The organism is Acinetobacter sp. YH12049, assembly GCF_013419875.1.
Lineage (GTDB): Bacteria > Pseudomonadota > Gammaproteobacteria > Pseudomonadales > Moraxellaceae > Acinetobacter > Acinetobacter amyesii.
This window is the reverse complement of sequence record NZ_VOZH01000009.1, coordinates 1-114,242: the sequence shown is the minus strand read 5'-3', so window position 1 is coordinate 114,242 and position 114,242 is coordinate 1. Positions and strand designations below refer to the sequence as shown.

The 114,242-nt window shown below is 40.5% G+C and carries 97 protein-coding genes, 3 tRNA genes, 1 rRNA gene, 3 pseudogenes and 1 CRISPR repeat array; of the genes and pseudogenes, 59 read left to right on the top strand and 45 right to left on the bottom strand.

Going from position 1 to position 114,242, the window contains the following annotated elements:
* Positions 1 to 439 precede the first annotated feature (439 nt).
* Entirely contained in the window at positions 440 to 2,059 is a 1,620-nt protein-coding gene (locus FTU05_RS05740; protein WP_180164537.1) for an oleate hydratase, read from the top strand.
* A 420-nt stretch (positions 2,060 to 2,479) separates the two neighbouring features.
* On the opposite strand, the pseudogene FTU05_RS05735 reads toward FTU05_RS05740, so the two are convergent.
* Positions 2,480 to 2,623: pseudogene (locus FTU05_RS05735) on the bottom strand (IS4 family transposase); the annotation flags it as partial.
* 12 nt (positions 2,624 to 2,635) lie between these two features.
* On the opposite strand from FTU05_RS05735, the pseudogene FTU05_RS05730 reads away from it, so the two are divergent.
* Positions 2,636 to 3,985: pseudogene (locus tag FTU05_RS05730) on the top strand (fructose-specific PTS transporter subunit EIIC); the annotation flags it as partial.
* A gap of 29 nt (positions 3,986 to 4,014) precedes the next feature.
* Here the strand turns inward: FTU05_RS05730 and FTU05_RS05725 are convergent.
* Positions 4,015 to 4,251: pseudogene (locus FTU05_RS05725) on the bottom strand (hypothetical protein); the annotation flags it as partial.
* A gap of 247 nt (positions 4,252 to 4,498) precedes the next feature.
* On the opposite strand from FTU05_RS05725, the gene FTU05_RS05720 reads away from it, so the two are divergent.
* Positions 4,499 to 7,846 carry a DEAD/DEAH box helicase gene (locus FTU05_RS05720; protein ID WP_180164535.1) on the top strand — a complete coding sequence of 1,116 codons (3,348 nt, stop codon included), beginning with the start codon at positions 4,499 to 4,501 and terminating at the stop codon, positions 7,844 to 7,846.
* 17 nt (positions 7,847 to 7,863) lie between these two features.
* On the opposite strand, the gene FTU05_RS05715 is transcribed toward FTU05_RS05720, so the two are convergent.
* From FTU05_RS05715 to FTU05_RS05685, 8 genes are all read right to left on the bottom strand, one after another.
* The gene (locus FTU05_RS05715; RefSeq protein ID WP_180164533.1) at positions 7,864 to 9,153 is read right to left on the bottom strand and encodes a type II toxin-antitoxin system HipA family toxin; all 1,290 of its coding nucleotides are present in this window, start codon (positions 9,151 to 9,153) and stop codon (positions 7,864 to 7,866) included.
* Entirely contained in the window at positions 9,150 to 9,458 is a 309-nt protein-coding gene (locus tag FTU05_RS05710) for a helix-turn-helix transcriptional regulator (protein ID WP_034582588.1), read from the bottom strand. Before FTU05_RS05710 ends, FTU05_RS05715 begins: the two co-directional genes overlap by 4 nt.
* 286 nt (positions 9,459 to 9,744) lie before the next feature.
* Positions 9,745 to 11,127, bottom strand: a complete 1,383-nt coding sequence (locus tag FTU05_RS17875; RefSeq protein WP_257230091.1) for a DEAD/DEAH box helicase — start codon at positions 11,125 to 11,127, stop codon at positions 9,745 to 9,747.
* Positions 11,128 to 11,348: 221 nt separating this feature from the next.
* Entirely contained in the window at positions 11,349 to 12,107 is a 759-nt protein-coding gene (locus tag FTU05_RS17870; RefSeq protein ID WP_257230090.1) for a hypothetical protein, read from the bottom strand.
* A gap of 123 nt (positions 12,108 to 12,230) precedes the next feature.
* Entirely contained in the window at positions 12,231 to 12,593 is a 363-nt protein-coding gene (locus FTU05_RS05700) for an antitoxin Xre/MbcA/ParS toxin-binding domain-containing protein (protein WP_180164531.1), read from the bottom strand.
* A gap of 130 nt (positions 12,594 to 12,723) precedes the next feature.
* Positions 12,724 to 15,909, bottom strand: coding sequence for a site-specific integrase (locus FTU05_RS05695; RefSeq protein WP_180164529.1), 3,186 nt, complete (start codon positions 15,907 to 15,909; stop codon positions 12,724 to 12,726).
* Positions 15,893 to 18,166: a hypothetical protein gene (locus FTU05_RS05690; protein WP_180164527.1), complete on the bottom strand. Its 2,274-nt coding sequence runs from the start codon at positions 18,164 to 18,166 to the stop codon at positions 15,893 to 15,895. Before FTU05_RS05690 ends, FTU05_RS05695 begins: the two co-directional genes overlap by 17 nt.
* Positions 18,166 to 18,840, bottom strand: coding sequence for a hypothetical protein (locus FTU05_RS05685; protein ID WP_180164545.1), 675 nt, complete (start codon positions 18,838 to 18,840; stop codon positions 18,166 to 18,168). The genes FTU05_RS05690 and FTU05_RS05685 overlap by 1 nt, the downstream gene beginning before the upstream one ends.
* 212 nt (positions 18,841 to 19,052) lie before the next feature.
* Here FTU05_RS05685 and FTU05_RS05680 point away from each other — a divergent pair, with 212 nt between their 5' ends.
* Positions 19,053 to 19,316: a hypothetical protein gene (locus tag FTU05_RS05680; RefSeq protein ID WP_180164525.1), complete on the top strand. Its 264-nt coding sequence runs from the start codon at positions 19,053 to 19,055 to the stop codon at positions 19,314 to 19,316.
* Between the two features lie 69 nt (positions 19,317 to 19,385).
* Here the strand turns inward: FTU05_RS05680 and FTU05_RS05675 are convergent, their stop codons facing one another.
* Together FTU05_RS05675 and FTU05_RS05670 are read right to left on the bottom strand one after the other, a co-directional pair.
* Positions 19,386 to 19,700, bottom strand: a complete 315-nt coding sequence (locus FTU05_RS05675) for a hypothetical protein (RefSeq protein ID WP_180164523.1) — start codon at positions 19,698 to 19,700, stop codon at positions 19,386 to 19,388.
* Between the two features lie 100 nt (positions 19,701 to 19,800).
* A complete protein-coding gene (locus FTU05_RS05670; protein ID WP_180164521.1) occupies positions 19,801 to 20,130 on the bottom strand; it encodes a DUF4236 domain-containing protein in 330 nt (109 codons plus the stop codon).
* A 151-nt stretch (positions 20,131 to 20,281) separates the two neighbouring features.
* Between FTU05_RS05670 and FTU05_RS05665 the strand changes: the two genes are divergently transcribed.
* The 7 genes from FTU05_RS05665 (at position 20,282) to cas6f (ending at position 28,622) form a co-directional block, all read left to right on the top strand.
* The gene (locus tag FTU05_RS05665) at positions 20,282 to 20,872 is read left to right on the top strand and encodes a bifunctional 2-polyprenyl-6-hydroxyphenol methylase/3-demethylubiquinol 3-O-methyltransferase UbiG (RefSeq protein ID WP_180164519.1); all 591 of its coding nucleotides are present in this window, start codon (positions 20,282 to 20,284) and stop codon (positions 20,870 to 20,872) included.
* A gap of 2 nt (positions 20,873 to 20,874) precedes the next feature.
* On the top strand, positions 20,875 to 21,930 hold the full coding sequence (locus FTU05_RS05660) for an HNH endonuclease (protein ID WP_180164517.1): 1,056 nt from the start codon (positions 20,875 to 20,877) through the stop codon (positions 21,928 to 21,930).
* 141 nt (positions 21,931 to 22,071) lie between these two features.
* Positions 22,072 to 23,040 (top strand): type I-F CRISPR-associated endonuclease Cas1f, encoded by a 969-nt coding sequence (gene cas1f, locus FTU05_RS05655; protein WP_180164515.1) that lies wholly within the window; start codon positions 22,072 to 22,074, stop codon positions 23,038 to 23,040.
* On the top strand, positions 23,037 to 25,985 hold the full coding sequence (locus FTU05_RS05650) for a CRISPR-associated endonuclease Cas3'' (RefSeq protein WP_180164513.1): 2,949 nt from the start codon (positions 23,037 to 23,039) through the stop codon (positions 25,983 to 25,985). The genes cas1f and FTU05_RS05650 overlap by 4 nt, the downstream gene beginning before the upstream one ends.
* A 1-nt stretch (position 25,986) precedes the next feature.
* Positions 25,987 to 26,985 (top strand): type I-Fv CRISPR-associated protein Cas7fv, encoded by a 999-nt coding sequence (gene cas7fv / locus FTU05_RS05645; RefSeq protein ID WP_180164511.1) that lies wholly within the window; start codon positions 25,987 to 25,989, stop codon positions 26,983 to 26,985.
* An 11-nt stretch (positions 26,986 to 26,996) separates the two neighbouring features.
* Positions 26,997 to 28,010: a type I-Fv CRISPR-associated protein Cas5fv gene (cas5fv, locus tag FTU05_RS05640; RefSeq protein ID WP_180164509.1), complete on the top strand. Its 1,014-nt coding sequence runs from the start codon at positions 26,997 to 26,999 to the stop codon at positions 28,008 to 28,010.
* A gap of 9 nt (positions 28,011 to 28,019) precedes the next feature.
* Positions 28,020 to 28,622 carry a type I-F CRISPR-associated endoribonuclease Cas6/Csy4 gene (cas6f, locus tag FTU05_RS05635; RefSeq protein WP_180164507.1) on the top strand — a complete coding sequence of 201 codons (603 nt, stop codon included), beginning with the start codon at positions 28,020 to 28,022 and terminating at the stop codon, positions 28,620 to 28,622.
* Positions 28,623 to 28,753: 131 nt separating this feature from the next.
* Positions 28,754 to 37,910: direct repeats of the CRISPR family, unit length 28 nt; unit sequence GTTCACTGCCGCATAGGCAGCTTAGAAG.
* A gap of 93 nt (positions 37,911 to 38,003) precedes the next feature.
* Here cas6f and FTU05_RS05630 read toward each other — a convergent pair.
* The 5 genes from FTU05_RS05630 to FTU05_RS05610 all read right to left on the bottom strand — a co-directional run bounded on the left by FTU05_RS05630 (position 38,004) and on the right by FTU05_RS05610 (position 41,064).
* On the bottom strand, positions 38,004 to 38,750 hold the full coding sequence (locus tag FTU05_RS05630; protein ID WP_180164505.1) for an ATP-binding protein: 747 nt from the start codon (positions 38,748 to 38,750) through the stop codon (positions 38,004 to 38,006).
* A 10-nt stretch (positions 38,751 to 38,760) separates the two neighbouring features.
* Positions 38,761 to 39,339 (bottom strand): DUF1376 domain-containing protein, encoded by a 579-nt coding sequence (locus FTU05_RS05625; protein ID WP_180164503.1) that lies wholly within the window; start codon positions 39,337 to 39,339, stop codon positions 38,761 to 38,763.
* Between the two features lie 73 nt (positions 39,340 to 39,412).
* Entirely contained in the window at positions 39,413 to 39,661 is a 249-nt protein-coding gene (locus FTU05_RS05620) for a hypothetical protein (protein WP_004895356.1), read from the bottom strand.
* Positions 39,654 to 40,835, bottom strand: coding sequence for a site-specific integrase (locus FTU05_RS05615; protein WP_180164501.1), 1,182 nt, complete (start codon positions 40,833 to 40,835; stop codon positions 39,654 to 39,656). The genes FTU05_RS05620 and FTU05_RS05615 overlap by 8 nt, the downstream gene beginning before the upstream one ends.
* Positions 40,836 to 40,854: 19 nt before the next feature.
* A complete protein-coding gene (locus FTU05_RS05610; RefSeq protein WP_000122748.1) occupies positions 40,855 to 41,064 on the bottom strand; it encodes a hypothetical protein in 210 nt (69 codons plus the stop codon).
* Positions 41,065 to 41,175: 111 nt separating this feature from the next.
* Here FTU05_RS05610 and FTU05_RS05605 point away from each other — a divergent pair, with 111 nt between their 5' ends.
* Entirely contained in the window at positions 41,176 to 41,391 is a 216-nt protein-coding gene (locus FTU05_RS05605) for a helix-turn-helix transcriptional regulator (RefSeq protein ID WP_106985268.1), read from the top strand.
* Positions 41,392 to 41,877: 486 nt separating this feature from the next.
* Here the strand turns inward: FTU05_RS05605 and FTU05_RS05600 are convergent.
* From FTU05_RS05600 to FTU05_RS05590, 3 genes are all read right to left on the bottom strand, one after another.
* A tRNA-Gly gene (locus tag FTU05_RS05600) sits at positions 41,878 to 41,953 on the bottom strand.
* A 46-nt stretch (positions 41,954 to 41,999) separates the two neighbouring features.
* A tRNA-Gly gene (locus FTU05_RS05595) sits at positions 42,000 to 42,075 on the bottom strand.
* Positions 42,076 to 42,122: 47 nt separating this feature from the next.
* Positions 42,123 to 42,195: transfer RNA gene (locus tag FTU05_RS05590), tRNA-Gly, on the bottom strand.
* A 240-nt stretch (positions 42,196 to 42,435) separates the two neighbouring features.
* On the opposite strand from FTU05_RS05590, the gene FTU05_RS05585 reads away from it, so the two are divergent.
* The 5 genes from FTU05_RS05585 to FTU05_RS05565 all read left to right on the top strand — a co-directional run bounded on the left by FTU05_RS05585 (position 42,436) and on the right by FTU05_RS05565 (position 45,367).
* Entirely contained in the window at positions 42,436 to 42,747 is a 312-nt protein-coding gene (locus tag FTU05_RS05585) for a BolA family transcriptional regulator (protein WP_078191519.1), read from the top strand.
* A gap of 8 nt (positions 42,748 to 42,755) precedes the next feature.
* Positions 42,756 to 43,148: a SirB2 family protein gene (locus FTU05_RS05580; RefSeq protein WP_168378832.1), complete on the top strand. Its 393-nt coding sequence runs from the start codon at positions 42,756 to 42,758 to the stop codon at positions 43,146 to 43,148.
* Between the two features lie 63 nt (positions 43,149 to 43,211).
* On the top strand, positions 43,212 to 44,048 hold the full coding sequence (locus FTU05_RS05575) for a ParA family protein (RefSeq protein WP_180003554.1): 837 nt from the start codon (positions 43,212 to 43,214) through the stop codon (positions 44,046 to 44,048).
* A 13-nt stretch (positions 44,049 to 44,061) separates the two neighbouring features.
* Positions 44,062 to 44,466, top strand: a complete 405-nt coding sequence (locus tag FTU05_RS05570; RefSeq protein ID WP_180003552.1) for a hypothetical protein — start codon at positions 44,062 to 44,064, stop codon at positions 44,464 to 44,466.
* A 307-nt stretch (positions 44,467 to 44,773) separates the two neighbouring features.
* Positions 44,774 to 45,367 carry a LysE family translocator gene (locus tag FTU05_RS05565; RefSeq protein WP_168378830.1) on the top strand — a complete coding sequence of 198 codons (594 nt, stop codon included), beginning with the start codon at positions 44,774 to 44,776 and terminating at the stop codon, positions 45,365 to 45,367.
* Positions 45,368 to 45,386: 19 nt separating this feature from the next.
* Here FTU05_RS05565 and FTU05_RS05560 read toward each other — a convergent pair whose 3' ends face one another.
* Positions 45,387 to 46,013, bottom strand: coding sequence for a DedA family protein (locus FTU05_RS05560; RefSeq protein ID WP_180003550.1), 627 nt, complete (start codon positions 46,011 to 46,013; stop codon positions 45,387 to 45,389).
* A 194-nt stretch (positions 46,014 to 46,207) separates the two neighbouring features.
* Here FTU05_RS05560 and FTU05_RS05555 point away from each other — a divergent pair, with 194 nt between their 5' ends.
* From FTU05_RS05555 to FTU05_RS05545, 3 genes are all read left to right on the top strand, one after another.
* Positions 46,208 to 46,630 (top strand): DoxX family protein, encoded by a 423-nt coding sequence (locus FTU05_RS05555; RefSeq protein WP_180164499.1) that lies wholly within the window; start codon positions 46,208 to 46,210, stop codon positions 46,628 to 46,630.
* Between the two features lie 213 nt (positions 46,631 to 46,843).
* The gene (guaA, locus tag FTU05_RS05550; RefSeq protein WP_078194056.1) at positions 46,844 to 48,412 is read left to right on the top strand and encodes a glutamine-hydrolyzing GMP synthase; all 1,569 of its coding nucleotides are present in this window, start codon (positions 46,844 to 46,846) and stop codon (positions 48,410 to 48,412) included.
* Between the two features lie 220 nt (positions 48,413 to 48,632).
* A complete protein-coding gene (locus FTU05_RS05545; RefSeq protein ID WP_078191511.1) occupies positions 48,633 to 49,568 on the top strand; it encodes a restriction endonuclease in 936 nt (311 codons plus the stop codon).
* A gap of 47 nt (positions 49,569 to 49,615) precedes the next feature.
* On the opposite strand, the gene FTU05_RS05540 is transcribed toward FTU05_RS05545, so the two are convergent.
* The gene (locus FTU05_RS05540; protein ID WP_180118193.1) at positions 49,616 to 50,950 is read right to left on the bottom strand and encodes a GGDEF domain-containing protein; all 1,335 of its coding nucleotides are present in this window, start codon (positions 50,948 to 50,950) and stop codon (positions 49,616 to 49,618) included.
* Between the two features lie 144 nt (positions 50,951 to 51,094).
* Positions 51,095 to 52,270 carry a GGDEF domain-containing protein gene (locus tag FTU05_RS05535; RefSeq protein ID WP_180118181.1) on the bottom strand — a complete coding sequence of 392 codons (1,176 nt, stop codon included), beginning with the start codon at positions 52,268 to 52,270 and terminating at the stop codon, positions 51,095 to 51,097.
* Positions 52,271 to 52,662: 392 nt separating this feature from the next.
* On the opposite strand from FTU05_RS05535, the gene FTU05_RS05530 reads away from it, so the two are divergent.
* The 3 genes from FTU05_RS05530 (at position 52,663) to FTU05_RS05520 (ending at position 54,906) form a co-directional block, all read left to right on the top strand.
* Entirely contained in the window at positions 52,663 to 53,610 is a 948-nt protein-coding gene (locus tag FTU05_RS05530) for a pirin family protein (RefSeq protein WP_180039790.1), read from the top strand.
* Positions 53,611 to 53,678: 68 nt separating this feature from the next.
* Positions 53,679 to 54,077: an OsmC family protein gene (locus tag FTU05_RS05525; RefSeq protein WP_180157273.1), complete on the top strand. Its 399-nt coding sequence runs from the start codon at positions 53,679 to 53,681 to the stop codon at positions 54,075 to 54,077.
* Positions 54,078 to 54,228: 151 nt separating this feature from the next.
* On the top strand, positions 54,229 to 54,906 hold the full coding sequence (locus tag FTU05_RS05520; RefSeq protein WP_180035124.1) for a glutathione S-transferase family protein: 678 nt from the start codon (positions 54,229 to 54,231) through the stop codon (positions 54,904 to 54,906).
* Here FTU05_RS05520 and phoR read toward each other — a convergent pair.
* The 3 genes from phoR to FTU05_RS05505 form a co-directional block, all read right to left on the bottom strand.
* Positions 54,903 to 56,261 (bottom strand): phosphate regulon sensor histidine kinase PhoR, encoded by a 1,359-nt coding sequence (phoR, locus tag FTU05_RS05515; protein WP_078191505.1) that lies wholly within the window; start codon positions 56,259 to 56,261, stop codon positions 54,903 to 54,905. The genes FTU05_RS05520 and phoR overlap by 4 nt on opposite strands.
* A 23-nt stretch (positions 56,262 to 56,284) precedes the next feature.
* On the bottom strand, positions 56,285 to 56,995 hold the full coding sequence (phoB, locus tag FTU05_RS05510; RefSeq protein WP_078191504.1) for a phosphate regulon transcriptional regulator PhoB: 711 nt from the start codon (positions 56,993 to 56,995) through the stop codon (positions 56,285 to 56,287).
* Between the two features lie 229 nt (positions 56,996 to 57,224).
* Positions 57,225 to 57,908: a TetR/AcrR family transcriptional regulator gene (locus FTU05_RS05505; RefSeq protein ID WP_180105963.1), complete on the bottom strand. Its 684-nt coding sequence runs from the start codon at positions 57,906 to 57,908 to the stop codon at positions 57,225 to 57,227.
* Positions 57,909 to 58,132: 224 nt separating this feature from the next.
* Here FTU05_RS05505 and FTU05_RS05500 point away from each other — a divergent pair, with 224 nt between their 5' ends.
* The 9 genes from FTU05_RS05500 to FTU05_RS05460 all read left to right on the top strand — a co-directional run bounded on the left by FTU05_RS05500 (position 58,133) and on the right by FTU05_RS05460 (position 68,067).
* Positions 58,133 to 58,963, top strand: coding sequence for an SDR family oxidoreductase (locus FTU05_RS05500; protein WP_180007971.1), 831 nt, complete (start codon positions 58,133 to 58,135; stop codon positions 58,961 to 58,963).
* A gap of 879 nt (positions 58,964 to 59,842) precedes the next feature.
* Positions 59,843 to 61,324: a carbohydrate porin gene (locus FTU05_RS05495; RefSeq protein ID WP_180164497.1), complete on the top strand. Its 1,482-nt coding sequence runs from the start codon at positions 59,843 to 59,845 to the stop codon at positions 61,322 to 61,324.
* A gap of 33 nt (positions 61,325 to 61,357) precedes the next feature.
* Positions 61,358 to 62,413, top strand: a complete 1,056-nt coding sequence (locus FTU05_RS05490) for an ABC transporter substrate-binding protein (RefSeq protein ID WP_180164495.1) — start codon at positions 61,358 to 61,360, stop codon at positions 62,411 to 62,413.
* Positions 62,414 to 62,422: 9 nt separating this feature from the next.
* Positions 62,423 to 63,676: an MFS transporter gene (locus FTU05_RS05485; protein ID WP_180089700.1), complete on the top strand. Its 1,254-nt coding sequence runs from the start codon at positions 62,423 to 62,425 to the stop codon at positions 63,674 to 63,676.
* Positions 63,673 to 64,521, top strand: coding sequence for an ABC transporter permease (locus FTU05_RS05480; protein ID WP_168378821.1), 849 nt, complete (start codon positions 63,673 to 63,675; stop codon positions 64,519 to 64,521). The genes FTU05_RS05485 and FTU05_RS05480 overlap by 4 nt, the downstream gene beginning before the upstream one ends.
* Entirely contained in the window at positions 64,518 to 65,312 is a 795-nt protein-coding gene (locus FTU05_RS05475; protein ID WP_180164493.1) for an ABC transporter permease, read from the top strand. The genes FTU05_RS05480 and FTU05_RS05475 overlap by 4 nt, the downstream gene beginning before the upstream one ends.
* A 12-nt stretch (positions 65,313 to 65,324) precedes the next feature.
* The gene (locus FTU05_RS05470) at positions 65,325 to 66,380 is read left to right on the top strand and encodes an ABC transporter substrate-binding protein (protein ID WP_257230088.1); all 1,056 of its coding nucleotides are present in this window, start codon (positions 65,325 to 65,327) and stop codon (positions 66,378 to 66,380) included.
* A gap of 2 nt (positions 66,381 to 66,382) precedes the next feature.
* Complete coding sequence (locus FTU05_RS05465; RefSeq protein WP_078191496.1) at positions 66,383 to 67,216, top strand: ABC transporter ATP-binding protein; 834 nt, start codon at positions 66,383 to 66,385, stop codon at positions 67,214 to 67,216.
* 20 nt (positions 67,217 to 67,236) lie between these two features.
* The gene (locus tag FTU05_RS05460; protein ID WP_078191495.1) at positions 67,237 to 68,067 is read left to right on the top strand and encodes an ABC transporter permease; all 831 of its coding nucleotides are present in this window, start codon (positions 67,237 to 67,239) and stop codon (positions 68,065 to 68,067) included.
* 173 nt (positions 68,068 to 68,240) lie between these two features.
* Here FTU05_RS05460 and FTU05_RS05455 read toward each other — a convergent pair whose 3' ends face one another.
* A complete protein-coding gene (locus tag FTU05_RS05455) occupies positions 68,241 to 69,335 on the bottom strand; it encodes a sigma-54-dependent Fis family transcriptional regulator (protein ID WP_168378817.1) in 1,095 nt (364 codons plus the stop codon).
* Between the two features lie 230 nt (positions 69,336 to 69,565).
* Here FTU05_RS05455 and FTU05_RS05450 point away from each other — a divergent pair, with 230 nt between their 5' ends.
* A complete protein-coding gene (locus FTU05_RS05450) occupies positions 69,566 to 69,781 on the top strand; it encodes a molybdopterin-binding protein (RefSeq protein ID WP_067765474.1) in 216 nt (71 codons plus the stop codon).
* 45 nt (positions 69,782 to 69,826) lie between these two features.
* Positions 69,827 to 70,651: an ABC transporter ATP-binding protein gene (locus tag FTU05_RS05445; RefSeq protein WP_180164491.1), complete on the top strand. Its 825-nt coding sequence runs from the start codon at positions 69,827 to 69,829 to the stop codon at positions 70,649 to 70,651.
* 163 nt (positions 70,652 to 70,814) lie between these two features.
* Here the strand turns inward: FTU05_RS05445 and FTU05_RS05440 are convergent, their stop codons facing one another.
* The 4 genes from FTU05_RS05440 to FTU05_RS05425 all read right to left on the bottom strand — a co-directional run bounded on the left by FTU05_RS05440 (position 70,815) and on the right by FTU05_RS05425 (position 76,766).
* The gene (locus tag FTU05_RS05440) at positions 70,815 to 72,167 is read right to left on the bottom strand and encodes an LLM class flavin-dependent oxidoreductase (RefSeq protein ID WP_180164541.1); all 1,353 of its coding nucleotides are present in this window, start codon (positions 72,165 to 72,167) and stop codon (positions 70,815 to 70,817) included.
* Between the two features lie 312 nt (positions 72,168 to 72,479).
* On the bottom strand, positions 72,480 to 73,841 hold the full coding sequence (locus FTU05_RS05435) for an LLM class flavin-dependent oxidoreductase (RefSeq protein ID WP_180049457.1): 1,362 nt from the start codon (positions 73,839 to 73,841) through the stop codon (positions 72,480 to 72,482).
* Between the two features lie 255 nt (positions 73,842 to 74,096).
* Entirely contained in the window at positions 74,097 to 75,464 is a 1,368-nt protein-coding gene (locus FTU05_RS05430) for an MATE family efflux transporter (protein WP_180164489.1), read from the bottom strand.
* Between the two features lie 147 nt (positions 75,465 to 75,611).
* Positions 75,612 to 76,766 carry a methionine aminotransferase gene (locus tag FTU05_RS05425; RefSeq protein ID WP_180164487.1) on the bottom strand — a complete coding sequence of 385 codons (1,155 nt, stop codon included), beginning with the start codon at positions 76,764 to 76,766 and terminating at the stop codon, positions 75,612 to 75,614.
* 230 nt (positions 76,767 to 76,996) lie between these two features.
* Between FTU05_RS05425 and FTU05_RS05420 the strand changes: the two genes are divergently transcribed.
* From FTU05_RS05420 to FTU05_RS05410, 3 genes are read left to right on the top strand one after another with little or no spacing between them, the layout of a single operon-like run.
* The gene (locus tag FTU05_RS05420) at positions 76,997 to 80,302 is read left to right on the top strand and encodes a type VI secretion system Vgr family protein (RefSeq protein WP_180164485.1); all 3,306 of its coding nucleotides are present in this window, start codon (positions 76,997 to 76,999) and stop codon (positions 80,300 to 80,302) included.
* 3 nt (positions 80,303 to 80,305) lie between these two features.
* Positions 80,306 to 82,540: a LysM domain-containing protein gene (locus tag FTU05_RS05415; protein WP_180164483.1), complete on the top strand. Its 2,235-nt coding sequence runs from the start codon at positions 80,306 to 80,308 to the stop codon at positions 82,538 to 82,540.
* An 8-nt stretch (positions 82,541 to 82,548) separates the two neighbouring features.
* Positions 82,549 to 83,445 carry a hypothetical protein gene (locus FTU05_RS05410; protein ID WP_180164481.1) on the top strand — a complete coding sequence of 299 codons (897 nt, stop codon included), beginning with the start codon at positions 82,549 to 82,551 and terminating at the stop codon, positions 83,443 to 83,445.
* A gap of 77 nt (positions 83,446 to 83,522) precedes the next feature.
* On the opposite strand, the gene FTU05_RS05405 is transcribed toward FTU05_RS05410, so the two are convergent.
* Positions 83,523 to 84,443, bottom strand: a complete 921-nt coding sequence (locus tag FTU05_RS05405) for a Dyp-type peroxidase (RefSeq protein ID WP_180164479.1) — start codon at positions 84,441 to 84,443, stop codon at positions 83,523 to 83,525.
* 159 nt (positions 84,444 to 84,602) lie between these two features.
* Between FTU05_RS05405 and FTU05_RS05400 the strand changes: the two genes are divergently transcribed.
* Positions 84,603 to 85,223: a LysE family transporter gene (locus tag FTU05_RS05400; protein ID WP_180164539.1), complete on the top strand. Its 621-nt coding sequence runs from the start codon at positions 84,603 to 84,605 to the stop codon at positions 85,221 to 85,223.
* A gap of 105 nt (positions 85,224 to 85,328) precedes the next feature.
* Here the strand turns inward: FTU05_RS05400 and znuB are convergent, their stop codons facing one another.
* From znuB to FTU05_RS05385, 3 genes are read right to left on the bottom strand one after another with little or no spacing between them, the layout of a single operon-like run.
* Positions 85,329 to 86,129 carry a zinc ABC transporter permease subunit ZnuB gene (gene znuB, locus FTU05_RS05395; RefSeq protein WP_111885884.1) on the bottom strand — a complete coding sequence of 267 codons (801 nt, stop codon included), beginning with the start codon at positions 86,127 to 86,129 and terminating at the stop codon, positions 85,329 to 85,331.
* 3 nt (positions 86,130 to 86,132) lie between these two features.
* The gene (gene znuC, locus FTU05_RS05390; protein WP_180085678.1) at positions 86,133 to 86,915 is read right to left on the bottom strand and encodes a zinc ABC transporter ATP-binding protein ZnuC; all 783 of its coding nucleotides are present in this window, start codon (positions 86,913 to 86,915) and stop codon (positions 86,133 to 86,135) included.
* The gene (locus FTU05_RS05385) at positions 86,897 to 87,394 is read right to left on the bottom strand and encodes a transcriptional repressor (RefSeq protein ID WP_180164477.1); all 498 of its coding nucleotides are present in this window, start codon (positions 87,392 to 87,394) and stop codon (positions 86,897 to 86,899) included. Before FTU05_RS05385 ends, znuC begins: the two co-directional genes overlap by 19 nt.
* 139 nt (positions 87,395 to 87,533) lie before the next feature.
* Between FTU05_RS05385 and FTU05_RS05380 the strand changes: the two genes are divergently transcribed.
* The 12 genes from FTU05_RS05380 (at position 87,534) to FTU05_RS05325 (ending at position 96,909) form a co-directional block, all read left to right on the top strand.
* Entirely contained in the window at positions 87,534 to 88,373 is an 840-nt protein-coding gene (locus FTU05_RS05380; protein ID WP_180105976.1) for a metal ABC transporter solute-binding protein, Zn/Mn family, read from the top strand.
* A gap of 170 nt (positions 88,374 to 88,543) precedes the next feature.
* On the top strand, positions 88,544 to 88,942 hold the full coding sequence (locus tag FTU05_RS05375) for an ATP synthase subunit I (protein WP_078194025.1): 399 nt from the start codon (positions 88,544 to 88,546) through the stop codon (positions 88,940 to 88,942).
* A gap of 102 nt (positions 88,943 to 89,044) precedes the next feature.
* On the top strand, positions 89,045 to 89,920 hold the full coding sequence (gene atpB, locus FTU05_RS05370) for a F0F1 ATP synthase subunit A (protein ID WP_078191478.1): 876 nt from the start codon (positions 89,045 to 89,047) through the stop codon (positions 89,918 to 89,920).
* An 84-nt stretch (positions 89,921 to 90,004) separates the two neighbouring features.
* Entirely contained in the window at positions 90,005 to 90,250 is a 246-nt protein-coding gene (gene atpE, locus FTU05_RS05365) for a F0F1 ATP synthase subunit C (protein ID WP_000424060.1), read from the top strand.
* Between the two features lie 38 nt (positions 90,251 to 90,288).
* Positions 90,289 to 90,759 (top strand): F0F1 ATP synthase subunit B, encoded by a 471-nt coding sequence (locus FTU05_RS05360; RefSeq protein ID WP_078191477.1) that lies wholly within the window; start codon positions 90,289 to 90,291, stop codon positions 90,757 to 90,759.
* A 12-nt stretch (positions 90,760 to 90,771) separates the two neighbouring features.
* Positions 90,772 to 91,308, top strand: a complete 537-nt coding sequence (locus FTU05_RS05355; RefSeq protein ID WP_078191476.1) for a F0F1 ATP synthase subunit delta — start codon at positions 90,772 to 90,774, stop codon at positions 91,306 to 91,308.
* 42 nt (positions 91,309 to 91,350) lie between these two features.
* Positions 91,351 to 92,895, top strand: coding sequence for a F0F1 ATP synthase subunit alpha (atpA, locus tag FTU05_RS05350; protein WP_078191475.1), 1,545 nt, complete (start codon positions 91,351 to 91,353; stop codon positions 92,893 to 92,895).
* An 88-nt stretch (positions 92,896 to 92,983) separates the two neighbouring features.
* Positions 92,984 to 93,853, top strand: a complete 870-nt coding sequence (gene atpG / locus FTU05_RS05345) for a F0F1 ATP synthase subunit gamma (protein ID WP_078191474.1) — start codon at positions 92,984 to 92,986, stop codon at positions 93,851 to 93,853.
* Positions 93,854 to 93,882: 29 nt separating this feature from the next.
* On the top strand, positions 93,883 to 95,277 hold the full coding sequence (gene atpD, locus FTU05_RS05340; RefSeq protein ID WP_180164475.1) for a F0F1 ATP synthase subunit beta: 1,395 nt from the start codon (positions 93,883 to 93,885) through the stop codon (positions 95,275 to 95,277).
* A gap of 26 nt (positions 95,278 to 95,303) precedes the next feature.
* Positions 95,304 to 95,723 carry a F0F1 ATP synthase subunit epsilon gene (locus FTU05_RS05335; RefSeq protein ID WP_078191472.1) on the top strand — a complete coding sequence of 140 codons (420 nt, stop codon included), beginning with the start codon at positions 95,304 to 95,306 and terminating at the stop codon, positions 95,721 to 95,723.
* Positions 95,724 to 95,906: 183 nt separating this feature from the next.
* Complete coding sequence (locus FTU05_RS05330) at positions 95,907 to 96,386, top strand: hypothetical protein (RefSeq protein ID WP_180164474.1); 480 nt, start codon at positions 95,907 to 95,909, stop codon at positions 96,384 to 96,386.
* A 217-nt stretch (positions 96,387 to 96,603) separates the two neighbouring features.
* The gene (locus tag FTU05_RS05325; RefSeq protein WP_168378803.1) at positions 96,604 to 96,909 is read left to right on the top strand and encodes a hypothetical protein; all 306 of its coding nucleotides are present in this window, start codon (positions 96,604 to 96,606) and stop codon (positions 96,907 to 96,909) included.
* A 6-nt stretch (positions 96,910 to 96,915) separates the two neighbouring features.
* Here the strand turns inward: FTU05_RS05325 and FTU05_RS05320 are convergent, their stop codons facing one another.
* Positions 96,916 to 97,359 carry an AAA family ATPase gene (locus tag FTU05_RS05320; RefSeq protein WP_180010757.1) on the bottom strand — a complete coding sequence of 148 codons (444 nt, stop codon included), beginning with the start codon at positions 97,357 to 97,359 and terminating at the stop codon, positions 96,916 to 96,918.
* Positions 97,360 to 97,464: 105 nt separating this feature from the next.
* Here FTU05_RS05320 and FTU05_RS05315 point away from each other — a divergent pair, with 105 nt between their 5' ends.
* On the top strand, positions 97,465 to 97,932 hold the full coding sequence (locus tag FTU05_RS05315; protein WP_180026139.1) for a hypothetical protein: 468 nt from the start codon (positions 97,465 to 97,467) through the stop codon (positions 97,930 to 97,932).
* Between the two features lie 7 nt (positions 97,933 to 97,939).
* Here the strand turns inward: FTU05_RS05315 and FTU05_RS05310 are convergent, their stop codons facing one another.
* From FTU05_RS05310 to FTU05_RS05290, 5 genes are all read right to left on the bottom strand, one after another.
* A complete protein-coding gene (locus tag FTU05_RS05310; RefSeq protein ID WP_180164472.1) occupies positions 97,940 to 98,953 on the bottom strand; it encodes a pirin family protein in 1,014 nt (337 codons plus the stop codon).
* A gap of 158 nt (positions 98,954 to 99,111) precedes the next feature.
* The gene (locus tag FTU05_RS05305) at positions 99,112 to 99,735 is read right to left on the bottom strand and encodes a hypothetical protein (RefSeq protein WP_180005336.1); all 624 of its coding nucleotides are present in this window, start codon (positions 99,733 to 99,735) and stop codon (positions 99,112 to 99,114) included.
* Between the two features lie 144 nt (positions 99,736 to 99,879).
* Complete coding sequence (locus FTU05_RS05300) at positions 99,880 to 100,257, bottom strand: RcnB family protein (RefSeq protein ID WP_180164470.1); 378 nt, start codon at positions 100,255 to 100,257, stop codon at positions 99,880 to 99,882.
* Positions 100,258 to 100,478: 221 nt separating this feature from the next.
* Entirely contained in the window at positions 100,479 to 101,024 is a 546-nt protein-coding gene (locus FTU05_RS05295) for a glutathione peroxidase (RefSeq protein ID WP_111885877.1), read from the bottom strand.
* Between the two features lie 144 nt (positions 101,025 to 101,168).
* Positions 101,169 to 101,927 (bottom strand): helix-turn-helix transcriptional regulator, encoded by a 759-nt coding sequence (locus tag FTU05_RS05290; protein ID WP_180164468.1) that lies wholly within the window; start codon positions 101,925 to 101,927, stop codon positions 101,169 to 101,171.
* A 122-nt stretch (positions 101,928 to 102,049) separates the two neighbouring features.
* Between FTU05_RS05290 and FTU05_RS05285 the strand changes: the two genes are divergently transcribed.
* Positions 102,050 to 102,931 (top strand): DMT family transporter, encoded by an 882-nt coding sequence (locus FTU05_RS05285; RefSeq protein ID WP_180164466.1) that lies wholly within the window; start codon positions 102,050 to 102,052, stop codon positions 102,929 to 102,931.
* Between the two features lie 438 nt (positions 102,932 to 103,369).
* Here the strand turns inward: FTU05_RS05285 and FTU05_RS05280 are convergent, their stop codons facing one another.
* The 3 genes from FTU05_RS05280 to FTU05_RS05270 all read right to left on the bottom strand — a co-directional run bounded on the left by FTU05_RS05280 (position 103,370) and on the right by FTU05_RS05270 (position 106,417).
* Positions 103,370 to 103,939: an L-threonylcarbamoyladenylate synthase gene (locus FTU05_RS05280; RefSeq protein WP_111885874.1), complete on the bottom strand. Its 570-nt coding sequence runs from the start codon at positions 103,937 to 103,939 to the stop codon at positions 103,370 to 103,372.
* 31 nt (positions 103,940 to 103,970) lie between these two features.
* Entirely contained in the window at positions 103,971 to 105,152 is a 1,182-nt protein-coding gene (dprA, locus tag FTU05_RS05275; protein WP_180026134.1) for a DNA-processing protein DprA, read from the bottom strand.
* 110 nt (positions 105,153 to 105,262) lie between these two features.
* Positions 105,263 to 106,417 carry a LysM peptidoglycan-binding domain-containing protein gene (locus tag FTU05_RS05270; RefSeq protein WP_180022161.1) on the bottom strand — a complete coding sequence of 385 codons (1,155 nt, stop codon included), beginning with the start codon at positions 106,415 to 106,417 and terminating at the stop codon, positions 105,263 to 105,265.
* 119 nt (positions 106,418 to 106,536) lie between these two features.
* On the opposite strand from FTU05_RS05270, the gene def reads away from it, so the two are divergent.
* The 3 genes from def (at position 106,537) to FTU05_RS05255 (ending at position 109,719) form a co-directional block, all read left to right on the top strand.
* Positions 106,537 to 107,067 carry a peptide deformylase gene (gene def / locus FTU05_RS05265; RefSeq protein ID WP_078191459.1) on the top strand — a complete coding sequence of 177 codons (531 nt, stop codon included), beginning with the start codon at positions 106,537 to 106,539 and terminating at the stop codon, positions 107,065 to 107,067.
* A gap of 90 nt (positions 107,068 to 107,157) precedes the next feature.
* Positions 107,158 to 107,577, top strand: coding sequence for a DUF2946 family protein (locus FTU05_RS05260; RefSeq protein WP_180056146.1), 420 nt, complete (start codon positions 107,158 to 107,160; stop codon positions 107,575 to 107,577).
* 72 nt (positions 107,578 to 107,649) lie between these two features.
* Positions 107,650 to 109,719, top strand: a complete 2,070-nt coding sequence (locus FTU05_RS05255; protein WP_180164464.1) for a TonB-dependent copper receptor — start codon at positions 107,650 to 107,652, stop codon at positions 109,717 to 109,719.
* Positions 109,720 to 109,766: 47 nt separating this feature from the next.
* Here FTU05_RS05255 and FTU05_RS05250 read toward each other — a convergent pair whose 3' ends face one another.
* Positions 109,767 to 110,972: an oxygenase MpaB family protein gene (locus tag FTU05_RS05250; RefSeq protein WP_180164462.1), complete on the bottom strand. Its 1,206-nt coding sequence runs from the start codon at positions 110,970 to 110,972 to the stop codon at positions 109,767 to 109,769.
* Between the two features lie 95 nt (positions 110,973 to 111,067).
* Between FTU05_RS05250 and FTU05_RS05245 the strand changes: the two genes are divergently transcribed.
* From FTU05_RS05245 to FTU05_RS05230, 4 genes are all read left to right on the top strand, one after another.
* On the top strand, positions 111,068 to 111,664 hold the full coding sequence (locus tag FTU05_RS05245) for a TetR/AcrR family transcriptional regulator (RefSeq protein WP_180164459.1): 597 nt from the start codon (positions 111,068 to 111,070) through the stop codon (positions 111,662 to 111,664).
* 111 nt (positions 111,665 to 111,775) lie between these two features.
* Positions 111,776 to 112,417: an ABC transporter ATP-binding protein gene (locus FTU05_RS05240; RefSeq protein ID WP_180164456.1), complete on the top strand. Its 642-nt coding sequence runs from the start codon at positions 111,776 to 111,778 to the stop codon at positions 112,415 to 112,417.
* A complete protein-coding gene (locus tag FTU05_RS05235; RefSeq protein WP_180164454.1) occupies positions 112,414 to 113,676 on the top strand; it encodes a hypothetical protein in 1,263 nt (420 codons plus the stop codon). The genes FTU05_RS05240 and FTU05_RS05235 overlap by 4 nt, the downstream gene beginning before the upstream one ends.
* A gap of 453 nt (positions 113,677 to 114,129) precedes the next feature.
* Positions 114,130 to 114,242, top strand: a 16S ribosomal RNA gene (locus tag FTU05_RS05230); the annotation flags it as partial.

Below are 114,242 nucleotides of genomic sequence, written 5' to 3'. Positions count from 1 at the left end.
TTGTTCCACTTTAGATATTTGTTTAAGATGAGATGTAACTCATTGAAATGTGTCATCATATTCGTCGTCAGAAAACAAGTATTATGCCATTATTTCAATGAGTTATCTTTTTTTGTCGTGTACAAAGATATTTTTTAATGATAAATAAAAAGCCTATTTTTAAAGAAATTTAGCATACGGCATAGTGAAAACAACAATAGAGCAATTACTCAACAATAAACATTAACATCAATTATTTAGATCATATTCAATTTTAATAAAAAGACAAATGTGTATTAAAAATAGCCATCATACGTCTATTTTTGATTACAAAATATAATGAGGGGATTGCTTCCCATTTCATACATTTTTCATATATAAAAAGACATACTATTTTTAAGGTTTTTCTAAACCAATTTTTTTACTTCATAATTTTTAACATCATAATTAAAGGTGAACCATGCAAAATAAGAAGCGCACCCCATTAGACGCGCAACAGTCCCATCTTTGGATTATTGGTGGTGGTATCGCAGGTATGGCTGCTGCTGCATTTGCAATCCGTGATGCCAAAGTCCCTGCCAAAAATATCCATATTTTAGAAGAACTCGATATTTCAGGTGGTTCGATGGATGGTGGACATACACCGCATGCCGCGCAAGCTTGGGTAACACGTGGTGGGCGAATGCTGACCGATGAAACTTATTTGTGCCTATGGGACTTATTTTCCAGTATTCCATCTTTGGAAAATCCAGACATTTCGGTGCGTGAAGAATGTCGTGAGTTTAATGAAAAAGTGAAAACCCACGCCAATGCACGGTTGATTGATGCCGAACATGTCATTGCGGATGCAGCAAAGCTTGGTCTGAATACGCTACATCGTGCACAGATGCTGCGCCTATTAGCTTCAAAAGAAGAAAAAATTGGCAGTCGCCGCATTGATGAGTTTTTTGATGAAACCTTTTTTGAAACCAATTTCTGGCGCATGTGGCGCACGACTTTCGCTTTTCAAAAATGGCACAGTGCAGCAGAGTTAAGACGCTATTTCTTGCGTTTTATTCAAGAATTGCCACGCATTCATACCTTAGCGGGTGTGAAACGTACCAAGTACAACCAATATGACTCGATGATTCTGCCCCTACAGCGTTGGTTAGTCGCACAAGGCGTCGATGTGCGTTTTGGACACTATGTCACAGATGCAGACTTCATTACCAATGCTGAAACTCAAGAACGCTACGCTTCACGCCTATATGTACAATTGCCTGAAGGCTCAGAGCAAATTAATCTGAAAGCCAATGATTTAGCTATTTTCACTTTAGGCTCTATTACAGCAGACTCACGTTATGGCGGTAATCATGACGTGCCTGCTCTTATTCGTCATCGAGAAGATCATGGCTGGACGCTTTGGGAAACGCTGGCACAAAAAGCCCCAGACTTTGGCCGTCCAATGACTTTTTATGGCAATGTCGATGAACATAAGTGGGAGTCTTTCACTCTGACCATGAAAGATGACGTGCTACTTAAACGTATTATTGACTATACAGACAATGAACCAGGCACAGGCGCACTCATGACTTGGTATGAGTCGGGTTGGCATTTATCCATCGTGGTTCCTGCACAGCCACACTTTGCCGACTTACCTGAAGGTTTATATACCTTATGGGGCTACGGTTTCCAAATTGACCATATAGGCGATTACATCAAAAAACCAATGTCCGAAGCCACGGGGCAAGAAATCCTAACAGAACTGATTAAACAGCTCGGTTTTGACGACATTTTAGATCATGTTTTGGCAACGACTGATGTTACTACCGCCATGATGCCATACGCCTCTGCCCTATTCGCCTGCCGTAAACCGGGGGATCGTCCACAGGTAATTCCACAAGGCTCACAAAACTTTGCTTTCCTTGGACAGTTTGTGGAAATTGAAGATGACGTGGTCTTTACTGTGGAATATTCAGTTCGTGGGGCGATGCTTGCCATTTATGAATTTTTTGGGGTGGAACGTGAAATCCCTGAAATTTACAACGGTCTACTTGATCCCAAAGTGGGTTTAAAAGCTTTAGAAACAGTGTTCCACTAAGTTTTTAATATATAGCGATAAGAGCACCTTTATGTCGCCACTATTACATAGTTTAATTTAAGCAACGTTTGGATACACGAGTGTGGCAGGGATGCCACACGTTATCCATCATAATAGGGATGTTATGTATGGGTAACAAAGGCTTTTGCTTTCTTTTGGCTTATCAAAAGTAAGGGTATTGCCTACACAAACACCTTTTATACTTTATTGAAAGTTGAGGCCGTGTACGCACCTAATTTTAAATTGGATAAAAAGAAAAATTAGATAAAACTTTATACCTCATTCGTAAATAAATTGACTAATCAACATAGGAAAAACATCTCCACGTTTTAAATAATACTCCGAAACTGACTAAGTGCTTTTCTATCTTTTTCTCATGATTTTAGATTTCATAAAAATTACCTCTGTACACGACAAATTTCATAGGATCCTTGCCCTATCAGGCTTTTTCTTTCTTAAAATTGCTAGCACTTTCTTAAATTCTTCTTTTTTTCCAAAACCAATCAAACGTAGAATAGCCATTTGAACATAGTCCAAACCGTAGCGAAATAAACTTACTGAAATGTAGGGGTTACACGGTTTGTCGCCATTACAGCATGTCCAACTGGTGTTGCGCATACGTTTATGGCGGCCGAAGCCTTACAACAAGGTGCAGTAAAGCACGGTTATCAGATTGATGTTGAAACCCAAGGATCGGTTGGGGCTAAAAATATTTTATCGGCAGAAAGTATTGCCAAAGCAGATGTGGTGATCTTAGCAACGGATATTGAGGTCAATACAGATCGCTTTGTAGGCAAACGTGTATATCGCTGCAGTACAGGATTTGCCCTTAAGCAAACGGATAAGACTTTTGCAAATGCAATTGCTGAGGCCAAAGTGCTTGAAACGGGTAAGCAAATAGCCACTAAGACAGGAAATGAAAACAAAGAAAAAACAGGAATTTATAAACACCTTTTAACAGGGGTGTCTTTCATGCTGCCGATGGTGGTGGCGGGCGGTTTGATCATTGCCATCTCGTTTATGTTTGGCCTCAATCCTGTTGAAGGAAGCTTTGCCGCATCCTTAAAGCAAATAGGTGCTGCAGCATTTACTCTTATGGTACCTATGCTGGCAGGTTACATTGCTTATTCTATTGCGGATCGTCCGGGTTTAACTCCAGGTTTGATTGGCGGTTTACTTGCCACACAATTAGAGGCAGGCTTTCTCGGTGGATTAGTTGCAGGTTTTATTGCAGGTTATATTGCGTTATTTTTATCGAAACAGCTTAAACTCCCGAGTAGCCTAGAAGCATTAAAACCAATATTGATTATTCCACTATTGGCCAGTTTAGCTGTTGGTTTAATCATGATTTATGTGGTTGGACAGCCTGTTGCACAATTGTTTGAATTACTCACACACTTCCTTGCCAATATGGGGACGACCAATGCCATGATCATGGGGGTTATCCTTGGGAGTATGATGTGTATTGATGTTGGGGGCCCAATAAACAAAGCGGCTTATGCCTTTACGGTGGGCTTACTTACGTCACAAACATACGGACCGATGGCGATTACCATGGCTGCGGGTATGGTACCGCCATTGGGTATGGCAATTGCAACTTTTCTAGCAAAGCATAAATTTGCCAAACCTGAGCAAGATGCAGGGAAGGCTGCTGTAGTTCTGGGCCTATGTTTCATTTCGGAAGGGGCTATTCCGTTTGCTGCCAAAGACCCGATTCGAGTGCTTCCATGTGCGATCGCAGGTGGTGCTGTAACTGGGGCTTTGGTTGCATTATTTAAATGTGAACTAGTCACTCCTCATGGCGGTGTAATGGTACTGATCATTCCGAATGCGATGAATTATCCATTAAAATATTTATTGGCGATTGCGATTGGAAGTGTGGTGACTGGTGTAGCTTATGCCGTAATAAAACAACGGTTAGAATAAGCCCTTCATAGAAGCTTTGTGAAAGCTATTTAGTGCAATAAATGAATATTATGCTCAATCCTATTTTGGATCAGTTGGAGAGTCTCTGCTTGAATTTGTCCAGGTAATAGGTCATGAGCGATATTGCTGAATCAGATTGTAACCTTACAAATCGAGCCAATAATTTCATCAACTTCTTGGACACAAAGTTCCGCTTCCTGAGTACCAAGTTTCACAAGAGCTTGTCGAGGAATATTCAGTGCCTCACCCATGATATCCATTTGATGTGGAGGAAAGTTCTAAACCTTTACTGATCGCTTCTGCACTGTATTCAAAGGCGATTAATGGCCGACCTGTGATTGCGGTTGAGGAGACCAATGTACCCCAAAGCCAATATTCACCCCATCCATTGTAGTAAACATTAAGTTTTTGAGCATGGATTTATTTCCTTTTGATACGTTGGCGAGCAGTACTGTTCTGAAATGACAGCTTTGTCCGTTATAATTGTATAAACATTTTTGGTTTCTGGTAATTATGTCCTCATTGATCAATTTTCTATCTCGCTTTAGTACAGCAACTCTTCAGCGCAGTCTGAGCTATGCTAAACACATTGATAGGGAAACGATTGAGTTCTTTGAGGAAAAAGACGGGGTTACGATGTATGCCCAAATTGAAGGGACAGATTATTACGATACTGCAATTACCTATAATCCACAAAAAGACCGTTTAATCGATGACGACTGCACTTGTCCGGTTGGATATAACTGTAAACATGCTGCTGCTTTAGCACGGTTATTCTTTCAGGAATATCGCCAGGAATTTCAGCAGCGTTATGCTGACTCTCAATCCCCGCAGGGAATCGCAAAACGCCAACGGGAGGATGATCAGGCGCAGCGCTGGTTGAATGATTTTAAACGGTATTTACAACAGACTGAACCAGAGCAATCTGTCAAAACAAACAATTATTTAATTTACCTGCTAGATCAGTCTGTCAGCTTAAAGAAATTGACAGTTGATGTGCAGAAAGCCAGACGCAATAAAAATGGCTCAATTGCAGGGGAAAGTTATTATACCCAATATGAAAATATCACCAGAAAGCATCTGACTTTACCTGAACAAAAACGACAATTATTTAACCAGATTTATTATTACGCCAAAATAAACAGCGACGAGCGCTTTTATCAGAGCAATCTTGATATCTCCGGAATTTTATTGGAGCATTTCAAATCTTTTATTCAAAGTGGCGATGTGTACTGGCAAAAAAAGAGCCATACTGCACTTCAATGGTCAGAACAAGGCTATCACATCGAACTGATCTGGCAACAAGGTGTAAACAAACAGACAGAGCATTTAAACATTGAATTGGTCAATGGTGATATTCGACTCGATTTGAAATCAAATCCACATATTCAGATTCTCGCGAGCCATCCACCATGTTATGTGGATATTCAACAGAATACGGTGGGCCAGTTATATGGTGAATATACGGCAAATCTTCTGTACCATTTTTTACAGATGCCTGATCTTCCATCTACGCTCTTGCCAGAGTTTGAGCAGCTTAGCCATCAATATTCAGACGTGAAAAATCTGCCTCAGCCCGAGTCTATTCAGCATATTGAGGTTCTTGAGGGTAGTCCCCAGCCCATTTTACGCTTTGGTGTTGTAGATAAACTTCATTGGAAATGGGAAGAGTCTGTTTGTGCCGAAATTGAATTCTCCTATGCAGGCGGGCGAATAAAAGCAGGTACATCAGGTGACAGTTTTATTGGTGAGCAGCATGGCAAAATGGTGCGACAGCTTCGGGACTTAGTTCAGGAACAACAGTCAATCCAGCGTTTACAGCTATTGGTCGAATCACTGAAGTGGGTAAAAGATCTTAATTATTACCAGCAATTAAAACTGGATAAACAACGTCTTGATTCTATGGTTTTTGCGTTCTATGGAGACTGGATCAAACAGCTGATGCCCATCAATCAAATTGAATTGATTGGATGGCAGATAGAGCATCTGGAACACAGCCCATTTAAGCTGCAATATGTTGAAAATTTAAATATTTCCATCACTGAATCTGAAAGCCAACAAGACTGGTTCAATATCGGGGCGACCGTTCAGGACAGTGCAGGCAATAGCTATGATTTACTCGATGCACTTGTGGCTTTGGTGAAAGAACAGCCTGATTTACTTGATCCACGGATTTTTGGTCATCTGAATGACAGTCAAATTTTCACCGTGAAAACTGCAGTTGATCAACCTGATTTGGCGCTATCCGCTAGGGATATTAAGCCGGTATTATTGCATCTGCAGAGCATTTTACAGCAAGAAGAGCGCAGTATTGATCGCTATGATGCGAGTCAATTATTAGAATTGCAGCATAATCTTGGGATGACATGGCAGGTCAGTGATCGCCTGCAGAAATTTGTACATAAATTCAAACAAGGCTATCAGCAACAACTGCCAACACCACAAGGTTTTCAGGGGGAGTTGCGTCTATACCAGCAGCAGGGCTTAGGCTGGTTACAGTTTTTAAGGGAAACCCAGCATGGCGGGATTCTGGCAGATGATATGGGTTTGGGTAAAACAGCACAAACTTTAGCCCACTTACTCATGGAAAAGCAGGCTGGTCATTTGCAGGACAGACCCGCCTTAATTGTTGCACCCACATCGCTGATACATAACTGGTTCAAAGAAGCGGAAAAATTTACCCCTGAGCTCAAGGTACTGCTGCTACAAGGCCCCGACCGCCATCAGTATTTTGAGCAGATTTCACACTATGACATTGTGTTAACCACCTACCCGCTCTTGGCGAGAGATGAAGAGCAACTAAAGCAATATGAATATCATCAACTCATTCTGGATGAAGCGCAGAATATTAAAAATCCGCGTGCCAAAGCTGCACAGGTAGTACGGCAATTAACAGCGCGACATCGTCTATGTCTAACCGGTACACCTATGGAAAATCATTTGGGTGAGCTGTGGGCACTATTTTATTTTCTAATGCCAGGATTTTTATATTCACAAGAAATCTTTAATAAAAAGTACCGCTATCCTATTGAAAAACGCGGTGATCAGCAGTTAAGGCAAAAGTTGGTAAACCGCATTAAACCCTTTATTTTACGTCGCTTGAAAACTGACGTTGCCAAGGAATTGCCTGAAAAAACCACGATTGAAGTCAATATTGACATGAATGAGCAGCAATCCAAGCTATACGAGGCTGTTCGCGCCACGATGCAGGCAAATATTCAGAAAATTGTGGCAGAAAAAGGCTTTAAGCGTAGTCAAATCCAAATTTTAGATGCCTTGCTGAAGCTGCGTCAGGTCTGTTGTCATCCTAGCTTGCTGAAACTGGATTCAGTTAAAACCGGGCAGGCGTATTCTGCCAAACTTGAACAGTTGATGGATATGGTTGTTCCAATGGTGGAAGAGGGACGAAAAATTCTTATTTTCTCTCAGTTTACCTCAATGTTGGAACTGATTGAACAACAGCTCTATCACGCAGAAATTGGCTATGTGAAGCTGACTGGAAAGACCAAAAAGCGAGATGAAGTCATTACAGCATTTCAGTCTGGACAAGTGCCGGTATTTTTAATCAGTCTGAAAGCAGGAGGGGTCGGTCTGAATCTAACTGCCGCAGATACGGTCATTCACTATGATCCATGGTGGAACCCTGCTGCTGAAGATCAAGCTTCAGATCGTGCATGGCGGATTGGACAGGACAAGCCGGTATTTGTGTATAAGCTGATTACCAATAAAAGCATAGAAGAAAAAATTATTGCCTTGCAGCAGAATAAAGCAGAACTGGCACAGTCTATTCTAAGCACAGATCATGAGGGAGAAGCGAAACTGACGGAAAATGACGTGATGAACTTGTTTGAGAAATTTTAGTTTGGTTTCAGGTTACCCTAATCATCTGTAAGTATCTGAAAGTCTGGATGCAATTTTTTCCAATGTTCTCTTAATTTTTCTTTATGAACAGAAATCATAGGTAAGTCTAGTAATAGCGCTGGCCATACTGACCGTGCTTTATCGATGATCTCACGAAGTTGTTTTTCTATAACACGCCATGGAACACCGACTTTTTCAGCCCATTGTTCAAAGTGTTTCATCTCAGCTAAATACCAATCTTTATTTTTGGCAAGATTTAAGGCGAAATGACGCTCATTTTCAATATATACACTTGTCATCAATATATCGTATGCAGGGGATAATCTTGGCGTTGTTTTATCGTGATAAATCATACCCCAGTTCTTTAAGTGTGCATCTCCATTGGCGAGTAAAATATTGACGAGTAAACGGCTGGCAAATTGCTGAATATCAAAAATTTTGTTATCTGAATAGTGATAAATGATCTTACCGATCTGCTCATAATTTGTGGTGCTGTATTTCTGCTGTGGATATGAACCAAAGATCTGAGCAAAATCTTCAATATGAATAAGCTCTGTAGTATTAGCAGTACTCTGCCTATCGAATCTTTTGATTGCAAAAGCATATTGCTCTTGGGGTAAATTTAATGGTGGAAGGTTTTGTAAGAGTGCCATATCCACCAAGCGAATCTCAGGGACATCTATTCCGACCATTTTGGCAAGGCTCATCATAGAATATTCATTTAGCGGAACAAAAGCATGTCTGGAAGAAGGAGTTTTGATAATCCAGTCCCCGAGTAGAGACGATTCCGTTGCCTGGACTAGTGTAAAACGCCCATCTTTGGCTTTCATGGAAAACTTCATTTGGACGCCGGCCAAGGAAAACTTATTATCTGTTCGAATCTCTTGCTTTAAGATCTGATCTGGATTAGAGATCTGCAGTTTGAATTTTATTTCATCTGGAATTTCTTCTGGATCTAATGGAGTCGCAATGAGTGCTCCAGGTAAATCATGACCTAAAGCTGCCAATAACTGAAATTCATTGTCTATATGTACTTTGAGGCTTTGTGCAATCAGTTCGCGTAATGCACCTTCTGGTAGCAAGTTTGATAGCAAGGGATGTAAACGCTGATGTGTAACATAGGTCTTTTCTAAAATCTTATCCACTTGAGGATACAAGGGGGAAGTCAGCAGGCTCAAGGTTGGGCGTTGCTGATCAGAGCGGAAAGAATCTGTAAAAACCAGAATATTTTTTCCGCTCTGAAATCCTGCCAAGTATCCAACGACAGCGTGATGTAATGTTAATTTCAGGACGGCAACAGTATTCATGGTTCCTCTCCTCCGAGAAGACCCTTCCATGGGTTAGTCATTAAGTCATCCTGATCTTCAATAGTGACTTCAATTTCATCATTCAATAATTGTCTAATCAAATGAACCTTATCATCAGGGATGAGCATCAGTTGAGCATTTAATCCTGCCGCGATAATTTCTAAGGTCTCTAATCGAGGGTTACCCTGACTTTCCAGCTTTTGGTATTGCTGTCTTGAAATGCCTGTACGGGATTGCATATCAACTTGCTTTAAGCCCAATTGGGTTCGTCTTTTTTTGATTTGCTGAAGTAAAGACTCATTCATTGTAGACACATTTATTGCTTTTTAGTGTTATAAGAAACATATTAGTTTCTTTTTTCTTGAAAAGCAATTTATGATTTTATCATTTCGATCTGCAAAACAGCCTTAGCTACGTAGTGATCTGAAATGACTCTGAAAATACAGTTAAAATTTGCATTCGGACCCGCATCCTTTGTGATGGCCAGTTATTTTGATGCCAAGGAGACCCACACATTTAGAATTTTAAAAGCGGCTTTACGTTTAATTATCTTATGGATTGAAAATTGGGGTAGTGTCAATAGATCTAAAATTATAAAACGATATTATTGTGTGATTGTTCTACAATATAGCCTAGAGCTTTATAACTTTTACTCCTTCTCTGAAACATTTTGACAAATATCGGATGGTTAACATCAACATAATCATATACCTGAACTTCAAATTTACCTTCATTTGATCTATGAATACGCCCAACATATTGAGCCAAAGTGCCTTTCCATGAAATCGGGAATGCCAAGAACAAGGTATCTAAACGAGGAAGATCAAAACCTTCACCAATGTATTTTCCCGTGGCAATCACAACATGAGCATCATCTAAATTTTGTTTTTCTTTTATGTTTTTTGTATGGCTCATACCTCCCTGTAAAATAGATGTTTTATACCCTAAATCATTCAACTTATTTCTAAGATTTTCGGCATGTTTTCTACGTTCAGTTAAAATTAACGGGATCTGACCATTTTGAATACAATGAGAGACATCTTTAATAATGGCATTATTACGTTCTGTATCTTCAGTAAGATGTTGCATCAGCTTTGAAATATGTGGTTTATTTTCGGTACCAAAGAAAATTTCTGGGAATTCACCTTCATAATTTACTTTTATTAATAATTTTTTAAGCTGGGTGTGATTGTTGGATTTTGCTTTGTATACAATAGAACCAGCTTGCATGAAAATAATGGGTTGATGCCCATCTTGACGTTCTGGTGTAGCAGTTAACCCGAGAATGTAGTAGGGACTGACTTCACTGAGAAGAAATTCATAGCTTGGTGCGGATAAATGGTGGCATTCATCTACGATAATTTGTCCGTAATTAAAGGCGATAGGTTTGATTGAATTATTTACACGGTTGATTAGACTTTGATATGTTGCAATGTCAATTTGATTAGATGGTTTGGCTTTTCCACCTTGTATTGTACCAATTTCGACATCGGCTAAAAATGAATGTAATCGTTCTTTCCATTGAGAAACAAGTTCTTTGTTATGAACAATAATGAGTGTATTTGTTTGGCGTTTGGCAATGATAGAGATTGCAGTAACAGTTTTTCCAAAAGCCGTTGGTGCATGTAGAACTCCAACATCGTGTTCAAGGATTTTTTTACATGCCATTTCCTGTTCAGAGGATAATTCGGTAAGTAGATTTATATTGACTAATATGTTGCCTTTAGTACGTTGATCTTTTAGTTTTATTTTAGTATCTTGTTGATTAAGCAAGTGAATTATATCTGTTAGGCATCCTCGTGGTAAACTGAGATATTGTCCTTCAAGGCGGGCACAGCATATGTGTCTTGGAATTCCTGTCGTTGAAAAACGCATTGCTTGTGCTTTAAAAAAACGAGGGTTGGAGAAAGTGGCTAATCTTTTTAATTGAGCTATCAATTGAGAGGGTAATGTCTGAATTGGAATGTGAATCATATTTGCGAATACCAATTCAATAGCGTCTGGACATCCCGCGATCTTTTGATTTTTTTTTAGGAATATTTTTTACCCATGGAGCCTCATGGTCAACATCTGTTTGATTCTGTTCGATGAAATTGTAGCCTAGTTCATTCACAATATTATTAACTTCAGAAGAACTCATTAATTCAGTTTGTTGTAAAACAGTCCATGGGTCAGTAAAGGCATTAAAGTTACTGTCAATAAAGGTACCTATTTCCTAGCGCTCTTGCGTGCTTTTGTAAGGGTAATGCTATTAAATTTCCAAATCCGCCTGCTGGCATGTGATCTTGATTTGGAAACATACGATCATAAGATTCAAAATCTAGAGCTGGATAAAGTTCCATGGCCTTATCTAGAATACCTGCACCCATTAAGCGAGCTTGCTTAGCTGCAATTGGTTCAGAGAAAAATATCCAAACATGTGCGCCATTACCTGAACGAGAGCGCTCAACCAAAAATGGTATATTTAAAGATAAGCACGCTTCAGAAAATGCAGTTACACAATTTTTCCAATCTGATTTATCAAAATCTACTGCGAGTAACCTACATTGATCTGTTGCTAATAGTGGGTAAATGCCTATAACTTTCTGTCCAGTTAAATGAGAATAAAGAACTTCTTGTGTGATGGGTAATAGTTGACGGCTTTTACAGTCTGAACATTTAATTTGAGGTTTGTAACAAATGCCATGTTTCCACTCATTTGCACAAGCAACAGAATAACCAGATTTTCCACTGCTATTTTCCCAACGATAAGCAAAGGTATCAGTTCGTCCAATAAACCTTTGAGAAAATAATAAAAGTCTTTCTTCTGCTGATAAATAATTCTTATTTTTTTCTTCAAGCGATATAAGTTTTTCTTTTTCTTGATAAAGGCTTTGATATTCATTTTGTAATAATGTGATTTGGTCTAAAATTTGCTGTAATCTAACTGCAATTTCTTTTAACTTATTATTCACTGATTTTTCCTAAAACACAGCTATTACTGTCCTAATATCAAATCTTAAATTAAAGAATTACAATATAATAAATCAATTAATTTTCAAAATATTATACAAAATTATTTATATGCATTAATTTCTTTAAAGTTCTGCTCGAAGACCCTCTAGCAATTGTAAAACAGAGAACAATCCCTGAGCATTTTGAATCTGTTCTACCGGAATGCCATTAGTTAATTTATTTGATGACTTCATGAAATGCTGCATCCAGGTAGTATCTCCACCCGCCAGAGCATCTAGTGATGTGGTAATACGGATTAAAGTGAGGGCGATTTCTCCCTGTTTTGAAGTGGGATCTAATTCAAGAGAGGTTAAAGTTTTCACCGAATCTATACTGAGTATTAAGGCTAGTTGATCCTGTGCAAGACCAAGTCGTTCAGCAGCAGCTAAAACTGCCTTAGCTAATATCATTTTCTGTTTTGCAGTTTTTTCTGATGTTGTATGCATGACCGATCCCTGTTTCAGACGCTGCTAATTCATAGAGTTTATACTATTTAATTATCGTTGATCAGACACTCAATTTTTACTAAAGATATATTAAGTTTGGCTTTAGATAAGGAAGCAACGGTTAAATTATTTAACCGCATGTAGTGATTTTTAGAGCTTCAACTTGCAGTTCAAGAGATCGAGGTCTGCCAATACATGCTAGATGTAAGCAAAATTTAAATGCAGCAAGAGCATGACCATCTTTTACTGAGTAGAGTTGTAGACGAGGAAACTCCTCTAGAGTCGATGGATGTTTATCTGTTGATGCTTTTGCTAATTTGAAAAGTTGAGGCTGTTGTTTAGCATCTAACTTTGTTTGTAAATCTTGTCCAAGTAAGTGCCAAAATTTGGCAGGAAATAAAGCCTTAACTTGGGAGTAAAAATGTTCGAGTTGATCGATATCCTTCCAGCGATAATGGATACCTGTGTGTGATGCGGTCACTCGATTCAAAAATATATTCAGGACGCATGCAATTTGTATTGGATTTTTACGAGCTATTTTCTGTAGATGTTCAAAAAAATAAGTCACCGCATGAAGCTCTTCAGCGCTATCAAGCATTGCTGGTTTTAAGTGGGTTGAGCTATCAATACTAAATAAACGTGGATTCCCTTTTTTTGATTTAATGTTTGCTAAATTTAGAGCATTTTCATACCAATAATTGACGAGTTCTTCTGGCAAGCACATACGTTGAGCTGTACTTTTAGGATCTTTAGTAGTCTCCAATATATTGAGCGTTTCATAGAAGCGTTGAAGTGAAATTTTAGAATCTTCTGTTCCAACAAAGAAATCAAAAAAATCATGGGATTGATCTATTTGTAACGACAGTTCATCTAAAATGTCAGTAGCATTACTTTGAAGCCATTTTGTTTGATCGTTCAATAATATAGTTGATAGAGCGGCCTGGTTTTTTTCAAAATTAAAGTCTTTTTCATCATTTGTTATTTGCAAATTTTTAAACGTTGCATTGTGGCCCATAATTTTTTTAGCCAATTCATTAGGCATATCTGGATGATGTTTTAGTAGTTTTTGACCAGCAATTAGATAACTTAAATGAATATAGCTTTTGAATGTTTCAACTGGCTCTATATGTCCTAAGAGATGTGCAATAACAAACCAATGGTTTTGTCCATGTTGATTTTGAAGTAGCTCAGCTCGAATTTTTTGATATTCGTTTTCGCTATAGTCGGTTAGCTTTTGCACAAGTGGTGCATATTCACAGTTCAGTAAAAGCGATAAATGATTCGCTGCAGTGTGACGAAAAGAGTGAAAGGAGTAATGATGCCCTTTAAAGACCTGATTTAATATCAGTTTTAGGGGTACGGTGACAGTGTGTTTATTCAGTTTTTTATTTTCATTCAAGTTGCTGAATAAATATAAACTTTTCTTATTCTCTAAACGTTTTTCAACAACAAAATCGCTAAAGAATTGGTACTCATCATCTTTTAGCAAAGCGTAGGCAGGCACAATCCGTTCCGCACTATCAGTTTTGAGCAGATGTTGATTCCCTTGCTTTTTTGAACCATAAGGTTGAACCCAGATTGAAAATTGATTTAAACCCTCGATATCTTTTACACGTAACCCGAGTATTTCGTTAATACGCATACCAGTACGGTAAGCCAAAATATAAATAATTTTTAATAATTTATAGTGATGGTCTGAGATGGATTGGTCATGTAAGAGCTGATTTAACTTCTTTAATATGACTTGGAAGGCTGTGTGACCTATGATGCGTGCCCGTGGTCGACTTTGCGATGCAATAAATTCAAGTTCAAAATCTTCTGCTTGAAAAACAATTTGTTGAAAGGTGTGAAAGCGTTTCAACATGCGGATTGTTTGGTCTTTAGATTTTTTAAACTCAGGTCGATCTGCTTCATCAGCAAGTCGTGTATTGCTAATGATTTGTTGATAGATTTTGTTCAGCAGATCATTAATGTCATCGTCGGCATCGCAGTATTGTAAGGCATGAGTTAAAAACGGTTCTGCGATCCGGGTGTAATATGTATAGATTGAACTATCTGCGAGTTTTTGATTGTCTTGAAATGCCTTCGTGTACTGAGTAGTATCAAAATCAAAGGTGGTTGATAATTTTTTTATTTGCTCTGAACTTGGTCGATAGAGACTGATGAGCCACAAAATAATACGTTTAGAAAACTCATTAAACTGCTCTTGGTGACGCAGGCAAAAATCAATAATGAGTTCAGCAATAGGTTGATCCGTTGATGATGTACGAATAATTTTCAGCAAGTTTTTATGAATAAATATCACATTTTCTACTGCTTCAGGCGTATTGAAATCTGGTAGGGCTTTGGCTGTAGAAGAGACATTTTGTTCGACTTCATCAGTTAATTGAGTTTTAAATTTTGGGAGAGCAAAGTTTTCAAACTCATGTTCTGATAAACCACACGTGAGAGTGTTTTCTAACAAACATTGTGAGAGGGCAGGATCAATATCTGCATTCTGTAGTTGTAGCCAATTAAAGTTTGAATAGTCACGTAAAAATTTAAAAGTCTTGCTGGTATATGGGTGATTAATTTTTTGAAAAATTTGGAGCAGATATGTATTCACATTTAGACTGATGTCACGAATTTGTCTGCTGTTGAAATGAATGAGCCACAGTCGTGTGAGTTGATCTGGAACAAAATTACGTGATTTTCGTATCGTTTTTTCATCAATAAATAAATCACCATAACTCTGTGATAAAGGCTCTAAAAAGATGATGTTTAAATCGCAAATTTTTTGAATCTTTGCCGGGTTTTTTAAATGTTCAAGTAATGCATTTAATGATGCTGTTTGACTGAGCCCGCCATACAGGATTGAGCAGAGCAAAATATTCCCAATAATTTCATCATCAGAAAACGTCGAGCTATCTTGAGCAAGAATCCAGTAGTCCCAAAGTTTTTCTATAATGATGTCAATTTCATGACCGGCCTGGATCCAATCTAAAGTGAAAATAGGTTCATCGCGTTTCATCTCGAAGGTGAGATGGGGTAAGGGCAAGTCTTGGTTATTATTCTGATTGAGCGCTTTGATGTATGTGCGGAAGAATTCATGCGCATATTTTTTCCAAGCGAGATTGGGTGCTTTACGTTTAATAAACTCATAAATCGCAGGGTAAGCTTGAATTAATTCGTCATTTGAGAATTTTTGTTCATCCAAATATTGTTGAAGTTCATTCTCAGCATCAGCACGTAAGTTTTGTTCTAGCTCTTTGCGTTGGAATTGACGTCTATCTTCAGCGTAGCGTTTTTTGGAAGTTTTTTTATTGAGTGATGACATGTACTTCAATCCCAACGATTTTAAATTGACTTCTCATTTGCTCTAAAACATCTGCAATTTTAGAAAATTGAGAGAGCGATAAACTGGAAAATGGATGTGCTGCTTCTTGTTGCATGAGTTCATGCCCAAATAGAGCTAAAATTTCTGGTTCAGAAATTTTATAAGTTAAAAATGCACGAGCTGTATGGCGATGCCAATTTGCATGATCAAGTCCTAATTCAGGGTGGAAATCTTTGACTGTAGAAGGACTTAGTGGTTTCCACTCATCATTTTGGATGATTCCCAAAAAGGGCAGCTTACTTGCTTCTATTTGTTGTATGACATCACTTAAAGCTGGATGACTCATCATGATTTGAGTCGAAAAATATTCTAAAAATTTAAGGAATTTTTTTATCTCTTCAACTAAAAATGAACAAAGCGGAATGAGGCGTCCGAATCCATTACGGCCGCCTACTTCTTTGTCAGAAACCATCAAAATTTGGCGTTTTAAATTAAAGTTTTTAAGAAATCCAGGGAATTCAGCAACGGGGCGTGCTGCTGTAAAAAGAAGGAGGATATGCCATAGCCAGATATTATAATGATTAAAGATTGAAATTAGATCATCTTCGGCTTGTGAAAAAATATTAAATTTCAATATAGCAAAAATCTCTGTAATGACCTGTGGTTTTGGAGCTTTACGACTACCAAAATGAGTTATTGAATCAGGGAGCGAACGTACACAGCTTTCATATGTGCTTGCTACATCTGCACAAAGTGATTTTAGAATATCAATATATTGTGCATGTAATCGTAGGATATTCTGATGACAATAAGAAACAGATGATGACTGATTGGCATCAATCCCTGTGATTAAATCTGCGAGTTGTTTATTCCCTGTTTTTGCAAGAACCGTATGATGCAGTAGAGAACTCACCTTTACGACAGACAGTTTTGGAATCAATAATTCTTGTCTTAATTTGCGTAAATATTGCTGTATATCATCGAAACTAACCGAATCCATTTTGCGGAGATCCTCAATGAATAGATTCGGGATTGGAATGTCTAAATAGATCGTCTGATTAAGTAAGCTTGTTGAATACTCAAAATCACGGTTCTCAAATACATTAAATTTACTGCTTAAGAAGAATTGATCATTTTTATGGATCAATTTTTGGCGGTTATTTAAGTTTTTAGCTCGCTTGCTTTGTATACATAGCCACTCATTCACACTGTTGCCTGTCAAAAATGCGAGCATCAGGATTAAAGCACTTTTATTTTGATGTTCAGAGTAGTCCACATGAAGCTTTTTTAGTAAATAATGCACGCTAGATGAGTTTGGGAAAAAACTACTCGATGTAAGTAAGTGTTCTTTTCGTTGAATATGTTTTGCAACAAGCGGTAGAACATAGTTTTGACTCGTTTCTGAATGTGCTGCGAGTGGTGTGACGTCAGTTGGATTGACAACAATTTGCCGATTAATCGGCTCATCGATTAAGGTTTCTATATTCAGTGCTTTAGATTTAGCCCCTTTTTTGATTTCGATACTTTCTTCAATGAATTGTTCTTCATCAAGAAACTGATGTTGAAGCTGCGTATCGATACTTGCACGTGCAATCTTCGCTTTGTTTTTTAAAATGTAGTTAAAAGTAATCCGAATATCATTGAGTAGATTGCGATCAAACTCAGGCAATTCATCCGTATCTAATGTGATCAGATGTTGAATAAATTGTTCTAAGCTCTGTGTTGGATCTTGAAGATAGGTACTCCAGAGACGTTGATACTCTTCTGTATTTTGATATTTTTTTTCAGTATCTAAATTTTTATTTGCAGTCCTAAAGCGCTGGAATAAGCGCTTTACGGTATTGAAGTGTTCTGTGTGTGCTTGTTTAAAAAGCTCTGGTTTAAGCTCAGGAAGAGCAATTAAATAAATTGCCGCTTTTAAAACTAAAATATTCCAATGCTGCGCATGAGTTTGTGATTCAGATAGTTGCGCAATTGAATTGATATATGACGTGATTGGCAGATTGCTGATCTTAACTTTTTTAGAAAAAGAGATTACCGACGGCTTTGGTAAATCTGACTGAAATTTTATATCGGCGTTAAAGTAATCGAGATTGAGACCATCTAAAAAGTTGTCAGTCTGTTGAGAAGATAATAATTTAATTATAAAGTTAATATGTTGTGCACGTTCAAATTGCTCATCATTGAACAGTTTTTCAATCGTTTTTTGTAGTGAAATAACGGGTAAATCAATATGCTCGTTTAGTTCGTTAAACATCAAGATCTCCAAATTTTTTCTGCAGTTATGCAACTATCAGAGCAATCGATTAGTTCTTTTGCACACCTGCTGTGTTGTGATAATTCAGTAAAAATTTGTGTACGTTCTTGCTTGATATTTTTTATACGTTGATTGAGTTGATTACGAGAACATGAAAGTAATTGTGCGAGTAGTTCTAGACTCATTTGATGATGAGGTTTGAACGAAGTCTTTTTATTAAGTGTTAATAACGTTTGACGCGAAAGATGAGTGTTAATCAAATGTAAAGTTTTTCTTGGATTTAACGACTTGATGTCAAGTTTTACAGTTTTGATAAATTGAATAAATTCACGACTGCATAACTCCTTAAGAAATACTAATTCATCATCTGAAAAAGTAGGTTGTTGATGGATAATTAAAGTGATTTCTTTAACATCTTGTTTTACATAGCTTAGATATAAGTGGATATTATTAAAGATGGTATAGCCATCAATTTTTTCGCTTTTCCATACATGGAGCTCTTTTATGCGATTAGAAATATCTAAATCTACAGCAAGTTTTTGAAATATATTTAAGTAGCAAAGATGTAAACCATAAGCATTTGGATCAATCATAATTTTGATTTTTTGAAAATTTTTTACAGCTTTTATCTGTGTTTTTGGAAACTTTAAAAGTAGTTCAGATGTCAAATCCATAAACGGCATTGAGTAAAAACAATACAGTAATATTCATCTATTTTTTAATAGAGGAGCAATGGCTGGAAATACCATATATTGTGTTATTGAATTATAAAAATCCCTGTATATAGTAATTTTTCTCTTTTTTAAATGGTAATTAAAACCAAACAGGGATAAGTTTTTAGTAAGCATATAGATAAATTAAATTTGATTGATACAAGGAGCTGCATATGGAAATTAAACAACTGAAACAGGTAGAAGTCGTTACAGATGTTGTATGTGATGTATGTAATCAATCAACTCAACTAGAGTTTGCAACCTTATCAGCAAATTGGGGTTATGGCTCAAAGCATGACGGGGAAAGATATGAATTGCAGTTATGTGAAAAATGTTTCTTTTATGCTCTGGCGACATTGAAAAAAGAGCGAGCAGATGAGTTTATGTTTGATGGAAATTTTGACCTTTCAACCCTAGATAGGTTTGGATTGAAGTGAACCTATCATCTCGATAGGTTCTAAGAATCCAGAAAATACTGATTCAGATCCAAGCCAGTAGCTTCATTTTTAATGGCGAATAAGGGATTCAGGAAAAATATTTTTCTTTGCTTCGAGGTCACTGAGTTCGGAAAATGCTTGAATACCGCCTGCGGCTTTAATTCCATCTAAAGCAACAGATAGAGCTTCCTGATCTGACGGGAATGTTTCATCCCATACTGTAGAAGTACCATTTTGGTTTACCACTTCCAGTGTCCAGTCACTATCAGGTAATCGATAAATTAGAACTTCAATTTGCTCATTATCCTCTTGTAAAATTTGAGACAAGGGAGAATCGATTAAATCATTTTCATCATAATCCATAGTACTGTCATGATCAGACATCAGCGGCAGCCTTTATTGTATTTAACATCCGTCCATAGTAATCAGTGAATTAAATTTTGCCTAGTGGAATGAATGTTATGGGTACAAAGGACGGCTAATTCTAAAAAATAATAGCCCCGACAATAAAACAAAATAATCCAAAAATTACCCAAATCCAGACATTCGATTTGGGTTTCTCAGTATCTGATGTATAGAACGATTGCTGTTCCTGAGTAGGATTTTTTTGGTTGCCAGCTCTGTTCTTATAGGGTTGGTGCTTGGAATAGGATAGGCCTGTGCCTGGAATACCAACGCTGGTTCGGGTGCCTTTTTTGCCAATATTTAAAGAAGCACCAGATTTGCCAATGCTTGCACTGCTGATGCCTTTATGCGTCAGATTGATTTTTAATCCAGGTAATATTTTAATACTCTTGCGAAATCTGAAGCCCATATTTTTTCCATTTACAAGAACCAGTTTGGTTTCTATCTGAGTTGTCCGGATACAGTGAAATAAGAGTTTGATTCATTCATAGGACTGATCATTTGACTTATCTAATGAAATATAAGTATGTTCTTTAACATAAGATATTGGCTTTTAGACAATGAATCAAACATCAAATTATTACAATCAACATGCTCAAGCATTTTTTGAAAATACCTATCAGGTTGAGATGGAAAGTCTTTACGCACCATTTCTAAGATATTTGCCGGAACAGGCATTGATCCTAGATTTGGGCTGTGGCTCGGGGCGGGACACTTTGGCATTTAAGAAAAAAGGCTATCAAGTTGAGGCAATTGATTATTCTGCCGAGCTGGTTAAAAAGGCCAGGGAGCTGACCAATATTGAAGTACGTCAGCAAAGTTTTTATGACCTAGCTGAGAATAATAAATACGATGGTATTTGGGCTTGTGCATCTCTTTTACATTGTGAAAGAGATCGCCTAACTGAAGTGCTGGGGCTTATATTCAAAGCATTAAAGCTAAATGGTGTGTGTTACATGTCTTTTAAGTATGGCAATACAGACCGTGAGAAAGAGGGACGTAGCTTTACTGACTTGAATGAGCAGCAAGCACATGAATTAATCAAGCAGATTGATCAGGCTTTACTGTTACAACAATGGATTACTGTAGATAAACGTCCAGAGCGTACAGAAGAGTGGGTGAATATTTTGATTAGAAAAGTGCAGGCTTAGATATGTTATTCAGTATAGCCGAAATACCAACCCCTCAAGAACAGTTGAAATTCTTAAAGCATATTCAGCAGATTTTGCAGTCAGGGACTTTTACTTCGACATATAAGTTTGCTTTGCTGATAAGTATCACGCGTCTGGCGATTGAACAGGGGCAAGATACTGGTGCTGCCTTGCATTTAGAATATCAGGATATCGCTGAAAAGTTTATTGACCTGTACTGGAAACAGTCACTACCGTTTCAGTTTAACCAGTACGAGCCTTTTACTATTCATCAAAGCACTGGTAAGCAGGCAAAGATCATCAGTGAAATTCAGAATGCACAGCAACAATTCAAGACCTTGGCCGCGTTGAGAAAGGATGTACTTTACTGGAACAGGCTGAAGCGAACAGTTGCGACAACGGTAAAGCAAATGCCGGTGTTATATTTGCAGAATCTGAATGGTCAAACGGTAGAATTTCTCTATTGCCTTGAAGACTCCAAACAGTCCCTCAAGCTTTTACCCAAAGTGATGTATTGTTTGAGACAGTTCAGTGAAATTATTGAAGAATTGTGTCAGAAGCGCTGGATTGATTTTGTCCGGCTGAATAAGCAAAACCTGGTTGTGTTAGATGGGTTACCTGACCTAGATGAATTCATGTTTGCACCGAGTCGTAACCAACTAGGACAGGTCGCAGACTTTCTGATTGATATGCAAGAATGCCAGTGTTTTTACTGTGGTAAAAGTCTAAAAAATTCAAAATATGCCGTGGATCATTTTATTCCATGGTCTCTATATCCTGCCGATACCGGACATAACTTTGTTCTGGCAGATGATAAATGTAATTCACAGAAAAGTAATTATCTGGCATCCGAGCAATTCCTAGATCAATGGAGAGAACGTAATCATCTGCATGATCAAGCCATTACACAAGAGATTTCTCAACTTGGCTTCTTAACGGATTTGCAGCGTTCGCATCGGGTTGCTGACTGGGCGTATAAGCAGGCGCTAGAGAATGAGTATTTAGTTTGGTTAGGGGGGAAGAGAAGAAGATATTTGCCCCAGTGTATTAAGTTTTAAAAATATTTTTAGCTGTATGAATCACACAAATTCTTGAAAAAGACTGCGTCAATATGTGACGTTAATTTCCTGAAATTTCTTTAAATAATTATTGGAAAAGGATATTTTAAGGACAACTCTTCTTCATAATTGATGATAAGAATGGAACAGCTTAATCCATCAGATCTAAAAGCAATATTACATTCGAAACGTGCCAATTTGTACTATCTTGAACATTGCCGTGTGATGCAGAAAGATGGTCGAGTTCTTTATCTGACCGAGGCTAAAAACGAAAATCAGTACTGGAATATTCCGATTGCCAATACTACAGTGATTCTATTGGGTACAGGCACATCAATTACTCAAGCAGCAATGCGCATGCTCGCAAGTGCAGGTGTTCTGGTTGGTTTTGCAGGTGGAGGTGGCACGCCTTTGTTTATGGGCTGTGAAATTGAATGGATGACACCACAAAGTGAATACCGTCCAACTGAGTATATGCAAGGTTGGATGCAATTTTGGTTTGATGAAGCCAAACGCCTAGATGTTGCTAAACATTTTCAATTGGCACGAGTTGAATATATTCAGAAGATTTGGTCGAAAGACCGAGATTTAAAAGAATATACCTTTCATTTGGATGATTTAGATATTCAACAGGCTTTAACGGGTTATGCAGCAAGAATTTCACAACAAACTAAAGTCGGAGACTTACTACTTGCAGAAGCTGCAACCACAAAACAACTTTATAAAATTGCCGCGACTCGAACGGGGTTAAAAGATTTTAGCCGTAACCCTGAACAAGGTGATTTAGCCAATGATTTTTTAAATCATGGCAATTATCTGGCTTATGGTTTAGCAGCGACAACACTTTGGGTACTTGGAATTCCACACGGTTTTGCAGTCATGCATGGCAAGACGCGTCGAGGGGCTTTAGTGTTTGATGTGGCAGATTTAATTAAGGATGCTGTGGTTTTACCGTATGCTTTTATTTGTGCCAGAGAAAAAATGACTGAACAAGAATTTAGACAGCAGATTTTGCAGAAGTTTACTGAGCATAAGTGTTTAGACTTTATGTTTGATCAAGTCAAAGCGCAAGCTTGCAAAAATCATGATGTGGATGAGGAAACATTATGATTGTGACCTTTATTAGTCAATGTGAAAAGAAAGCGATTCCACGAACCCGACGAGTATTGGATGCTTTTGCAGACCGAATTGGTGATAACACCTGGCAGACAGTAATTACTGAGGAAGGTTTAATTGCAGTTAAAAAATTGCTGCGTAAAACCGTGACTAAAAGTACAGCGGTAAGTTGTCACTGGATTCGAGGCAGACGTCGAAGTGAGTTGCTGTGGGTGGTCGGGAATCGGAATAAGTTTAATAACATTGGGGTCGTGCCTGTGAATAGCACGCAAAAAGACGTATTTATGGATGTTGTTACAATGAAAGCAAAACAAGATGAATTTTATGCCAATACGCATTTGCAGCCTTTAGCCGAGCATAGTTTTGCAATCGGTTATTTGGCTCAAAAACTATTTAAAGCAGTCGTTGATAATGATGAATATGAAAACTTATCTAAAGTTGCATTTTTAGCAGGTTGTTTGCATGATTTAGGAAAACTTGATCCACTATTTCAAGAGTGGGTTAAAAAAGGCAAACAGAAAGATCCTGAAGATGATGGGCAGCATATCGATGTTAAATTCACTTTTGATAAACACCCTCGTCATAACGAAGTTTCATTGTTGTTATTTAATTTCTTTGAACAGCAGTGCAAGGGCTTAAACAATCGTCAAAAAGAATGTTTACAGCATATTTTATATTGGCATCATGCCAAGCCATATCGTCAAAATGATGATTTTACAGGGGTGTATAAAGCCTACGAATATTTACTCAAAAACATTCAAGCGGATCAGTTTGAAAGTTTGATGAAACATACATCTGACTTGGTCAAACGAATTAACATGCTTTCAAAAAACTATCATGCCAATGAGAGTATAGAAAAGTATATTGATTGGAATGTGGATAATGCTAAAGAACTGAAAGAAAATTTTGAATATCAATTCAAAAGTAAAAATTTTCCAGAGTTTAAGCACTATACCAATACAGATGCCATTGAAGTATTGCGTGATAAGGTTCGTATCAACGCTGAACATAATTTATTACGTGCCTGTGTGATTAGTGCAGACCGTTTGATTTCAAAATTATCAGCACAGGATTTAATGGAATACATTACTGAGCAACGCTTAGATGAATTATTAGAAACACAGGAAGTATTATCTAATTTATCTGAGCATTTAAGCAATGTATCGACAAAATTCCCGGATAGTGAACGTACTCAAAAACAAAACGAAATTGCACAACAACTTGCGGCTCTCAGAGATATCGCTGTACTTGCGGGTCCAGCAGGTTGTGGTAAAACCAAAATTGCATTGGAGTGGGCCAAACTGAAAAATGCAAAAAAAATATTCTGGATTTGCCCACGGGTACAAGTGTGTCAGGGGATTTTTCAAGAACTGACTGAAAGCTATTTGCCTGATGCAAAGGTAGAAATATTTACGGGCGAATTTAAGTTCACTAATGCTTGGGATAAAGTCACACCTGAGAATGAATATCTATCAGGAGATGTCGTGGTAACAACAATTGATCAAATATTAGGATCAATTGTAACTCATAGCAAAGTCGATAGTTTAATTCCATTTATGGATGCGCATGTGGTGTTTGATGAATACCATGAATATATTGGCATGGAGATTTTCAACTTATTATTCGCTGAGTTGATTGCCAATAAAAACATGCGTAAGAAATACGAGAAAAATACCTTATTGGTTTCAGCAACACCGCACTATTCGTATTTAAAACAAGTGCTAGGTTTACATCAAGATGATGTGATCGCAATGCCATCATTTAATGACCGAGATTATAAGATTGAATTTATTGACTATGATGAAACCATCATTGCAGGAAATCCATTTCACCAAGTCTATGATGGACAAACCTTTATTATTTCCAATACAGCTCTAACGGCACAATTGGGCTTTATTTATCAGAAGAACCAAGAAAAAAGCGTGCTTTTCCATTCTAAGTTTAAACGTAGTGATAAAAAACATTGGTTTAATGAAGTGTATGAGTCATTTAAAAAAGAGGGCACACATAAATTTGATGTATTGCGGAGTGGTCCAATTGTCCAAGCGTCATTAAATATTACAGCTAAAAATATGCTGACTGAAATGACATCGCCTGAAAATATGCTGCAACGCTTAGGACGTTTAGATCGTTTTGGTGAAAGTGAAAGTCTAAATATTTTAAAAGTTGCGATTACTGAACATGTAAAAAATGGCAGTTGCAAAGGTTCGTTGGCATATTTCTTAAATCAACTCAATTGCTTGCAAACAACAAAGGCTTGGTACGACTTTTTACAAGATCAACTTGCAGGACAAAGCTTCAAATTATCCAAGCTTTATCAACTTTATAAACAGTTTCATGAATCACAAGATCAAGATAATTCCGCTGTATCTCAAGATATGCAAAAAGCGTTAAAGAAAAGTATTGATCGAATCAATAACAAAGTGACTGAGCCGACTAAGGTATCAAAACCGAAAACGGCAGAACGTAAATCAAAAATCAGTAAAAATTCATTACGTGGCGATAGCCGTTTTGTTCAGTTGGCGAAATTGAACTTAAATGATTATGCCAAGCCAATTTTTGAAAATGAATATGCGTATCAGCCACCATTAGATGATACGACGGAATATGACAATTTGACGGAGTCCTTAAATATTATTCAAGAACTTGGATTGATTAATTTTATTGCTCAAAAGCACGGCAATATTGATCCGTCACATCCAGTCAAAGGTATTCCTGAGAAAAAACAAAAATCACGATGTATGGTCTTGGAAAATTATGCAAGAGATGCAGATTTTCCTTTGTACCTAAGTTACATCGAAGATGACTTAAACAAAGTCGGTGGCACAGGGGTTCGACATCCCGAAGCAATTTATTATGCGGTTTGCGATCAGCAACCGATTGGTTCAATTACATTAGACAAACTCAATATTTTAACAACAACGCCAGAGGGAAATTAACATGGCTAAAGTAACAGGCGTAAAAAGCGTAGATTTTAAAATTACAGCGTATGGTTATGGGGTGGTGAACTGGAATGGTCCAACTACATTAGTCGATTCTAGTAACAATAATCGTGATAATCATAGCTTACCAAAGTTAAGAGGTTTCACTAACTTAAATGGGCGTACTAAGGACAAAGAAGACGGAAGTGTTTATCATTACAAAAAAAATGTTAATGAAATAAACTTTACTGAAAATCCTCTTTATATAAGTCAAAACTGTATTCGCCACCATCTATTCCGTGATCAATCTTTTGATTTGCATTATGCTAAAGATAAAAATTTAATTGATGTTCTCGCATCGATTACAGGGCTAATCCGTGGCTATGTTGTGCCATCAAGCCAGTGTAAACGTACCAGTCCACTTTTGATTACAGATTTCATCGATCAGTTAGGTAATGGCAACTTTGAACAGTTTTCAAATGCGAGTTCAGCAGAGGAAACTATACAGTCAGATGGTTCAAAAACATATAAGCGTGGTGAAAATTCAATCTTCTCTAAAACAACTTTTGGTGATACTGAATATATTGCTTATGGTTCAATTAGTATTGAGCAATTGCAGTTTATTTCACTCGATAAAAAGTTTGACCGTGCGTCAATGATTATCAAAGAAGGGGAAGGTGAAAAAATTGCTGAGCGTGTACAGCAATTTATTAAGAGCCTTGATCCATCAAAAGAGCCAAAAGCAATTTTCCATAAAAATTATGTGCGTAAGGGCACGATTTTTAATGAAGGTGAAGTGGGTATTTTACTCGACAATACTGCGATTGATATTTTAGTCAAAGAAACGCTTTCTATGCTTGAAGAACTCGTGATTAAGCAAGCGAAAGGCTATATGTGTGTAGATACGGTTGAAGTGGATTATAACGATAGTCATAAAATGATGCGTATTAAACGTCATCCTGACCAAGCTAATCCTGAGCCACAACAAGATTATGCGGTTTATTTTGAAGCCCAATAATGAGGTGATTTATGCAAATCATTATTGAATATGAGTCTTCATGGCGAAACTCTTTTTTAGATGGTTCTAATAATGAACCCTTGCCTAAAGGCGGACGTAATTTTATTGCTTCAATGACAACATTAAAGCAAGAAGGTAATTACAAAAAGCGCACTATTTCAAAAGATACCGTCATGGGTGTTCTAAATCGTTTGATTGGTGATCAACGTAAACTCTATCAAGCACGGCAAGATGAAAATTATTATTTTACTGAAGTTGAGAAAGTACTTCAGGAGAGTGATATTGTCGATCAGGCTTTAAATAGTAATGAGATGGTGTATATCCGTAACGTTTCAGGAAGTACTGATCAAAACTCATTTACAGGTGAAATTAAAGCAAATGATCCATCTTTTAGATCGGTTTTTTCTGCTGAGCTTTGGGGGGTTCTATGGCTTAATTTGTCAGAGGTTTCCAAATTCATTTTAGATGAATCGTACTCTTTGACGTGCTCTGAGGTCTTAGATCCAATTACGGTATGTAATCGTATTGAAGTTTTGAGTGCAGAAAAACCAATGGATATGACGGAAGATATTCAAGCTGTACTAGACAGTTTATTGAATCATTTCCCAGATACAAATTACTTGACTGCTAAAAAGCAGTTGCCTTTGATTAGTATTTACGCCTCCGCTTTGTATATCCAAATAGCAAGATTGTCACAACGATATGATCTTTCAAATGCTTTAACAAAAAGTGGTGGGCTAAGTGGAATTTCTAAACGTGGTTTTACCAAAAAAGATTTTATGGATCGCTATACGACGGGAAGTAAAAAGCTCATTTGGGGTAATCCATATTTGTTGAAAGAAAAGAAAAAAGGTGAGGGTGAAGTCGTATCTGTTTTAACTAAGGCAAGTGGAAAGCTCACCATTAATCTGAATATTTCTAAAGAACAGGCAAGAGATTTAGAAGAGAAGATTGAAAATGCGGGTGTTTCATCTTTTTACTTAGGTAAAAAAGGCTTGGCTTATGTCACGGATATTAGACCTTAAGGAAGGGATATGAACTATTACATTGAAGTGACATTAATGGAAAATGAAAAGTTTTCCCCTTATGAATTATGGTCACAGCTTTACCCTCAATTGCATCTTGCGTTAGTTGAAGTTAAAAATGCGGACAATAAAGTAAACATTGGATTTTCATTTCCTCAATATCGCTTTCATCAAGATAAAGGGGTAGGGTTTATTGGTACAAAGTTACGTTTGTTTGCTGAGTCTGAAGCTGATTTAAAAAAACTCGATATCCGCAAATGGCTTGAACGTTTAGAAGATTATGTACACATTACTTCCATTCGTGAAGTTCCTAGCGAAATCAAAGGCTATGCGATTTATAAGCGTAAACAAGTGAAAACCAATGCACAGCGTTTGGCACGTCATCGTGTAAAGCGTGGTGATATTGGCTTTGATGAAGCATTAGCAAGATATAGTAATGTGGTGACCACAACCAATTTGCCTTATATCGAAATGAAAAGTCTGAGCACTTCAGATCAGCAAAGTGAAAAACGGTTTAGACTCTTTATTGAAAAGCAATCTGCAACAAAATCTGAAAATCAGGTTTTTAGCACTTATGGTTTAAGTCCGGTGTCATCTGTACCCGAGTTTTAACCCAAATTTTTATTACTCTTTAACAGCTTAATAAAATCAATAAGTTACAATAGTAAGTGAATACTTGGGTCTTTTGTAAGATTTTAGGAATAACTTACTGTTATAGCTTTATTTTTTGCGTTAAAATTCTAGTTCACTGCCGCATAGGCAGCTTAGAAGTTTTAACTGGTGGTACTGGTCAAGGTAAATCAGTTCACTGCCGCATAGGCAGCTTAGAAGAGCTTTGTTGGCGTAGTAAGTCAGGTAGTCATGTTCACTGCCGCATAGGCAGCTTAGAAGAAATTGTTTTTGATGCAGATCAAGATGATTCAGTTCACTGCCGCATAGGCAGCTTAGAAGGCCACCATCCTTAAACCGGCTTGTATCAAACTGTTCACTGCCGCATAGGCAGCTTAGAAGGTGTTGTTAAAACTGCCACCTTGTACCAGGTGGTTCACTGCCGCATAGGCAGCTTAGAAGTAAAGACTGGCAATATGCAGCGTTAATACCGTGTTCACTGCCGCATAGGCAGCTTAGAAGATTATGATAGAAGCCTTCTACACCTTCGGTTTGTTCACTGCCGCATAGGCAGCTTAGAAGATAGATAAGGCACTATTTTTTAGCGCAAGCCAGTTCACTGCCGCATAGGCAGCTTAGAAGTGTTCCATCCGTGATTTATCAACCTACAAAATGTTCACTGCCGCATAGGCAGCTTAGAAGTTTGTAGATTGACACTACCAGGCGCTTCAGAAGTTCACTGCCGCATAGGCAGCTTAGAAGGTAAATCATTTAGTTGTAGCCGAAGACTATTCGTTCACTGCCGCATAGGCAGCTTAGAAGAATTCAAACAAAGCTGTTCGTATGGCACCTATGTTCACTGCCGCATAGGCAGCTTAGAAGATACGATTACCACATTGTTGTTGCAGTACATAGTTCACTGCCGCATAGGCAGCTTAGAAGTGAGGTAAAGAATCCGCACGAGAACCAAAATCGTTCACTGCCGCATAGGCAGCTTAGAAGTATACGGTAGTGAACATTCAGTGCGATGAATTGTTCACTGCCGCATAGGCAGCTTAGAAGATAACATCAATTACTGTTGCCACCCATAAATCGTTCACTGCCGCATAGGCAGCTTAGAAGAGAAGTAATGAAGTTGATCGTTAATAGATCTTGTTCACTGCCGCATAGGCAGCTTAGAAGTAGGTTATGTTGTATTTAAAGTGACTACTACTGTTCACTGCCGCATAGGCAGCTTAGAAGTGATATGGCTACTTTATATGGTAAAGATAAAGGTTCACTGCCGCATAGGCAGCTTAGAAGTTTTCAAAGGGTGGGTTATGTTCGTGTATCAAGTTCACTGCCGCATAGGCAGCTTAGAAGCTGCTAAATCATTTTCATGAAGTCGCTGCATGAGTTCACTGCCGCATAGGCAGCTTAGAAGTTGTAGCTGCAAGAAAGTAAATAATCCGAAACGTTCACTGCCGCATAGGCAGCTTAGAAGATCAATTGAATTGAGTAACGACACCGAGAAAGGTTCACTGCCGCATAGGCAGCTTAGAAGGATCCGAATTGTAAAGAAGAATTAGCTAATCCGTTCACTGCCGCATAGGCAGCTTAGAAGAAAGACTTAAATTGAAAAATAATACTGCAACAGTTCACTGCCGCATAGGCAGCTTAGAAGTGAATTGATTAGATCGGAAAGTGTGTCAAAGCGTTCACTGCCGCATAGGCAGCTTAGAAGACAGAAATATGAGCTTGTAATTCAGTATCTTCGTTCACTGCCGCATAGGCAGCTTAGAAGTTGAAATTGATGAGGGGTCATACAGGGGTGCTGTTCACTGCCGCATAGGCAGCTTAGAAGACTCCAAAAAGTTAAACCATCTAAACTTTTTTGTTCACTGCCGCATAGGCAGCTTAGAAGTGCAAACTATTGCGAAGAATAAAACTTTCGGGGTTCACTGCCGCATAGGCAGCTTAGAAGTTTTTTAACGCTTTTTTGAAAATTATTAAAAAGTTCACTGCCGCATAGGCAGCTTAGAAGTTATGTCGAGATAAAAGCATCTCCACTTAAGCTGTTCACTGCCGCATAGGCAGCTTAGAAGTTATGCTACTGCTTATGGTATTTGTAAAAATGGTTCACTGCCGCATAGGCAGCTTAGAAGCAAAAGCACGTATAGCAATAGACATAATTTTTAGTTCACTGCCGCATAGGCAGCTTAGAAGTTATGTCGAGATAAAAGCATCTCCACTTAAGCGTTCACTGCCGCATAGGCAGCTTAGAAGTTTAAACCCATTTGACGAACCAATGAATAAAAGTTCACTGCCGCATAGGCAGCTTAGAAGTTTCTGAATTGGAGGTTCAACATCATCAGGACGTTCACTGCCGCATAGGCAGCTTAGAAGAACGATGTAAGTAATTTTCGAGGTACTTTAAAGTTCACTGCCGCATAGGCAGCTTAGAAGGTTTACCTGCTGACAATGAAATTGCTGTAGTCGTTCACTGCCGCATAGGCAGCTTAGAAGGTAAACGTGACTGTTGCCAATCGATCATTACCGTTCACTGCCGCATAGGCAGCTTAGAAGGAATTTTGATATTAAAAAGCCATAAAGCACTGGTTCACTGCCGCATAGGCAGCTTAGAAGATTAAAAATCTTCGGTAAGCCACACAAGGCACGTTCACTGCCGCATAGGCAGCTTAGAAGAATCAGAAAGCGTTTGCGGAAATGAGATAACAGTTCACTGCCGCATAGGCAGCTTAGAAGCGTGACAAATGTATTCGCTCGAACGCAAAAGCGTTCACTGCCGCATAGGCAGCTTAGAAGTTTCAAAATATCGTAGTCCCGTGGATCTGCACGTTCACTGCCGCATAGGCAGCTTAGAAGTCAAGGCTGTGGCGAAGGTTACGTTTCAGGTAGTTCACTGCCGCATAGGCAGCTTAGAAGTCATGCAATCTCTATTCTTCTTGCCACTTCTTGTTCACTGCCGCATAGGCAGCTTAGAAGTCACGCATGCACTAACGATGCTAGGTGAAAATGTTCACTGCCGCATAGGCAGCTTAGAAGATAGTTGGGCGCATCCCACTCCAATCATCAAAGTTCACTGCCGCATAGGCAGCTTAGAAGTTCTAAACAGCTATAACGAAAACAAAGACAAAGTTCACTGCCGCATAGGCAGCTTAGAAGAAATGGATTTTTTCACCTTATTCACCTAAAGCGTTCACTGCCGCATAGGCAGCTTAGAAGTAGTAATTAAGCTAAAGATATATGATTTGAGAGTTCACTGCCGCATAGGCAGCTTAGAAGTATAATGAAGTGGCCACCAAAGCCATATTAACGTTCACTGCCGCATAGGCAGCTTAGAAGTGTCATTTTTTGGCAAAGCTTTTCCATAATTAGTTCACTGCCGCATAGGCAGCTTAGAAGAATAAAATAACGATCCCTGTGTTAAATAACCAGTTCACTGCCGCATAGGCAGCTTAGAAGATGAAGGGCATGATCATGGCGATGATTCAAATGTTCACTGCCGCATAGGCAGCTTAGAAGAATCACATTGAAGATGAAGTATTAGATTATTTGTTCACTGCCGCATAGGCAGCTTAGAAGTTGAATCAAGCGATTATAAAGACGAAATTATTGTTCACTGCCGCATAGGCAGCTTAGAAGTACAATGGAATATGGTTTAGATATTCGTGACGGTTCACTGCCGCATAGGCAGCTTAGAAGTGTTACTAAGTTTGTCGCTTATACAAACAATTGTTCACTGCCGCATAGGCAGCTTAGAAGATACTTAGATAAGTTTTGACGAGTTACTACACGTTCACTGCCGCATAGGCAGCTTAGAAGTGTTATTAAAGCTATTAATGCTGTAACTGCTGGTTCACTGCCGCATAGGCAGCTTAGAAGTGACATTCTAGGAAAATCGGTAGGCTGTACTTGTTCACTGCCGCATAGGCAGCTTAGAAGATACTTATTTAACCGCACTGGAGAATGATTACGTTCACTGCCGCATAGGCAGCTTAGAAGTGAACCATTATCAGAGCCGCCAGTACCTTGTTGTTCACTGCCGCATAGGCAGCTTAGAAGTTCTGGTGCTTAAAACTTGTTGATGTGTGGTGGTTCACTGCCGCATAGGCAGCTTAGAAGAATTAAGCATATTCGCACTTTCTTCTGAACTTGTTCACTGCCGCATAGGCAGCTTAGAAGTGAGTGTAATCGACACAATCCTTCAATATAGTGTTCACTGCCGCATAGGCAGCTTAGAAGAATCCTATTTGCGCTGCTTGTGCTGTTGTTATGTTCACTGCCGCATAGGCAGCTTAGAAGACTTCCACAGCTTTGGCATTCTTAAACCAATCGTTCACTGCCGCATAGGCAGCTTAGAAGCAAAAAATGGATTATTTTCATCATTGGGGTTTGGTTCACTGCCGCATAGGCAGCTTAGAAGAGCTCAAGATGAAAATCAAGAGCCTGAAAAACGTTCACTGCCGCATAGGCAGCTTAGAAGAGTAGTGAAATAGAGTGATAAGTCAGTCGTAGGTTCACTGCCGCATAGGCAGCTTAGAAGATGTTTTAAGTCTTGTAGGCTCTCATTATCATGTTCACTGCCGCATAGGCAGCTTAGAAGAATTTTACGGTGACTAAATCAAATATGCCTTTGTTCACTGCCGCATAGGCAGCTTAGAAGGTTCATGTATTGTTTAGCAGGCTCAAGCGGATGTTCACTGCCGCATAGGCAGCTTAGAAGAAGCATCCAATGGACTTGTCGTATTTGGAACGGTTCACTGCCGCATAGGCAGCTTAGAAGAATAGGTTTACATCGTCTTGATAATGCGCCTGGTTCACTGCCGCATAGGCAGCTTAGAAGTGTGTACTTACCGCCAGTTAAAAACATAGCAGGTTCACTGCCGCATAGGCAGCTTAGAAGTCTTTTGATATTAAACAAGTAACGTCCACTCAGTTCACTGCCGCATAGGCAGCTTAGAAGACCCACCCACGAAAAACTCTGAATGAATGGCAGTTCACTGCCGCATAGGCAGCTTAGAAGTATGTCTTAAAGCGCCTAGTCGAAATTGACCAGTTCACTGCCGCATAGGCAGCTTAGAAGAAGATTGTCGGTACTAAAAAATGATTTACCGTGTTCACTGCCGCATAGGCAGCTTAGAAGATAGCTTCTAATTTTCCTCCTGTTTCGTCTTTGTTCACTGCCGCATAGGCAGCTTAGAAGGTATCGCAACCAACCACGGGCATCCACTTCAAGTTCACTGCCGCATAGGCAGCTTAGAAGTTCATGTTTTTGGATAGCGCTTTCATCATGTCGTTCACTGCCGCATAGGCAGCTTAGAAGGTTATCAAGAGACCCACACACCCAAAGAATAAGTTCACTGCCGCATAGGCAGCTTAGAAGAACCGCCAACATTTGCTGCAAAAGTAGGACGAGTTCACTGCCGCATAGGCAGCTTAGAAGTGACATTCTAGGAAAATCGGTAGGCTGTACTTGTTCACTGCCGCATAGGCAGCTTAGAAGTGTATTCCACCAGTCAGTAAGCGTTTGAGGAAGTTCACTGCCGCATAGGCAGCTTAGAAGAAAAAGCTAAACCGATTGCAGTAGCTTCGGAAGTTCACTGCCGCATAGGCAGCTTAGAAGATTCTAATTTTTCTTTGTCTGTACCATTACAGGTTCACTGCCGCATAGGCAGCTTAGAAGTGTTTCACCGGCAATAATTACGATGCCGTTAGGTTCACTGCCGCATAGGCAGCTTAGAAGTATAGACGTTATTTCTGGTATAGCGGTAATGCGTTCACTGCCGCATAGGCAGCTTAGAAGAAAGTGCTGTTTTCGGTTTGTTTAAGGACAATGTTCACTGCCGCATAGGCAGCTTAGAAGGCTCTGCGTTATCAAATGGCACAAAACGCACTGTTCACTGCCGCATAGGCAGCTTAGAAGATTCTTTGCTCCTAATTTGCGCAAATCTGTAAGTTCACTGCCGCATAGGCAGCTTAGAAGTAACATATTCATTTTATAACCCTTGTTTATTGCGTTCACTGCCGCATAGGCAGCTTAGAAGAATATCAACATATCGAAATACGGTGTGACTGCGTTCACTGCCGCATAGGCAGCTTAGAAGGCTCGGTTCATCGCCTGCCCTAGCATAGTCTTGGTTCACTGCCGCATAGGCAGCTTAGAAGTTAATAAAAAACCACCAATTCTCGAAGTATCAGTTCACTGCCGCATAGGCAGCTTAGAAGGACTGGCAAGACCACGGCGCAATAAAAAAAGAGTTCACTGCCGCATAGGCAGCTTAGAAGAAAATTTCAGGGCTTTCGGTATAAGTTTCATCGTTCACTGCCGCATAGGCAGCTTAGAAGGGATTATAATAAGCTATTCCTCCATGATCACTGTTCACTGCCGCATAGGCAGCTTAGAAGTTGAATTGCATTTTTTCACCTTTAAATAAATGGTTCACTGCCGCATAGGCAGCTTAGAAGTTTGACGATAGAGGGCAATTATAGTGACCTTTGTTCACTGCCGCATAGGCAGCTTAGAAGATCAAACTTTATCATAATCATTTATCTCTTTTGTTCACTGCCGCATAGGCAGCTTAGAAGATCACAGCCTCGTAAGCTTCCGCTGCCGCCTCGTTCACTGCCGCATAGGCAGCTTAGAAGACAGTCTTGTTTAAATGCATGGCTTGAAAAGAGTTCACTGCCGCATAGGCAGCTTAGAAGATGGCTTGCTTTAGTTCTTCAACATCAACACCGTTCACTGCCGCATAGGCAGCTTAGAAGAGTTCTTAAGATTCCAATTTTTGCCAGTGCTTGTTCACTGCCGCATAGGCAGCTTAGAAGTAATTGCCGATCTAATGGGAATTGATAGGAAAGTTCACTGCCGCATAGGCAGCTTAGAAGGTCAGAGTTTTTTTTGGATTGGATGAAAAGCTGTTCACTGCCGCATAGGCAGCTTAGAAGTTGTGGTAGTAATACGAGTCCATACCCACAAAGTTCACTGCCGCATAGGCAGCTTAGAAGTGCTTGATTTCTTTAATGCGCTTAACAATTTTGTTCACTGCCGCATAGGCAGCTTAGAAGAAAACATTCGATCAGGTTATTCACAGCTTTACGTTCACTGCCGCATAGGCAGCTTAGAAGTTGATCTTGAGAACCAAATAAACTCCATGAAGGTTCACTGCCGCATAGGCAGCTTAGAAGTTTTTTTATAATGTAAAAATTAATCAGTTATAGTTCACTGCCGCATAGGCAGCTTAGAAGTTTAAAACATGGCATAAGTCAATAATAATGCGGTTCACTGCCGCATAGGCAGCTTAGAAGTATTTCATCAATTACATCGGATGCGTCTATATGTTCACTGCCGCATAGGCAGCTTAGAAGTTAACAGCTACAATCCATGCACCAAAAGCGAAGTTCACTGCCGCATAGGCAGCTTAGAAGTTATGGATAGAACCGCTATGACCAATATAACGGTTCACTGCCGCATAGGCAGCTTAGAAGTTGTAATAGTTTTCATTAGCAAACAATACACTGTTCACTGCCGCATAGGCAGCTTAGAAGACAAAGACGCATTCACGGCAGCATTTGCTCCGGTTCACTGCCGCATAGGCAGCTTAGAAGGTTAATGCTGTTAAAGGTCAAGCCTACGGATTGTTCACTGCCGCATAGGCAGCTTAGAAGATTCAAGTCAATCCCGATGATTGCGCGTGAATGTTCACTGCCGCATAGGCAGCTTAGAAGATTTTTCGGTATGGCAACATGTACATTTCAACGTTCACTGCCGCATAGGCAGCTTAGAAGATCTAAAACAATTTGCCAATTATCTGCTTTATGTTCACTGCCGCATAGGCAGCTTAGAAGTGTTTCAGGGTCTTTCTGCTCACCTTGCCACCGTTCACTGCCGCATAGGCAGCTTAGAAGCATACAAGAATAAAAACCATACGAGATAAGCCGTTCACTGCCGCATAGGCAGCTTAGAAGTTCGAACCTTTCTACTTCTCTAAATAGAATTTGTTCACTGCCGCATAGGCAGCTTAGAAGATCTAAGTCGATATCGACTAAAGAAGCATCAAGTTCACTGCCGCATAGGCAGCTTAGAAGAAATAATAAAGATATATCTGGCGGTTTATCTAGTTCACTGCCGCATAGGCAGCTTAGAAGTAACTGTGCTTCTGTGTCTGTTGCAAATCGAAGTTCACTGCCGCATAGGCAGCTTAGAAGTTCATTAAAACCGTAGCTATTAAAAAATCCATGTTCACTGCCGCATAGGCAGCTTAGAAGTTGTAAGCCACACCCCATTGTCTTTTTAAGCTGTTCACTGCCGCATAGGCAGCTTAGAAGAGTGCCATATTTGTTTTTTAAACCTTGTTCAAGTTCACTGCCGCATAGGCAGCTTAGAAGACTGTAAACTCGCTGTATTCGATTGTTTATTGGTTCACTGCCGCATAGGCAGCTTAGAAGTGAAAACATAGAGGTGCTAATTGAGTAATTACGGTTCACTGCCGCATAGGCAGCTTAGAAGATTTGAAGATAACCGCAATACCAGCAAGCGCAGTTCACTGCCGCATAGGCAGCTTAGAAGAGAAGAAAGGCACACCAGACTTATCACTTGCAGTTCACTGCCGCATAGGCAGCTTAGAAGTTAACTGCCAACACAGCAAACGCTTGGGACGTGTTCACTGCCGCATAGGCAGCTTAGAAGAAGAATTCTGTCGCGGCGGTGGCGGTGGTGGTGGTGTTCACTGCCGCATAGGCAGCTTAGAAGACTCACGATCCGCAGCAATACCTTGGTTGAATGTTCACTGCCGCATAGGCAGCTTAGAAGTTTTGTCTTATGCTTTTTGTTTTGCTTTACGAGTTCACTGCCGCATAGGCAGCTTAGAAGTTTAACTTTGTGCGTGTCGGCTTAACCAATACGTTCACTGCCGCATAGGCAGCTTAGAAGATCAGCCACTTGTTGATACATCGGATGATTTTGTTCACTGCCGCATAGGCAGCTTAGAAGAGAGCTTGGCATCCCCAGTGGCTTGCTTGCCAGTTCACTGCCGCATAGGCAGCTTAGAAGTTGCGCGGCCTGCTTGCACAGTGGGCCACGGAGTTCACTGCCGCATAGGCAGCTTAGAAGGCATACACACCGCATGGCTTTATACATGATTGGTTCACTGCCGCATAGGCAGCTTAGAAGTTTAAAATAAATGTTTATAGCATTATATAATGGTTCACTGCCGCATAGGCAGCTTAGAAATTTTGGTATGTTGCCATATATCAATGCATGTGTTCACTGCCATGTAGGTGGTTTAGATGTATTTACTTAACGATTAAGATTGATTTTAGTTTATTATTTTAAAAATAAAGCCAATTATCTCGGAAGATAATTGGCTTGAGCAAAGAGTTTGCCTATCCGATTATTCGTCGATCATCCCAATAACACGGTACTACAATCAAATTGTTTTCATGTAATCGTGACCATAATCGGACACCTAAATCCCGCTGCATATTTTGGACTGTGAAATTGGAAATCAGTAGGGTAGATTTCATATTGTCATAACGACTATACAAAACCTTATGCACCATCTCCAGGCGTTTTTCATGCCGGTCATGCAGGCCATATTCATCAATTACCAATAAATCAAAACTGGAGAAATGGTCGATGACTTCTTTCTCTGAGCGTGAAGTATCTGACCAGGTATCCATCATTTTTTGAGCAATTTCTGCACTGGTATAGTAGCGTGCAGATTTTGTACTGTTATGCAGAATGTTGCGAATAATTGATGCACTCAGATGGGTTTTACCTGTACCTGGTGTACCAATCATCAACATGTTCGGGTTGTGGTCAGAAATAATTTGTTGTGCAAAGGCCTGACATAGTTTGATGGCATTGTCTTGTGCAGGGCATGCAACTACATAATTCTTGAAGCCACGATCCAGGTAGCGTTTATTGAGCCCTGAATTTTTAATTTTTTGTTGTAGCAATCGCTGTTGCAGTTCATTCTCATAGGCTGCATGTGAGTGCTGGACGGTTTCTTTGGCACACAATTTACAGAGCCTGTGATCAGCAATTTCCATCAGGGGTATATGATGGGTAGCGCAAAGTGTTTCCGTTGTTTCTGCGCGAAACTGGAGTGTTTTAAGCATGGTATTCATGACTAATCTCCTAAATCCACTTTGAATTTTCTAAAAAACTCTCATTTTTTTCTTCAAAATTTGAAGATGAAGATGAAGATGAAGATGAAGATGAAGATGAAGATGAAGATGAAGATGAAGATGAAGATGAAGATGAAGGGCATGATTCAAGCATAGCTTGAGTAATACTCGAGCTCTTCTCAGGAGCTGCTTGAGCATTTACTTTTCGTTGCTTGGTTGATGCTTGAGCATTACTAGCGGATTTCCCCCAACGTGCTTGAGCTGCATTTTTAGCTTTATCAGATTTCATTTGCTGATTTTGCAATGCTTGGCTTTTTAAACTGCTTAAGAAATTTGAATGAATCTGCTCAGACTCGACTTCAAACAATTCTAGGGCCATCAGCGTATTTAACAAAGTTTTAGCCTTGGTGTGCTGCGGTAATTTCGTGATGCTACATACAGTAGCTAGGTCATGAGGAATGGCACCATTTTTCCAGAAATCCATCATTAACAGCAGTGCCGCACCAATTTGTTCTGCTGTCATTCGTGCAAATTTTGCCTGTAGGTCGCCAATATAGAGTGGCATCCAAATTGAAATATCTTTATGCATGTGTTCACCTTTTTTATAGGTATAGAGGGGCTAAGGTCATCGATTGGATGACCTTCTGTCTGTGTTTGTTTTATTAGTGAGCGAGACTCATTAAGCGGAGACGGGCCTGTTGGGCCAGGTCATCGTAATGGGCTTGCCCTTCATCCAACATTCGCTGTAACCAGAGTCTCAATGCTTGGTGGTCATCGAAGCATTTATTGATCTCCAGCAAAAATGCCAGATTGTGCAGTTTGGGAATGTGTAGCTCATGGATTAATTCACGAGCGACCATATCTGCTTCAGGGCTGACGACCACACCACCAAAGAAAGCTTTACTATTCATGTGCAAGCTCCTCTGTATTTAGTTTTTCCAGCATGGCTTCAAATGCACTGCCATCGCGGCGCGTAACATTGGGGATGTAACGGCTATAGACCCGGAATAGCATTTCAGTCGTTGAATGTCCCAATTGACGTGCGATCCATTCCGGATTTTCTCCTGCTGACAGCCAAAGAGTTGCTGCTGTATGGCGTGTTTGATAGGCTCTTCTAGACTTCAAACCTAGAAAGCGCAAGATCGGATGCCAGACACGTTTATTCACCAGACGATAATCGAGAGGTCCACCATCACGATTGCAGAAAACAAACTCTGATTTACCATTATTTAAGCTTTTCTGTTGCAGAAAGGCTTGGTAAACGCGGTCATTCATCTGGATCGTGCGGTCAGAACCATAAGTTTTGGTTCCACCAAGCACACCATTCACTAACGCTTCTCTGATATGGATTTCACGACGTTGTAAGTCGATATTTTTCCATTGCAGACCATCGATTTCACTGGTGCGCATACCCGTAAAAAAGCGGATGGTGTAATAGGGGCGGAAGTCTTCACGCACTGTGGTAAGAATTTTATGCACCTCTTCCAGAGAAAAAGGTGTGACTTCAATCTTGCTTTCCTTCAGATTGTTAATATTTTTATAAGGCGACTCAAACTCGTATCGTTCAGCCGCATCATTGAGTATCATACGTAAAGGCGTCATGATTTGATTGATCCTCGATGCTTTCAGACTTGTTTGATCTTTTCCGTGTGTCACTTTGGCGAGAGAGGCACGGAAGTTCAGCAAGTCTGACTTCTTGATTTTCGAGAGAACCTGATTACCAAAAGCAGGAATCAAATAATTTTTAATAATGATTGAAACCTTATGTTGATAAGATGTTCTCCACTCAATCTGTTTTTGTTTAAACCATAATTCAGTAAACTCTTTAAAAAGAGGAACCTTAGTTTGTACAGCGATTTGCTGACTTCTTTTTTCCTTAAACTGCTCGACACGTTTACTTTTGGGGAAGTACTTTTCATATTCGAAAGTTCCCAAAGTAATTTCAGCTTCAAGCTGCTCGAGACGTTTTTTCAAAATGCGACGATTATAGGCGTTGTCTTCAAGATTGGTTGTTTCTCTGCAACGAATGCCCATGTAGCGGAAATCGGCAATCAGTTTGCCGCTTCGTTCTCGGATGGTAGCCATCAGTTAGACCTCCTGAAACTTATTGCAAAGCATCCATGCTTAAACCAGTAAATTTAAGCATTTCAGTTTCAATGCGTTCCCATACAAAAAGAATTTTGCGACCACCGAAAGGACGAATGTAATGAACACCTTCAATGAAAACGCTGTCTTTTAATTGATTGCGGATAGTACGTGCGTCGTACTGAATTTTTTCAGCCAGTTGTTGGGCTGTAAGATAGGTATATGACATAATAAAGCCTCTGATTTTTACTAGGTAACTAGGAAAAATTATTCCTTAGGCGTAATTTATCATATTTTTATGACTTTACAAGTACTTTTTACCATTTAAGTGGGAGATTTTATGATTATTTCAAACTTGGCAGTTTTACTAGCTGAGCGAAAGTTAAAAGTAGCTGATTTAGTTAGAAGTACAGGAATAAATAAATCTACATTGCATAAGCTCTATAACGATGAATCAGTCAGAATTGATTTTGAGACAATTGATAAGATTTGTGTGGCTTTAAATGTAGAAGTTGGTGATTTATTAATTTTTAAACAAAATGAAAATAATCAATAATATATATTGTATTTTGGTCACAGATGGTCACATCAAAATGTCAGTTGGTCACAAATTCAGTCTATGATTAGGATGATCGTTAAAATTTTTTATTAAGGGGTCGATTATATTTTTGAATAATTACTTCGATGGTGAAAGAACTCACTTTTTTATTGTAATTTTTTGGTCACCGATGGTCACATGAAAAAATTGATTGGTCACAAATTTAAGAAAATTAGTTCAAACCTTGAACTAAAATTCTATTTTCTAGGTCCAGTTTTTGGTTTTGGATGAGTTATAAAGTACATATAATTTGGTGAAATTTGAGGTTATTTAAAGTTATTTATAATGTGGTGGCACAAAATGGTCACATCTTGGTCACCGAAGATAGGGACGACTAATAAAACTTATAAGTAGGCTTTAGTAAATAATTCTAATTAGATTAAAAAACATTAATTAAATCAACAATAAAAAAGCCCCCATCTTTCGATGAGGGCTTTTTGAATTTGGAGCGGGAAAGGAGACTCGAACTCCCGACCCCAACCTTGGCAAGGTTATGCTCTACCAACTGAGCTATTCCCGCGGAGTCTATCCTGTTTTTTTACTAAAAAACTGAATCGAAAAAAATTTGGAGCGGGAAAGGAGACTCGAACTCCCGACCCCAACCTTGGCAAGGTTATGCTCTACCAACTGAGCTATTCCCGCGGAGTCTATCCAATTTTTTAAATAAAAAACCGAATGAAAAAATTTTGAGCGGGAAAGGAGACTCGAACTCCCGACCCCAACCTTGGCAAGGTTATGCTCTACCAACTGAGCTATTCCCGCATAGCCACGTATAATACATTAAGGATTTTTCAGGTCAATAACTTTATGAAAATCTGTGCATCGTTTGCATAAAATAAAAACAATTTATTTGAAATTCGGAAGATTTTTGCAGGTCGAAGGCTTCCATTTTGATGAAATCATGCAATTCAGACGGTATCAGCAACTTTGCGACACAAGAACTTGAACAAATACAGGCTATACTAAGACCAGTTGAACTTTTTTGAATTTGGGAGAGCCGTTTTGAGTTTAGAACAGCAATTAATTGAGCGTCTACAGACATTAGCGCCTACACATCTTGAAGTGGTGAATGAGTCCGCAGGTCATGGAGGTTATTTCCCAGGTAAAGAGTCGCATTTTAAAGCAGTGATCGTGAGTGAGGCATTTGCAGGTTTGCGTTTGGTGCAACGTCATCAAAAAGTCTATGCCGCAGCCGGTGATTTACTTAGTCCGGGGCAAATTCATGCCTTGGCCATTCATGCGTTTTTACCCGAAGAATGGAAAGGTCAAGACACCACTAGCCCTGAATGTGCGCATGCACCTAAGTCATCTTAAGGTGAGCCATGGAAACGCAATTAATCATTAAAATCATTCATATGTGTGGTGTGGCTTTAGGCTGTGCTGCCATTTTCATTCGTGCTTTTACGTTGTTTAAAGGGACGCAGGGCAATTTACCCAATCCGGCAGGGCGGAAGTTTTTTGTTGCTTTGCAACATGGCTCAATGACATTAATTGCCGTGACTGGAATTATCTTATTGTTTATGAAGAACTTTGATGTGCAGCCATGGTTCTATGCCAAAGTTGTGCTGTTTTTGGTGCTGCTGTCTTCTTTATCTAAAGCGTATAAAAAAGATGACAGTATTTTATTGGTTCAGCGCCGTGCGGGCTTATTTATTGCAGCTATTGCACTTATTTTCATCATTACATTGGTTATAATCAAACCAGTTTTTGGATAAATGGCTTATCCACATGGCCGATTTCAAGGCTTGAGTAGAAAAACAAAGATTAGAGGGTTTTGAATGCGTACGCGTGTGGTATTTAACCAAAAAGGTGGTGTGGGGAAATCGAGTATTACGGTCAATTTAGCGGCGATAAGCGCGCACCAAGGTTTAAAAACTTTGGTGATTGATCTCGACCCTCAAGCCAATTCAAGTCAATATTTGTTGGGGGATGATGCGACGTATTCGGCAGATAAGCCTGCTCTTGAACCCAATATTGAAAATTATTTTGAAGAAGTCTTGGGGACACAACAAAGTAAAGGTTTGTTGGGAAATGCCATCGGTTCGATTTTGAAAGGTCGTGCCAAAGGTTTGGAAAGCTATGTGCATGCATCACCTTATCCACGCTTAGATGTGATTCCTGCCAGTCCAAATTTAGGCGCGTTGGCACATGCCTTAGAATCTAAGCATAAAATTTACAAACTCCGCGATGCTTTGCAGCAGATGAGCGGTCAATATGATCGAGTGTTTATTGATACACCGCCGGCCTTTAACTTTTTTACCTTATCTGCGTTGATTGCGGCAGATCGCGTGCTGATTCCATTTGACTGCGATGTGTTTTCAAAACGTGCCTTACAGACCCTGATCGAAAATGTGTTAGAAACGCAGGATGATCATAATGATCATTTGGAAATTGAAGGCATTGTGGTCAATCAATTTCAGGCACAGGCGAAGTTGCCGCGCGAAGTTGTACAACAACTCAAAGATGAAGGACTTCCTGTATTGGACAGCATGTTACCGCCTTCGGTGCTGATGAAAGAATCTCATCATAAAAATCAACCTTTAATCCATTTGGCTGCAGATCATAAATTGACGCAAGCCTATCAATCATTGTTCAATGAAATTGAGCAAAAGTAGTATCGAGAAAAGTATGAATGCACTTAAATGTGGTCTAGTTGCTTTCACTGCTGTTGTATTGGGTGCATGTGCAAGTACGCCAAAACCAAGCTATGTTTCACCTACACAGTATCAGTCTTTGAGTTGCCAACAATTGCAAAGCGAATACAACCGAATCCACGACTATATTCAAAATGGTGTAGAAACACCGAAGCGTACAGGCGTTGGTGTGGGTGTAGGCCTTGGTGGTGGCTGGGGCAGCCGTGGAGGTTGGGGCATTGGTCCGAGTATTTCGGTCAATATGGGACAATCTTCAAATACCAAACGTACCGAACTTTCACGCGTTCTAGGTGAGCAAGAAGCGATTGTACAGGCAGCAAAATTTAAAGGTTGTCCGATTATCGTTCGCGTAAATTCGGCTACCGCAGCAAAATCATAAGCGGATCATGAGCTGAGGCTTAGGCCTGTGCTATGAGAAAAGTGTAATAAAATTTGTCAGTAGGCGACGCGTCTACTGGCATTTTTTTTGAGCCAAATAAACTGCACTATTTAGAGCCAATAAAATATTTAAATCTATGAAAAAATTAAATTAAATATTATTGGTGTATTTCAATACTTCCTTCTGGTCTTGAACATTCAGCGTGAGTGCATTGACTTGTACAAGGATAAAACTGACCTAGCGCGTACTTGTTTTTTTAAATTCATTTCGGCTAAGGTGTGCGCTTTGAAACATTGTCTGGGTATTTATGATTGAGAGTTGGCTTTTTGTATTGGCAATGATTGCGGTGATGATGACGCCGGGACCTAGCAATGCACTAATGGCAAGCTCTGCACATCAACAAGGCATTGCAAAGACGTGCATGCTGATTCCTGCAGAATTATTGGGCTATTTCTATGCCATTAATTTGTGGGCGTTGATTATTCATTTAAGCGCTCCAGTGTGGCCGAATTTAATTCACTTGCTACATTTTCTCAGTATTGCCTATGTTTTATGGTTGGCTTTTCATTTGTGGAAATCGACGCATTTACATCAGTACAATCAAAAACATCCTTCAATTCAACCACGTGAATTATTTATTTCCTCGTTAAAAAATCCTAAAGCGTTGCTTTTTGCTGCAGGTATTTTCCCAATTGAAACTTGGGCTAGCCCATTAAATTTTATTTTGGTTTTCGCTGTATTTAGCGTGGTTTTGCTACCAGTTGCATTGTTTTGGATGTCATTTGGACGGACGATTTTGGCCGGTAAGACCCAAAAAATTAAGGCCGATCTTCTGTATAAAGGATCGGCCCTGATGCTGATTTTATGTATGTTTCCCGTGGTTTTACGCTTTTTTGCTTAAAGGTGTTCACCACATCGGTTTATTTCTTTAATTTTGCTCGAATAAAACCAATCACGCCCGGTAAAATACTAATAATAATGATGCCGAAGATCAGATGGGTGAAGTTATCTTTCACGATGGGCATATTGCCAAATAAATAACCTAAAGTGATAAATGAGCCAACCCAACAAATCGCACCAATCATGTTAAAAGTCAGGAAGTACTTATAGTTCATGCTGCCTGCACCTGCCACAAAAGGCGCGAAGGTTCGTGCAAAAGGAATAAAGCGGGCAAAAATAATGGTTTTACCACCGTGTTTTTCAAAGAATTTTTGCGTATTGACCAAATGTTGACGGTTAATGAAGCGTGATTCAATTTCAAAGACACGTGGGCCAATATATTTACCAATATGGTAATTCAGCGTGTCGCCCAAGACCGCAGCGATAAACAGCAAAATCACCAAAACCCATGGATCCATGGCACCTGTTGACGCAGCGAGCGCGCCTGCTGCAAACAGAAGACTATCACCCGGTAAAAAGGGCATGACCACTAAACCGGTTTCAACAAAAATAATCAGGAACAGAATTGCATAAATCCATACGCCATAATTGGTAATGAACTCGAGTAAATGGTCATCAACATGTAGTATAAAATCAATCAGTTCCATGGGGCTTATATGCGTAAAATAGTGGTCTGATGCTATCAGTCTGGGGCAGCAAAGTCAGTATTAAAACGTAATTAATTATCAGTAAAATCGTTCTATATATGGAATGATGAATATTATAAAAGCATATTTAAAGAGAATAAGAAACGACCTAATCTAAGCACATCTTTTGAACAGTATTAAAAATAGGTTTCAGTATGTTTAATCCAAATCTAGTGGTGAAAAATCTGAGTCAACAGCCGCAAATCAATGCGGTAGTCAGTCTCGTTGCACGTATTTTGATGGCTTATATTTTTATTGTGGCAGGTTGGGGTAAAATTACCGCTTACACTGCAACCGCAGGTTATATGGAGTCAATGGGTGTACCGGCAGGGCTACTTCCGATCACCATTTTAGTCGAGTTGGGTGGTGGCTTAGCTTTATTGTTTGGTTTTCAAGCGCGTTTTGCGGCACTGGGTCTAACCGTATTTAGTTTAATCACTGCATTTTTATTCCATGGTGGTGCAGAAGATGGCATTAACTTTATGAAAAATTTGGCGATATCAGGCGGCTTATTATTTCTCATGTTACATGGTGCAGGTAAATTCAGTTTTGATCATTGGATCGAAAAATCAAAATAAAGCGGTCATGAGTCCGAGCATCCATCAAAGCGGCGTTCTGCCGCTTTTTTCATGTCTATCGCTGATTTAAAGTAAATCAATAAAGCCCTGAAATGTGTTGTAAAAAACATCGTTTGGCTTGTGGTTTTTGCCCCTGTCCGAATAGTGTGCGAAAGTCCAAGAAAAATGTTAGAATACGGCGCTTATATTTCGTTGCCTGCATAGTTGTTTGCCATGACTACCAATACCCAAATTACTGAAGACCGTATCCTGATTTTGGATTTCGGTTCTCAATATAGCCAGCTTATTGCACGTCGTGTACGTGAAGCTGGTGTTTATTCAGAAATGTACGCATTTGATATGTCTGAAGAAGACATTCGTGCATTTAACCCAAACGGGATCATTCTTTCAGGTGGTCCAGAAAGTGTTCATGAAGAAGGTAGTCCGCGCGCACCACAAGTTGTATTTGAACTTGGTGTACCTGTTTTAGGTATTTGCTATGGTCTACAAACCATGTCAGAGCAGCTTGGCGGTAAAGTTGAGCCAGGTACTGTACATGAATTCGGTTATGCAGAAGTTGATATTAAAGTCCGTGATGCTTTAATTGGTGATCTTGAAGATACCAAAGACCAATTAAAAGTATGGATGAGTCATGGCGATAAAGTGACTCAAATTCCTGAAGGTTTCCAAATCACTGCCAGCACACCAAGCTGCCCAGTGGCGATGGTTTCTGATGAAAAACGTCGTTTCTATGGTATCCAATTCCACCCAGAAGTGACACACACTGCGAAAGGTGCTGAGTTATTGTCTAACTTCGTACATGGCGTATGTGGTTGCCGTAACTTGTGGAACTCAGAAAACATCATCGATCTTCGCGTAGAACAACTGCGTGAGCAAATTGGTGATCAAAAAGTTCTCTTGGGTCTTTCAGGCGGTGTCGATTCATCTGTTGTAGCTGCACTTTTACACCGTGCGATTGGCGACCAATTGACTTGTGTATTCGTAGATAACGGTTTACTTCGTTTGAACGAAGGCGAGCAAGTGATGGACATGTTTGCGAAAAACATGGGTATTCGCGTGATTCGTGCCGACGCTGAAAATCGCTTCTTAACAGCGCTTGCTGGTGAAGTTGATCCAGAGAAAAAACGTAAAATCATCGGTCGTGAATTCATTGAAGTGTTTGCTGAAGAAGCACGTAAGCTTGACGGTGTGAACTTCCTTGCTCAAGGTACCATTTACCCAGACGTAATTGAATCTGCAGCAAGCAAACAAGGTAAAGCACACGTGATTAAATCACACCACAACGTGGGTGGTTTACCTGAAGATTTAGCATTCGAATTGGTTGAGCCAATCCGTGATTTATTCAAAGACGAAGTACGCCGTTTAGGTACAACTTTAGGTCTTCCATTTGAAATGCTTTACCGTCATCCATTCCCAGGCCCAGGTCTAGGTGTACGTATTCTTGGTGAAGTGAAAAAAGAATATGCAGATATCCTTCGTCTAGCAGATGACATCTTCATGCAAGAACTTCGCGCAAGCGGCTGGTATGACAAAACTGCACAAGCATTTGCCGTATTCCAACCTGTGAAATCTGTGGGTGTCGTAGGTGATGGCCGCCGTTATGCATGGGTAATCGCGCTTCGTGCTGTAGAAACTGTGGACTTTATGACTGCACGTTTTGCACACCTTCCTTATGATCTTGTAGACAAGATTTCTACACGTATCATGAACGAGATTGCTGAAGTTTCTCGTGTTGTTTATGACGTATCGTCTAAACCACCTGCAACTATTGAATGGGAGTAAAACTGGCACGAAGCACTGCTTCGTGCCAGTTTTACTCCAAGAGCTATGCTCGCGGCAGTTTTGGATTTCAAGAAACAACATTTCTTGCCTAAATTACGGCAAAGGCTATGCCTGTGGCTATTTAGGGAAACCTAAATATTTCTAATAAAAAAAGGACGCTTCAGCGTCCTTTTTTTTGTTTATAATTATGAAAAATACTATTTTAAAAAGAGCAAGTTAAATGTCATTGCCTACATACGATCAGTTGATGCTTCCATTAATGAAACTTTTAGCAGAACAAAAAGAGGCAATAAAATTAAGTTCTGCCACAAAAATTTTAGCTGAAAGATCTGGGTTATCTGAAGCTGATTTAAATTTAAGGCTATCTAGTGGTACAAAAACAGTATTTTATGATCGTGTTGGCTGGGCGAAAACATATTTGGTTAAAGCAGGTTTGATACAACAACCATCACGTGGTCTTTGCGAATTAAGTACTTTAGGTTGGTCTATTGATTTGTCCAGCTTATCCAATATAACTAATCAGTATTTGATGCAGTTTGAAGGGTTTTCTGATTATAAAATTGGTTCTAACCATAATAAAAATATTCAAAATCTAGTTCTAATAGAAGAGCATGCTACATCTATTCAAACAGAACATTTGACGCCTGCAGAAATAATCGAACAATCATCAAAGGAGCTTAATCAAACAATTAAAGATGAGCTATTAAATAAAATTAAAAGTAATTCACCCAAATTCTTTGAGCAATTAGTTGTCGATTTGTTGGTAATAATGGGTTATGGCGGTTCACATCAAGACGCAGCCCAAGCAATAGGTAAAACCAGTGATGGTGGCATTGACGGTATTATCAGTGAAGATCGTTTAGGTTTAGATAAAATATATATTCAAGCTAAACGTTGGGAAAATACGGTGGGGCGCCCTGACATTCAACAGTTTAAGGGAGCTTTGGCTGATCAAGTGGCGAAAAAGGGCGTATTTATTACTACTTCTTGTTTTAGTAAAGAAGCAATTGAGTCAGCAAAGAAATCAGGCATTGTTTTAATTGATGGTGACAAGCTTACATCTCTCATGATTGAATTTGGCTTGGGTATTCAAATTGAAAGAAGTTTCCATATTTATAAAATAGATCAAGACCGTTTTGATGAAGATAGTTTTTAAATAAACTTAAAGGACGCTTCAGCGTCCTTTTTTTATATCTCAACATTCTATTTATAAACAATTGACCAACTACTATCGCTTTCATTATTCGGTTCAGCTTTAGGCTTCGCTTTATGGGTAAAGCTTTGCCAAGACTTCGTCGATTTACGTTCGGGTTTCATGCTTGAATCATAGCGCTCTACACGGTTACGGCCATTTTCTTTTGCCTGATACAGCGCAATATCCGCTTGCTTAATCAGTTCAGTTAAATTTTGCTTATGTGATTTAAGCTGTGAAACACCAATGGAAACGGTAAATTGGATCGGGTGATTTGCGACATTCAGCAATGATTGATTTTGAAGCGTTAGACGAATACGTTCTGCGATTAACATTGCATCCTGTATTTGCGTTTCCGACAGCAGCACAATAAATTCTTCGCCACCAAAGCGAGCCAAGACATCTTTTTGGCGCATTTCTTTGCGGGTGGTTTCAGCGATACATTGCAGTACCTGATCACCAACATCATGCCCGTAATTATCATTAATATGTTTAAAATGATCGACATCAAACATCAATAAACAAGTGCTTGCAGGCGTTGGCCATTCATGGATGCGATGTTCAGCCAACTGAACAAACTGACGACGGTTGTATAACTGGGTGAGCTCATCTGTGTGGGCTAGATTTTTCAGCGTATGCATATTCCAGTCGTCAAGTAGGGTACGTAAAAAATGACGACGTGCATTGAGTGTATTATTCCAACTCATATGCAGGCTGATCATCCAAACAGGAATAGACACCACCACAAAAATCAGTGCTTCTTGCCATGATAAAAGCTGACTCACCGCAAAATATACCAATAGCGAAATGAGACCCGAACAATACAAGGCAGGCTTAAATTGTGTTTGTACGCAGACATTGGCAATTAAAATAAAGATCGCTGCACCATAGATATAGGACGAGACCATTGGGCTATTTGAAGCCAGTAATAAGCCAATCCAAATCGCGGTGCTACAGACCGTCCCGATCGGTAAGATCATGTCGAGTACACGAATGTCTTTTTTGTATTTAAATAAATAAAAGCTAACCAATAAAGCCACAATAATCAGGGCAACTCGAGAAAGGCCTGACCAAAAGAACATGTCTGGAATAATAAAAATGTCAGCAAAAAAATAAAGAAGAAACGTAATCTGCGCCATGTAGTTCACTTGACGCAAATAAGGTAACTGATGGGCATACTGATGTTGTAGAAAATAGTTTCTAAACTGCGTAGGAATACGTGCAAAAGGATCTGCAATGGCTTGTTCAATCTCGGCACGATTGGCAAGATCACACTCAGAAAGTTTCAAAGTATGAGTATGATTTTTACGAACTTCCTGAGCAGACGAATTAGTCCGAGAACTCATTCGTACATCAACAGACATGTCCCTTCTCCATAAATGGCTTAGGACAAATTATGAACAAAAAACACACAAAAATATCTACCTGAAACTAGGGATTTTTCGAATGAATGATAAAAAATCGTCTGATGATTGTTACAAAATATATTATTAACTTGCTGTTTTATAAGTTGAAATTTGATTGCGTCCTGCAAATTTTGCTTGATAAAGTGCCTGATCGGCCATGCGAATTACACTTTGTAAATCTCGGTTTTTTTGACCAAATTCGGCAACACCAATTGAAACGGTAAATTTAAGTTTTTGTAGTGTATCAAGTTCTAAATAATCATCGGCTATTGCCCGTCGTAGGCGTTCGGCAATATCTTGAGCCTGACGCAGGTGTGTCTGCGGTAAAAGAATAATAAATTCTTCACCGCCGAAGCGGGCAATGATGTCTTGGCTACGTAAGGTATGTCGGCACGTTTCTGCAATTTGTTGTAAAACATGGTCACCAATATAGTGTCCAAACTGATCATTAATATTTTTAAATTTGTCGACATCAAAAATCAGTAATGAAAGCGGCTGTAACGGTTTGGACTGATGATGAATATGATAATTGGCAAGTTGAATAAATTGACGTCGATTGTTTAAGCCGGTCAGCACGTCGGTATGCGCCATAATATTGAGCGCTTCACGGTTCAACTGATCGAGTTTACTGTGTAAAAATACAATTCTGGATTTTTGCGTTGAATTCCAACTGATATACAAACTAAATAACAACACGGGCGAATAGATCAATATAAACAGTTGCAGTTGATGGATATTGCCAGAAATGGCGAAATACACCCCAATCAGTAAAATAAGACTGATACATAGAGAAATGAGCACAGCAGCTTTAAAGCGGATTTGTACACATAAATTGGCTAGTACAATAAAAACCAAAGATGCATATAAATAGATCGGCACATCGGGACTATTGGATAAATTGAGTAGACTAAACCACAGCGCAGAAGCACCAACGATCGATAGGGGAAGCATCAAGTCGAAGAGTAAAATGCTCTTACTATATGTATAAATGCCCCATGTGATGCCCATCATCAGTAAGGTATAGGCCGTTTTTAAGCCTATCGCGAGCAAACCCACATCGGGCAACATAAACCAATCCGCGATGGCATAAGAGAGATAGGCCAATTGAGCCACGATGTTGACTTGCAAAAAGAATTTAAAAAGTTGACGACGATGGTAGTGGAAAAATTCTTGACGAAATTGAGCAGGAACGCGAACAAAGGTTCCTTTCAAGGCTTTTTGGATCAGTGCACGTGATTCTTTCTTATACTCATTGATCATGCAAGATTACCGACAGGTGAGCATGGTTTGTATGTAAATTTATGTAACTAAAATAATCTATATTATTCTTATTTAAAATTAAACACGTTATTTCAATGATTTGTGAATTATTTGGTATTGTTTGGTTAAAAGTGAGTGTTAATTTGTGTTACTTAGATTTACATTTCACGTGATTTTAACAAGTAATTTTGCATTGGGTTTGTCTAAAGAAGCATCGATAACTGTTATGCTATATGTCATATTAGGCAACAAAAAAACGATTGTCCTATCTCTGTGATTCAGCGTATTAATGACAGCTGAAGAAGATTGAGTTAATGCAGATATAATGGAAAAAAATGCATAGGTCTAGCCGATAGTCCTTGCATCGGCTTAGCCAAATTTAGGGTAAGAATATGACCAATACCAATTACACAGAAATATCTCATTCCGACGATTGTGAAAAATACGTCAATCAGTTCATTCAAGAATTTCCACTGCGCCGTGCTGAAATTGGTCAAGGCACAGTGATAAAACGTGCTTTACCGAGTCGGCATAAACGGATGATTGGTGCATGGTGTTTCCTTGACCATGCCGGTCCAGTGCATTTTCCTCAAGGTGATGGCTTAGATGTTGGGCCGCATCCACATATTGGTTTGCAAACATTTACATGGATGATTGATGGCACCATGATGCATACCGACAGTTTGGGCACACATCAGTTAATTCAGCCCAAACAAGTCAATCTCATGACAGCGGGTTATGGTATTTCGCATACTGAGGTTGCTCCAGAGTCTGAAACACAAATGCATGCTGCGCAGCTTTGGATTGCATTGCCAGATGACAAAATCAATATGGCGCCCCAGTTTGACCATTACCCAGAGTTGCCAGTGGTGACACAAGACGGGATTGAATTGACGGTCTTGGTGGGTGAGTTTTTACAGACTAAATCGCCGGTAAAAGTACATAGTGAATTATTAGGTGTCGATCTGCGTAGTTCGGAAAGTCAAAGTACCGTCTTGCCGCTCAATCCAAAATTTGAATATGGCTTTATGGCCCTCGAAGGGACTGCCAGTGTCAATGGTCACGAGCTCAATGAAGACAATATGGTGGTACTTGAGCCGGGCTTAACCCAAGTCAAAATTGATCTGCACGCAGGTGGCCGTGTTTTATTATTAGGGGGTGAACCTTTTGAATCACCGATTCTGCTGTGGTGGAATTTTGTGGGGCGCACACAAGAAGAATTGAATATTGCCCGTGAGCAGTGGATTAATCAGGACGAACGCTTTGGCTCTATTCCAGACTATGATGGTCCACGACTAGAAGCACCGGCTTTCCCTGATAAAATGCGTCCATCACGTTAACTTAAAAATAAAAATGAACAGCCGTACCTGTCGTGAAAATGGTGCGGCATAACCATTAGGGAGTCATTATGGGTATCGTCGCAACGGCAACAGTAAACACTTTAGAAGCACCGTGGTCAGGTGAAATTCAGAGTGGAAAACATCAACTTATTACCGATAAGCCCGAATCATTTGGCGGCGGGGACTTAGGTTTAGCACCGTATGATTTACTGTGCGCCTCTTTAATTTCATGCACCATGATTACCTTGCGCATGTATGCAGCACATAAACAAATCCAATTGGGGGAGTTTAGTGTCGAGGCAGACTTTTGTGCGAACCGTGAAGGAGCTGAATGGGTTGAGCGACGCCTGCATTTTCAAACGCCCTTGGATGCAGAATTAGAGCAAAAAATCTTGTCCATTTGTGAAAAAACCCCAGTGACAAAAACTTTATTGCGCAGTGTAGACATTAAAACCACTCTAGTTTAATTTAAATGCAGGTCGCTGCTGTACTGTACAAAATTTTGTTTTGATACAGATCCAAGCAGTGATCTGACACTTTTTATGATTTAACTACTTCAAAATATTAATGGCATGCCAGAAATAAGAAAATTTTAGACTTCATATAGGAGATGAACCCATGCGGGTGCTACATCATCTAGAAAAATCTCGTTCATTTCGTATTTTATGGGCAATGCAGGAATTAGGACTGGATTATCAGGTTCAGTTTTATCTGCGCCAGCCAAATTTGTCTGCTCCTCCTGAGCTTAAAGCCATCCATCCTTTAGGGAAGTCGCCCATATTGCAGGATGATGGACTGGTCTTGGTAGAATCTGCAGCGATCTTGGAGTATTTACAAGAGAAGTATGATCGGCATGATTTTTTTGCAGCCAAGGCGGAACATTCAAAACAACAATATCGCTTTTGGATGCATTATGCCGAAGGTTCTCTAATGCCGTTGTTGGTGATGCAGTTGGTCATGAGCAATGTGCCACGCCATGTACCTTGGGTCATCAAACCCGTAGCTAATCGCATTTGTGATGGGGTCAAAAAAGGTTTTGTACGACCTCGCTTAAAAGAACATATCGAGTTTTTAGAAAACCATTTAGCGGAAAATGAATATTTTGCGGGACCGTTTAGCTTTGCGGATATTCAGATGACGTTTCCATTAGAAGCCGTCATGACCAGAACTCAAGGGCGATATCCACAAATTCAGGCTTTCTTACAACGGATGCAACAGCGTCCTGCATATCGCCGTGCCAAACAACAAGAACAACAGTTGGAAGCACAGCAAGACCGGCAGGATGATTCTGCTTAGCTCACATGATACAAGCGTTCTTTAGGGAAGACTACTTTAAACAGCGAACCACGGTTTTCTTTGGACTCAATTTCAAGGTGTGCCTGATGTTGCATCAAAACGTGTTTCACGATGGCAAGACCTAAACCTGTTCCTCCCGTTTGGCGACTACGTGCGCTGTCCACACGGTAAAACCGTTCCGTTAAACGGGGTAAGTGTTTCGGGTCAATCCCGATACCCGTATCTTCAACGGTAAAATAACCATGCGTACCATCATCATGCCAACCAATGGTCACAGTACCGCCTTTCGGGGTGTATTTAATTGCATTGGTGATGAGGTTACTAAAGGCACTCGCCAATTCCATATCTGATCCGATCAGGTCACAGTGACTATCAATTTCAAGATTCAGTGTATGTCCATAATCCACATTGTAAGCATGTGCATCGTCATACAGTTGGTTCATTAAACTTGGCATTTCAATGATTTGATTTTTAGCGACTTTTTTATCATTTTCCAGACGAGATAATAATAACAAGTCATTGACCAAAGCATTCATACGGCGGGTTTGAGATTGCATTTGATCGAATGCACGTTTCCAGCGTGGATTTAAATCTTCCTGATCGGTAAAGGTTTCGATATAACCACTTAAAACCGTGAGCGGTGTGCGTAACTCATGTGAAATATTATCGACAAAGTCTTTACGCATCTGCTCAAGGTTATGCATACGTGTGACGTCATAGGCCACCAATAAACGACTTTCGCGACCAAAACGGGTCAATTTGACTTGCACATAATGGTCTTCAAGCACCGATGATTTCATTTTCAAACCATCGGGGGCTAAATCGATATTGGTAAAGTATTCGATAAAACTGGGCTGTCTTAAAATACTTAAAATATTGCGCCCTTGATCGAGCTGTTGAATCCCCAAAAGCTTTTCTGCGGCAGGGTTCCACCATTCGATTTGGTGTAATTCATCAATCAATACCACAGCTTCAGCAAGTGCCACTAAGGAAGATTGAGCGCGGTCGATCAGACCAACCATTTCAGCTTGTACAATGCGTTCTTGACGCTGCGCACGGTATACATTAAAGAGCAAAGCCCCCCAAATACCGTCTAAATTCGGCGGGACATCATAGGGACGGTTTGAAATCCATTCGTTGACCAAGTACAGCGAACGCATTTGCAATGCAAAGAACACTGCAAAGGCAATTAAGATGCAGATCCATAAGTACCCGATACCAAAGCCGATGAGTGCAGCAATGAGTAGGAAAAATGCCAGCAGTCTTAAATCCTGCTTGGCAAAAGTCCATAAACTGCTGTAACGGAATTTTTTATGTTCACTGGCAAGTTCAGGGACGGGATACGGTTCGTACATAGAAAATTAAAGACCTAAAATGACTAACCCATCACAGCGTCTGCACGGGTAGAGAAACGGTAACCTGTACCACGAACAGTTTGGACATAACGATCGGCTTGGAAAGGTTCAAGAACTTTACGCAAACGACGAATATGCACGTCAATGGTACGGTCCTCAATATACACGTTTCCACCCCAAACCTGATCTAATAATTGAGCACGGGTATAGGCACGTTCAGGATGAGTCATGAAGAAGGCCAGTAAACGATATTCAGTCGGTCCCATATCTAAAATGGTGTTACCAAAGCTGACACGTTGGCTGACTGGATCGAGGATTAAACCATTGGCATCAATGGTTTTTTCACCACCCAAGGCATTTGAGCGACGCAGCACCGCTTTAATGCGTGACACTAACTCACGGGTGGAAAAGGGTTTGGTCATGTAGTCATCTGCGCCTGCGTCTAGACCTTGGACTTTATGGTCTTCTTCACCGCGCGCAGTGAGCATGATGACTGGAATTTCTGACAAATTTTCATCGCGTTTTAAACGACGACATAGGTCTACACCACTCACGCCACCAGGCATCATCCAATCCAATAAAACCAGTGCAGGACGCTGATCCACAATCATTTGGTGCGCTTGTTTGGCATCTTCAGCTTGCTGACATTGAAAACCAGCCATATCCAGTGAAGTATGGATCATTTCCCGAATCGGGAGTTCGTCGTCGACGATTAAAATATAGTCATCTTTCACAGCGCAATACCCTATTTTATGTAAACGGTAGACCGTTTTATATTTATGACAGGCTTATTACAAAGATTAATTATGACAGTATCATTGCAAAAATGATCTTTCATTGGGGTTTAGAAAGAAATTGTGACAATTTAAATCCTGAAATATTCAACAACATGGGCTTTGCATCATGTTGTTGTCACAAAAAAATCATTCAAAAAATTGTAAAGATCAGTGTTGAGCTCAGAATTTATTTCCTGGGTTTTTCAGAAAAAGCATCCAACAAGGCCAAAAAGACCACGCTACATGACGATAAAACTTCGTCAATCGGTTGTTTATAACCACTCATGACCCAGCGAATCGCGATTTGGGTGACATAACCATTGAGACCTGTTGCGACCATTGAAATTTCGCGTTCTGAACGATCAATATTCGGCATCATGAGCATGACAAAGGCATGAATCATACGGTCAAAGCGCATCATGGTTTCATTAATCGTGGCTTGGTTATGTAGCTCTTGTACCAACATGGCATCGATGTAAATGATGCGCGCCATACGTGGATTATTTTTTAAGGTTAACAGTAAGGCGGTTAAACCCGCTTCAATCATTTTTTTAGAATCGGTTGATGCTTGCATGATGGCTTGCATCACGTTTTGTTGCAGTTCATCGATTAATTTTAAAAAGATGGTCTGGAACAGTTGCTCACTTTTCTTAAATGATTCATAAAAATAGCGTTCGGTCAGCTTGGCTTCCAAACAAATATCTTTCACAGTCACTGAAAAAAAGCCATGTGTACCATAGGCTTCTATACCGGCTTCAATCAGTTTTTCACGTCGCGCTTGCTTACGTTCACTGAGAGAAAGCCCTTTAAATTGACGTTCCTTCACATTTTTTGCCTGTTGTTGTTCTGTGTGATTTGTTGCATCTGTCATGAAAATATACGCTGAACTAAAGCAGAATTTTATCTTATTTTAGCAATAATTTCAGTTTAAACCTATGTTTAAGCATTGGCGATTTCAACAGCTTAGCACGTCCTAAGATGACATTGACAATATGTATTGTCAAAACTATATTAAGTCGACGAACTGCACACATTGGCAAATGAGATCACGCTGTGATAAAGCCAAGCGGCAGCATAAAGGAATAAGGAATCACAATGAAAAACTTCAAAAATAAAGTGGCTGCCATTACAGGTGCAGGTTCAGGTATTGGTCAGCAATTGGCAGTGCTTTTGGCGAAACAAGGCTGCCATCTGTCTTTAAGCGATGTGAATGAACAGGGTCTTGCGGCAACCGTAGACTTAGTGAAAGCCAGCAATGTACGTGTAACCACGCAAAAACTCGATGTGTCAGACCTTGCGGCAATGAAAGCATGGGCAGCACAGACCGTTAAAGATCATGGTTCGGTGAATATGATTTTTAACAATGCGGGTGTGGCATTGGGTACGACCGTTGAAGGGGCAAGCTACGAAGAACTGGAGTGGATTGTCAATATTAACTTCTGGGGTGTGGTTTATGGCACCAAAGAATTTTTACCGTATATCAAGCAAAGTGGTGAAGGCCATATCATCAATATTTCCAGCTTGTTTGGCTTAACTGCACAGCCAACACAGTCGGCATATAATGCCACTAAATTTGCAGTACGTGGCTTTACCGAATCTTTACGCCAAGAATTGGATATTGAAAACTGTGGCGTGAGTGCGCTATGTGTACATCCGGGCGGGATTCGTACCAATATTGCCAATGCCGCAAAAATGAATGATAGCCTGAAAAGTTTAGGCATGAACCCGCAAAAATCGGCACAGTCGTTTAATAAATTCTTGCGTTGTCCACCTGAAGAAGCGGCTCGTCAAATCATTGAAGCAGTACAAAAAGATAAGCGCCGTTTATTGATTGGTAATGATGCAAAAGCGATTGATTTAATTCAACGTTTGCTACCGACGGGTTATCAAAAATTAACTGCCATGGCGACTAAATTTGGTCAATAAGCGGTAATTAAAATCAATTGAAAAGAGCCCACGTCAGTGGGTTTTTTTATGCTCTAGTAATATCAGAAGCGCAATTTGATCCAAATAAAAGAACGATACGCGGTAGTGTCATCCGCAATTGTTTGAGACAAGACGACTTTTAATCAAAAATGTTTTTGCGATCCTTTGAATCATTTGATGGTATTGAACGAGTTTTGTCGGTGAGGTGTATTGCACCGCAAGATGGTTTCCTTGCGAAGCACGCTTCTCATTTTGTCGAATGAGAAACAACGTTTCGTAAGAGTACCTCCAGCCGAAGGCTAATCCCGTTATTCAATCCCTAGATGTAAGACTCCATCGAATAGATTTAAAAATCATTTTAAAAATCCGAAATTACTTTTACAGGCGTAACATCAGTTATTAAAAGACCAAAGCGTATTTCTTATTTCATAAAATGAGATATAAAAATGGAAATAACTGATGATTTGAAATAAGCAACTGTTGAATAACCAACAGTTTTTTGGCGTTAAAACCAACAGAATTTATCAGATTTAAATAATAAAGCTTTAAAAAATAAATACTTAAAATGTTGGCACAGTTGTTGCCATATTAGAGTGAACAAAACTCACCACTGTATGGAACATTTATGAGTACTTTTACGCATCGATATCTTTCTGCTTTTCGTGTCCTGCACCAGGCATGTTGTTGTGCTATGACACTCGCGATGATGCGCGCTTAAATTCTAAAAGCTGTCTTCGAGTTTCGGTCGTGCATAAGTTGAATAAAACCTACGACCACTCAGATTAATTTTTAAAAACCCACGCAGTACATTCACTTCATGCACCTTGCATGGGGTTGGGGGATTTTGCGCTTTGGGAAAAATGTTAGTGAAACCAAATCATGAAAAAAACCACATTAACCGTTGCGGTCGGACTGATTTTATCCGCAACCAGTCAGCTGAGTTTTGCATCGGATGAAGCACTTCGGCAAGAACTAAGCAGCTTAAAACAACAAATTGAGAGTTTGCAAAAACGCTTAAATGCAGTGGAATCTGGGACGACCAAAAGCCAAGTCGTCGAAACGGCCACTGTGACGACAGAAGATACGACCAACGCCGCTGATGTTGAAGGTGAAACGCAAGTTGCAGAAGTAACCACAGCAACATCCGAAGATATCGACGGCTTACGTGCAGATATTGAAAACTATAAGTACGATCAGTCACGTCAATATGAACGTCAAACCACCAAATCGACTCGTGATACAACCCTGTATGGCACGGTTCAACTACGTGCGAGTGCGCTCGATGAAACAGGTGTCTTAGGTGCAACCAAATCGACATTTGATATTGGGACTGCGCTGATTGGTGTGCGCGGGAATTTATTTCGTGATTATAACGAAGGAAAAAACCTCGATTATCAATTGTCCTTTGGTTATGGCAAACGCAATGATGGCACCAATAACAGTAACTTTAACTTACTAGATGCCTTTGTTCGCTATAACGCTTTTGCCACCAATGCGGGCCCTGAAACTGCCAAACTCAACTTTACGCTCGGTCAGCAGTTATTGCCCTTTGGTCTAGATGTGCAGTCTCCTGAAGATTTGCGTCCGACCATTAGTACCGCTGCAGCTTCGACCTTTTTAGGACTGTTTAACCGTCAAAATGGATTTATCGTCCGTGGGGATGCCAAACCTTTTGTCGACTTTGCATCGAACTACCGTGCGCCGCTGTTTGAGTATGCTTTAGGGGTAACCAATGGGAACGCCAGTAATAAGGCAGATGACAACAATGGCAAAGATTATATCGGTCGTGTGGCTTTTACCTTGCCAGTGGACTACGCCAGCATTTTCCGTGAGTTGAAGTTTGGTGCCTCTTATATCAAAGGCGAATCGAAAATTTCAGCCGGCGGAATCACTGATAATGCTGCGAAACGTGATCGTTTGGGTTTCGATATTTATTATAACCACGCACCATTTGGTGTGACCTATGAATATCTGCAAGGCAAGACCGATTATGTCGATACCGTAGCCCAAGACATCAAAGAAGCCAAAGCGGAAGGGCATACTTTTACCGCCTTCTACACCTTGGGCGATCAGTTCTACAACAGTATTAAATCCAACGCCAAATTTGATGATTTCTGGCCAAAGTCAGTCCAAGGCTATTACCGTTTTGACCGCTATAACCCGAATAAAAACAACGCAAGCTATCTCGACACCGCGAGCGGTCGTATTGGTGAATATGACATTCACTCTTTGGGCTTAAATCTGTTTTTTGCGCAAACCACAAAATTCCAATTACAGCTGAATCACTACCTGTTTGATGTCGAAACGGCAAATCAAAAAGACACCAATGAGCTGCAAGCTCAGGTTCAGTACACCTTTTAATTCAAATATTTAAACCATTAAGGAACATTTAAAATGAAAATTATCTCTAAAAAAATCGCAGCCACTTTCTTGGCACTTTCAGCACTTGGTCTAAGCGTTCAATTGCATGCTGCTAATCCCAAAGAAATTCGTATTTCTGTATCAGGCGCGGGTGAGGGGGGTAAACCCAAAGTGGGCGGTAGTTTTGTAGCTACAGCACATTTACGAGGTGTGCTCGAACAAGAATTTAAAAAAGATGGCATTAAGGTAAATTGGCTGTTCTTCCCCGGAGCAGGCCCTGCAACCAATGAAGCTTTAGCCAATGGCAAAGTTGACTTTGCATTGCATGGTGATTTGCCCTCATTGGTTGGACGTTCAACGGGATTAAAAACCAAAGTCTTGTTTTCAACAGGGCGTTTTGGCCCAACTTATGTGTTGGTGCCTGCCGGCTCTAATGCCAAATCCTTTGCAGATCTCAAAGGCAAAAAATTCTCCGTCTTTAAAGGCACCAATGGTCAGATCGTCTTTAACCGTGTATTAGCAAAATACAATTTAACTGAGCGCGATTTACGAGTGATTTCGCAAGATGCCTATTCGGCGCGTACTGCGTTAGCGACAGGTGATATTGATGCCACGATTACTTCACCGTTTAGTTTGCAAGCGCGTGGTGTGGCAAAAACATTACTAGAAATTAAAGATCCCAAAGTTGCGCCGATTGCGCACTTTTGGGTGACAGAAAGTTTTGAAAAACAATATCCAGAGGTAGTGCAACGTGTCGTGACGAAACTGATTAAACAAGCGCAGTGGAGTTCTCAAGAAGCTAACCGTAGTGCGCAATATAAACTTTGGGCACAAAGTGGCATTCCGTTGGTGGATTATCAAAAAACGTGGGATGGCTGGAATTTAAAGGACCGTACTACACCGCTACTAGACGAGTTCCATCGTTCACAAATTGATAGTGCTTTAAAAATTGCCAAAGACGCTCGCTTAATCCGTCGTGATGTAGATACCAAAACATGGTATGAGCCGAAGTATCTAAATAATGCCTTGAAAGAGCTGAAGTTAGAGGGTTACTGGCGCCAATTTAATGCTCAAGGTCAACCGAAGTAAGTCGCAGCCATGAGTCGTCCGATTGAAAGCAATGTAATTGCCAGTCCATTAACCACCAAATTTATGAGCAGTTTTGTGCTGCTCACGATTTTGGCTGGACTGGGTGTGGGTGTCGCACGGGTATTAATTTCCTTGTATGCCGTGCATTTAGAAGCCACCGAATTGCAATTGGGGCTAATTTCTGCAGCGCAAAATTTTGGCATTTTGATCATGGCATTGCCGATTGGTGTGTTGGTACAGCGCTCTGGATCTTTGAAAATATTCTGCATCGGCAGTGTGTTGGGCGCCGTGGTGTATAGCTTAACGCCACTCAAAGCCGGTGCATGGTATCTCTTTGCAGTCACAGCCTTAGTAAGTTTTGTCTTACCCATGCGCTTTGTTTCGATCAATACCGTTTTTTTGAGCAACTTAAAACGTTTAGGTCCAGCCCGTGCGGGTTGGTTTCGCGGTTCGCACATGATGGGATATTTCCTGATTGCGCCTGCATTGAGCGTGTTGTTGATCGAGCATTTCGGCTATGGCGGAAGTTTTTATGTGGTGTCTTTGCTTTTTTTAGGCACCTTGCTGTTGGCTCCGTGGTGCTTTCAACGTAGCACTCCACAAGCGACGAATCGCCCGCATTTTCAATGGCGAGATATTGTGGCGCCTTTGGCACTCATCAAAACCCATGCCTCACTGCGGATTGTCTGCATATTGGAATTTTTGAGCAGCGTGGCAAATAACTACTTTGGCTTTTTCATTGTGGTGATTGCTATCCAAAGTTTTGCACTTTCAGAGCCAATGGCGGTGATGCTGCTGACCGTACAAGGCATCGTCTTTGTGGGATCGCTATTTAGCATGGGCGGTTTGGCTGAGCTGATGGGTTATCAAAAGTTTTATTTGATTGGCCTAAGCCTGATGGCAACGGCATTACTGATTTTAGCCTTAACCAAAATCACGCTGTTGATGTGGCCTGCTTCGGTCATGTTTGGACTTGGACTCGGTATGTTGCATATCGCCAATTTTATGTCTTTCGCCCGAGTGGGTGAGCAAACCGCGATGGCTAAGATTTCTCCAATTTTAGCCCTCGTCGGACCTTCGGGTGGACTGTGGGGTGGCTTGATAGGCGCCGTATTTGGTGCACAGGTTGGACTACAAAATTTATTTTTACCGATCGGGCTGGTGTTTATTGGTCTGATTATTTTGATCAGCAAAGATCAGGAATTTATTCAATTTTTAAAACCTGATGTCTCAGAACAGAGCGTAAAAGGACAAGAATTATGAGCCTTACGGATGTATCTGCACATTCGGTTCCCTTGCAAAGTGACCGAAGTGCGTTGGATTTTTTTAAGACCTATTTAAAACTAACTTTGCAAGTGGCGTGTGGACTCCTGATGCCAGTTTTGTTGTTCGGTCTATGGTATGTGGCAACACTTAAACAGTGGTTGCCTGAGCAGATTTTACCTGCACCGAGTCTGGTGTGGCAAAGCACAGTCGAATTATGGCAAAGCGGTGAATTGAGTTTTCATTTTGCCATTAGTGCCAAACGTATTTTATGGAGTGTCTTGCTTGGCGCCAGTGTCGGGATTTTGCTTGGCACAGTGTTGGGATTGGCAAAACGTAGTCGGGACTTTATTTTTCCTACGGTGAATCTTGTTGCGCAATTTCCCATAGTTGGCTGGATTCCATTATTGATGATTTTCTTAGGCATCGATGAGGCTTTGAAGATTGCCGCTATTTCATTGGCTGTGTTACCACCGCTGTTGATTGCAACCTATAAGGGCATTACTCATGTGCCGAATAGTTTGATGGAAGTGGCAGAGGTTTACCAATACAGCAATTGGCAGAAACTCAAAGAAGTGATTTTCCCAGCTGCACTACCCAGTGTGATCAGTGGTTTACGTCAAGGCATTATGCAGGCGTGGTTGGCATTGGTTTTTGTCGAGTTATTAGCAAGTAGTGAAGGAATTGGTTATCTCATGGTGTGGGGACGTCAGCTAATGCAGATGGACTTAATCTTCATGGCGATCATCCTGATTGGTATTACGGGCTATGTCTTAGATACCTTTCTGGCTTGGTTAGAAAAAACGGCACGCTTTCACGCAACCCGAGTAGGAGGCAACTCATGAGCATTCTTTCATTACACGGGGCAGCGCACCAAGTCTTAGTTAAAGCAGCAAAAGCACTCGTTCTACCTGTGGCATTTATCGCACTGTGGGTTGTGGCTTCACAGCAAAATTGGGTTGATCCAAAGTTGATTCCTAGTCCATGGCTCGTGCTGCAAAAAGCTGTGACCGTGCTCCAACAACCGAGCTTTTTGACAGGCTTTGGCGAAAGTTTGGCACGAAATTTTATCGGCTATGGCCTAGGTGCGATAGCGGGTGTGCTGTTTGGCATCTTGATCGCGAGTTCACGCCTTTCGAATTGGTTATTTGCACCGAGCTTTCATGTATTGCGTCAAATTTCGCTGTTTGCATGGTTGCCACTAATTTCGACCTTTTTAGGTGAGGGACACGGCGCCAAAGTGCTGTTTATTACCTTATCGGTGTTTTATCCCGTGGCGCTACACACCTTTGAAGGTGTGAGCAGTATTTCGCATAAATATCGTGAAGTGGCCGAAGTCTATCAATTTCCCAAGGCCTACGCGTTTCGTAAATTGATTTTGCCCGGCGCTTCGGCTCAGATTTTTGTCGGTTTACAACTTGGGCTGATTTTCGCATGGCTTGCCACTATTGGCTCTGAATTTTTATTGGCGAACTATGGCAATGGTCTGGGCAATATCGTGATTCAAGGGCGTCAGGCTTTTGATGTCGAACTGATTATTTTTGGCATGTTGCTGATTGGTGCTGTAGGCGTGTTGCTCAATACGGTACTGACTTGGGTTGAACGTAAAGTTTTAGCTTGGCAGCAGGTTGGATAGGAGAACACAACAATGAAAAAAATGACAATCCATAACATTCCTCAACTCTGGCGCAATATGTTCCTTGCAGCATTGGTCGGTGGCACAGCCTTGGTTGGTTGCAGCACGCAGCAAGTGGATGAACCTCAGCAAATGGCTTTAAAAGAACTACGCTATCAAAGCTATCCGGGACTGGTGTCTTTGCCTGAGTTGGCACAAGACTTGGGCTATTTAGGCGACATTAAACTCAGTTATGTCGGCACAGTACAAGGTGGGCCACAAGATTTACTCACCTTGGTGGCAGGAGATGTTGATTTCGCTGGAGCCTTTAATGGCGCTGTGGTGAAAGTTATTGCCGCGGGTCTAGATGTCGTTCCCGTAGTGGCTTCTTATGGCAGTGATGCTGAACAAAACGTGGGTTTCTACGTGCTAGAAAATAGTCCTATACGTGGCCCACGAGACTTTATTGGCAAGAAAGTCGCAGTGAATGCCTACGGGGCACATTATGACTTTGTGGTGAAAGACTATTTGGCTCGTCATGGCTTAACTGACGATGAAATCCGACAAGTTGAGCTGATTATGTTGCCACCAGTGAGCTCAGAACAAGCTCTACGGAATGGTCAAATTGATATTGCGGTGTTCTCAGGCATTTTGGAAAAACGGGCCTTAAAACATGGTGGTGTACGTAGCATCTTTAAAGATATTGATTTATACGGGCCCTTTACCGCAGGCAGTTTTTCGATGCGTGGAGAGTTTATTCAAGCGCATCCTGAGTTGGCTCGTACTTTTGTCAGTGGCGTGGCCAAAGCTCAGGAATGGCTACACAACACGCCGAAAGAGCAAATCATTGCCCGTATGGAAAGCATTATTGAAAAACGTCAACGCAATGAAAATACAGCACTGATTCCATATTACACAGGCACAGGTGTCCACGAAGTGGGTGGTGTGCAAAAAGATCAGGATTTTGCCCCATGGGTGAGTGCCTTAGAAAAAGAACACAAATTAAAACCAAATCAAATTGAGGTCAGTCGCATCTATAGCAATGAATTTAATCCCTATGCGAACGACCAAAAATCAAAAGGAATATAACAATGACCAGTGCATTACATTTAGATCACGTGCGTAAGGTATTTCCTGCACAAAACCATGTCGGCAGTAAAAACTATAAGCCTGAATTTGTTGCCGTAGAAAATGTCACTTTGGATATTCAGCCGGGTGAATTTGTTTCAATCGTGGGGCCAAGTGGCTGCGGAAAATCTACATTATTAGACTTAATTGCGGGTTTAACCAAACCTTCGGCAGGGCAGATTTTACTGAGTGGCAAGCAGATTACTCAACCGGGTTTAGACCGTGGCATTGTGTTCCAGCAATATGCGCTCTATCCATGGTTAACCGCACTGGAAAATATTGAATTTGGTCTAGAAGCCAAAGGCGTAGCAAAAAAAGAACGCCGTGAAAAAGCCGAATACTATTTGCAGCTTGTAGGCTTAAGTGGCTTTGAAAAGCATTATCCAAATGAGCTTTCCGGCGGGATGAAGCAGCGGGTTGCGATTGCCCGAAGTTTGGCTTATGAACCAGAAATTTTATTAATGGATGAGCCCTTTGCTGCCTTGGATGCGCAAACCCGAGAAACCTTGCAAGCCGAGTTGATCAATATCTGGAAAAGCTCGAAAAAAACCATCGTTTTTATTACTCACAGTATTGATGAAGCGATTTATCTGAGTCAGCGTGTGGCGATTATGACATCAAGACCGGGGCGGATTAAGGAAGTGATTGAAATTCCGCAAAGCCTGCGCAGTTCTAGTGAAGATGTCCGTTCATTGCCTGAATATGGCCGAATTCGCCACAAAATTTGGTCATTGCTCAGTGAAGAAGTGATTAAAGCGCAAGCCCTCGAAAAACATAAACAGCTTGCACATAACTAAAATATTCAGAGGATTTATTTATGTCATCGACTAAACAAGCCATCAGTTATACGCAAACCTATAACGACATTAAACCCCGACTACAGTTCACATGGTTAAACACGGTCTTTAAACGCACCATTGCCATTGTGGCTTTTTTCTTGCTGTGGGAGATTCTGCCGCGGAGTGGTGTGGTCAATCCAGCCTTTTTACCGCCGCTATCTGTGGTGTTAGAAACCACATGGCAGCTATATCAAAGCGGGCAATTAGGCATCCATTTCTTGGCCAGTATTCAGCGTTCCATTATTGGTTTCATTTTGGCCCTAGCGATCGCCATTCCATTGGGTCTCATCATTGGTTGGTACAAGCTCGTGGCTGAAACCTTAAATCCATTGTTAGAATTGTTTCGGAATACCACAGCACTGGCGTTAATGCCGCTGTTCATCTTATTTTTAGGCATTGGTGAAACCTCAAAAATCAGTCTGTTGGTGTATGCATGCACATGGCCGATTTTATTGAACACCATTACAGGCGTACAAACGGTCGATCCTTTACTGATTAAATCGGCACGAACCATGGGCCTAAAACCCTATCAATTGTTCAGAAAAGTGATTCTACCTGCATCCGTACCCACGATTTTTGTCGGTATCCGTCTGGCAGGGGCGATTTCGATTTTGGCCTTAGTGGCAGTAGAAATGTTTGGTGCCAAAGCAGGTCTGGGATATCTGATTATTTATTCGCAATTTAGCTTTGAAATTCCACAAATGTTTGTAGGCATATTAGTCATTACCCTCGTGGGTTTATCCTTCAACTACTTCTTGATTGGACTAGAAAAATACTTTACAGCATGGAAACGTAACCCTGTGGAATAATCTAAATGAAATAGGAAATAAATAAAAACCTCGCTTTATACCGAGGTTTTTTTATTGCTGATTTTTATATTTAAAATAATGCAATGAATAAAGAATAATGTAGATGAATATTTAATTGGAATTTTTGTCTGAATTATTATTTTAATGTGGAGATAATAAAAAATATGACTTATTTATAATAAGCCATATTTAATTAGGCGAGTGCGAATGACGTTGCGTGTCACTCCAAGCAAACGAGCCGTATGCACTTGATTGTATTGACAGTGTTGATACGCACTTCGGATAAATTTTTCTTCAATCAGCTCATTAATATTGTCTTGCTTGAGTTGATTTGCGGCTTGAAAAATTTGTAAAAAGGTCTGCTCAAGTAACTGTCCAGCATCTTGAATATCCTTGATATTGGCTACAGCCGAGGTGGCATTTTGTAAGTTAAACGGTTCTGCACGTGAAAACGACGATGTACTTTGAATACTCGAAAAACTAATATCTTCCGGTTCAATTACGCCTTTTTCACTGACTAAAATCGCATGTTGAATGGTATTTTCTAATTCGCGAATATTGCCCGGCCAGCTATGTAAACTGAGTTTTTTGAGAGCCAGTTGGCTGAGGCGTAATGGTGTGTCATGTGGATTGGTTTGATAGACCTGAATGAAGTGTTTAACCAAAGGCAAAATGTCACCACGACGCTCTGCGAGACGTGGAATACGTAGCAACGCCACATGTAAGCGGTAGAATAAATCTTCCCTGAAACGCCCGTCCTGTACGGCATGCTCCAAATCGACATTGGTTGCGGCAATGATCCGAACATTAATCGGAATGGATTTGAGGGAGCCGACTCGAACGATCTCTCTTTCTTGTAAAACACGGAGTAATTTGACTTGCATTTGTAAGGACAGATCACCAATTTCATCTAAAAATAAGGTGCCATTATGGGCTGCTTCAAACCAACCGACACGGCTATTAATTGCCCCTGTAAACGCTCCTTTTTCATGTCCAAATAATTCGCTTTCGACTAATGACTCGGTAAAGGCACCACAGTTCACTGCGATAAATGGACCTTTGGCACGATGGCTCAATTGGTGGATTTGGCGTGCAACCAATTCTTTACCTGTGCCTGTATCACCAATGATGAGTGCATTGGCCTCACTTGGCGCAATTTGTTCAATTCGTGACAACAACGCTTGCGATAACGGGTCTGCAAAGACCGTCGCTGTTGCCCGTTTATGTTTCAGTGCAGAGGGCACTGCAGGGTGGGTCAAAATAGACATATCGTTTCTTATAGTTGTTGAAAATGCAGATCATGATGAAAGATTTAAAAATAAAAGATAAATAATAATTCGATATTTAAATATCAGTTTCATCGATAAATTCATGTATGGATTATTTATCTGATTTTAAGATAAATAAAATCGGGATAACTAAAGGATAAATCAAGATATAGCAAGTGATTGAACTGTTTTATAGTAAAGCTCTCTTAATAACAAAAGGCATAATTAAAATGGCGATTACTTCAGTAAATGTGCGAAACCAATTCAAAGGCGTGATTAATGAAATCGTAGAAGGTCCAGTGGTTTCAGAAATTGATGTGGAAACCAAAGCGGGTTTTTTTACGTCCGTGATCACGACGCGTTCGGTGAAGGATTTAGATTTAAAAGTAGGTTCAGAGGTGGTGGTGTTAATTAAATCGACGGAAGTGTCACTGGCTAAACTTTAAGGTTTAGTCCAGCAAAGTTTGTCAGCACAAATAGAGAATAATGATATGAGCGTAGAACAAGCTGGTTCGGTTTCTATTCAGCAGCTAACGAAACATTATCCCACACAAAAGCAAGAAGACTTAACCGTACTTGAGGACATTAACCTGAATATTCAGCCGGGTGAGTTCATCAGTATTGTGGGAAGTAGTGGCTGCGGAAAATCCACATTATTACGGTTGTTGGTTGGTCTAGAGCGTCAGTTTCAGGGCCAGATTTTGGTTGATGGTCAGCCTATACAGGGCACGAGTTTGGAACGTGGTATCGTGTTTCAAGATCATCGCCTGTTTCCATGGTTGACGGTACGGGAAAATGTACGGATTGCATTGCATAAAAGCCAGTTTAGCCGTGCAGAAGAAGATGTATTGATTGATGAACATTTAGAGTTGGTCAAATTAACCCAATTTAAAGATGCTTATCCTTCGCAGTTGTCTGGTGGGATGAATCAACGTGTAGCGATTGCCCGTAGTTTGGTGAATCGACCACAGATTTTACTGCTCGATGAACCCTTTGGCGCACTTGATGCGTTGACGCGGCAAAATTTACAGGATGAATTACAGCGAATATGGCAAAGTGAAAAAATCACCATGATTATTGTCACCCATGATGTCGAAGAAGCGGTATTTTTGGGTGATCGGGTAGTGGTCATGCAGCCACATCCGGGACGAATTAAACGTATTGTAGATATTCATTTAGCCCATCCGCGTAAACGCGAAGATGTCCGTCTGACCAATATTAAAAATGACATTTTGACTGACTTTAGTGATCCAGTAAAAGATCAGTTGCCTGAACCTTTATCTCACCGATTTGCCGATTATAAATTTGCATGGTAAGTCTGAATTGACCATCACCTAAACTTTTAAAAGCCCTGAATTCAGGGCTTTTTTAGGCTTATCAAATATAGGTCAGTATGATCATCGCTTAAGTTGGATTAATATCAGTCCATAAAAATGCCCCTGTTGGGGCATTTGTTTTTCAGTTTTATCAAGCGTTGGTTTATGAGGCTTGAGAGGTATGTCTTTTTTCTAAAACATATTGGTTTTCAGGTCGTTTTAAACCTAAGTTTTCACGTAAGGTCTTGCCTTCATAAGCCGTGCGGAATAGACCACGACGTTGCAGTTCAGGGACAACCAAATCCACAAAATCATCTAAGCTTGCAGGTGTGGTTGGTGGCAAAATATTGAAACCATCCGCCGCTTCATTTTCAAACCACGCTTGTAGTTGATCGACTATTTGTTCGGGTGTTCCGATCAGTGTCCAATGCCCACGTGCGCTTGCAACCCATTGGTAAAGTTGTCGGATGGTAAAATTATTGTTACGGGCAATCTCTAAAATCAGTTGTTGACGGCTTGCGCCATTTTGCGCCTGTGTTAAATGTTCTGGCAGCGCTTGGTCGAGGTCAAATTGCGACAGGTCTTCAGTAAAACCACCCAATTGTTTGAGTAAGTTCAGTCCCAAAGTCGGATGAATATATGCATTTAATTCATCGTATTTTGCCCGAGCTTCGGCTTCAGTTTGTGCAACAAAGGTCGACACACCCGGCATGATTTTTAAGTCATCGGCATGGCGACCATATTTGATAAGACGCGACTTTACATCACGATAAAAGGCTTGGGCATCTTCTAATTTTTGCTGTGCGGTGAAAATGACTTCGGCATATTTGGCGGCCAGTTCACGACCATCTTCAGACTGACCTGCTTGCACAATCACGGGATAGCCCTGTGGTGGACGAGCAATATTTAATGCACCATGTACCGCAAGATGCTTACCCTTAAAGCGAGGTGGATGCAGTTTATCGCCCGTGAAAAATTGCCCAGTCTGTTTATTGTATTCAAAGGCATCATCTTCCCAAGAGTCCCAAAGCTTTTGTGCCACTTCTATAAATTCATCCGCACGTTCATAGCGTTCTTTGGGGAGCAGCGCATCATTGATGCCATAGTTTTTTGAAACCACACTGCCAGAAGTGGTCACCACATTCCATGCCGCCCGACCTTCAGACAGATGATCTAAAGAGGCAAATTTTCGCGCTAAATTATAAGGTGCTTCATAGGTGGTCGACGCTGTGGCAATAAAGCCTATATGTTCGGTTACCGCTGCAAGTGCAGAAAATAGGGATACCGGTTCGAGCCCGGCAGAGAAGGTGCCATTCAGCCCCAAATCAGGTGTTGTATCAGGATCGACGGTGACGGGAACATCCGCAAGGAAATAGGCATCAAATAAGCCACGCTCTGCGGTCTTTGCCAGTTCAATAAAGTATTTTAAATTGTGACTATCCTGTGGGCGAGCCTGCGGATGGCGCCAACCTGCCACATGTTGCGAAGTCCCCGGTACGAAAGCCCCTAAGCGGATTTGACGTTTTTACATAAATAAACTCTGTAAATGTTATTGTTCACTAGGGGGTATTACAATGTTTATGCCAATTAAAATATTGTTATAAAACAATTTATTATTTTATTTTGAAGTTTTTACTGTTTTAAAATCAACAGAGAAATTAATCGCTTGTTGTGGATGCATCATCCAAAATCTTGCAGAACTTATCTGTTTATATATAAACACATAATAAAATTAAGGGATTTTGTGCAGATGGCCTAACTCAGATAGAAAAAATGCCTCGGAAGAGGCATTTTAGAGATGGGTTAATAAAAACACTGTAAAAATTTACTAAGAGGCCTGCACCTGTTGATTCTTCAGCACATATTGATTTTCAGGGCGTTTTAGACCGAGGTTTTCACGTAAAGTCGTGCCTTCGTAGGCTGTTCGGAATAGACCGCGACGTTGCAGTTCAGGAACGATGAGATCGACAAAGTCATTTAACCCCGCAGGTGTTGTTGGCGGTAGGACATTAAAACCATCGGCAGCGTCATTCTCAAACCATTCCTGCAGTTGGTCTACGACTTGTTCCGGCGTGCCGATCAAGGTCCAATGTCCACGGGCTGAAGCGATATATTGATAGAGCTGACGAATACTAAAATTGTGCTTCCGGGCAATATCAATCATCATCTGCTGACGACTGGAGAAATTAATGTCTGCATCTTCTATTTTCGGGAAAGGGGCATCTAGATCAAATTTGGCCAGATTAATGCCACCTGCCAAAGCAGACAATAAACTTAAACCCACTTCTGGGTGAATTAAACTATTTAAAAAGTCATATTTTTCTTGGGCTTCTTGAGTTGTCTTGGCAACAAAAATCGAAACGCCCGGCATAATTTTCAGGTCATCTGCATGGCGGCCATATTTCACTAAGCGGTTTTTGACATCACGATAAAAGGCTTGCGCATCTGCTAAATTCTGTTGTGCAGTAAAGATCACTTCGGCATATTTACCGGCCAGTTCACGACCATCTTCAGATTGTCCTGCTTGAACAATCACCGGATAGCCTTGCGGTGGGCGAGAGACGTTGAGTGCACCCAGTACTTGATAATATTGACCTTGATGATTGGGCTGATGTTGTTTGCGGGCATCAAAAAATTGCCCGGTTTCTTTGTTGTAATGGAAGGTATCATCCTCCCATGAGTCCCAAAGTTTTTGAGTCACCTCAATAAATTCATCGGCACGTTCATAACGCTCTTTGGGTTCAGGGTGCTGCTGAATGTTAAAGTTTTTTGCGGCATCGGCAGAGGCTGTCGTTACCACATTCCACGCAGCACGACCTTTAGAAATATGATCTAAAGAGGCAAATTTACGCGCCAAAATATAAGGGTCTTCATAAGTCGTGGATGCTGTGGCAATAAAGCCAATATTTTGCGTCACAGCCGAAAGGGCAGCAAATAATGTGACGGGTTCAAAGCCAACGCCTTTATCGCCCAAACCCTTCTCACCTTCGACAGCAGAACTCCAACGGACAGACAGACCATCGGCAAGAAAGTAGGCATCGAATAGACCACGTTCTGCGGTTTTTGCCAGTTCAATTGCATAATCAATATTGAGATGATCTTGTGGGCGCGATTCGGGGTGACGCCAACCCGCGACATGCTGTGAGGTGGTTGGAATAAAAGCCCCAAGCTTTATTTGACGTTTAGACATAAAAAATTTCTCATCCCAATTATTCTTAAAAGATAAAAGGGATAAGAACAAAATCTATGCCAAACTGTAATTGTTTGAAAATATGCAACTTTTAAATCTATTGTGTTTTAAGTGTAGATAAATCAACAGGATATAAAACCAAATGTTGAAAAATAAACAGCAGTTTAACGGCAAACTTTATGTATGAATCTGTACAAGGTTTTCCATATGTAAACCCTAAAAGTATGTATCGGCTTTAGACTTTATAAGCGAACCTTATAGCAATACTTTGATGGCTTTTCGTCTCCATACCAGTTGGTAATACAGCCCTTGTAAGATACATAAGCTGACAAAGGCCAAGGCATAGGCATACCAAATACCTTTTAAGCCCCACCATTCACTGAATAGGTAGGCACACGGCACTTCAATGCAAATAATCGCCATAATATTAATAATCATCGGCACGGTCACTGTTCCGCTGGCCCGCATAATGGAAGCAAAAATCGCACTGGCACCAAAAAATAAAATCGACCAAAGCACAATGAACAGCAATTCTTGACCGAGAACCACAACTTCAGGATCTGTAATAAACAGCGCCATTAAATATTTAGAGAACAAATAGCCCAATGCCACCAAAATACCAGTAATAATGAAATTCATCCCGATGGCCGTACGTTTCACGCGATTAATTAGTTCAGATTGACCCGAACCGATGGCTTGCGCGGCAAAAATAGAAGCTGCAATCGCGATGGACAAGGCCGGGAATTGGATATAGTTCAAAACCTGATTGACCGCGCCATATGCAGCAGTAGCATCAGCACCATGGCGGTTAACTAAACCGACAATCACGAGACCAGCCACAGAGGTCGTGACCATCTGAATACCCGTTGGAATCCCCAGTCTTAAGGTAATTTTGCTGAGATCATGTTGATGGCGAATATGACGAATCAACTCGAAGTCGAGTTTGAGCGGGTGATCTTTCTTTTTTAAATAGAAATATAAAAACACCAAGGCAATTAAAAAGCCGATATGACTGGCAATGGCAGGGGCAATAATACCTAAACTTGGAAATCCAAATTTTCCTGCAATTAGTACTGGTGTAATGATCAGCCCTGAACCAATGGTCATACCTGACGCAATCAGCGGTGTTGTACTGTCACCGACCCCACGCAAAATCGAGGTGTAAATAATATAAATAAAGAGCAGTGGACTACCCGCAAGCATCCATTGCACATAAGGCAAAGATAAATGCATCACGTCTGGGGCTGTGCCTAAGGCCAATAAAATGGGCTTGGCAAATATCACCCCTAAAAAGGCAATGATGCTGCCACCAATCAAGGTCATAAACAGCGTGGAACCCACGACGGTACGAACTTTTTCAAGGTTTTGCGCGCCCCAAGCTTGACCCACCAACACGGTTGCACCTGCCGATAGTCCAATCACAAAAGCCATTAAACAGAACAAAATTGGGAAAAATACCGCGACGGCTGCAATGGCATGCACCCCAAGCATCTGACCGACAAAAATGGTATTAATGGTCCCAGATAAATTCTGCAAAATATTGGTGGCGATCAAAGGCACCAGAAAAACTAAAAACGTTTTCCATAAATTTTGCTGAGTAACGAGGGACTGTTGTTTTGACATGCTCAGGTCCTAGACGCGGCTTTTTATGATTTTAAGTTACTGATAACACTATCATGTTTGCATTCAAAAAAGCCTTAGTTTTTGAGTAACCAAGGCTTCATTATTTCTACATGTCTGTTTTAAAAAAACGTTTGGGCAGATACTGCTTTAAACCGCGGAGAGGATCTCTGCAGCTCGATCTAAGGTGGCATCTTGTTTGGCAAAACAGAAACGTAATAAGCGTAAATTTTCCGGCGGTTTTTGATAGAACACTGAGACTGGAATCGCCACGATTTTATGTTGTTCTGCCAACAACTGACACATTTCCACATCGCTTAAATCTGGGCGTATGCCACTGTAATCTAGGTTTTGGAAATAGGTGCCTGCTGATGGAATCAACTCAAATCTAGAGTGGCTTAAGCCGGCATTGAAACGGTCACGTTTGGCTTGGTAAAAATCGGCCAATTCAGCAATGTGCTCAGGATGTTCTGCCATAAAGTTAGCCAATGCCATTTGTACAGGTGTAACACCGCAGAAATTGGCAAATTGATAGATTTGGCGAAACACTTGCATCAAGGCTGGCGCTGCAATGCAATAACCAGTTTTCCAACCTGTGACGTGAAAGGTTTTACCAAATGAGCCCACGACAAAACTGCGTTCACGCAGCTCAGGAAATGACAAAGCAGATAGATGCTGACGACCATCAAAAATTAAATGCTCATAGACCTCATCCGACAGCACTATAATATTTTTATCTTGAATCAGTTCGATTAAGTTGAGCCAGTCCTCACGCCCCCAAATAGCACCTGTTGGATTATGCGGTGTATTGACAATAATCATCCGGGTTTTATGGTTAATTGCAGCGGCAACACGATTCCAATCCACAGTAAAATGTGGCGTCTCTAAGGCAATGTGAATGGGATGAGCCCCAACCAATTTTACACTGGGCGCATAACTATCATAGCTCGGATCAAAAATAATCACTTCATCATCCGCATGAACCACGGCTTGAATGGCACTAAAAATACCAATGGTTGCACCCGGGGTAATGGTCACTTCGGTGTGAGGGTCAATATTTAATTGGTCTCGATGGGCAAACAGTTGGACCAATTGCTCACGTAAATGCATCAGTCCATCGCCGGGTGCATATTGGTTAAAACCCTGTTGCGTCGCATCACTTAGCGCATTTAACAGTGCTGGAGGTGCAGGAAAATCAGGAAAACCTTGAGATAAGTTCAGTGCATTTAGACGCTGCGCCATTGCACTCATAACGCTAAAAATAGTCACACCTTGGGCAGGCAGTTTGGATTCAATTGTGATCATGGAGCTTAAAATTTTTTATAGATTGCATTTTGAGTGTAGCAGCATCTCAGCGGCTGCGAAAAGTTAGCTTAGCAAAAATGATCCAGTATTGATGTTCCTATTCACTTGAATCCTAAAGTGATGTGAAAGCCAAAAAGAAGAATTCAACAAATTATTTGCAAAATAGGGTAGACGAAAAAATAATCATTTTCTAAAATGCGAAGTTTATAAAAAATATTTTCCTTATAACAATGCTTAAAAATATTCACGCCATGGTGGAAAACTTTGGCTTTAGCGTACAGAAACGTGCGCTACATATTCATTTTTCAAATGAATCATTAAACACAGAAGTTTTTATTCAACGGATTGAGGGTCAACACCGTATCAATCAAGGCTTTCGTGCGGAAATTATTTGTCTCTCGACCAATGCTCATCTGGCTTTAAAGCAGTTTATCGGTGGCCGAGTGGCTGTCGATCAAGTGACAGATTTGGGACAACTCAGTCGCCTGACTGGTGTAATTACGGGGGCTAGCCAAGGTCAAAGTGATGGTTCGCTGACGGTATATAAACTCATTATTGAAGATGCGACAGCACTTTGGCATAAGCGCCGTAATAGCCGTGTATTTATGAATAAGTCGGTGCGTGAAATTACCGAAGTGCTATTTACTGAGTGGCAGCAAAAAAGCGCATTATTTGCCGCGAGCTTGAGCCTCAACATGGATGGATTGACTCGAAACTATGATGTTCGGCCATTTACTATGCAAGCCAATGAGAGTGACTACGAATTTCTGACTCGACTGTGGCGTAGTGAAGGGATCAATTGGTTAATTGATGAAGCTGAGTTATTTGTCGCATTTTCGGCTGCACCGATGCAAGCACAGCAGCTGCGTTTAATTGATACGAATCAAGCTTATAGTGCTTTGGAACGGAAAAAAATTCGCTTTCATCGGAGTCATGCCACGGAACGCTTGGACACGATCACCAGTTTTGTGGCAGAACGTTTTTTACAATCGACCACGATTCAGACGCAGCGTTGGCAAGCTCAACAATTGGCACAAGACCAAAGTAATCCGCTCTTAAGCGCCCATGCACAGAGTGAGCAACAGCACAATGAAACCTTAAGTTTAGAGCAGGCGTGGACCATGAGTTCGGCTTGGACAACCGACCTTAAAGGTGCAGATCAGGCAACCACTTCAAATACACAGCAATTGGATCAGTTGAATCGGCAACTCAATCAATATCAGGAATTACAAGCCAAATATTTTACCGCCAGCAGTAGTGTGCGGGATGCGCAAGTGGGGTATTGGTTTGAATTAGAAAATCATCCTGAAATCGATCAACATCAAACGACAGATCGTGAATTTCTCATATTGGGCAAAGCATTTTATAACCAAAATAATTTACCCAAAGATATTTTGGTTCAATTAGAAAAGTTACTTGCCGCGAGCCGTTGGCTATCTTTAGGGGATGAACGGCAGGCCAATGAGCTGTATGTGGTCCGTCGGCAAATTTCTGTGGTGCCTGAATATGATCCTTTATTACACCGGCCACCTGCGTTTCCACAGCGGGCTAAAGTGGTCGGTCCAGAAGGTGAAAGTATTTATGTCGATGCTTGGGGGCGTATCAAAGTTCGGTTTACGTTCACCCGCAGTGATGATCACAGTCATGATGGTGGAGCAGGGAGTAATGATAATGACAGTGACTCGGCTTGGGTCGATGTACTGACTCCATGGGCGGGTGAAGGTTATGGGGCACGTTTCCATCCTCGTATTGGTGAGATCGTGGTCATCGACTTTTTTGAGGGTGATGTGGATCGTCCCTTTGTGGTAGGACGAATACATGAAGCTGAACGCTCTCAGACCATGTTTGATCTCAAAGGTCAGCTTCCTGAAACCAAAAAACTCAGTGGTATCCGCTCACAAGAAGTTGCGGGAGCAGGCTTTAACCAACTGCGCTTTGATGACACGACGGGGCAGATCAGTACCCAATTACAGAGTAGTCATGCAGCGACACAGCTGAATTTAGGTAATCTCAGCCATCCTAAAGAACAAGACAGTAGCCATGGCCGTGGTGAGGGATTTGAGCTACGAACGGATGCTTGGGGGGCAATGCGTGCAGGTAAAGGTTTACTCATTAGTACCTATGCGCAGGATAAAGCCGTTGCCGATCATCTTGCTGCTGCTGAAGCTCAGTCGCTTTTAAATCAAGGGCATCAGAGCATGAATATGCTGAGCGATTTAGCCGTAAAGCAGCAGACCGATGCATTAAATGTGATTAATCGTTTGCCGAAGTTAATAAACTCTTTAGAAATCAAAAGTACTGCCGAAGGTGTCAAAGCGACTTTAAATTTGTTCAAGGAGGATTTAAGTCGAGACCCATTGGCAGCGTTAAAAAACTGCAAAAGTTTTGTCAAAGAAATGGGCTCAATCGCACATGATGTCAAAAGTACAGTAAAAGAATTTAAAGCATTTTTTAATGATGCTGAAGATGCCTTTGATAACTTAAAGTCTGTCATAGATCATATTGAAGAAAATGGTAAAGATGTGATTCAAGGGCGGGTCGCAAGTCTGAAAAGCAACCTAAAAGAAGATCCATTAAAAGCATTAAAAGATGTGGGCAAATTGATCGAAGACATCAAATTTAACCCTGATGATTTATTGAATAATGGTGGTTTTGGTTTGCCACCAGCGATGACACCCATAAAAGCATTAGAAAAAGTACAAGGCTTTATGGAAGGCTATGCGCAAGGTTTAGAAAAATCCAATACAGCGGCAAAACAAGAACAAGGCAAATTATTCCGCCAAGCACTGATGTTACTTGCATCACCTAATGGTATTGCACTCACTACACCGGAAGATATTGTATTACAAGCCTCACAGGATATTGCAGAAAGTGCACAAGGTTCGATTAATTTCAGTGCTCAAAAGAATATTGTTGGTCATGCACAAGACAAGATCAGTTTGTTTGCTGCTCAAAAGGGCCTGAGTGCTTATGCTGCAAAAGGCAAAGTTGAATTACAGGCGCAAGATGATGCGATAGAAGCGATTGCTCGTAAGGTGATCAAGCTTATTTCAACTGAAGATAAGATCGAAATTACTAGTCCAAAAGAGATTGTATTAACAGCTGGTGGTTCTCAGCTAAAAATTAATGGCAGTGGTGTATTTAGTACGACGGGTGGCAAGTTTGAGAGTAAGGCGGGGCAGCATTTGTTCATGGGTGGGGCTAAAACAACGTATGAAGTTCCTCAGTTACCAAATACACCTTTATTTAGTAATAAATTAGATGTTTATGATTTATTTTGGGAAAGTGACTTTAGTCAGCTTAGCTACAAAGCGTTTATACCAGAGACAAATTCTTTTGTAACTGGTCAAATTGATGAGCATGGTCGAACTGGAAAAATAAGTACATTAGACCCGTCTAAAGTGCAAGTTCTGGTAGGTTCTGATGATGATTGGGGAATATCAATAGAAGGTTTTGACGCAGAGGATTTTTCTGATAATCCAAATGAACAGAATCTAAACACTAAAAATTATAATGATGAAGAATATAAGGGTTAAGTTATGACCAATACTAGAAAATCTTTAGTCACTATTAAAATCGTAGATGTATTTGGAAATCCAATTGCGAAAGCTCAGTATCAAGTTAAAAATCAAAAAACTGGGCAATTAATCGCTGCAGGTTCCACTAACACTGTTGGATGTATTGTTGAAATCAGCCGAGATAAAGGCACTGTTTTAGATGTTTATGTTAAAAGTATGTTTAATGGCATAATGATTAAAGTACAGTCTTTCGCTATGACAAAAGATCGTATGCTAGTAAAAATTGCAAGCCCTAAACTTTTATTGGATTTGAAAACCTTGAATAATCAAGGAGCAAGTGGAAATTATATAAGAAAGACGCATACAGTTAAAAAAGGTGAAAATCTCACAGGAATAGCGCAAAAATATAAAACAACAGTCAGAGCATTGGAACGCTTAAATAAAATTGATGACCCTAATAGAATTTACGTTGGTCAGGTCATTAAGTTACCTGTTGATATTCCTGCAACTGGAAATCACACGCACCAAGAAAAAGCCAGTACAACTCAGAGAGCAGGTTCAACTCCTAAAAGTACCACATCTCAAAAAACTCAGCCATCATCTCAACCACAGAGCACACGAACAACTCCAACAAAGCCGAATCAAGATGGAGGTGTGATGGGAACTTTGGAGGGGTGGGGGAATAAGGCTTTTGAGAAAGCTAACGAGGCATATGAACAAGGTAAACAAGCTTTAAATGAGTTGGCTGATGGGGCCGCGAAAATTTTCACTGTTGAAGATCGAAGTCAGGAGGGAGGAACTCCTAAAGCAAATGTACCAAATTTATGTAAAACTAATCCTCAGTGCATTGCTAGTGGAAAAAGTGAGTTAATACGAGAGGTGAATATTCGTTTAGCAGGTTTTGGTGGAGCATTGCCAACGGATGAATTTACTGAGTTAACGGCGAAATGTATAAAGCAGTTCCAACGAGATTATATGGGAGTTCCTGATACGGGTAAGATTTGTGGGAGTGTTTTGGCAGCACTCGATAAATTTTATTATGAATATCCTATCAGTGGATTTATGGCGAAAGCTTCATGCCCATGTGGTAAATGTACAGGGTATGGTAATAATAGAAGAGGAGTTAGATCTGGAAGTAATATGGCTAATGAATATCCAGGAATACATAGATCATTAATATGGATACTCAAAGCTTTAAATTTTTATTTGAAGAATGAGTTTAAATCGAGAAAACTAGAAGTAGCTTATATCGAATCTGGGTATAGATGTATAGAACATAATAAGCAAAAGAGTCGTACAAGTGTAAACCATATGGGATTAGCATTAGACTTGCATATCAATAAAAATGGATCAAGAACTAGAGAGCTGTCTGATATGGAGTTTATCAGAAAAAATGTCATGGCTGTAAAGATGGGAGCTACTGAACAACGTGCAACGAATAAAATATATTTGGAGCCAAAAGTTTTTAATAATGGTGATTCTGGTGCTACGACATGGGTTCATTTCGATATAACCAGGTTGCAAACTTCATATTTTGCAGATCATTTTTTTAAAAAAAGTGTTACAGATCTGAACGGAAGATCTCTAGTAGAGATAGTGGGTAGGCTTAATTTAAATCAAATTTTAGGGTGTGCTGGTATAGCTGCAACTTCAAATAATGTTGCCAAAATTTCAGATAAAACTATTGATGAATTAGTTATTGAATTAGGTGATGCTATTGCAAGTGGAGAGGGAAGTTATGAAGCATGGAATGCAGGTGCTCCAGAAGGTAAAAGGGTTAAGTTTGGTAAAATGAATGATACACTCGGTACAATAACTGGTAAAACAATTAACCAGCTTTTAGATGCAGCAAAAAATTACACTTGGCAAGATAATCGGAGACGATTTGCTACAGGGAAATACCAAACTATACCTTCAACATTAGCAGCAGCGAAAAAAAGAATGAATTTATCAGGTAATGAACTTTATGATGCAAATATGCAAGAAAGAGTATTTAAAGAGCATTTACTAAGAGGAAGGTCAGCAATATATAATCTTATTGATAAAGGAACTGGAACAGTTGACCAAGCTATGATTGATGCATCAAAAGAATGGGCTTCAATAGCATTGCCTAAGGGTAGTAAAAATAAGTTTGGCGTTATTTCAGATGGAACTATTGGATATCATCAATCTGGAACGAATAGAGCAAATTCTCACTCAACGGCAAAAGTTAGGCAAATTTTTGAAAAAATTAAACAACATCATTCAGTAAAGTAGGTCTTATAATGAAAATTAAAAAATTTTTTTGGGTAATCGCTATTGGTATATTGGCATCAAGTTGCTCATATTCAAAAGAACAATCAACTGATACAGTTACGAACAACTCAATTCTGAGTAAAAATAATGTTACTGTTTGTGATATAAAACAAATTAATATAAATTTTTGTAAAGATGAAAAAATATCAATTTATAACAAACACTTAAATGATAAACCGAATTTTTCAAAAGAACTTATTCTTATCGTCATGGATCAAGATAGAGATACAGGAAAAGGCGTTGAACGAAATGTAAAATCTATTATAGTTTTAGATCCTGTTAACAAGCGAGTAATACCCTTTCCACAGGTCGTGGGAAATTTTGTAGATGATAGATTGCAGGTTCTAGAAAATGAGCCACCTATTATTAAGTTTTCTAAATCAAATAATAAAGTATGTATTTCAGGTACAACATATTCTACCGAAGATAATAATATTAATGTAGAGGACGAATGTTACAAATTAGAAAATGGAAGATTTTATAAAAATACTAATACTCAAGTGAGTCTAGAAAATACTCCAGAAGATAAAGTGATTTATAATTCTGAATCTCATTTTAAATGTTTGGATGATAGTAAGTTAAAGGAGTGTTCAGGACTGAATTTACAAAGTACAAGTGAAATGGTTAAGAATTTTGATTTTATTAACCCTAGTGATGGAGCAACTGTTGTTATTAATAGAAATAATTTTGATTTGTTGATTTCTCCATTTGAGGATGAAAGTGGTCATAATCTAAGAGTGATGAAAGTAAAAGATAATAAGTTGATAGAAGAAAAGTTTATTTACGCAGGCAAAAAAGTTGAATTTAATAGTAATTTACAAATGACTTATTATGAAGGAAATAAGAAGAAAATTATTCAGTATTAAATATATAATTTTTTTTTCTTTTATAAATTCTATAGGTTTGGAAGCTATTCATTGATAGCTTCCAAACTAATAAATATTTACCCTTCCAAAACTTCTTCTAACAAATCTTCACTCGGTGCAAAGTAATACGCTCCGTCCATTGGCGTAACAAAGTGAAGTAAGCGGTCATGAATGCCGTCACCACTGGTGCCAAACATACGAACCAACATACTGTCGATAATGCTGAGATCTTTGGTATAGGCAATAAAGAACAAACCTTGGTCACCGCGGCCATCGCCATAAGGCAATGAATGACGCAAAATTGCTAGTTCTTCACCCTCACCATCTTCAACAACGGTACGTGATACATGTGAGTTTTCAGGTTGTTCGTCTTCGTTCAACTCAATCGATTCAAGTTTGGTACGCCCAATCACGTGTTCTTGGGCATCGACTTTGAGCTTTTTCCATTTATCTAAGTTGTGTGCATATCGCTGCGCAAACACAAAAGAACCATCTGCAAAAATGCCTGCTTCTTCAGAAAGTAAAGCTGTTTCAGCACGGTCATCTGGAAATTGAGGGTTTTCAGTACCATCAATAAAGCCAGTTAAGTCACGGCCATCGAAATTGCGGAAGCAAACACGCTCATCTAAAACGTCGACTTTATCTTGAATGCCATCAAAGAAAGCTTGGCTTAAAGCAAAGCAAATATCTGTACGCTGTGCCGCAATGTGAATCAGCACATCTGCTGGCACTACAGGCATGTTAAATGAACCTTGAATTGGATCAAGTTGTTTAAAGCCTGCCGGAGCTTGACTGTAAAGTTGCGCCCAAAGTTCTGGTCCAAAAGCCACAGCCGTTTTAATCTGTGCATTAGGATGTTGGGTAATCAGACGATCACGAGTATTCAATAAGTCTTCAAGTTGTTCTTTTAATTCGCTAATCGTTAAATCTTTTAAACGTAAAACAATAAAACGAGCATGATCTGAGGGTAATGGCAAAATTACAGATTGAGCAGACATTCATGGCTCCTAAAAATTATAATTTCTGAGTGGCTGTGTATATTGTGCCTTAAGCAGCGCTGAGAGTGTAGCCTTCATTTGGCCTTTTAGCTTGCATTATTGTCATGAAAATAGAGTAAATGTCATATAATACAGACCCATTTCAAACTTGAGCTAATGATGTCCTATCAAATCTGGATTGCATATATGTTGGCATGTTGGGTGATTAGTGTTTCCCCTGGTACAGGTGCAATTGCGTCTATGTCGAGTGGTTTGAATTATGGGTTTAAGCATGGGTATTGGAATGCCATCGGCCTGCAATTGGCACTTTTGGTTCAGATTGCCATTGTTGCAGCTGGGGCAGGGGTCTTATTTGCGACGACACCATGGGCATTTCTGATCGTGAAATGGTTTGGTGTGGGCTATTTATTGTATTTGGCTTATTTACAGTGGACAGCGCCAACACAGTCAATTGAAATCCAACAAAATTTGCCCAATAAATCACGTTCAAAATTAATTTTACATGGCTTTTTGGTCAATATGAGCAATCCTAAAGCGATTGTATTTTTGTTGGCAGTTTTGCCGCAGTTTTTAGATTTATCCAAACCCCAATGGATTCAATATGTCATCATGGCTGCAACAATGATTAGCATCGATTTGATTGTCATGGCGGGGTATACCGGTCTCGCTGCAAAAGTGCTGCGGTTGTTAAAATCATCCAAACAACAAAAATATTTGAATCGTACCTTTGCAGTTCTATTTGCTTGTGCGGCGAGTTTATTGAGCTTAGTTCATCAATAAATCCAGTGAGATGATTCTGAGCATCGTATTTGACGTGCAAAAAAAGCCATGCAACTGCATGGCTTTTTTTTGATATGTCGCGAATTGAGCAATGAACGTTGCTACTCAAGCGACTTTCTTAAATTTTTGTAGAATAAAAATCAGGGCAAAGAGCAGCGCCATAGTTAATACAATGGTCAGTCCTGTAGAGGTGTTTAAACCAGCACTTGACCATAAACCTACAGTTACACCGACTTGGGCAATGATGAAAGACCACAGCACCATTTGCTTCGGTGAATTCGCCAATAAACGAGCGGTTAATGCAGGAATCACTAACAATGCACCCATCAGCAATGAGCCGACAGCACGTAAAGCCAATACGGTAAATAATGCCAGTAATAACATAAAAATCAGACGTTGCCATTTAGCGCTGACACCTTCACTGACCGCAATATCGGGGTCAATGGCAATCTGAATCTGCGATTGCCAACTTTTATACAGCACGGTCAGTGCCACAATGATCACCATTGCAAAGACAGGCAAATCTGACCAAGAAATGGTGAGCAAGTCGCCAAATAAATAGCTGAGTAATTCAGGTCTTAAGCTGGGCAAATGTTGTATGAAGAGTAAGCCAGAGCACAGGAGTGTTGCTGAACATAGCGCGAGCAAGGCGTCATTGGGCAAGCGAGGGTCGTGTAACACCCATAAGATTGCAACCAATAAGAGCGCAATCAATGTAACGCCTGTCCAAAGCGGTAGACTCATCGCACCGGCAATGGCGACACCGAGTAAAGTGCCATGTGCCATGGTGTCCGCAAAAAATGACATGCGACGCCATAACATTAAACAGCCAAGCGGCGCAGTCAGGAACACCAGCAAAGTGCCCATGATCCATGCTGGCAAAAGGAGTTGTAGCCATTCCATCATGGATTATGCTTCCGGTTCAGGGTGAATATGGGGACGAGAGTCGTGCTGGCAAGGCGTTGCACTATCGCCATGCGCACAGTGATCATGATGGTGTTGATAGAACACACGATTTGTTCCAAAGATCGCTTGATATTCAGGATGTTGCTGTACATTTTCAGGCAAGCCACTGCAACAAATATGTTTGTTCAGGCAAACCACACGGTGCGTGCCTTGCATGACCCATTGTAAATCATGAGAAACCATCAAAACTGCACAGCCATATTTTTCTGGCAAGCTACGCACGTAGTCATACAGTTCCGCTTCAGACTGGATATCCAGACCTTGCATAGGTTCATCCAGAACCAATACATTCGGTTGACGCAATAAAGCCCGTGCAATCAGAACGCGTTGACGTTCGCCGCCCGATAGTTGCTGAACTTTAGATTGTTGTAACTTGGCAATGCCTGTATCACGAATAATTTCTTGCTTGATATTGGCATCACATTTTTCTAGGGCCAATAAATCACACACACGTAGCGGTAAGCTGTGTGATGGATTAAATTTTTGTGGCACATATGAGAATTTTAATTTTTGTGTGCTGATCACTTTGCCAGATACAGGTTTTACAATACCCAACAACACTTTGATGAGCGTGGATTTGCCTGCACCATTGGGACCGATTAAGGTGACAATTTCTTTTTCGTGTAAGGCGAAATCTACATTTTTTAAAATGTCACGTTCATCGATTCGGACATGAACATGCTCTAAAGCCACAATGGGCTTCACATTTAGTGTTTGCTGCGACACTGCTGACAGATCCCTGAAATTTCAATAATACTGTGATGTGCAGTAAAGCCATCGGATGCAGACAATTCATCAAGTTGCGCCATCAAGCCTTGAGCAGATGCTTCTTTGACTATTTTACAGTCTGTGCAAATCAGAAATGCAGCTTGATGTCCTTCGCGCGGATGACAACATGGGATGTAAGCATTAATCGACGTTAGACGATGAATCAAACCTTTTTCAAGCAGAAAATCCAGCGTACGGTACACCGTCGGTGGCGCTGCAGGTCGGTCAGACTCACTTTTGATTTTAGCCAAAAGATCATAAGCGCCCATTGGTCCCGTTGCGTTCAATATCAGTTCCAATACTTCTTTACGCAAGGGCGTAAGTCGAGCACCCGTCGCACTACAGAGACTCTCAGCTTCAGCAAGGCGCTGTTCGACATTATGATGATCGTGTACACCATGCAAAGCATTATGATGTTCGTGTGAACATACGCTCATAGCAAACCTCGAGTACGAAACTGTATAAAGAAAAAGACTTTAAATCTTAACATGAAGCGTAAGTACTTACGAACAGACGTAGGTTTTTTTACGATTTTGTTATATTATAACACTATTCATTTTATGGTGCTCTCTCCCCATGTCCCGTGTATTTCTTTTTTGTAGTTTGGCTTTATTCAGTGTGATGAGCTGGGCGCAAGGTCTCGTTGTTTCTACACAACCGATTTATCTAATCGCAAAGGATGTACTTAAGGGCGTAGAGCAACCGAAATTACTGCTTGACCATCAATCTGGACATGATGTGAGCTTGACGCCTGCACACCGTAAAACCGTGCAAGATGCCAATCTCGTTTTATGGTTAGGTCACGCGCACGAAGCACCATTGGCAAAAATGTTGGGTGAAAGTGGCAAAAGTATCGCTATTTTAGACTCAGGTATTATCAGTGCTTTGCCATTACGTGATGTCCGTGGCAATGCATTAAAAGGCACAATCGATACGCATGTCTGGCTTGAACCAAACAATGCAGTTCGAATCGGCTTTTTTATAGCCGCGTTACGTTCACAACAGTTTCCAGAACATCGTGAAAAATATTGGGCCAATGCACGTGCATTTGCGCAGAAACTCTTGGTTACTGCACAAAAAACCGATGTGTCGAGCCGTGCTCAACCTTACTGGTCTTACCACGATGCCTATCAATATCTTGAGCGCTCACTGAATTTGAAATTTACCGGTGCGTTGACAGATGATCCACATGTCGCACCGACATTGGCACAAATCAAGTACCTGAAAGACCATCGCGCGCAGCCAAAAGTATGCTTACTTGCAGAAGCACATGCCAGTCAAAATCAGTATCAAAAGCTCGGTGGTATCGTCTTTCAGCCAGTTGACGAAACGATGAGTGGGGCAGGGGATTTTGTAACAGCATGGAAGATGTTGGCTGATGAAACCCTTAAATGCACACTAAATGCACGAAAGTAAAGTAAAAAATAAACAACTATTGATTAGTTTGAAAGCAGTTTGCCAATTTAAAAAAACACGACTAAGGTCGGGAAAAGATTGCAAGTTAAGGGGTGTAACTCTATAATGCCTGCGATTAAAAATAATCATCAGTTAAACTTGTCAAGCAGAATTGCTGTGAGTGAACAAAAATGAGTCGAACTAGTCGCATGATTGATCGACGATTAGCGAAAGCTTTAGTCATCTTACAAGCAGTAATGATTCCTGTTTCAGCCCTGATTGGTTGGGTCCTTAAAGACACAATCACAGCATATAGTGCAGCTTTGGGTGCGTTGGTATGTTGGCTAGCAAGTAGCTACTTTTCATGGCAGTCGTTTCGTGCGGCTGGTGCCCGTGCCTCTAAACAGGTGCTGTCAAACATGTATCGTGGCTTAATGGGCAAGTTTGCAATCGTGATTGTTGGATTCATTTTGATTTTGATCAATGTCAAGCCGTTGTCAGCGGTGGCATTGTTTTGTGGTTTTATGCTCGTACAAAGTATGTCGTGGGTCGCTCCTTTTTGGGCAACACGCTTAAAAAAACGAGTGTAAACACAACAAAAAATTGAAAAGTTTTTTGGAGAGTAACGAGATATCAGGCAGCACGCGATATTCGTTTTCTCTATTAGTTTTGACATTGACCAGGTGTGATTTATGGCTGCTGAAGAACATGCCCTTACTTCGACCGAGTACATTCAGCATCACTTGACTAACTTGACCTATGGCAAAATGCCAGATGGTACTTGGAAGTTAGCTGAGACTGCTAAAGAAGCTCAAGAGATGGGGTTCACTGCTATTCACTTGGATTCAATGGGTTGGTCTATTGGCCTTGGTATTGTTTTCTGTTTGTTGTTCTGGGTTGTAGCGAAAGCTGCAAACTCTGGTGTTCCGACCAAGTTCCAGTCTGCAATCGAAATGATTATCGAGTTCGTTGACTCAAGTGTCCGTGACACTTTCCATGGCAAATCGCGCTTAATCGCGCCGTTAGCGTTGACCATCTTCGTGTGGATTTTCCTCATGAACTTGATGGACTTGATCCCTGTTGACTGGATTCCTTATACAGCTCAATTGATCGGTGCTAACGTTTTTGGTATGGATCCTCACCACGTTTACTTCAAAATCGTTCCATCTACTGATCCTAACATTACCTTGGGTATGGCATTATCAGTATTTGCGTTAACTATTTTCTATAGTATCCGTGAGAAAGGTCTTGTCGGATTCGGTGCAGAATTTGCACTTAACCCATTTAACCCAAGTAACCCAGTTTTAAAAGCATTACTTATTCCAGTAAACATTATTCTTGAATTAGTAACTTTTATTGCACGTCCAATCTCATTGGCTCTTCGACTGTTCGGTAACATGTATGCGGGTGAGTTGATCTTCATCTTGATCGCATTACTACCGTTCTGGATCCAGTGGGCGTTGTCTGTGCCTTGGGCGATCTTCCATATTCTTGTTATTACGTTACAAGCATTCATTTTCATGATGTTGACTATCGTATATATGAGTATGGCTAGCGAAAAGCATTAATGGTATTGCTCAACTGTCAAAGGGTGGTTGGGCACACAATTTTTTAACTTAATTTGGTATAAACCTAACCTCTGAGGAATTATCATGGAACTCACTTTAGGTCTAGTTGCAATTGCATCTGCTATCTTGATCGCTTTTGGTGCTTTAGGTACTGCGATTGGTTTTGGTCTTCTAGGCGGCCGTTTCTTAGAAGCTGTTGCTCGTCAACCAGAATTGGCTCCACAACTTCAAACTCGTATGTTCTTAATCGCAGGTCTTCTTGATGCTGTGCCTATGATCGGTGTTGGTATTGGCTTGTTCTTCATCTTCGCTAATCCATTTGTAGGTTAATCAGCTTAATTCCTAAATTAAACTATTGAGGAATAGCAATGAATATCAACCTCACATTGATTGGCCAAGCGATTGCATTTGCGATTTTTGTCGCATTCTGCATGAAGTTTGTATGGCCACCACTAATCAATGCGATTAGTGAGCGTCAGCGTAAAATCGCTGATGGCTTAAACGCTGCTGAAAAAGCAAAAGCTGACCTTGCGGATGCGCAAGCACAAGTGAAAGCTGAATTAGACGCGGCTAAAGCACAAGCGGCTCAATTGATCGAACAAGCGAACCGTCGTGGTGCGCAATTGGTAGAAGAAGCGCGTACTCAAGCTGCGGCTGAAGGTGAGCGTATTCGTCAACAAGCGAAAGAAGCTGTTGATACTGAAATCAATGCTGCTCGCGAAGAATTACGTCAACAAGTTGCTGCTCTTGCAGTTACTGGCGCAGAAAAAATTCTGAACCAGCAAGTTGACGCAGAAGCTCACAATGCCATGCTGACTCAGCTGGCTGCTAAACTTTAAGAGAGGCGGATTATGGCTGAACTCTTGACGTTGGCACGCCCATACGCTAAAGCAGCATTTGCTTACGCTTCTGAGCAAAATGCAACTGACGCTTGGTCAAATGCATTGAATTTGCTCAGTGCTGCGGTGCAAGACGAAGCATTTTCAGCTTATCTAAATCGCCCTGAGCTTACTCCTGCTGAGCAGGTAAGTGTTTTCGCAAAAGTTTTAGGTGAAGACCAGACTGCAGCAGTGTCAAACTTTTTGACATTGCTTGCCGATAATGACCGTCTGGCACTTCTTCCTGAAATTTCAGAAGAATACGAACAGCTCAAATCACAGAATAACAATACTGTGGATGTAGTGATTGAATCTGCATTCCCATTGACTTCTGTACAAGAACAATTACTTGCGCATGCATTAGAGAAAAAATTCGAAGCTGCCGTAAATGTTTCTGTAGAAGTTAACCCAGCGTTAATCGCGGGTGTAGTTATTCGTGCAGGCGACCAAGTGATAGATGATTCTGCGCTTAACAAGCTTGAAAAAATGCGGACTCGTCTTCTTGCTTAACAGCTCGAAGACTGAACTTTAAAAAGATTGAGGTATAGCGCAATGCAACAACTGAATCCATCCGAGATCAGTGCGCTCATTAAACAGCGTATCGGCGATCTGGACACCAGCGCGACCGCTAAGAACGAAGGGACCATTGTTATGGTTTCCGACGGTATTGTGCGTATTCACGGCCTTGCTGATGCAATGTACGGTGAAATGATCGAATTCGACGGCGGCTTATTTGGTATGGCACTGAACCTAGAACAGGATTCAGTGGGTGCCGTTGTCTTAGGTAACTACTTAAGCCTTCAAGAAGGTCAAAAAGCTCGTTGCACAGGTCGTGTATTAGAAGTTCCGGTTGGTCCAGAACTTTTAGGCCGTGTAGTAGATGCTTTGGGTAACCCAATTGATGGTAAAGGCCCTATTGACGCAAAACTTACTGATGCTGTTGAAAAAGTAGCACCAGGCGTAATTTGGCGTCAATCAGTGGATCAACCTGTACAAACTGGTTATAAATCAGTAGATACAATGATCCCTGTTGGTCGTGGTCAACGTGAGTTGATCATCGGTGACCGTCAAACTGGTAAAACAGCTATGGCGATCGATGCGATCATCGCTCAGAAAAATTCTGGCATTAAATGTGTATACGTAGCAATTGGTCAAAAACAATCGACTATCGCTAACGTTGTGCGCAAGCTAGAAGAAACTGGCGCTATGGCGTACACAACTGTTGTAGCAGCTGCTGCAGCTGATCCTGCAGCGATGCAGTATCTTGCTCCGTATGCTGGTTGTACAATGGGTGAGTACTTCCGTGACCGCGGTGAAGACGCGCTTATCATTTATGATGACTTGTCTAAACAAGCTGTTGCTTACCGTCAAATTTCATTGCTTCTACGTCGTCCACCAGGTCGTGAAGCATATCCTGGTGACGTATTCTATCTACACTCACGTTTACTTGAACGTGCTTCACGTGTATCTGCTGACTACGTTGAGAAATTCACTAACGGTGAAGTTAAAGGCCAAACTGGTTCATTAACTGCATTACCGATTATTGAAACTCAAGCCGGTGACGTATCTGCATTCGTACCTACAAACGTAATTTCGATTACTGACGGTCAGATCTTCTTAGAAACATCATTATTCAACGCAGGTATTCGTCCTGCTGTGAACGCGGGTATCTCTGTATCACGTGTTGGTGGTTCTGCTCAAACTAAGATCATCAAAAAATTGTCAGGTGGTATCCGTACCGCTCTTGCGCAATACCGTGAATTAGCTGCGTTTGCTCAGTTCGCTTCTGACCTTGACGAAGCAACTCGTAAACAGCTTGAACATGGTCAACGTGTAACTGAGCTTATGAAGCAAAAACAATATGCTCCATACTCAATTGCTGACCAAGCTGTTTCAATTTATGCATCTAACGAAGGCTACATGGCTGACGTAGAAGTGAAGAAAATCGTTGCATTTGATGCTGCGTTGATCTCTTACTTCCGTTCAGAAAATGCTGCGTTAATGCAAAAAATTGACGAGACTGGTGCTTACGATAAAGAAATCGAAGCAGCAATCAAAGCAGGTATTGAAAGCTTTAAAGCGACTCAAACTTACTAAGATTCAACTGTGTTGAATCTGGTTTTGGTTTGGTTCACGGATCAACCTTCGGAAGCTCGAAAGGGCTTTCGAATACTAGGTTAAGCGTATGGCAAATTTAAAAGAAATTCGCGCCAAAGTAGCTAGTATCAAAAGCACGCAGAAAATTACTCGCGCGATGCAGATGGTAGCAGCTTCTAAGATGCGTCGTGCGCAAGAGCGCATGGCTCAAGGCCGTCCGTATGCCGAAAATATGCACCGTGTAATTGCTCATTTGGTACAAGCGAACCCTGAATACAAACACCGTTATATGGTTGAACGTCCTGTAAAGCGCGTTGGCTATATCATTGTTTCTTCAGATCGCGGCCTTGCTGGTGGTTTGAACATTAACTTGTTCAAAAAAGTGGTAAAACACGTACAACAGCAACAAGAGCAGTCAATTGAAGTTCAATTTGCTTTAATTGGTCAAAAAGCGGTTTCGTTTTTTAAAAACTACGGCGGTAAAGTTCTTGGTGCAACTACAAACGTAGGTGATGCTCCGAGTCTTGAACAGTTAACTGGTTCTGTACAGGTGATGTTAGACGCGTTTGATAAAGGCGAGTTAGATCGTATTTATCTAGTGTCAAACGGCTTTGTCAACGCCATGACTCAAAACCAAAAAATCGAACAGCTTGTTCCTTTAGCAGCTGCTGAGGAAAGCGAAGGTCTAAACCGTCAATACGGTTGGGACTATATCTATGAACCAGAAGCTGAAGAGCTTTTAAATGGTTTATTGGTTCGTTACATTGAGTCTATGGTTTATCAAGGTGTGATTGAAAACATCGCATGTGAACAGTCTGCTCGTATGGTTGCAATGAAAGCTGCAACTGATAACGCGGGTGAATTGATCAAGAGCCTACAACTTATTTATAACAAGCTGCGTCAAGCCGCGATTACTCAGGAAATCTCTGAGATCGTTGGTGGTGCCGCTGCCGTTTAACATTATTAGTTTGAATTGAGGAGACAGCAATGAGTAGCGGTCGTATCATTCAGATCATCGGCGCGGTTATCGACGTCGAGTTTGAACGTAACAGCGTTCCTAAGATCTATGACGCTCTCCAAGTTGACGGTACTGAAACTACTTTAGAAGTTCAGCAACAACTTGGTGATGGCGTAGTTCGTACTATTGCAATGGGTTCTACTGAAGGCCTTAAGCGTGGTTTGAACGTAACTAACACTAACGCGCCGATCTCTGTACCAGTTGGTACAGCGACTCTTGGTCGTATCATGGACGTTCTTGGTCGCCCGATCGATGAAGCTGGTCCTGTAGCGACTGAAGCGCGTTTACCAATTCACCGTCAAGCGCCTTCTTATGCAGAACAAGCGGCTTCTACTGACCTTTTAGAAACTGGTATTAAAGTCATTGACTTACTTTGCCCGTTCGCTAAAGGTGGTAAAGTTGGTCTGTTCGGTGGTGCTGGTGTTGGTAAAACTGTAAACATGATGGAGTTGATCAACAACATCGCTAAAGCTCACTCAGGTTTATCTGTGTTTGCTGGTGTTGGTGAGCGTACTCGTGAAGGTAATGACTTCTATCACGAGATGAAAGACTCTAACGTTCTAGACAAAGTAGCAATGGTTTACGGTCAGATGAACGAGCCACCAGGTAACCGTTTACGCGTAGCGTTGACTGGTTTGACTATGGCTGAGTACTTCCGTGACGAAAAAGACGAAAACGGTAAAGGCCGTGACGTTCTATTGTTCGTCGACAACATCTATCGTTATACACTAGCGGGTACTGAAGTATCAGCACTTCTAGGTCGTATGCCATCTGCAGTAGGTTACCAACCGACTCTTGCAGAAGAGATGGGTGTTCTTCAAGAACGTATTACGTCTACTAAGTCTGGTTCTATTACGTCAATCCAAGCGGTATACGTACCTGCCGATGACTTAACAGATCCATCGCCTGCTACTACCTTCGCTCACTTGGACGCGACTGTTGTATTGAGCCGTGACATCGCATCTTCTGGTATTTACCCAGCGATCGATCCACTTGACTCTACTTCACGTCAGTTAGATCCACTTGTAGTGGGTACTGAGCATTACGAAATCGCTCGTTCAGTTCAAAACGTTCTTCAACGTTACAAAGAATTGAAAGACATTATCGCAATTCTTGGTATGGACGAATTGGCAGAAGAAGACAAACTTACTGTATACCGTGCACGTAAGATCCAACGTTTCTTCTCTCAACCGTTCCACGTAGCTGAAGTGTTTACTGGTGCTCCTGGTAAACTTGTACCGCTTAAAGAAACAATTCGTGGCTTTAAAGGTCTTCTAGCTGGTGAATACGACCACATTCCAGAACAAGCGTTCTACATGGTTGGTGGTATTGACGAAGTTATTGCTAAAGCTGAGAAACTTTAATTAGTTACCTAATTTAGGAGATTCTCATGTCAACTATGCAATGTGACGTTGTAAGTGTTAAAGAGTCTTTGTACTCTGGCACTGTAACTATGCTAATTGCTAAAGGTGCTGGTGGTGAGTTGGGTATTATGCCTGGCCATGCGCCACTAGTAACTTTGCTCAAGCCGGGCGCAATCCGCGTTCTACTTGAAAATGGTACAGAAGAATTAATCTATGTATCAGGTGGTGTACTAGAAGTTCAACCGCACGTTGTTACTGTACTTGCAGATACTGCAGTACGTGCTGACAACCTTGATGAAGCAGCAATTATTGAAGCTCGTAAACAAGCTGAACAATTGTTAGCAAATCAAAAGAGCGACTTGGACTCAGCTGCTGCTTTGGCTGCTCTTGCAGAAACTGCAGCTCAGTTGGAAACCATCCGCAAAATCAAAAACCGCGCTCAATAAGACGCTGTTTGAGATTGAAAGAGCCACCCGAAAGGGTGGTTTTTTTATGTTCAAATATACAACTTAAATCGAGATGGATATAATATTTAGCAAATAAATCTTGATATAAAAAATAAAATGAAACTCAACATTAAAACAACCAATGAAGATTTTTATGTATTTCAGGTGCTAAATGAAAATCTGATGAATCCTGTTGTATATGACAAATTCGAAGTTAAGTTTCTCAGATTAGTGTTTAAATTTTTTATACTATTAATTGTCGGTCTCTTTATTTTTATTTTCTTCAAAAATGATTCTTCACTTTTGAATTACTTGATTGTTTTAGTCGCTCTTTTATTAGGATTATTGCCCAAAGTAAACTCTCTTTTTCAAAATATGTTTAAGATACGATATATCGATCATATGGCTGAAAATTCGAAAATTTTCATTGGGGATAAAGAAATTGAGATTACAGAGAAAAATCTTATCGAAAGTACTGAGTATTACACTCAAATTTTTTCATGGAGTTTAGTATCAAATATTGAGAAAACGCAAACTCATTTAATTGTTTTCTTCGGTATATGTATAGGGATTATTTTGCCCTTAGACCAAATTAATAATGACGTAGAAAAGATAATACAACAATATTGCCCAAATATTGAGTTCAAAGAACATAACTGGTAAGTAAATTTCATTTGATTGTCTTTGATGAATTTGAAGTGATTTATTTGTAATGAATAATTGAGAAATTTCTATTCTCCATAATATTCACATCAAATCTCTTATCAAAATTTTCCCCTAATTTTTTCAGCTCAGGCTTTATATCTATCACCTAAAGTTGAATATATTTTATTCAATACAATCTTTATGGTGATTAAATTCAATTAGCTAGCATTGCACCATGAACCTTATCGCCTATGAGCCGCATTTTTGGGAACTTTATCAAGACTTTGATCAATATTACTTGAGCATAGCGGTTGATCTGAGTTCTGTCGTGTCATGTTGGGATGTTGAACTCACCCATGAAGAAGTTCAACAATATGAACACCGTGGACGCGTAAGTATTCAAGAGTTGGCTAAATCGATGGTTGCTGCTGCTTATAAAGGTGATTTTGCTTCATTAGAAAGTCGTTTAGTGAAACCATATGAACGTCAGGCCATGCAATCGGCTTTTAAAAAATGGCAAGATAGCCAAAAAGCAGGTTAATGCTCGTTATTCATGCATGGGTAAAATTGAAAACTCGCCGTGACTGATAATTTTAATTTTAAAAATTAGATCAAAGCCTTCATCCTGTGATGGAACTTGAAGTTTGCGATAAGTAGCACGCACGCCAACTTCTGGAATATGGGCTTTGCCTTCACGAAAACTGTTGCGTTTTAAGGTACTGTCCAAATCGGTTTCAAAATAATAAGCAATCACCTCAAAACCTGCATCAATTGCACGTTGGATATAGCGAGCACGAGCTTCCCGATCTGGGTTGGTATTATCAATCACCATTTTCGTTTTGGATGCCAAACCAGCTTCAAAGATCATATTTTCCCGATGTCGGGTTTTCAACATATCCAAATTAATACGTAAATGGCTATGATATAAATTCAACATGTAAAAGGTTGATTTGCCAGAGGCTTGAACGCCTGTAAAAATAATCAGCTGCATGGTGTCTGCAATGAAAGCATGGAATGAATAATAGAGTATTAAATCAGCAACGCAGTTTTGCTACAATCGCTGCAAAATGAATAAGAACAATTTACATAGGTCTGTATGCTCAAATTTTTTACCAGTTTATCGCTGTGTCTCTGTTGTGGTTTGCTCGCTGCATGCCAAAGCCAATACGTCACGACACCCAATCTTCCCACTGAAGCTGCACTTGTCGCTGAATCGGTTGATAATGGCATCAGTACGGAGCTTGAGATACCATATTTGACCGCCTTTCGAAATCTGCGACAAGCCTATAATCACTGTGTTGCGTTTACCGCGAACAATCGCTACGTCTATACCGATAATCGTTTAGAAGAGCATTTGGAGCAGGGGACATTGATGGCACGGACTGAACATGGGGCGTATTTGCATAAAATGTTGGTCGAAAGTTTAGATCCACAGACGACACGTATTACCTTATTTTTGCCGAAGCAATATACCTTTGCCCAAGCACGTTTTAAACAAGATGTTCAGCGCGCACTTGGACAAGATAAAAACTGTAATACCTTTGAATTTGCTCAATCCAACTAATTGAACTTTAAGACGCTTGTGAGTTTTCCTGCTCTGGGTGCTCTACACGTTTACCGCCTTCATAACTGGCAAATCGAGCCTGATCACGTTTGAAGACCGGTGCAGGTGTTGGCCAAGGCCAATCTCCAAAATGGGTCTCACGATAGCGTTTAAACGCGGCATCGAGTTCTTCAGTGGTATTCAGCACAAATGGACCGCGCATTGCCACGGGTTCATTAATCGGTTCACCTTCTAACCACAGAATCCGGGCTTCTAATCCACCTGCTTTGAGATGGACGTCGGCATCTGATTGGAGTTCAACCAAATGCTTCATCTGAATGGTTTGACCTTCTATTTCTAATGTATTGCCTTGATAAAAATAAGCAAAACGGTTGGAGCTACTTGTTGTTGCGGGAATCACCAACTCCGCACCTGCTTGCAGGGTGATTAAATAAATGTTGACTTTATTTTCTGCGGCAGCCGCCCATGAGTGTGGCGGTCGGGAAATAGCATCAGTGGATTTGAACTGCCCTGAAATTACACGTATATCCGATTTTTTTCCTTCACTATCGGTTTCAAAGACGTGAGGAATGTCTTCACGCCAAAACATTTTATAGTCGGCATCATGGGTTTTCTGTTCAGCCGATGAATTAAACCAAATTTGGAAAAGTTCAAAAGGATTGGCTTTATCTTCATGCAGTAGGGGGAACATTTCACAGTGTTCAACGCCATTGCCTGTAGACAGCCATTGCACATCACCTGCAGCATAGCGTCCGCCATTGCCTAATGAGTCAAAGTGATCGACATAGCCTTGTTCAACCAAGGTAATGGTTTCAAAGCCAGTGTGTGGATGCTCTGGGAAACCTGGAACCACATCGCCATAGTACATATTGAATTCATCTTTCTCTGCGGCTGTTTTTGGCCCCATGTCTGCATTTGCAGCAGGAAAATGATCGATATGATGAGCTGTAAATAAGAAAGGATCTTTTAAATCTAAACGAAAGGTAATGGGTGTAATGTTATAAATCACAGCGTTTGACATAACTGTTCCATCATTGGCTTTATTATTAAGTATTAATCTAAAAGGAAAAACAGTCGTGTTCTATAGCGGAACTGTAAGAAAAAAAGCGTTAGCTCAAGGTCTAACGCTTTTTTGATTTACAACAGGTGGAATGCAATGGAAATGCTAGATTTCGCTATTTATTCAGTTTCAGTGGGTGCAGTAGATGAGCTTTTTCCAGCTTGATCTTGGATCAACATACCTGCCAATTTCAGCATTTCCGCTTGAATATTGCCCATTTGATTTTGAATTTTCTGAAAATCAACTTTGCTTAAATCGACTTGTCCATTGAGAAAAGGTGAGGCCAACACTTGCTGATTCGCTGCCTGTAAATTGCTGCGAATATCATTAATCTCAGTGCTTTTTAGATTTAAATCATTCAAAGCTTGATTGAAACCTTTGAGCTGCTGTTGCAGCTGGGTTGCCGCTTTTTGCAATTGGAGATGATCTTGGTTGCTGACTGCGGCTTCTAAATCGACCTGCGTTTGTTTGAGTTGTTCAACATAATTGCCGGCTTTAAGTTGCATATCCGCAACATCGCGAACGATATAAAACATATTGCCGCTTTTTAATTGGCTTTGATCTGTCGCCTGACTTTGTGTCGCAGATTGATCTTCGTTTGTTGATGTTGTTGCAGGGCGATCATTTTCTGCTGCGATTTCTTGTTCCTGTTGCGGTGCTGTGGCAGGTTCACAGCCAATCAGCACCAAAACACCACTAAAAATGGCAAAAGGGAGAAGGGCATTCTGCACTAGCTTTTTCATTCAATCATCACTATGTGTTAAGTCTATGCTTTGAATATAGGGGCAGAATGTGGATTAAAAATAGATTGTTGCAAAGCAATAACAAAATAATCGCTTGAACAAAAAAAAAGAGGGCATTTGCCCTCTTTTGATGTTTTGGTGGGTTTAACCCGTAATGATTTTGATAATGGCGTGGCTGACGGCATTCATTAAAATGTAGTCGCCATTCACTTTAATCCATTGTTGGTTTTTGCCCGGTTTAGATAATTTTTTGTATTTGGTGTGGTCTACTTTGTAGCTATGACCACGGTATTCAGAAGGTACTTTTTGTCCAGAACGCCAATCATGTGAAGGATTTACGGCTTTTTTCTTGTTCTGGCTTTGGTTTTTTACTGGTGTGTTTTGTTTAGTGTGCTGTTGAGCTTTCGTATTTTGATTATGCGCAGGTGCATGTTGTTGGCTATTTTGCGGTGCAGCCATTGCTGGAGCAGCAACAAGTGCTGTCGAAATAGATAAAACGATAGCTTTCATTAATGTATTCATAAGTTCACCTGTTTACTGCTGGATGTGATTTGATAAGACTCATCATAATGAGTATTTACAGGGAAACTTTGAACAATGTATATGTGAAATATTAAAATAATGGATAAACTATGTAAATTATCAATATGTGATAATTATTAAATATTATTGTGATAATTTAAAATGATTAATCTCAGTTAAAATCACAATAATCTTAACTGAGAGATTGAGATATTGTCGAATTATTTGGCTAATTCAGCGTTAATGGCATCGACAATACGAGCATCATCTGCCTTGATGTCAGGTGCAAATCGTGCCACAACTTCGCCTTGTTTATTCACGAGGAATTTTTCAAAGTTCCAGAGCACTTCAGGCTTTGGATTTGGTGTTAATCCGTATTCGACTAAATCATCCCACCATGGGCCTTCACCAATGCGTTCAGGAATGGCTTGGGTTAAGGTTTGATAAAGGGGGTGTTTATCTGCGCCTGCAACAGAAATTTTTGCAAAAAGTGGGAAATCGACCTTGTAGTTGATTGAGCAAAATTCTTGAATTTCAGCTTCAGAACCAGGTTCTTGTTCTAAAAAGTTATTGGCAGGAAAGCCTAAGACTTCAAAGCCTTGCGACTTCTTCTCTGTATAGAGTTTTTCTAGGCCTTCATATTGCGGTGTTAGCCCACATTTAGAGGCTACATTGACCAATAATAAAACCTTGCCTTGGTATTGATTGAGTGTGGTGTCATCACCTTGGATCGTTTTTACTGGGATATCGTAAACTGAAGCTGACATATTCGTTCCTAATTGAAGTTGTGCCTTTCATCCTTGTTTTAAAGGGAAATCTGGTGAACAGCAAGCTTTTATCGATAGGCTTTTCGCATAATTTTTGTAGTAGTTTGCAGAATTCGAGCTGAGGCTTGCTTGAGTGCTTATCGTTTAAGTAGTGGCACGGTGTTGGTTTGGGGTTTTTCCTGTATAGCGTTTAAAAAACTCAATAAAGCTTGAGCTGTGTTGATAACCCAATTCATAGCTGAGAGCTTTAATAGACTGACCAGCGCGGAGTTGTTGAATGGCATAAATAATTTTTGCACGGTTTCGCCATTCAGAAAGGCTCATTTGCAGTTCGTTCTGACTCAGTCGCAATAACTGACGCTCACTCAAAGCAACATTGGATAAGCATCGCTGTAGGCTCAAGCTAAAATGATCTACATCTGCGAGCTGCGCCAAGATCGGCTTTAACACCGCATCATGGCTTTGCGGTAAATAATGTTGATGTTTGGGCGCTGTTTTTAATTGGTCGAATAAGACCTGTAGCAGGTGTCGATAGGGTGGTGTGGTATGTTGCTCTATAGGAAAGGCCAAAATTTCTTGCACCAACAAACGAAAGAACGGTTGGATGCTAAATACTTCCGTCTGCTTGGGAAAATCTATGCAGAGATCTGGTGCCAGTCGGATTGCCACATAATGAATGGGTTGTTCATCAATCGCTACCGAGCAATGTTCTGTATGTGGTGGAATCCACACCCCATAACTGGCAGGTGAGAGATGATGTTGCCCTTGTATTTCATATTCGAAAATACCATCGAGACAAAAATTAAAATCACCCCAAAGACAACTGTGCGGATAGACCGTATCTAATGTGGTGTAGTGCGCTTCAAAAAGCTCGATTTGTTGTTCAATCGGTGCTGATGTCATATATGCCTAGGTGTCGATGTCTGAACTACAATATAAATGTCTGAAATTATGTATTTCAATTAAAACAGACATCACTCAAAATACCTAGACCAATCTTTGCACAATATATTGAGGAGTCAGACATGTTGCTTCAAACGCGTTGGGCGAAATTTGCAATTTGTTTGCCTCTGATCGCGGTATTTATATGGTCCTTGAATATTACCGTCACCCGCTATGTGACGGATTATATTTCACCGGTCAGTATCAGTTTTTATCGATGGTTTATCGCATTTTTGATCTTAACCCCCTTTATGCTGAAAACCGTTTGGCAGCAAAGACAGCTTATCGGGCAGCATTGGCAGCAATTGGCTGTGCTGAGTGCCTTTGGAATGGTGTTATATCAAGGCTTGGGCTATACCGCTGCGCATTATACGACGGCGACCAATATGGGCATCATCAATGCCTTTATCCCTGTTTTTACGATTGCCGTTGCATTTTTCATACTTAAAGATGTGCCCAACCGCTATGCCATCTTAGGCTGTGCGATTTCATTTACGGGGCTATTGTTTGTCATTGCGCAAGGAGATTTCAGTCAATTACTGAATATGGGCGGACATTTCGGCGATATCCTCATGATCTTCGCAGTGTTCTTTTATGCCTTTTATGGGGTGTTTTTAAAAAAATGGCAACTGAAACTTCCGCTACTGTTGAGCTTATATGTACAAATTTTCTTTGCCGTTTTATATCACTTGCCATTCGTGTTGTATTTAGGCATTGATGCGATTAATCCTGCGAATGCGCCAAGTGTATTTTATGCGGCAATTTTTCCATCACTGATTGCACCGTTGGTATGGATGTTGGCTGTGCAACATCTCGGCCCGAATCGCACCAGTATTTTTATGAATTTAATGCCGGTATTTACCGCGATCATTGCCTATTTCTGGTTGGCTGAGCAGTGGATGTTTTATCATACAGTGGGCACAGTGATGGCGATTACTGGGGTGATCTTGGCGCAGCGTAAGTAAATCCAGTAAAAAGTTGAAAATTTATGAGAAGTGTTGATTAAAATATAGGCAAACAAACTTATTTTTTATAGAGCAAATCTTTTGAAAATGGATTTTTGAGTGTAAAACTGAATTAAAAAAACAAATGCTCGTCTTAAAAATCAATCAAAAATAGATACATATTTTGACTAAGTGGTTATAAAATCACAAATAAAGTGCTTATCAGTAGTTTTATTTATATAAAAAATCTATTTGTTAAATTTAAAAAAATATTACATAATACTTTCATCGTAAATGATGAAGTAATTCTTAATAATTACTTGATATTTACCCAGAGATTGTAAGACCCTCTGGATGTGATTTTATACACATCCTTTTTTATGCTCAGCCATCCCTATATGGCTGAGCTTTTTTTTGCCTGTATTTTCCCGAAAGGCAGGTGTAGACAGGCATCCGAACTTATGCGCGGATGATTTCACCTGTTTCAGCATCAATAATTTTACTTGGTTCTTGGCTTAGGCCGAGATCACCATTTAAATAATTGAGTTCATTGGCAAAATACTGATTGGCTTCTTGTAAGGAACGTGCAGGGGTTAATCCTGCAGGATTGGCACTGGTAGACACAATAAAGCCATTAAAAGCTTGGCATAAAGCCACACATAAAGAGTGGGTCGTCACACGGACTGCGACTTTTGGATGATTGCCTTTAATCCATGTTGGAATATGGTCGCCAGCCGGTAATAACCATGTGGTTGCACGTTCATTGGGTTTACGGTTGGTCCAGGTCGCAATGACTTGCTGACGCATATCTTCTGTTAAGCCTTGAAGCAGGTGTTCAACTTGAGCGACATTGGCAGCCAATAAAATCACGCCTTTTTCAATGGGACGTTGTTTTAAGCGCAAAATTTCGAGAAAGGCTTGCTCATTGTAGGGATCACAGCCCAATCCCCAAACAGCCTCTGTAGGATATGCGAGAACCTGACCTTTTTTAAGACAGGAAGCTGCTTCTGCAACAGAGGTGGTAATCATTTCTATAGACCTTATCTGATTCGACAAAGGACTATTGTGAACCTAATTTACCCATTCTACAACGTAAGTAGTGTCCGGCTTGTTGTGTGGCATAGCCCATTAACTCTAATTCCATCAGTTGACTGGTCAATGTCGCGGTATCAATTTTGAGTTGAATGGACAATTGATCAAGGCTTTGGCCGACCCAATCGAGTTGCCGATACAGCGCAATTAAATGTTCTGGGATGGGTTCGGGTGGTGGAGTGTCCGGTGTTGCTGTTTCGGGTGTCGCTATTTCGGTGGTTGTTAAGGTTTCGGCAGCTTGTGATTGCCACTGTGTTGCCAATGCTAAGTCTTCAATGACCTGTTGTGGATGATCAATCAAAATTGCACCTTCGCGTATGAGTTGATGGCAACCTTGATGCGACTCACTATAAATATGGCCTGGGATGGCAAAAATAGATTTGCCTTGTTCGGCAGCGCGTTGAGCTGTGATCAGTGAACCACTTTTTAATGCCGCTTCCGCCACGATGACACCAAGGCTGAGCCCACTGACGATACGATTTCGATGTGGAAAATGGTGTTGCAGGGGTGGAGTGTGTGGAAGAAACTCACTGATTACGGTCCCACCATGTTGGATGATCTCTTGTCTTAAACGCTGATGTGCGGTCGGATAAGTTTGATCTAAACCTGTGCCCATCACGGCAATGGTTCTGTGGTGTTGTATGGCAGCGCGATGTGCCGCTTCATCAATTCCTTGTGCTAAACCGCTATTGATGTAGAACCCTTGCTCACTTAGATAATAAGCAAAATCATAAGCAATTTGCCGACCTTGGGGACTAGGTTTGCGGCTACCAACAATCGCAATTTGGGGTTGCATCAAGGCTTGGGCATTACCTTGCCCAAATAGAATGGGCGGCTTGTCGCTATAAGGTAAAAGCTGTTGAGGATAGTTCAGGTCTTCAGGAATCAGTACAAAGTCACTGTATTGTTGAATATCCTTGAGACATTTTTCAAAGCTAAGCTGTCCACTTGGACTATGAAATTCTTCAAAGCGCTGTAAATGATTTTTATGCAGTCCTAATTTTTGCCATGTGGTGATTTGATCAGGCTTAAGGGCGTGGTGTAGGGCAGGATAGTGCTGCTGAATTTTATAGAAACTACGAAGTGAGTGTTGCACCACAAACCACAGGCGAATGTAATCTAAATGCAAGTCAGTCAATGAGTTGAGCATAATGAGACCTTTGAATCTGTCTTCTTTTTATGGTTTAAAATGATCAGTGATATCGTTGTTGGATAATAAAAATGAGGCTGAAATACAGCCTCATTTTTATGGATTTGGTCTTAGTCATCCATCAGTGGTGGCTGAATCGTTGCACCTACTTTGATTGGTAATTCGCTTTCAAGTACATAAGCATAGCTTAGGTTATCAAACGTTTTGAATACCATAATGTTACCAATACGTTGTCCTGGAAGTTGAACACGTTCTTTGGTTTTTGGATCAGTCACGATTTCACCTTTTTGGTTCACGCTAAAGACTTGACCAGATTGAACGCCTTGCAAGCTACCACGGTCGATCGTCACAACACTGTGAACCGCTGCAGTACCAATCGAGCCCATAACACGAACTACACTACCGCCAGCAGTGACATTTTCTGCATTGGTTGGATAGAACAGTGTTGGCAGCATTGGGTCATATTCAGGAAGAACACGATCGCCACGACGAACTTCAGCATTATAAGTATCGGTTAGTTCTAAAGTGGTAATGTCATTTTCACCACGAACGGCAACACCTGAAGCGACTTGAGTCAGTTCTAAACCTGCGTTGTATTTTTTGCCGTTTGCATCGGTAAAGATGTACGGTTCGCCTTCACGGTAAACAGCATATCGTTGACCGACTTGCATGCCTTGGCCGCGTGCATAAACTGTTTGGCCTTTGGCAGCTAATACACGTTGATCAGCTGTACCTAAAATGTAAGGTGTGCCTTCCACAGAATCAGCTGCAACAATCATGCTGCGCTCAAGCCATTGCTTAATATATTCCAATGGAATAACCGGAATCGCACTATTTAGGGATTCAACACGAACTTGTGGTTGAAGTTTAGTGCCACCTGTATAGCGACGAATGATACCTTCACAGCCATCACCTTCATCTTTACCGATGATTGGGCGGCCATTGTAGGTACACATTAATAGGCGGTCACCTGGGAAAATCCAATGCGGATTTTTCACGTGTTTATTGCTCGCCCAGATTTCAGGCCAGCGCACAGGATTTTTTAAGAAACGCTTGGAAATATCCCACAACGTATCGCCTTTTTTCACCACATAAACTTGAGGCGCACCTGCCTTCAATGACGGTGGATTGACGTTACGAGCAGGGGCAGCTTCTGCAACACTGACCATTCCCATCCCCACACTTACACAGACTGTAAGTGCCAATAATTGTTTTTTAAACCCCAAGGCACTAAAAGTTGGCATGCCCTTCAAAACCTTTTTCATTATCATAATTCCTAAAATTATGTATGTAACTGCGTTATAATAACGATATTACACACAATTTTTTGATGAAGCATTCCTTCATTTTGTTTTTTGATCAATGGCATAAGTGAGGACGTCGTATGGCCTTATTACCTATTTTAAGTTTCCCCGATCCCCGTCTTCGTACCATTGCAAAACCAGTCGAAGAAGTTACTGATGAAATTCGTCAGTTAGCAGCCGACATGTTTGAAACTATGTATGAAGCACCGGGAATTGGCCTGGCAGCAACACAGGTAGATCACCATATTCAGCTGATAGTCATGGATTTATCTGAAGAAAAAGATCAACCCATGGTGTTTATTAACCCCAAAATTACGCCATTGACGCAAGAGACGCAGCCCTATGAAGAAGGCTGTTTATCAGTGCCTCAAATATACGATAAAGTTGAGCGCCCGTCACGTGTAAAAATTCAGGCAATTAACCTTGAAGGTCAATCATTTGAAGTGGAAGCGGACGGACTTCTCGCAGTTTGTATCCAACATGAAATGGATCACTTAAATGGTAAGTTGTTCGTCGACTATCTATCGCCTTTGAAACGTCAACGTGCACGTGACAAAGTGGAAAAATTGGTTCGCCAACGTCAAAAAGATAAAGTCGCAGTTAAACGTTAATTGATCGCGGTTAAAAAATACCTGAGAGAAGCCCAATTTCGATTGGGCTTTGTTATACTTGGGTCAGACAAATGTTAGGGTTTGCCTGTATTGTTTCGTAGTGGAGTGCTGCTGTCCTTTGCAGCCGTTTTTTTGCAGATTGCTGTTTTTTTACAGCCATTGTTGCCCAAGCAATATCAAGTTGCTCCGGTCTGCGAAACCATTACGCGTGCACTTTTACTTCCCAATGTTCATGCTGAACATACCGCACATTCACACCATTCATCTTCCGCTCATGTGGAGCAAGTTCAAGTCGATCATACTGCCCATGAACATGATGCCAGTCATCAATGTCAGTATTGTACGGTCTATGGCAATTTGGTTTTGCCCTCTGAACTTGATGTGAAAGAAGTGCTTGATCGAATTCAAGTTCGTTTAATTGCTTTTCAAAAAGCTTTCAAGCATGTCTGGTTTGTTCTTCAACAACTCTTTTTACTTCCGCAAGGTCGAGCCCCGCCACTCGCTGTATAAATCCGACGTTTTTTAAACTTGGGTCTTTGAGGACTCAGGTACGCCTTTATTTATGTATTTTGTGAGATAAACATGGCTCAGCCTAAATTTTTTCTACAGCCTCTTGCGGCTGCAATTTGTGTTGCCTGCTATTCAACTACGGTGATGGCTGATGAGATGTCCGTAGAGATGACGGAAACCAATGCAGTACAGACTTTGGCACCGATTGTGGTGACATCACATCAGGGGAATGATGCCAATGGCCTGATTGTTCGTGCCAACCCCAAACAGCCGATTCAACCGATACCTGCCAGTGATGGGGCCGATTATTTAAAAAGTATTGTGGGGTTTAGTGCCATTAAAAATGGGGGAACCAATGCAGACCCAACCTTCCGTGGCATGTTTGGTTCACGCATTAAAATTTTGACCGATGGCACAGAAAATCTCGGGGCGTGTCCAAGTCGTATGGATGCACCAACGTCTTATATTTCCCCTGAAAGTTATGACCGAATTTCAGTGATTAAAGGACCTCAAACGGTTCAATATGCCAATACAGGTTCTGCTGCAACAGTCTTGTTTGAACGTAAACCTGAACAGTTGGATGCTGATAAAAACTACCGTGGTCAAGCCAGTGTGATGATCGGTTCTTATGGTCGTTTAGATCATAATATCGAAGCGGCTGTGGGCGATGAACATAAATATGTGCGTCTAAATGCCAGCCGTTCTGTTGCAGACAGCTACCAAGATGGAGATGGCAATACTGTGCCGTCAGATTGGGAGCGCTGGAATACAGATTTGGCACTCGGTTGGACACCGAATGAAGATACATGGGTAGAACTTACCGGAGGTAAAGCCGATGGTGAGGCGGTATACGCAGGCCGTTCAATGGATGGTTCGCAATTTGCCCGCGAAAGCTTGGGGTTTCGAGTCGAGAAAAAGAATGTCACTGAGGTGATTAAGAAAATTGAAGCACAGGTCAACTATAGTTTTAATGATCATGTCATGGATAACTTCAGCTTACGTGAGTTTCAACCAAGTGGCATGATGAATATGCCAATGGCATCGAATGTTGCTCGCAGAACATTAAATGCACGTATGGCTGTGACACATGAATGGGATAAGATTGACTTTGTCACAGGCATTGACACACAGAACAATGAACATAGTATTCGCAAAGGGATGCGCAATAGCTATAAAGACAAAGCACGTGAAACAGATATGAAGTTTCAGTCATATGGTGGTTTTGGAGAAGTCAGTTATCAATTGAGTGACAACAATAAGTTGGTTTCAGGTCTTCGTCTTGATCAAGTGCAAGTGAAAGATGAGCGTGCCGCTTCGAAAGCGAGTGGCTATAACACGGAGCTGAATGAAACTTTGCCAAGTGCTTTTATTCGTTTTGAAAATAAGCACCCTGAACATGACAATGGTAAAACCTATATCGGTCTAGGCTATGTAGAGCGCATGCCAGATTATTGGGAATTATTCAGCCCAAAATCAGGAAATGGTCATAACAATACATTCAATCATATTGATACAGAAAAAACGCTTCAGTTAGATATGGGTTATCAACATGAACATGGCGCTTTGAATTCCTGGGTATCGGCTTATGCAGGTTTAGTGAGAGATTATATTTTAACAAGTTATAAGTCTGGATCAGGAATGATGAAGGGTATGGAAGCACATAGCCGAAATGTGGATGCCACCATTGCGGGAGCTGAAGCAGGGATTGGCTATCAATTTAGCGATCATATTCAAGCCGATGTCAGCGCAATGTATGCGTGGGGTAAAAACACCACAGATGGCAAGCCATTACCACAAATCTCACCGTTAGAAGCACGTATCAACTTACGTTATATCCAAGATAATTATACTTTGGGAGCATTCTGGCGTGTGGTTGATGGGCAAAATCGTATCAGTGCGCACCAAGGCAATATCGTGGGTTATGACCTGAAAGAAAGTGCAGGATTTGGCACACTGTCTTTAAATGGTACTTATCATATTGATGAGGGTGTAGATGTATCTGTGGGTGTGGATAATCTCTTGAATAAAACTTATACCGAACATCTAAATAAACTGGGTGATGCAGGGACAGGTTTAGCGACTGATCAACAGTTTAATAATATCGGTCGCAATTATTGGGCACGTATTTCGATGAAATTCTAAGTCCTGACATTTGTCATCCAAAAAGCAGAGCGATCGCTCTGCTTTTTTTATTGGTGCATACTGGCCAGTTGTTTGGCCTTACTTTGATACAGTGCTAAACCGAGTTTTTGAATCGCACGGCCTTTTTGCTGTAATTTTTGATTTAAACTTGGGACATGCTTAGCGCCTGAATACAGGACAAGATTTCTAGCCAATAAATAATAGGCAAACCATGCGGCGGACTGTGGTTTGAGCCCTAATTTATGCATGCGTTTTTTGCCAATAAAAAATTGTGTCAGCTCCAGATGTTGTCGATAAGCCAGTTTTTGCTGAAGTGCTCGGAGGTATTTGTACTGTCGTTCAAAAGGTTCTTTAGAGAGACTGGCGCCGAGAGCCATACTGCTTGCATCAGATTGAGGATGTACAAATTGCATCCAATACAACAGTTTCCAACCATCAGATTCTTTTTCAATTAACCATTTGTCATCAATACCCATCAACCAACCCACATAACGCCAAAAGTGCAAAAAGCTTTCAGTCTCTTGTTTTGATGGAAAAATCCCTAAAGCGCGAATGCCCAAAAGTACCACACTGCTAAAGGCAAGATTGGTCATCGCCAAGTCAAATTGATTCATCGGCACCCCCCACGTTGCAAAATCCCAGTCTTTACCTTTTTGGAGTTGATGCCGTACCACAGCATGAATAAAACGCACATAAATCGTCGATGTAAATCCCGCATACAAACGTTCGAGTCCGCGTTCTTCAGTGATATCTACCCACCATTTGGTAGTTTCAGCCAGCCGTGTACCGGCTTGTTTATTTAAAGCACCGGTCAGCATGAGCGGTTGATTGAAACCGGGGAAGAGATAACCCACCATGAGTGAAAGATCTCGCAATATAAAGCCATTGTTAATCCCGAGGCGATGGGTGAATTCAAGGGCTTGCTGTATTTGTTCTGGCTCTAGCCACGGCGGTGTTTGTTCAATATGCTTAAAAAAATGTTCGAGTTCAGGAATAGGAAAGGGAAGCTGTTCTACACCTTTAAATAAAGCAATTTCAAAATATTCACGATGCTGCTTAGGGTTCTGCATCATCCACGTGAGCACTTTTTCCATCTGTGGATCACCACATTGCAAGGCTTTATTGAGGGCAAGATATTGAGCGTAATTGGGCTGTGCAGCCTGACCCGTCAAATGAGACAACAGAAAACTCAGTAGATTAGATTGCTGCGTGGCCTGAAATGAAGTCAGTCGGGTATTGAAGTGAGTGGTCATGTTTTGATCTTCAATGTTATTGTTGCATACCACACTAATATGAATATTTATTCGCATTCAATTCGCATAACACTATCGCATTGGAGAGCAATAGAATGAGAAAAAGACCACAACAACAACGCGCGAAAATGATCGTGGAAAGCATTTTGCAAGCAGCGCAGTTGTGTATTGCAGAACAAGGTTTACTGGAGCTGACGACGCCCAAAATTGCGGAAAAATCTGGTGTGAGCGTTGGATCGATTTATCAATATTTTGAAAATAAAGAACAAATCGTAGAAGAGTTACTGCTCAGAAAATCAGAACAATTGGGGTTAGCACTAAAAAATATAGTCGTGGAGCAAGAGCAGCACAGTATTTATGAGGTGATCCCACTTTGTATTCAGTTTGGCTTTGATATGTTGAAAGCTGATCGTGGCTTCTTCATTGAGATCTTAAAACATTGGCATCAATACAGTCATTCAGATGCCTCTCAGGTTTTGGAAAAGCATTTTTTTGAAGTTGGGATGTATTTATTTAATCGTTATTATTCACATTGGAACTTTGAAACGCTGAAACATTGCTCTTTTGTGATTATTAACAGTACTTTATTTACCATGATGCGCTATGTGAGCAATAATAGTTTTTTAATTACAGAACAGCAGCTTAAAGTGGAATTGTCGAAGATGATTTTGGCGTATTTAGATAGTGAATAACACTGAAAAAATTAAAGTTGTCGATTAAAGAATCTATTTAATTCAGATCTAAGATATGTGAAGATAGATTAATAATAAATCAATAACTTAATATAATAAATCAGGAACATCATGATGGTTTCTTTGAGCTTGCAGCAATTGTCCAAATCTTTTGCGGGAAAATGTATATTTTCAAATCTAAATTTAGAGTTAAACGAATTCGGAATTGTCGCTGTTGTTGCTGAGAATGGAGCAGGGAAGTCCACCTTACTTGCGATGATTGCTGGGATGTTGGATTTTGATGCAGGCAATATTTTGATTAATGATCAGCAATATGCCCCTCACAATAATGAATACAAGAAACTTGTGGCCTATGTGCCAGATAAAGGCCCTATTTATGATTTTTTACAAGGGCAGGAGTTTCTGAATTTAATGTGTGATATTCGAGAGATAGCGCATGAGCAGTATAAAATATTCATTGAAAAATTTAAATTAGAAAACTATTTAGCCACGCCATTTGCTGACATGTCTTTTGGCACAACCAAAAAGTTTTTATTGGTTGCTACCTTAATGACTTCGGCACCATTGCTGATTTTAGATGAACCGAGCAATGGCTTAGATCAAAATGCCTTGGCTGAATTATCAAGTATACTTTTACAGCAGAGCCAATCGAAATTGATTCTATTATCTTGCCATGATCCTGTATTTAGAGACAGTCTTGCAGCAAAAATCATCGAGCTGGATCGGCTAAAGTTCAATGAGCAGGAGGCATGAATAAACAAAGACATGTTGGGCAGCGAACAATTATAAAAACGCTTTTGAAATATCGATGGACATTTTATGTCAAGACCACAGCAGACGCAGTTGCACGGCAAAAGCATTTACTTATTTTAATCACATTAATTCTCGGGCCAATGCTATTCGGACTGCTCTTATCTTTAGTGCAGCCCATTATTGATTTGGTTTATTGCAAATCATTAATCACGAATTTGTTTCTTTGGACTGGCTTTCTTGCCTTAAATGTATTTTGGTGTGCGATACAGCGTAAAGCTTTAAGTGGTGGAGAAGGGTATTGCTATCTAGCGCTATTGCCCATCACGCTCAAAAGTCGTTTTGCAGTGGAAATCAAATTTTTAGGCAGTTTAAGCTTTTTGCTGTCATTGCCATTTGTTTTAGCGCTTCTATATGTTTGGGTTGAGTATGAACTCTTAGCTTCCATTGGCATTAGTGTATTGATGCTACTTTGGATCTTTAATTTATTAATCATACAAATGCTGTTTTTACAACAGAATCAATATTTCGGTTTGGTCTGTCTTTTGACATATTTGCCCATTTTGAGCCTAGCGATATTGGATGCTCAACTCGTTGCGCTGTTGTTATCTACTTTTGTCTGTACAGCGGCAATAAAATTCTGGCTGCTCGGTAGGAAATCAAAACCAATAAAGCTGCAAGTACCTAGCGTATTTCTGATACAGAAATATAGCCCACTCTGGCTCAATCAAAATAAACTCATTATTCGTCAGGCATTTCATAAAAGATTTCTAACCCATCGTATTGTCAGTATCGGTATATCAGTTACTGCGGTCGTGATTTTGTATTGGTTCGCCACACAGGTGGATACTTGGAACATCATGAGCCTTGATTTCACTGCTTCACAATTATTCCAATTAATGTGTGCCGTCTATATTGCACTGAGTTTATTCAATCTAGGCGTGATCAAAATGGACTTAAAATCAAATTTTGAATCTGCAGAACAATTCTGGATCATTCAAGGGTTCACACGATGGCAGCTCAGGAAATACGAATACTGTGTTTTATTGATAATTGGCTTGTTGATGAGTGCGCCAGTATTGTTGTGGTTACTGCTGAAAGGTGGATTCGTTGATGTGCTATTGATGGCGGCATTATTTGGTATCGCCATTCCATTTATTCAGTGGTTGTATAGAAAACCTGAAGAAGTGCACGGTGTTATGCCAGTTTTAATGTTTATCTTATGGGTGCCTGTGGCATATTGCATGCTTTCTGTACGCTAAAAGCACTTTTTTAAGTAAAAAAACTTAATTTAGTAGAATAAATAAACAAACGTAATGAAAAACTAAAAATAAATGGAAAAGGGTGTTGCGTTGGATCAGAAATGCTGTAGAATGCACATCCATCGGCGGTGATGAAGATTAAAACTTCTGATAAAACAATGACTTGGTTGAATTGATTAAGTTAGGTTTTATTTGATAAGTTTAAAAATAATTTGAATTACCAGTTGACTCTTTAGAAATAAAGAGTAATATAGTCGACCTGGCTTGCTGGTGACGAACCAACAAGAAGATCATTAAGAGATTATGAAGAACAACTTGTGTGGATTTTTACTGGTTGATTGATCGAAATTATTTTCATTGATTGATGGTAGAAATTACTCGAAGTTTATTTGAGCAAATTTTTGTCAGTAATTGATGAGCCAAGATTGGTGCCCTATAGGTACTATTGATTTTAAACTGAAGAGTTTGATCATGGCTCAGATTGAACGCTGGCGGCAGGCTTAACACATGCAAGTCGAGCGGGGGAAGGTAGCTTGCTACTGGACCTAGCGGCGGACGGGTGAGTA

Coding starts and splice junctions, on each gene's coding strand:
- FTU05_RS05740 (WP_180164537.1), top strand. CDS start 440: ATGCAAAATAAGAAGCGCACCCCATTAGACGCGCAACAGTCCCATCTT.
- FTU05_RS05720 (WP_180164535.1), top strand. CDS start 4,499: ATGTCCTCATTGATCAATTTTCTATCTCGCTTTAGTACAGCAACTCTT.
- FTU05_RS05715 (WP_180164533.1), bottom strand. CDS start 9,153: ATGAATACTGTTGCCGTCCTGAAATTAACATTACATCACGCTGTCGTT.
- FTU05_RS05710 (WP_034582588.1), bottom strand. CDS start 9,458: ATGAATGAGTCTTTACTTCAGCAAATCAAAAAAAGACGAACCCAATTG.
- FTU05_RS17875 (WP_257230091.1), bottom strand. CDS start 11,127: ATGATTCACATTCCAATTCAGACATTACCCTCTCAATTGATAGCTCAA.
- FTU05_RS05700 (WP_180164531.1), bottom strand. CDS start 12,593: ATGCATACAACATCAGAAAAAACTGCAAAACAGAAAATGATATTAGCT.
- FTU05_RS05695 (WP_180164529.1), bottom strand. CDS start 15,909: ATGTCATCACTCAATAAAAAAACTTCCAAAAAACGCTACGCTGAAGAT.
- FTU05_RS05690 (WP_180164527.1), bottom strand. CDS start 18,166: ATGTTTAACGAACTAAACGAGCATATTGATTTACCCGTTATTTCACTA.
- FTU05_RS05685 (WP_180164545.1), bottom strand. CDS start 18,840: ATGGATTTGACATCTGAACTACTTTTAAAGTTTCCAAAAACACAGATA.
- FTU05_RS05680 (WP_180164525.1), top strand. CDS start 19,053: ATGGAAATTAAACAACTGAAACAGGTAGAAGTCGTTACAGATGTTGTA.
- FTU05_RS05675 (WP_180164523.1), bottom strand. CDS start 19,700: ATGTCTGATCATGACAGTACTATGGATTATGATGAAAATGATTTAATC.
- FTU05_RS05670 (WP_180164521.1), bottom strand. CDS start 20,130: ATGGGCTTCAGATTTCGCAAGAGTATTAAAATATTACCTGGATTAAAA.
- FTU05_RS05665 (WP_180164519.1), top strand. CDS start 20,282: ATGAATCAAACATCAAATTATTACAATCAACATGCTCAAGCATTTTTT.
- FTU05_RS05660 (WP_180164517.1), top strand. CDS start 20,875: ATGTTATTCAGTATAGCCGAAATACCAACCCCTCAAGAACAGTTGAAA.
- cas1f (WP_180164515.1), top strand. CDS start 22,072: ATGGAACAGCTTAATCCATCAGATCTAAAAGCAATATTACATTCGAAA.
- FTU05_RS05650 (WP_180164513.1), top strand. CDS start 23,037: ATGATTGTGACCTTTATTAGTCAATGTGAAAAGAAAGCGATTCCACGA.
- cas7fv (WP_180164511.1), top strand. CDS start 25,987: ATGGCTAAAGTAACAGGCGTAAAAAGCGTAGATTTTAAAATTACAGCG.
- cas5fv (WP_180164509.1), top strand. CDS start 26,997: ATGCAAATCATTATTGAATATGAGTCTTCATGGCGAAACTCTTTTTTA.
- cas6f (WP_180164507.1), top strand. CDS start 28,020: ATGAACTATTACATTGAAGTGACATTAATGGAAAATGAAAAGTTTTCC.
- FTU05_RS05630 (WP_180164505.1), bottom strand. CDS start 38,750: ATGAATACCATGCTTAAAACACTCCAGTTTCGCGCAGAAACAACGGAA.
- FTU05_RS05625 (WP_180164503.1), bottom strand. CDS start 39,339: ATGCATAAAGATATTTCAATTTGGATGCCACTCTATATTGGCGACCTA.
- FTU05_RS05620 (WP_004895356.1), bottom strand. CDS start 39,661: ATGAATAGTAAAGCTTTCTTTGGTGGTGTGGTCGTCAGCCCTGAAGCA.
- FTU05_RS05615 (WP_180164501.1), bottom strand. CDS start 40,835: ATGGCTACCATCCGAGAACGAAGCGGCAAACTGATTGCCGATTTCCGC.
- FTU05_RS05610 (WP_000122748.1), bottom strand. CDS start 41,064: ATGTCATATACCTATCTTACAGCCCAACAACTGGCTGAAAAAATTCAG.
- FTU05_RS05605 (WP_106985268.1), top strand. CDS start 41,176: ATGATTATTTCAAACTTGGCAGTTTTACTAGCTGAGCGAAAGTTAAAA.
- FTU05_RS05580 (WP_168378832.1), top strand. CDS start 42,756: ATGGAAACGCAATTAATCATTAAAATCATTCATATGTGTGGTGTGGCT.
- FTU05_RS05575 (WP_180003554.1), top strand. CDS start 43,212: ATGCGTACGCGTGTGGTATTTAACCAAAAAGGTGGTGTGGGGAAATCG.
- FTU05_RS05570 (WP_180003552.1), top strand. CDS start 44,062: ATGAATGCACTTAAATGTGGTCTAGTTGCTTTCACTGCTGTTGTATTG.
- FTU05_RS05565 (WP_168378830.1), top strand. CDS start 44,774: ATGATTGAGAGTTGGCTTTTTGTATTGGCAATGATTGCGGTGATGATG.
- FTU05_RS05560 (WP_180003550.1), bottom strand. CDS start 46,013: ATGGAACTGATTGATTTTATACTACATGTTGATGACCATTTACTCGAG.
- FTU05_RS05555 (WP_180164499.1), top strand. CDS start 46,208: ATGTTTAATCCAAATCTAGTGGTGAAAAATCTGAGTCAACAGCCGCAA.
- guaA (WP_078194056.1), top strand. CDS start 46,844: ATGACTACCAATACCCAAATTACTGAAGACCGTATCCTGATTTTGGAT.
- FTU05_RS05545 (WP_078191511.1), top strand. CDS start 48,633: ATGTCATTGCCTACATACGATCAGTTGATGCTTCCATTAATGAAACTT.
- FTU05_RS05540 (WP_180118193.1), bottom strand. CDS start 50,950: ATGAGTTCTCGGACTAATTCGTCTGCTCAGGAAGTTCGTAAAAATCAT.
- FTU05_RS05535 (WP_180118181.1), bottom strand. CDS start 52,270: ATGATCAATGAGTATAAGAAAGAATCACGTGCACTGATCCAAAAAGCC.
- FTU05_RS05530 (WP_180039790.1), top strand. CDS start 52,663: ATGACCAATACCAATTACACAGAAATATCTCATTCCGACGATTGTGAA.
- FTU05_RS05525 (WP_180157273.1), top strand. CDS start 53,679: ATGGGTATCGTCGCAACGGCAACAGTAAACACTTTAGAAGCACCGTGG.
- FTU05_RS05520 (WP_180035124.1), top strand. CDS start 54,229: ATGCGGGTGCTACATCATCTAGAAAAATCTCGTTCATTTCGTATTTTA.
- phoR (WP_078191505.1), bottom strand. CDS start 56,261: ATGTACGAACCGTATCCCGTCCCTGAACTTGCCAGTGAACATAAAAAA.
- FTU05_RS05505 (WP_180105963.1), bottom strand. CDS start 57,908: ATGACAGATGCAACAAATCACACAGAACAACAACAGGCAAAAAATGTG.
- FTU05_RS05500 (WP_180007971.1), top strand. CDS start 58,133: ATGAAAAACTTCAAAAATAAAGTGGCTGCCATTACAGGTGCAGGTTCA.
- FTU05_RS05495 (WP_180164497.1), top strand. CDS start 59,843: ATGAAAAAAACCACATTAACCGTTGCGGTCGGACTGATTTTATCCGCA.
- FTU05_RS05490 (WP_180164495.1), top strand. CDS start 61,358: ATGAAAATTATCTCTAAAAAAATCGCAGCCACTTTCTTGGCACTTTCA.
- FTU05_RS05485 (WP_180089700.1), top strand. CDS start 62,423: ATGAGTCGTCCGATTGAAAGCAATGTAATTGCCAGTCCATTAACCACC.
- FTU05_RS05480 (WP_168378821.1), top strand. CDS start 63,673: ATGAGCCTTACGGATGTATCTGCACATTCGGTTCCCTTGCAAAGTGAC.
- FTU05_RS05475 (WP_180164493.1), top strand. CDS start 64,518: ATGAGCATTCTTTCATTACACGGGGCAGCGCACCAAGTCTTAGTTAAA.
- FTU05_RS05470 (WP_257230088.1), top strand. CDS start 65,325: ATGAAAAAAATGACAATCCATAACATTCCTCAACTCTGGCGCAATATG.
- FTU05_RS05465 (WP_078191496.1), top strand. CDS start 66,383: ATGACCAGTGCATTACATTTAGATCACGTGCGTAAGGTATTTCCTGCA.
- FTU05_RS05460 (WP_078191495.1), top strand. CDS start 67,237: ATGTCATCGACTAAACAAGCCATCAGTTATACGCAAACCTATAACGAC.
- FTU05_RS05455 (WP_168378817.1), bottom strand. CDS start 69,335: ATGTCTATTTTGACCCACCCTGCAGTGCCCTCTGCACTGAAACATAAA.
- FTU05_RS05450 (WP_067765474.1), top strand. CDS start 69,566: ATGGCGATTACTTCAGTAAATGTGCGAAACCAATTCAAAGGCGTGATT.
- FTU05_RS05445 (WP_180164491.1), top strand. CDS start 69,827: ATGAGCGTAGAACAAGCTGGTTCGGTTTCTATTCAGCAGCTAACGAAA.
- FTU05_RS05435 (WP_180049457.1), bottom strand. CDS start 73,841: ATGTCTAAACGTCAAATAAAGCTTGGGGCTTTTATTCCAACCACCTCA.
- FTU05_RS05430 (WP_180164489.1), bottom strand. CDS start 75,464: ATGTCAAAACAACAGTCCCTCGTTACTCAGCAAAATTTATGGAAAACG.
- FTU05_RS05425 (WP_180164487.1), bottom strand. CDS start 76,766: ATGATCACAATTGAATCCAAACTGCCTGCCCAAGGTGTGACTATTTTT.
- FTU05_RS05420 (WP_180164485.1), top strand. CDS start 76,997: ATGCTTAAAAATATTCACGCCATGGTGGAAAACTTTGGCTTTAGCGTA.
- FTU05_RS05415 (WP_180164483.1), top strand. CDS start 80,306: ATGACCAATACTAGAAAATCTTTAGTCACTATTAAAATCGTAGATGTA.
- FTU05_RS05410 (WP_180164481.1), top strand. CDS start 82,549: ATGAAAATTAAAAAATTTTTTTGGGTAATCGCTATTGGTATATTGGCA.
- FTU05_RS05405 (WP_180164479.1), bottom strand. CDS start 84,443: ATGTCTGCTCAATCTGTAATTTTGCCATTACCCTCAGATCATGCTCGT.
- FTU05_RS05400 (WP_180164539.1), top strand. CDS start 84,603: ATGTCCTATCAAATCTGGATTGCATATATGTTGGCATGTTGGGTGATT.
- znuB (WP_111885884.1), bottom strand. CDS start 86,129: ATGATGGAATGGCTACAACTCCTTTTGCCAGCATGGATCATGGGCACT.
- FTU05_RS05385 (WP_180164477.1), bottom strand. CDS start 87,394: ATGAGCGTATGTTCACACGAACATCATAATGCTTTGCATGGTGTACAC.
- FTU05_RS05380 (WP_180105976.1), top strand. CDS start 87,534: ATGTCCCGTGTATTTCTTTTTTGTAGTTTGGCTTTATTCAGTGTGATG.
- FTU05_RS05375 (WP_078194025.1), top strand. CDS start 88,544: ATGAGTCGAACTAGTCGCATGATTGATCGACGATTAGCGAAAGCTTTA.
- atpB (WP_078191478.1), top strand. CDS start 89,045: ATGGCTGCTGAAGAACATGCCCTTACTTCGACCGAGTACATTCAGCAT.
- atpE (WP_000424060.1), top strand. CDS start 90,005: ATGGAACTCACTTTAGGTCTAGTTGCAATTGCATCTGCTATCTTGATC.
- FTU05_RS05360 (WP_078191477.1), top strand. CDS start 90,289: ATGAATATCAACCTCACATTGATTGGCCAAGCGATTGCATTTGCGATT.
- FTU05_RS05355 (WP_078191476.1), top strand. CDS start 90,772: ATGGCTGAACTCTTGACGTTGGCACGCCCATACGCTAAAGCAGCATTT.
- atpA (WP_078191475.1), top strand. CDS start 91,351: ATGCAACAACTGAATCCATCCGAGATCAGTGCGCTCATTAAACAGCGT.
- atpG (WP_078191474.1), top strand. CDS start 92,984: ATGGCAAATTTAAAAGAAATTCGCGCCAAAGTAGCTAGTATCAAAAGC.
- atpD (WP_180164475.1), top strand. CDS start 93,883: ATGAGTAGCGGTCGTATCATTCAGATCATCGGCGCGGTTATCGACGTC.
- FTU05_RS05335 (WP_078191472.1), top strand. CDS start 95,304: ATGTCAACTATGCAATGTGACGTTGTAAGTGTTAAAGAGTCTTTGTAC.
- FTU05_RS05330 (WP_180164474.1), top strand. CDS start 95,907: ATGAATCCTGTTGTATATGACAAATTCGAAGTTAAGTTTCTCAGATTA.
- FTU05_RS05325 (WP_168378803.1), top strand. CDS start 96,604: ATGAACCTTATCGCCTATGAGCCGCATTTTTGGGAACTTTATCAAGAC.
- FTU05_RS05320 (WP_180010757.1), bottom strand. CDS start 97,359: ATGCAGCTGATTATTTTTACAGGCGTTCAAGCCTCTGGCAAATCAACC.
- FTU05_RS05315 (WP_180026139.1), top strand. CDS start 97,465: ATGCTCAAATTTTTTACCAGTTTATCGCTGTGTCTCTGTTGTGGTTTG.
- FTU05_RS05310 (WP_180164472.1), bottom strand. CDS start 98,953: ATGTCAAACGCTGTGATTTATAACATTACACCCATTACCTTTCGTTTA.
- FTU05_RS05305 (WP_180005336.1), bottom strand. CDS start 99,735: ATGAAAAAGCTAGTGCAGAATGCCCTTCTCCCTTTTGCCATTTTTAGT.
- FTU05_RS05300 (WP_180164470.1), bottom strand. CDS start 100,257: ATGAATACATTAATGAAAGCTATCGTTTTATCTATTTCGACAGCACTT.
- FTU05_RS05295 (WP_111885877.1), bottom strand. CDS start 101,024: ATGTCAGCTTCAGTTTACGATATCCCAGTAAAAACGATCCAAGGTGAT.
- FTU05_RS05290 (WP_180164468.1), bottom strand. CDS start 101,927: ATGACATCAGCACCGATTGAACAACAAATCGAGCTTTTTGAAGCGCAC.
- FTU05_RS05285 (WP_180164466.1), top strand. CDS start 102,050: ATGTTGCTTCAAACGCGTTGGGCGAAATTTGCAATTTGTTTGCCTCTG.
- FTU05_RS05280 (WP_111885874.1), bottom strand. CDS start 103,939: ATGATTACCACCTCTGTTGCAGAAGCAGCTTCCTGTCTTAAAAAAGGT.
- dprA (WP_180026134.1), bottom strand. CDS start 105,152: ATGCTCAACTCATTGACTGACTTGCATTTAGATTACATTCGCCTGTGG.
- FTU05_RS05270 (WP_180022161.1), bottom strand. CDS start 106,417: ATGAAAAAGGTTTTGAAGGGCATGCCAACTTTTAGTGCCTTGGGGTTT.
- def (WP_078191459.1), top strand. CDS start 106,537: ATGGCCTTATTACCTATTTTAAGTTTCCCCGATCCCCGTCTTCGTACC.
- FTU05_RS05255 (WP_180164464.1), top strand. CDS start 107,650: ATGGCTCAGCCTAAATTTTTTCTACAGCCTCTTGCGGCTGCAATTTGT.
- FTU05_RS05250 (WP_180164462.1), bottom strand. CDS start 110,972: ATGACCACTCACTTCAATACCCGACTGACTTCATTTCAGGCCACGCAG.
- FTU05_RS05245 (WP_180164459.1), top strand. CDS start 111,068: ATGAGAAAAAGACCACAACAACAACGCGCGAAAATGATCGTGGAAAGC.
- FTU05_RS05240 (WP_180164456.1), top strand. CDS start 111,776: ATGATGGTTTCTTTGAGCTTGCAGCAATTGTCCAAATCTTTTGCGGGA.
- FTU05_RS05235 (WP_180164454.1), top strand. CDS start 112,414: ATGAATAAACAAAGACATGTTGGGCAGCGAACAATTATAAAAACGCTT.